The organism is Acinetobacter sp. XS-4 (assembly GCF_023920705.1).
Taxonomy (GTDB): domain Bacteria; phylum Pseudomonadota; class Gammaproteobacteria; order Pseudomonadales; family Moraxellaceae; genus Acinetobacter.
This window is the reverse complement of sequence record NZ_CP094657.1, coordinates 115343-230685: the sequence shown is the minus strand read 5'-3', so window position 1 is coordinate 230685 and position 115343 is coordinate 115343. Positions and strand designations below refer to the sequence as shown.

Genomic DNA, 115343 nt, shown 5'->3' with positions numbered 1-115343 from the left:
TCGTGAGTTAGGCATTAGCCTTGTGCCGTATTCACCACTATCGCGTGGTTTAATCACCAATACGCTTGATGTGAGCAGCCTAGACGAAAACGATTTCCGTCGTCAGTTACCACGTTATCAAGGCGATAACTGGAAAAATAACCAAAGCTTGGCACAAGCATTTAGCAACTTTGCCCAAAGCAAAAATGCAACAGCGGCTCAACTGGCTTTGGCTTGGATTTTGGCGCAAGGTGAAGACATTATTCCAATTCCGGGTACACGTAAAATCGAACGTCTCGTAGAAAATGCAGGTGCTGTAGACCTTGATTTAACAGCAGCAGATTTGGCAGAAATTGAAGCGATTATTGCGAGATATCCAAACATGGGCGCACGCTATAACGCTCAGCAACTTGCTGCGGTGAACCACTAAAATATAAGTCATAAAAAAAGTCCGACTCAATGTCGGACTTTTTAATTTAGTCTTTGCTATAACTGCCTTGCTGGCGTCCACCTTCCCAAATCGCGTCTAAGGACTTGTCAGAAATCGTTAGACTTTCAGGGAAAATACTTAAATCCTTTTTAAATTTAGAGTCTGGTTTTAAACCAATACAATCTCCATTTTTCCACCATGTGCCTTCGGCATATTGGTCTAAAGCACCCACAGCAAGCATCCATTTAAACTTACCATCTGGTTGAAGTAAAAGTTCCGAACCAACTTCCATCACGCCATTTAAATAATAGTGCCCACTCCACGCTTCATCGGCTTTTTGGAATTTCACTTCTTTGCATGTGCTAGTTGGCTCGGCGTAAATTTGAGATGAAATGGCAATCGTAGAAACGAGTAGCAACCGTGCAAATATATTCATCATTCAATTCCCTATTTTTAGTTTTATTTCCCAGACTCAACTTTTAAATACGTTCCATCTGCATATACGTTATGTCCAAAGCCACAACCTGACTCACCTTCATTTTGTTTGGCTTGAATATAATTTCCTAATTTCGCGTTGGTTTTAAAGTCGAGTTGAATGCGACAGTCTTGATCTTTATAGACGATTTGCTTTTTACCACTCGGCATTGTAGTGCCAAACTCACCCATGTTTGGCCCGTAAATTAAGCTTCTAAGTCCCATATATAAACCAGCATAGCTGATTGCATATTGGCCCTTCTCACGGCTTACCGTGATGTGATCCCATTCACCAAAGCCTGAGTAACGTACATATTCACCTGACAAATCATTTGAGGCTTTAGGTGTAGGTAACTGCTTAAGATTAAATTGGCTAGATTTTGATTTTTCATCGAGCATAAACCACGACCTTGCCCAAAGTGGTTGACCCAATTTGGCATAGGCTAAGCCCACATTATTGTTGGCAACTTCAATATCTCGGTCAGTAAATTTAACTGTGGTTTCGTCTTCATTAGCTTTACAAAATGCAGTCCAAGAGGCTTGGTTCTGGAAATTTTCGAGCGCCTTTTTATATTGTTTTTGGTCGTAGTTTTTCTTACCTAAGCTCGCGTATTGTTTCACTTTATTACAGCTTTGCTGTAGTTCTTGTTCAAAAGAAAACTCTGCATGCGTGACAGCCAAAGCCGAAAGTGTGAGAACCGCACAACCTGAAATAATAGATTTAATCATTTTTAAAATTCTTTAATAATTAACTAATTATATAATATGAGCTAGTTCTATAAATCACAATTCTCTGAAACAAAAGTCTATTAGAAGCGTTTAGGTTTTTAAAAGTTCATTAAATCAATTCAGAAGAAATCTTTATAAATATGAAGTATTAACTGATTATTTTAGTTGAATATTCCTCAAAAAAATAATGTAGACTGCATGCGTAAAACTTAGGAAGAATTATAAGAGTGAATAATCTAATTATCGGAACCCTATTTGCACTTTGTGCTGCGGCTTTAAATGCGTCTATTGGCGTGATCAGTAAACTGCTTATGCACAGTGGCTTAAACCCACAAGACATTGCTTTTTTAAAAACAGTCATCGCATTCTTCTTTTTAAGTGTGTTTTTATTTAAAGTTCCTGTTAGCCAAAAGATTGCATTTATTAGCAATACTCCAAACAAACTGAGTGTTTTTGTCCAAATTGCGATATGTGCTTTTTTAGGGATTTTTTCACTATTCTTTTTCGAAACCATTGCCTACAACCATGGTGCTGCGGCAAATGTAGTTGTGGTACTCATGGCTTCAGCCGCTATTTCAGCTTTATTTTTTGGTAGATTAGTTTTAAAAGAAAGTATTTATATTCATTCTATTGCTGGAACATTATTAGCTGTAGCAGGTATTAGTTTAATTTCATGGAAAGGTGAAAATAGTTTATTAATGCTGATCAATGCCTCTATTGCCGGCACTGGCTATGGACTATTTTCAGTCTTAATTAAAAAATTTAGATTAAATGGTGGCTTATTCCTAACGAAGTATTTATTACTTTTTGGTAGTGTTTATCTGGCTGTTCCCTTTTTAATTAATTTTCATAGCATTAGTTTTAATACCAATATTATTTTGGGTTTAATTGGCTTGGCAGTTCTGCCTACCATTCTTGGATTTTATTGCACAACCAAAGCGTTAACTTATCTACCCGCCTCGAAAGTACAAGTGACCGAACTTTCTGAACCCATTTTTGCAGCACTGATGGCTTGGGTTTTCATTCATGAACAGCCGACCTTATCGTTTTTATATGGCGCAATTTTCATTATTTCGGGCATCGTTTTAATGAACAAAGCACCTAAATCATAAAATAATTTCATTAATATCCATCTGCATGGTGACAAGCCACTTGCACCACACTCGCAAAATTAATTGCCATTTGTGAAGGGGCATGTTTTTTATAAGCAAGCCCTAAACCCACCGTAGGTACTGGCGCTTTCAAAGAGCGATAAGCCACGCCTTGTATTTGCAATTGTTTGGTCGACTCTGGAACCAAAGATACGCCTAAATTTGCAGATACTAACGATAGAATTGACACAATTTGCGGTGCATTTTGTCCAATTTTAGGTTCAAAGCCACGCTCATGGCAGGCTTGTTTAATTGCATCGAAAAGCCCTGCGCTAATTGAAGGTGGCGAGACAATAAAATCAAGTTCTCGTAGTGCATTTAAATCAATTTCTGGCGATGAATCGTCTAGATTAAAAGACTCAGAAGGTAAAGCAGCAATGAGGGGTTCAGCCAATAACTCTTGAATAATTAAACTGTCTGGAATATTGCGTGGTGACCGAATAATCGCGACATCTAAGCGGTCTTCGAGTAGTAAATCGATGAGCAGCAAGGTGTTCGCTTCTTCAAGTTTTAAATCCACTTTAGGATATTGCTGTTGGAAATAGCGAACGCATTTAGGAATTAGAGGGTTCAACATTGAAGTACCTGTAAAGCCCAATCGCAATTGACCAACTTCACCATTTGCTACCTGTTTGACCAAATTCGCTGCATCCTCTACACGCTGCTGTACAGGCTGAATCGCATTTAAAAAGGCAAGCCCAGCTTCGGTCAACTCGACCCCATGCGGAGAACGGATAAATAAATCTGCACCTAGCTCTTCTTCTAAGTCCCGTATTTGCATGCTTAAAGGTGGCTGACTCATGTTTAAACGATGCGCAGCTCTGGTAAAGTTTTTTTCTTCTGCTACTGCTAAAAAGTAGCGTATATGTCTGAGTTCCATTGCTATATATAAAACATATCATGACCTATTGTTAAATATATTAGAAAAATACCACCTAAATTGCTAATTTTAATTTATCGAATTCTCTCGATGCAGCATGCCCCCAAAGCACTGCTCTTTCTTTCTGTCATGGTCATGATATGAGCTCTTCATCTACACCCAGTACCTTAAACACTGAGGCAACTTCTGTTCTCTCCCGAGAATGGATTCACAAAGGGACTAAAGCCTATAAACATGCAGGTTTTGCATTATTCCTCGTAGGTTTTGCCAGTTTCTCTCTGATTTATTGTGTACAACCACTCCTGCCAGCATTTAGCCAAAGCTTCCAGATTAGCCCTGCGAGCAGCTCTCTCGCTTTGTCTTTAACCACTGCCTTTTTAGCGATTTCAATTGTGCTATCGAGTGCCTTTTCACAAGCGATTGGTCGTCGTGGTGTTATTTTCAGCTCAATGCTGTGTGCGGCTATTCTTAATATTGTGGCTATGTTTACACCTAACTGGCATAGCTTACTCATAGCACGAGCACTAGAAGGCCTATTGCTTGGCGGCGTACCAGCCGTAACTATGGCTTGGATTGCCGAAGAAATCGCACCTGAACACTTAGGTAAAACCATGGGTTTGTATATTGCAGGTACGGCTTTTGGTGGAATGATGGGCCGCGTCGGCATGGGTATTTTGATTGAATATTTTTCTTGGCGAACTGCTTTAGGCTTACTTGGCGCAATCTGCTTTATTTGCTCAATTGCCTTTTTGAATTTACTTCCTGCTTCGCGTAATTTCGTACAGAAAAAAGGTTTGAATTTAGATTTTCACCTGCAAATGTGGCGGACCCATTTAATTAATACTAAATTATTACGCCTGTTTGCCATTGGTTTCTTGCTCACGAGTGTTTTTGTGACCTTGTTTAACTACGCTACTTTCCGTTTAAGTGGAGCACCTTATTCGCTTAGCCAGACTCAAATAAGCCTTATTTTCTTGTCGTATAGCTTTGGGATGGTGTCTTCATCATTGGCAGGTACATTAGCCGACCGCTTCGGTAAAAAAACCATGATGATGAGCGGCTTTGCCTTAATGATTGTGGGTAGCCTCATGACATTACTCAGCTCTCTTTTCGGCATTATTATTGGGATTGCCTTTATTACCACAGGTTTCTTTATTACCCACTCACTCACCAGTAGTTCAGTGGGTGCTGAAAGTAAACAAGCCAAAGCCCATGCCAGTTCCCTGTACTTGCTGTTTTACTATATGGGTTCGAGTATTGTTGGCTCAGCAGGTGGCTGGTTCTGGTTACACGGCGGCTGGGGTGCAATTGTAGGCTTAACCATTGTACTGTCGTTAATTGGAATATTTTTAGTAATTTATACATCACACGCAAAAGCTCATTAATTTTTAAGTTAAAGGAAAATCACATGTCGAGTTTATTTGTTTATGGCACTTTAGGCCCAGGTCGTCCTAATGCACATATACTTGAAAATATTGGCGGACAATGGGCAGAAGGTTGGGTAAACGGAACCTTACATAATGAAGGTTGGGGAGCTGATTTAGGCTATCCGGGGATTGTGCTTGGTGAAAGTACCAATCAAGTTCAAGGTTTTGTTTTTAGCTCAGAACATTTAGATGCAAACTGGAAATTACTTGATGATTTTGAAGGCGAAGAATACGAAAGAGTACCTGTTCAAGTCACTTTAAATAGTGGCGAACGTGTTGATTCTTTTATTTATGTGTTGAAGTCTTAAGCTATTTCTAAAGCCCAAGCACATAAACATTTAAAAATTGATAGAAAAAATTTAAGTGGTCATTTTTTGGCTTGTATTTTTTTTAAGAAACTGTAGAATTCATTCCACGTCGCCGACATAGCTCAGTTGGTAGAGCAACTGACTTGTAATCAGTAGGTCCACAGTTCGAATCCGTGTGTCGGCACCATCATTAAGCCTCATGAATATTTGATTTATGGGGTTTTTTGTTGCCTGTAGGTTTTAAAATACTTAAAGATTTATAATTATTACCAAAAAATTGAGTGCAGACCTATTGATCCACACCCTTCAAATTATTTTTCATATTTCTCTAATTCAATAACCATTTCTTTTGCTGCGGCTATAATTTTAGGCATAGCTTCTTTAGTTAGATCTTGGCCCAATTTCATGCTTTGCTCCATCACTAGAGGCATTTTGTTTATGGCTGCTTGACCAACTGGTGATTTATAAAAATTAATTAATCCATCGATTTCTTCTTGAGTGAAATTTGTCACATAAATACGAGTAAATTCAGGCTCAAGTTTTTCCCAACCCATGTCTTCTACAGTAATTTTAGAGAACTTTTTAGCAAAATTTGCCACGACTTTTTTTTGTTGGGAATTAAGGGGTTTACCTTGTTGTACTTCAACTTCAGAGATTGTTTTTGAAATCATCTGCTCAACGTACGAGCCCATTTGTTTATATAAATCTTGAGATTTTGTGACCTTCATTAATTCTTTTACAGACTCACTAGAAGCAGGCTGTGCAAAGGTTGGATGAGTGAGACATAAACCAATAACTAAAGTAGATAATATTTTCTTCATCATAATTAATAACATATTAATAATATTTTGTAAGGATAATAGTTGGGATAGACATTTCTTGTCAAAGGCTTTGTTTTTTGGGTTTTAATAAATATTTATTATAAACATAAGCTTCAAAATAAATTTATAAAACACATTTCTTCTTTTAAGAAGTGAAACAGAATGCTGTTAATTTATTAAAAAATATATAATTAAAATAATAAATATTAAAAATATAAGATTATAATGCGCCCCCAAATAAGGTCATATGAATAAGACCTATTTTATAAACTTTAATTCATTAAGATACCAATACGGAAAAATATGAAACTTCGTTTTATTTTACCTGCTTTATTTCTAACATTGCCTTTAACAACATATGCTCAAGACACTACATCTCAACCTCAGATGCAAACTACTACAATTCCACCTATTTGCTTAATTGAGGGCACTCCTTCAGCAGAGCACTATAAATCTATTAAACGTATTAAAGCTGCAAAAGGAACCTATGGTGGTTTTGAAGAAGTAAAACCTAAATTAGCGATCATTGCTCGTAAATACGGTGCAGATGTAGTGATTAATTATCATCAAAGCCAAAGATTTGGTTTCTGGCCGTGGCGTATTGTACGTCCTGTACTTACAGGAACTGCCGTGAAATGGAATACACCAGTTGATTGCACAGCATTAGGTGGCAAACAAATTTATTAATACAAAATGAAAAAAGCCCAACATCCTGTTGGGCTTTTTTCGTATTTCGTTACTAGGTACACTTCCTTTAATACCTCACGTCCTGATGCTTAAACTTATTGTTGTTGTTTTACGTTTTCGGAACTTCCTGTTCCTGATGAGTTCATGATAGGTAATTTATAGAGTTCTAAAAAGACGCCAATTTCCCGAATGTATGTAAGAAAAAGCGTACGAGCTTGTCAGAATGCCTCTATCCTTCTTTCTTCTTCTCTATCATTTTTTCAAAATGTCTAAGGTTTGGGTTCAGCGTATCCCAAGCATAGGCTTGGCTCACAAACACTTCTGCTCTAGGCTGATAGAGACTCGGGTCATCAAGCGTACCTGCACGTATTGAAATCATTTCAGGGGCAATTTCAGGTAAGCCAAAAAGTTGAGAACCACAAGTCGGGCAAAACGCTCGTTTAATAGGTCGGCCAGAAGATCCTAAAGTCTCAAAATATTTAAGTTCACCATTCACTTTCAATTCAGATTGGTGAAAAAAAGCAATTGGTGCATATGCTGAACCTGTTGCCTTCTGACAATCTCGACAATGGCAATTAAAGCTATAACGTGGCTCCGCTTCGCTTTGGTAACTCACAGCTCCACATAAACACGATCCTTGATATTTGGCTGACATGACTCATCCTATTTTTTTTATTGCTGTTATCTGAATATAACGTACATATCCATTTTGGTAGAGTTGTTGGCATAACTTTGCAGTCATTTGAATTTTTAAATTTGCCAATCCTCGGCTTTGATTTTGTCCTTGCTGATTTTGAATATACTGCGAAAAACCGAGTAATACAGGCTCGGATAAATCTTCAATTTGAATATCGGCAAAACCTTGTTGTTCCAAGGTTGTTCTTAACATTTTTTCAGTCGGTACAGCATCCCAAGCGACATTTGCTGCTTTAAGTAAATAACGATGCTTTTGTTCTTGTAACACAGTCATGTTTTGACATGAGTCAGGACGCATTAAGTAATGAAAACCTAATCGGCCTTTTGAATTTAAAACTGGAGTAACTGAATCTAGAAATGAATTTAAATTGCTGTGATAAGCCGCATCAATACACAGTATGACATCGAAGAGTTGTTTGAATTTAAATTGTTTTAAATTTAAAAATGAACCACAAAAAATCTGACTTATTTCAGGAATAAGCTTTTGAATTTTATTAACACACTGTGCTTGTAAATCAACTGCGCTGAGGCTTTTGGGCTGATAGTGCTGTAGCCAGTGCGACAAACTTGCACCCTGTCCGCAGCCTAAATCTAAGAGATGATCTTTTGAATTTAAATGGACAGCTTGTGCCAAATGATCTGCCAATTGGCAACAAGCTTCACGGTAGTTTTGGGTATTTTTCCAAAAACCCAAATTTGTCCAAGCAAGCTCTTCGTCATCTCCCAAACTTGATGCATCAATTGCATATTTATGGGGAATGAATTTAGAAAGGGCTGCTCGAACTTTTGTTTTCACAATTTTAGTAACCGAGTTCAGGGGCAACTTCAACCTGAGGTTTTAACCCTACGAATGGTAAAGGAGCACCTAAAATTTCAGCGATATGCATTGCGGAAGTAACTGCTGACTCTAAAATTGGTAAACCATCACATGACCATGAACCACAGTAAAATACTTTACGGTTTAAGTCTAAATGGCGTTGTTGCAATTCTTTATTTAAAGCAACTGTTTGTGAGTCGACGACTGCTCGCGTTAAAGTCACTTTTGAAATGATTTTTTTAGGATCAATATCTGTCACTGGGCGCCAAGTCTGGAACACTGGGTTTTTACCTACAAGCGTAGGCTCAACCGCATTCATCCAAACTGTGAATTGCTGACGTGTAAACTTACGATCCATCATATAGCTCAGCACTGACCAGTCTTTACGGCGTGGTGGCATTACGCTAGGGTCTGTATGAATAACAAGATCACCTTGCTCAAAACGGAATTGCTTAAGCAAATTCATATCTTCAGCAAATTGTTCAGGGTTCAAAAACTCATCAATTTTAGACGTTGGCGTTGCAACAATCACTCGATCAAATAAGTTCTTTTCACCTTGGCTGTTTTCAACCAGTACTTTTTCACCTTGTAATTCAACGTTCTTAATCGCTGATCCGCTATGAATGTCGATATCTTTAATTAAGCTGTCTACAAATGCAGGTGTTCCACCTTTCATACGTAAAAGCATATCGCCATCAGTTAAGTGACGTAAAAACTCAAGTAAGTTTTTTGCAGGCCAGTCGCCAATTGTTTTTGGATTACACGTACAAATTGTATAGAGCACAGGCATTACAACACCATGCCAGAATACTTCTTCTATATCGTTCTGATTAATAAATTCAGCGAGAGTAATATCTTGATTTTTAGATTTGAAAAACTGGTGGATTGCAGTTTTTAATTGCAACATCCCTTTCACAAGACGCCAGCCATATTGCTGGATGCCTTTACGGTTATTGATAATCGGGAAATTACCAATACGGCTACGAGATGTGGTTAACCATGTTTCAGTACGGTCTTCAAATAACCAGCTACATGACATATAAGTGCGAACCGGAAAGGTTTTAATACCTAAATGAGCAGCAAGGCTGAGCGTGTTTTTCCACAAATGTGGATTCATCACACGCAATGGTGCATCAATAATTCCACCATCGAACTCAACACTATGGCTATCCATTCCCCGACCGGGAAGTGCTTCAAATATCGTGATCGTATGCCCTGCATCTTTCAGAATTCTTGCTGCCGCAAGACCTGCCATTCCACTGCCAATAATTGCGATATTCAAAATGATGTCCCATTTTTCGAGAATTTTTTTGATTATCACTCATACCCTAAAAAAACACCGTATTAAAAACTACCAGATTTTTATTTTTTGCATCAATTTATATAGAAAATTTTTAACTACCGAATCGGCGAATCTTTTATATTTTTTTACAAAAATATACAGTCATACAAAAACTCATATTTTTTATAAATTTAAAAAAAATCTTTTAAATAAAATGAGATAATTTAACTATATTTATATCATGTGTTTTACAACTATCTTTTTTTAAGATATCATAGCACCACAATAACGAGAACCAAGTCACATAAAACAATGCCGAAACAACAATGAAAACCATCATAAAAACAGAACCTTTACAGCGAAAAAGCCCGCTATTCACACTTGATAGCGGGCTTTTTATTACTTTGCTTTAATAGCGAATTAAGCGCAATTAAACAATTTATCCTTCTTGCATGAGTGAACCGAATTTTCCACGATTAAAATCATTAATCGCTTCCATGATTTCGGCTTTGGTATTCATCACGAATGGACCATAACCTTCGATTGGTTCATTAAGTGGTTGACCAGTTAACACCAAGAATTTAGTGTCTTCTTCAGCACTTAACGTAAAATCAACACCCTCACGAGACAAAATCGCAACGGTTTTACCTTCAAGACGATTTGCATCATTAACCACAACCGCACCATCTAACACCACAACAAGGGTAGTATGACCCTCAGGTACATAAAGGGTATGTGTTTGGCCTTTAACCAATTTACCATCCCATACATTTAACGGACTAAATGTTGTTGCTGCACCTTTTGCATCTGCATATTCACCAGCAATCACACGTAAATGACTGCCATACTCGTCTAACGCAATGTCTGGAATCTCTTTCGCTTCAATTGCTTGATATTTTCCAGGCGTCATTTTTGAATGAGCAGGTAAATTTACCCATAATTGCACCATTTCAAAAAGACCACCATGCTCTGCAAACTCAGGAGAATGGAACTCTTCATGCAACACGCCTGCACCCGCCGTCATCCATTGCACATCACCAGTTTTAATGGTTCCGCCGCCGCCGCTTGAATCTTTATGAGTCACTTCACCTTGGTAGGCGATTGTCACTGTTTCAAAGCCACGGTGTGGATGCGAGCCTACACCTTGCTGATCGTTGGTTGGCGAGAAGGTATAAGGCGCTGCATAATCGAGTAGCAAAAATGGGCTTAGGGTTTGGCCTAAACGGTCGTAAGAGAATAGGTTATATACAGGGAAACCATCACCCACCCAATGCATGTGGTTATTTTGATATGCACCAAGAAATTTCTTCATCTGATCTCTCCTATATATGTAGGATTTTCTTGAACTGAGATTGATTTTACGCCTCAATAATTGCAGTTTATAGATCAGGATTAGCAACACATTATTTCATCTATGAGACAATCATAAAGTTTGAGGTACTCTTTTTAAGATCGTCCTATTTTTAAAATTCTTAATCCTATTTTTTAGACTTAATCACGACAACAAACTCATCTAGCATAATTTTAGGCAATGATGACCTACTTAATAATTTTTTGATTATTTATTTTGATAACACGAGGACATAAAAAATGGCTCAAGATTACGTACGTTTAGACAAGGATAATGCTGCGGTTCTTTTAGTTGACCACCAAGCAGGTTTACTTTCTTTAGTTCGAGATATCGATCCAGATAAATTTAAAAACAACGTACTTGCTGTTGCAAATGCAGCAAAATATTTCAACCTTCCAACAATTTTGACAACCAGTTTTGAAACTGGTCCAAACGGTCCTTTAGTTCCTGAGTTAAAAGAAATTCACCCAGATGCTCCTTTTATTCCTCGTCCAGGCCAAATCAACGCGTGGGACAATGAAGACTTCGTAAAAGCAGTCAAAGCAACTGGTAAAAAACAATTGATTATTGCTGGTGTGGTAACTGAGGTTTGTGTGGCATTCCCAGCTTTATCTGCACTCGCTGAAGGTTTTGAAGTGTTTGTGATTACCGATGCTTCTGGTACTTTCAATGAATTAACCCGTGATGCTGCTTGGGACCGTATGTCTAAAGCTGGCGCACAGCTTATGACTTGGTTCGGTATGGCTTGTGAGTTACACCGTGACTGGCGTAATGATATTGAAGGTCTAGGTGCACTCTTCTCAAATCATATTCCTGACTACCGTAACCTGATTTCAAGCTACAATCACAACACTAGCCAAAAATAAGTTCTATTACCAAGATTAGAATGCTTAAGCATTCTAATCTTGAATTTAAATAGGTTGAGCGGACATTGATAAGTTCTTTTGATGATTTTTATTATTTCTATTTAGTCGTAAAACACGGCGGCTTTAGTGCAGCCAGTGATGCTGAAAATATTAGTAAATCTAAGCTTAGCCGACGTATTATTGACCTTGAAAATAAATTTAATGTCAGCCTGATTCAAAGAACAACTCGCCATTTTAAAGTGACCGATTTAGGTCAAGAGTTTTACGAGGAATGCTGCAAAGTTATTGCTCAAGTTGAATGTGCAGAAAATGTTTTGTTAAAGCAAAAAAGTGAACCTCAAGGGTTAGTAAAAGTAAGCTGCCCACCGCTTATGATGCATTTTCAAATTAGAAAAATTTTAAATCAGTTTTTAAAAACCTATCCAAAAGTTGAGATTGCACTCGAGCTGACGAGCCGTCGAGTTGATATTTTGCATGATGACATCGACCTTGCCATTCGGACCAATTTCGAACCCAATGAAGATTCAAATTTAATTGTTCGTGATGTGATTAAAACTGACCACTGTCTGGTGGCTTCACCTGAATTACTTCAAGGTCGTGCCATTGAGCATTATTCCGAGTTACAGGACTTTCCAAGTATTAGCTTAGGTACTCAAAAACAAAACCCTATTTGGCATTTATGCAATATTCGAAATGGTGAATCGGTTGATGTACCTTATCAACCACGAATCAAAAGTAATGACTTGGCAGGTGTCTACTATGCCGTGATGGACGGATTAGGCATTGCCGACCTTCCCTTTTTAACTGTTGAATCTGAAATTCGTAAAGGCACACTTGTTCATATTCTTCCTGACTGGAAGTCGAATATAGGCATGCTACAACTGGTTTATGTGTCTAGAAAAGGCCAACGCCTTGTGGTCGAAAAACTCATTGAAACATTGATTGAAGAACTACGACGTTTACCGGAAAGCCATGAAGGATATCTGGCAACTTAAATAAAAACCGGTCATGAATGGGCATGACCGGTTTTTGTGAAACATCACATACAGCATGGCTGCATGTTTTCGTTCAGAACAAAACGAACTCGCTTTGTTCCTTACTCAGATAAGTCTACGCATAGGTATTTCATTTCAACATATTCTTCAATGCCGAATTTTGAACCTTCACGACCTAGACCTGATTGTTTTACGCCACCAAACGGAGCAACTTCATTTGAAATTGCACCTGTGTTAATACCGACCATACCGTACTCAAGTGCTTCACCCACTCGCCATTGACGAGCTGTGCTTTGAGTAAACAAATAAGCAGCTAAACCAAACTCGGTATCGTTCGCCATTGCCACTGCTTCGTCTTCAGTTTTAAAGCGGAATAGCGGTGCAAGCGGACCAAAAGTTTCTTCTTTAGACACTTTCATTTCTTGCGTTACACCAGTTAAAACTGTTGGTTCAAAGAATGTGCCACCTAGTGCCGAGCGTTGACCACCAATACGAACTGTCGCGCCTTTCTCAGTTGCATCTGCAATATGAGACTGAACTTTTGCAATCGCATCTTCATCAATTAAAGGCCCTTGAGTTGAACCTTCTTGACGGCCATCACCAACTTTCAGTTTAGACACGGCTTCAACCAAACGGTCTGCCAACGCATCGTAAATACCATCTTGAACATAAATACGGTTAGCGCAAACACAGGTCTGACCACTGTTGCGATATTTACTTGCCATAATGCCCTGAACAGCTTGTTCAAGATTGGCATCGTCAAATACCACAACTGGCGCGTTACCACCGAGTTCAAGTGAAAGCTTTTTAATGGTTGGCGCACATTGTTGCATCAAGATACGACCCACTTGGGTTGAACCTGTGAAGCTTAACTTACGAACAATATCGCTTTCGCATAGTGTTTTACCCACTTCAACAGCATCACCACTAATGTTAATTAAAACATCAGCTGGTAAACCTGCCTGTAACGCCAATACTTCAAGGGCATATGCTGTTAACGGCGTTTGCTCTGCTGGTTTAACCAACATTGAACAACCCGCAGCAATTGCCGGACCTGCTTTACGCGTAATCATGGCAGCGGGGAAGTTCCACGGCGTAATTGCAGCTGTAACACCAATCGCTTGTTTAATCACGAGCAAGCGTTGGTTTGGCAAAGTTGGCGTCAACACTTCACCATCAACACGGCGGGCTTGCTCAGCAAACCAGCGGATGAATGATGCTGCATAACCAATTTCACCACGTGCTTCTGCCAATGGTTTACCTTGCTCAGCCGTTAAAATCTGAGCAATATTTTCTTTGTGCTCAAGCATGAGGTTGTACCATGCCAATAACACATCAGCACGAGCCAAGGCAGTTTGCTTTTTCCAAGCAGCCTGCGCTTTTGCTGAACGATTAATTGCGGCTTCAACCCCTGCGCGGTCATAGGTTTTCACCCATGCCAAAGTTTCACCCGTAGCAGCATCATTTACCTCGATATAATCATTTGATGCAGGTGCGTCTAATGAAATATCAGGATGTTTTAATAAATACTGCAAATTATTTTGAATCATGCAGATTGCTCCATCGCTTTTGCACTACCTGCTTTGAGTGTCGCAAAACCTTGTTTCAGGATATCAAGGCCTTGACGGAATTGCTCAGCAGGAATGGTTAATGGATATAAGAAACGAATTACATTACCGTATTTACCACAAGTAAGAAGTAACAACCCATTTTCCATTGCATAGTTTTGTACAAATTTTGCTTGCTCAGCAGTCTCAAGTTCTACAGCAACCATTGAACCTAATGCACGAATATCAGTTACGACGTCGCCTGTTGCTTGTTGAATATCTTTAAGCGCAACAACTAACTCAGCACCTAGTTCATTTGCACGTTCACATAAGTTTTCTTCTTCAATCGCATCAATCACCGCGTGCGCAGCTGCAACCGCAATCGGGCTACCTGCGTAAGTACCGCCTAGACCACCTGGGTTTGGCGCATCCATGACTTCTGCACGGCCAACAACACCTGAAATTGGGAAACCACCACCTAAGCTTTTCGCCATAGTGATAAGGTCTGCTTTAGTCTCGAAATAGTTCATCGCAAACAATTTACCTGTACGGGCAAAGCCAGATTGCACTTCGTCAGCAACCAATAAAATACCGTGCTTGTCGCAAATTGAACGTAAACGTTTTAAGAACTCGGCTGGTACAACATGAAAACCACCTTCACCTTGGACTGGCTCAAGCACAATTGCTGCAACATCGTGTGGTGCAATATCTTCACTGAAAATATCTTCAACGCTTTCAATTGCCGCATCTACTGAAATACCTTTAGCAGGCACAGGGTAACGTGCGTGGAACACACCCGCTGGCATCACGCCGAAATCACGTTTGTAAGGTGCAGTTTTACCTGTCATTGCCATGGTCATAAATGAACGACCGTGGAAACCGTTACCAAAAGTGATAATGCCATGACGGCCTGTATAACAACGAGCAATCTTCACAGCATTTTCAACTGCTTCTGCACCTGTTGTGAAAAAAGCTGACTTCGCAGCACCCGCAATTGGGGCACGCTCATTAATACGCTCAGCTAAAGCCACATAGCTTTCATAAGGTGTTACTTGATAGGCAGTGTGAGTAAATTTAGTGAGTTGTTCAGTCACCGCTGCAATGACTTTAGGGTGGCGATGGCCTGTATTTAAAACTGCAATACCACCAGCAAAGTCAATAAATTGGTTGCCTTCCTTGTCCCAAAGCGTCGCGTTTTCAGCTTTTTCTGCATACCACTGACACATCACGCCTACACCACGTGGAGTTGCTTGCTGTTTACGTGCGTTAAGTGCAGAATGTTGATTATCCATTTGATTCCCTCATATTTTCATCATCAGTTGCAGCTTTGGTTTTTGCATCCTGTGCTTAATTTTCAGGGTGCTTTACAACGACTGCCTATGCATGTAATTTCGCTCGTCTGGCGGCAACTGACGAGAGCCATTTTTTAACTGTAGGAGAGAGCCAATTGCGTAGTTTACTTGGAGATCATTTATTACAACGGCTCCAACAGGACACCGAAGGTAAACTACATCAGCGCCTTTTCCGTTGTCTGCGTGGTGCCATTATTGATGGCGTCATTCAGCCTAAAACACGCTTGCCCGCTTCCCGTGACTTAGCCAGTGAAATTCATGTTTCGAGAAATACTGTTCTTACCGCCTACGAACAGCTACAAGCTGAAGGCTATTTAGAAGCTCGTACAGGCCATGGCACATGGGTTGCTGAAAAACTACCAGAGAGTTTTTTAAATACACAAAATAAGAAAAAAGTAGTTTCAAGTCCGAAAGTTCAAAACTCTTATGCACTCTCAAATCGTGGCTCAAACTTATTAGGCTATGCCGCAGCCTCGCCACACCAATGGGGAGCTTTCGTGCCGGGAGCGCCCGATGTTACCGAGTTTCCACATCATATTTTTAGTCGTATTCAGGCTCGTCTAAGCCGAGAGCCTGACATTAACCGCTTAATTTACAGCAATGCTGGCGGCTGTATTGAGCTTCGAAGCGCGTTGGCAGACTACTTGCGTGTTGCACGTTCAGTTCAGTGTGATGCAGATCAAATTATTATTACCGAAGGCATTCACCAAGCGATTGATTTAGTTTCGCGTGCACTTAGCGATATTGGTGATCGCGTCTGGATTGAAGATCCAGGCTATTGGGGAATGCGCAACACTTTACGTATTAATGGCGTTGATATTCAACCCATGCCAGTCGATGCCGAAGGCATTATCCCCGAAGAAAATCCAGCAAAACCACCTAAACTCATTTTTGTCACGCCATCGCACCAATATCCGCTGGGTTCACATTTAAGCCTAGATCGTCGACGCAAATTGATTGAGATTGCCCGTCAGCACAATAGCTGGATTGTAGAAGATGATTACGACAGTGAATTCCGTTTCTCAGGCCAGCCTTATCCATCCTTACAGGGTTTAGAGAATGATGCACCTGTGCTGTACATGGGTACGTTTAGTAAAACCATTTATCCATCTTTAAGAATTGGGTATTTGGTGGTGCCTAAACCCCTCTTTTCACCTCTACGTATTGTGGCAGCTGAACTGTATCGTGGTGGACATTTACTTGAGCAAAAGGCCCTAGCAGAATTTATTCGTGAAGGTCATTACGAAGCGCATATTCGTCGTATGCGTTTACTTTATGGCAAGAGGCGCGATTACTTAGTCAGTCTGATTAAACGCTATCTTGGCCCCGAATTTATTCATGAATATGACGAAGCGGCAGGATTACACTTAGTTTTAAAACTGCCAAACTCTTGCGATGATGTCGCGATTGCAACAACCGCACTTGAACGTGGTGTCAAAGTTCGCCCACTTTCACAATACTACATGCAATCACATGCTCACGCAGAGCGCGGCTTACTCATGGGCTTTGCCTGTGTAAATGAAAAAGACATGGTGATGGCTTTTGGTGTGTTGCTCCAGTGCTTACGTGAAGCGGGTGTACAAACAATTAATTAAGTCTGTTTTTGACCCAATCCATAAAAAAAGAGCCTCACAATGAGACTCTTTTTTTGTTCTAAAAAGACTAAACTAAATTTTCTTCTTGAGTATGAGAGAGATGGGTTGTTCTACGCTCTTTACCCCACCCTAGTTTTTCCGACAACATTCCAAAAAACACAATAATGCCGAACAATGCTGTGGTGTAAATCACTTCTTTAAAATATGTACCTTCAATCAACATAGTCAGAATTGCACCAATAATTGCAAAGATCACTACATAAGTCAGATAAGGGAACATCCACATTTTAAAGTCAATTTTGACGCCTTCAGCTTCGAGTTTTTTACGCATACGGAGCTGAGAATAAGCAATCGTCAGGTACACATACAATGTTGCTGCACCCGTCGTTAGCATGAAAAAGTCATAAACATTCATACTCTTGGTTGCAGTTAAAACTACAGCAATCACAGAGAAGAAACATGACACAATCACACCAACCCACGGACTGCTTTTGCTGTTTACAGAGCCAAAACTTTTTGGTGCATCACCGCGTTTAGCCAACGAAAATAACATACGTGAACACGTATAAAGTGCTGAGTTAAAGCAACTACATACCGATGTTAGAACCACAAAATTTACGATATGGCGCGCCCCCGGAATCCCGAGTGCAGACAAAGTCACGCTATAGGTTCCCCAAGTTGAATCTTTCAAGAGTTCATTGTTGTGAGGAATAAGACAGACTGCAACGAACATTGAGCCTACATAGAATAAAATAATTCGCCATACAACCGAGTTCGATGCTTTACGAATTTCCTTAGATGGATTTTCTGATTCTGCCGCTGCTACGGTAACAATTTCAGCACCAATATAGGCAAACATAACTCCAAGCAAGGCGGTAATAACGGATGATCCTCCATTGGGCATAAAGCCTTGAGAGGTTAGATTACTAATACCTGAAGCAGCCGGATTGCCCCAAGGCCACAAATGCATGATGGCTAAACTACCAATCACAAGGAAAATAACAATCGCAATGACTTTGATGAGTGCAAACCAGAACTCAAATTCGCCATAGTTTTTCACGTTTTGTAAATTGACTGCGACCAATGCACCAATCACGACAACCATATAGGCCCAGATCGGTATAAATGGGAACCAATTATTTAAAATTTTACCCGCCACATAAGCTTCCCATCCCATGAGCATTGCGAGTGTACACCAGTACAACCACCCAATTGAGAAACCTGCCCAACGACCAATCGCACGGTCAGCATATGTTGAAAAAGAGCCACTATCAGGGTTTAAAACGGCCATCTCACCTAGCATACGCATGATGAACCAAACGAGTAGACCACCCAAAGCATAGGTTAGAAAAACTACAGGCCCAGTATTGTAAATAATGCTACCTGAGCCCACGAATAAAGAGCCACCAATAACCCCTGCAATTGAGATCATCGTTAAGTGGCGTGATTTGAGTCCATGTTTTAAACTTTGGGAGTGATTGGCTTCAGAACCATTTTGATGAGCTGCCATATCATTTTCCTTAATATATGGAGGATATCGGCTAGTCTCGGAAACCTCCGAAGCCAAAAAATATCCCCTAAAAATTTAGCCGTTCTGCCCAATTCCTAAAACAGAAAAATCACTGAGCTTATCCGGCGCTTCCGTATGCATACTTCCAATGGCTTTAATTTGTCGTTTCGGCACTCAAGAAACGAGAGCCATTTTTGGAATAAAAGAGAGAGCCAATTGCAAAATTTATACGCAAAATTGGCTCTTTTTGTCTGAAATGCTGGTAAATGCTTTTAAGTTTTTATTTTGAATAATAATTAAGTTTTGCTTGAATAAAATGGAAATTCTTTAGTTTTGCTCAGAAATTAATAATGCTTTCGTTCCTTTCTCTAAAGCTCTAAATATATGTTTCTGATCGGCAGGATAACAAATATAGTCTCCAACACCGAGCTCAACTGCTTCATCAATTAAGCCAACCAAAGCTTTGCCTTCGACCACAATAATGTGTTCCACAGAACCAACTGGATGAGGCTCTGAAAGACGGTCTTCGCCCGGCTCAACAATCAGTAAGTACACATCACGGCGCGCATGCGGTGGACAAGTCGCCAGCAAAATTGCTTTGTAATTAGCAATCTCCGAACTAACAGTTGGCCCATCGCCACAGCGAATGACTTGTACCTGATTGCTCGGTTCTTCCATCAAACGTGCAAATGGAATATTCAGTGCCACACAAAGTGCCCATAGCGTTTCAATGCTTGGGTTACCTTGCCCTGCCTCTAATTGTGAAAGTGTAGACTTTGCAACGCCTGCACGACGAGCAACCTCTGCCAAAGAAAGCCCTGCTCTTTGACGTTCACGATTTAAACCTTTGGCAATAATTTCAATTGGCTGAGACATTCACCACATCCGTTCTATAAAAAAAACGATCGTTCGTTTTGACAAAACAATCAGACTTATTCATTATAATGGAAAATCGTTCGTTATATCATGCTATGTCCACATACTCTCTCATTAAGAAACTTAGTAAAGACACCACCCGCTCGATTTTCTTTGTGTGTCTGGCAACCAGTGTTGTTGGTATGTCTTTAGGTTCACTCGCGGCAAGCTATGGCTTAGCGCTCTGGATCCCACTTTGCCTATCCATATTTGTGCTCGCAGGAACTGCTGAATTTATTTTTATTGGGTTCTTGGCCGTAGGTGGCAGCCCGATTGCTGCTGCAATTGCAGGACTACTCGTCAATTTAAGACATCTGCCTTTTGGTATTGCGGTCAATGAACTAATCAGAGGTAAATTCTCTCGATATTTCGGGGCTCATATCATGAACGATGAAAGTGTTTTGTTTGGCATGGCGCAGCCCGATTTCGAAACAAAAAAGGCTGCTTACTGGTTATGTGGTATATGCATCATGCTGACTTGGCCCCTCGGTGTTACTGCGGGTTATTTTATTGGAAGCGCTATTCCAGACCCAAAAACATTTGGTCTAGATGCCATTTTCCCTGCAATTTTAATCGCACTTACTTTTAATGCTTTAAAGAATAAATCTACTCGAAAAGCTGCATTTGCTGGATCCACTTTGGCACTGATTAGCACACCTTTTTTGGCCTCAGGACTTCCAATTCTGATTTCGCTTTTTGGCTTAATATTTAGTAGAAAAAAATGAATCAACAATTACTCATTATTTTGGGCATAGGCTTGCTAGCACTTGGAACATATGGGATTCGTTTTGCTGGTTTTCACTTAGGTGCCAAATTTACTTTTTCTGAAAAATACCAAGTTTTATTGTCAAACGGCGCAACCGTTTTGCTCTGTGCGATTGCAGTCACAACTACATTTTTTGAAGGCCAACATTTCGCAGGTTTCGCTCGTATATTGGGTGTGGGTTTAGCGCTTTTCTTGGTTTGGAGAAAAGTACCACTTTTATTAGTGATTTGCTTGGCAGCCGCTGGTACGGCCCTGATACGTTTGCTTGGAATTGAGTAATAAAAAAGGCGAGATAAACTCGCCTTTTTTAAAATTTTGCTTAGAACGGTAAATCGTCGTCTAAATCTGCTGGAGCAGACCCAGGCTGTTGTGGTGCTTTAGGAGCAAAGCCCCCACCTTGCGGGCTGTTACCACCATTACCAAAGCCAGCTGGGTTGCTGCCATAGCCGCCACCACTATTTTGGTTATAACCACCGCCTTGGTTATTATTATTTTGATAACCATTACCACCTTGTTGAGGTGCGTTAAAACGTGGTTGATTAAAATCATTACCGCCAGCGAAACCTTGTTCACCTTGTTGACGACCATCTAACATTTGCATCTGTTCGCCACGAATTTCTGTTGTATAGCGCTCTTGGCCATTTTGATCAGTCCACTGACGCGTGCGTAATGAACCTTCAATATAAACCTTAGAACCTTTACGTAAGAACTGCTGAGCAATTTCCCCTAAACGGTTATGCAAAACAATACGGTGCCATTCAGTTTGTTCTTTACGCTCACCTGAAGTTTTATCGGTCCAAGCTTCACTTGTCGCGATTGAAAATTGAGTCAGCGAGCCCCCATTTGGAAAAGTTTTTGTTTCAGGATCACGACCCAAAGTACCAACCAAAATAACCTTATTTACACCACGCATTAGCTGTCTTCATCCTATTCATTTCTATGTTTTACTTTATAAGAGTTATGCTTAAATGGCTACCTCTTTACCGAACAACTGCGTTAAATCACGTCGCGCAGCCTCATCAAGAGTCTGTTTATCGACTTTAATATAAGCAACTTGCTGGTCAGGCATCACCACAACTTCTTCTATACCACGAATTGCCAATAGCTGTGTGGTCCACTCATTCACCTGCTGCACTTGCGGCAATGGCAACACAATCGATGACAAATACCGCGGCTGAGCTAAACCAAAACTAATTAGCAGCCATATTATAGCAATCCCTGTTAAGACACTCCATCCAATCGCAGTATTATGTAACATCAATAATTGACCACCTAGTGTGCCACCAAAGAAAGCACCTAAAAACTGACTACTGGCATTTACACCCATAGCAGTTGCTTTTGACTGGATTGGCGCACATTTTGATAACCACGATGGCAATAAAGCTTCCATCACATTAAAGGCAATGAAGAAAATACCTAGGCCTGCGAGTAATACATATTTTGATTGATAACCAAATATAAGCAGCAACAAACCTGCAATAATGCCTGTAATTGCCGTTAAGAAAATGCCTCGCATTTTGCGATATTTTTCAGCCACGATAATGCTTGGAAATGCAAAAAACAGACTAATTACTAGTAGCGGCAGATACACCAAACCATGACTGGCTAGAGGAATATGGGCAAACTCGATAAGCTGTGAAGGCACATAAATAAACATGGCGGTAAGCAATAAATGCAATGCAAAAACCGAAACATGTAAACGGTTTAAATCACCCATTTGAATGACTTGCTTAAGCTGCGCTATGTAGCCTTGCTGATAATTACGATGATGACGAGTTACTTTAGGTACAAGCAATAACATCAAAATCGCGATTAAACCCATAATGGTCGTGACAAAGAACAAACCAGAAATGCCGACAAGACTTGTGAGCCAAGGCCCAAGGCTGAACGCCACCACAAAAGACAGACCAATACTCATGCCCATCGCAGCCATGGCTTTAGTACGCTGTTCTTCACGTGTCACATCGGCTAAAAGTGCCATCACGACTGCTGAAACTGCACCTGCACCTGCTATGGCACGGCCAATAATCACGCCATAAATCGTATCAGATAACCCAGCAATTGCACCGCCAATAGCAAAGAGCAATAAGCCAAGCACCACCAAAGGTTTACGGCTAAAACGGTCAGCCAGTAAGCTAAATGGAATTTGCAAAATAGCCTGACTTAAACCATAGACACCTACAGCCAAACCAATGAGTGCTGGAGTTGCATATTGATATGACTGCCCGACTACAGAAAAGACAGGAATAATCATGAACAAACCCAACATGCGTAGCGCAAAAATACTACTTAAGGCAAAAGTTGAGCGACGTTCCAAAGCATTCATCATATCAATACACGTTTATCAAACTAGGCAAATTATAAGCCGATTCGTTTCTAAAAATACGGGACACCTTATTTAAATTAACGATTTCAGCTTAAAAAAATAAAGAGGCATTTAGCCTCTTTATTCTAAACAACTTTACTGAAAATTAGCTTAAGGCGACTGTTGCTCGCGCTTCGAATATTGAATTGAAGCAATAATAGCCCACACAATAAACGCCACACCAATTAAACCTGTCACAACTTCAGGTACATGTACGCCTGTACCACTTGCAATCATAATGAATGCTAAAGCACCAATCGCATAATGCGCACCATGTTCCAAGAACACGTAAGCATCTAGCGTGCCTTTTTCAACAAGGTAAACTGTCATTGAACGGACAAAAATAGCACCGATTGCAAGACCTAGCATAATCACAACAACGTCGCTAGTAATTGCAAATGCACCAATCACACCATCAAAACTAAATGATGCATCTAATACTTCAAGATATAAGAAACCACCTAAACCAGCTTTAACTACACCTGATGCAGCACCCGAGCCATCTTGTAATACAGCATTACCATTTTCATCAATTTCAGGTTCACCACCTAACAAATGACTTAAAACTTCAACGCCAATATAAACCACAATGCCCCAAATACCGGCCATGGTCACTGCTAAACGTTGGTGGTCATCTACATAACCAGCCATCACAATTAAAGCAATCAAAGCAAGAAATACAGACATTGCAGGTACGCTAGCTAAACTTGAAAGTTTAGATTCAAGCCATCTAAACCAATGGGTTTCTTTTTCATCATCAAAGAAGAAGTTTAAGAAAACCAATAATAGGAATGTTCCACCAAAAGCTGAAATTTCAGCGTGGTGTGCCATTAAGCGCTCAGAATAAGTTTTGGGATCATTGAGTGCCAATTTCGCCACTTCAATAACTCCCATATCAGCGGTTACAGCAACAATCACGACAGGGAAAATCAGACGCATACCAAAAACGGCGATTAAAATACCTACCGTTAAAAAGATCATTTTCCAGAACGGATCCCAATTACGTAGAACCGATGCATTCACGACAGCATTGTCAAAAGATAAAGAGACCTCCATTACAGCTAAAATGGCTGTAATTGTTAAAGCTTTGAGCATGGTAGACACGCCAGCTTCAGGTCCATGGGTAAAACCCCAATACGCGGATAGTGCTAAACACACCACCGTAAAAAATATCGAAAATCGGAAATGCTTCATGGATCAGACCTATACCAAGAACTAAATTTAATCTTTCTTAAAACCGCGGCTATTATATCGATAATTAACCACAAAACGATGTTGTTTTGTGCCGTTATTCCCGTTACTTTATCTCTATGTTTAATAAAGAAATTTATAATTTTTAATTAACTTATTAATCGTATTAAATATTTTCTTGCGATATATCTATCATTATTATTTTTGTATTTTAAAATTGATTTAAAATCCAGTTCAGCTGTCTTATTTTAAATGGAATATTTTTATGCTTTTTTCTCAAGAACTTTGGCAACGTAATTTAAATTTATATCAAAAAATTCTCGACCTACCTTTTAATCAAGAACTTGCTAACGGTACTTTAGATAAAGAAGCTTTTTGTCATTATGTCATTCAAGATGCCCAATATTTAGTGGCTTATGGTCGCGTACTTGCTGTTGCGGCAGCAAAAGCGTTCGAGGCTGACGATATTATGCAATTTTCAGATGCCGCTAAAATTGCGATTGTGGTGGAGCGTAGTTTGCATGATGACTTCATGAAAAACTTTGGGGTAACTAAAGAAGAATTTAAAAATACGCCTTTGACCTTGGCAGGCCACCATTACACTTCATTTTTAACAGCAACAGCTTGGTCTGAAAGCTACCCTGTCGTACTCGCTGCACTATTACCTTGCTTCTGGATCTATGCTGAAGTCGGTAAAGATATTGTAGACAAATCAATTGCTAATAACCCTTACCAAGCATGGATTGATACCTATGCAGGTGAAGAGTTCCATATAGCCGTGCGTAATGTGATTGCGACAGTAGACAAGGTTGCCGCACGTTGTGACGCAGACACTTTAGAAAAAATGCATGCTGCGTACACCATGGGCGCAAAACTTGAATGGTTATTTTGGGATAGCGCCTACCACCAAAGACAATGGTTAGGTTTAGATCCTATTTAAAACTTCAAAAGAATCGGTCAGATCGTTCAATACGCTGACCGTTTTTAATAAAATGCGAGATAGATATGTATATCGGCGAATTAGCATCTTTAACTGGAGCCACTCCTAAAGCCATTCGGCATTATGAAAAATTAGGCTTACTCCCTGTAGCAAAAAGAAAAGGCAATTATCGTATTTATGAAGAGATTGATGTCAAATCAGTTAAGATGATCCGCCTTGCACAAGCTGTTGGGTTTAGCCTTTCCGAGCTTTATGACCTGTCAGCTTTAAAATATAAAAATAATCGCTTTCCTGTAGAAATTGCACAGCAACTTATTCAAAAAAAGAATCAACAAATTATTGAGCAAAAAAAAGCGTTAAACCGTTTACAAGAAGATTTAAAAGAACTGGAAGATGAGATTATTCAAACTTATATTACCAATAAGATTTCGGCTTAAAACAGCTCATTAAAATTTGAAATAGCTTTCAAAATTAGTGCTTGACTCTGCCCTTAGGGTAAAGGTTTATCGTAATGACTTCGTTTATTACGGATAAATAAAATGAGCGCTCATCTTTCTACATTTAAAAATTCAACAGCATTAATTACAGGTGCATCTTCAGGAATAGGCAAGGCCTATGCTCAAGAATTTGCATCTTTAGGAATTCATTTAATTTTAACAGCACGCTCTGAGCAAAAACTAAATGATTTAGCCGATGAACTTAGAAAAAAATATAACGTAAATGTTGAGGTTATCGTTTTAGATTTAGCTCAAGCGAATTCAGCTCAAAACTTATTTGATGAAGTACAAGCGAGAAAATTATCGGTAGAGATTTTAATTAACAACGCAGGATTTGGAAAATGGACTAAATTTTTAGATCAATCTGTATCTACCTATCAAGAAATGATCACGCTTAATATCAACAGCGTAACCTCTTTGTGTTATTTATTTTTGCCCCACATGCTTGCGAACAAAAAAGGCATCATGATTAATATTTCATCGACAGGTGCGTTCCAGCCGTTACCCTATATTACTGTTTATGGTGCTAGTAAATCGTACGTATTGCAGTTTACTGAAGCGCTTGCAGGAGAATATAGCTCTTCAGGAGTTAAATTTCTGGCAGTTTGTCCGGGCAATACCGAAACCAATTTTACTCAGGTCGCAAATGCTGACACCAGCGGCATGAAAAGCTCTACAGTTGAGGATGTTGTATCTGCAACGGTTAGAGCATTAGATAAGAATAAAGCAACAGTTGTGGTTGGATGTAGCAACTATTTGACATCTCAATTGCCTAGAATTCTTTCTCGCCAAAAGATGATTAATTTAGTTGAAAGTATGCTCCAAACCCGTGTTATTGAGCAGTCATAAAAAAATAATGCAATTTAAAAGATTAAGGGGTCTCTCTTAATCTTTTAATGCTGAAATAGCTGCCAGCCATAAATTAAACCTGCCGCAGCGACCACCCAACATAGGGTTGCTAATCCTAGGCAAGACCACATCGACAAACGCGTTGCCAGCACATAGACGGCCACTAAATAAATGGCATAGGGAATAAGTGACCATAGACCAAACAAAGCCGTTTTCTGTAATGCCTCGGCCCCTTTTTGCTGAAAAACAATCACATGAGCAATCAAAGCAAAGGTAGGAAAAAGCGGAACCAAACCTGCAATATAAAATGCCTTACTTTTCGATAAAATCGAAATAATGAGGACAACACCTGCCCCCAACATACATTTAAAAAATAACGCCCACATGCGCTGATCCTACCTGATCATTCCAACTCAAAACGCTGTATTTTGCGCTTTTCAGAGAAAATTAACAGCGACTAAAGCAATTAAAGCGGGAACTGCCTGAATATAAATAATCTTTTTACTAGCAGTCAGACCGCCATAAATACCTGCAATGAGTACACAGCCTAAAAAGAAGTTGGCAATTGATGTGGCAAATGGTGCATCAGCCAATAAAGACCAAAATAAACCCGCTGCTAAAAAGCCATTATAAAGACCTTGGTTTTGTGCCATCACTTTGGTGAGTTTTGCTTTCTCTGCATTATTTCCAAATGCTTTCATGCCATAAGGCTTGTCCCACAAAAACATCTCTAACACCAAAATGTAGACATGTAATATGGCAATAAGCGCAATGAATATTTGTCCGATCATACAATTTTCCTTTTTATTTTAAAGATATGAAAAAAGATCAGTCTCTCGACTGATCTTTTAGTGTTTTACGGTTTTAACAACACTTTGCCTTGGCGAGCACCTTGTGTTGCTCTTTGGGCTGCTGTTTTAATCTCATCAAAACTAAACACACCTTCTACAGGAAGGATTAATTTTTTCTGAGTTGCTAACGTTAATAACTCAACAATTAGTTCCTTTTTACGAGCTGCTGGCATTTCTTTGTTGACCACACTCGCCCAGAAACCTTTTACTGTTGCTTGTTTGAAAATTAGATCGCCCGATGAAATTTGCATGGTTTCACCAGTCATACTGCCAAACGAAACCAATAGGCTATTTTCACTAAGTAAATTCAGCATTTCACCACTTGCGCTGCCACCAATCGAGTCCACACCAGCAATGAGAGGTTGGTCGCCATGAATCTGTTTAACTTGCTCTTTCCAATTTGGTTGATCAGTCGCAACAACATGTTGAATACCTAATGCTTGCATTTCAGCAATTGCATCAGTACGACGAACTAGATTAATCACAGGTAAACCCCGTGCCTGTGCAATCATCGCAACTGTTTTACCGACTGCACCATTTGCCGTGTTTTGAATGAGCCATTGACCCTGTTGAATATTTACAAAGTCCAATAACATGAGAGCACTAATTGGCATACCAATCAGTTGCGCTGCTGTTTCATCATCAATTTCATTATTGAGTGGAATAAGCCCTTGCGCTGGTGCAATAAAATATTCAGCCCAACTGCCATGCACAGATGCAACTGCGATACGTTGCCCTACCTGTACATGAGTAACGCCTTCACCGAGCGCATCAATAATACCAACGGCTTCACTACCACCAATCGCAGGTAAAGTTGGCTTGTAGCCATAGCTTCCACGTACTGTCCATACATCATGATTATGAATTGGAGACATAATGGTTTTAATACGCACTTCGCCTGCTTTTGGTTCTGGCTTTGGCATATCCGTCTGCTCTAAAACGTCTACAGGTTCGCCAAAATTACCATGGATAATACTTCGCATTCTTTATTCCTCTATCGGTTTTAAGAGTTGTTGGGTCGTTTCTAAAGCTAGATGTAGATGTACTTTGTCTTGCGATAATTTTGTGAGTAAAGCTGCACCCAACCACAACTGATACATGACTTGCGCAGTTTTCAAAGGTTCAATATGTTTTGGAATTGACCCTTCTTGTTGTCCTTCTTTGAGTAGCAAAGCCAGACGCTGCGTTAATTTGCACACACCGTCATTGAGAATTTGGCGCATATCTTCCGACAAATCAGAAACCTCTGCCGCCAATTTCACAATCAAGCAGTTTTCAGCCCAGCTGCCATATACGGGATCATCAATCCACGCCTGCCACAACGCCATTAAACGGGCATGAGCACTTTGCTCACTGTGCTGCCAAAGTTGTTCCATACGAACTTTATAATTGGCCATGTATTGCTCTAGCAAGGCACAGCCAAATGCCTCTTTCGAAGCAAAGTAGTGATAGAACGAACCTTTGGGTACGTCACAAGTCTTTAAAATTTCTTGCAAACCAACACCGACAAATCCTTTGTGTAATACCAGCTCAAAGCTTGTATCCAAAATATGTTGTCGCGTAGTTTCGCTTTTATTTAATCGTTTCATGCAGACACCATACCCCACTATTAGACCAGTCGTCTAGTAAAATTATGTTGCTCATTAAAATTTGCTAAGAGTAGAAATCAAAAGAGAGGGATGTTAAAAATACAACCTGCTTAATTAAACAAATTTTGTCGATTGTCGTTTAACCGTCACAATTTGTCGCTTTAAATCATTTTGTACCACTTGAACAATTTTAAATCGTTATCATATATAGGGTCTGTTGTTTATAACCAGTCACAATGCACAAGACTGATCAATCAACACCTAAATTTTCATCAATACATAATTGAGATGTTTTATGAGCCAAAGTCATATCCGTATTCGAGGCGCACGCACCCATAATTTAAAAAATGTGTCTCTCGATATTCCACGCGATAAGTTTGTGGTAATTACGGGGTTATCAGGTTCAGGAAAATCTTCTCTTGCCTTCGATACCCTGTATGCCGAAGGACAACGCCGTTACGTCGAATCGCTTTCGGCCTATGCCCGTCAGTTTTTATCGCAAATGGAAAAACCAGAAGTTGACTCAATTGAAGGTTTATCACCAGCGATTGCCATTGAGCAAAAGTCTACCAGTCATAACCCCCGTTCAACGGTAGGTACCATTACCGAAATTTATGACTATTTGCGTTTGCTTTATGCACGTGTCGGCACACCTTACTGCCCTGAACACGACTTGCCGATGGTTGCGCAAACTATTTCTGAAATGGTCGATGCAGTAAAAACGCTTGAGGAAGGCACAGCACTCATGCTACTTGCCCCTGTCGTGCGTGAGCGTAAAGGTGAATACAGTAACCTGTTCGAACAATTGCAAGGCCAAGGCTTTGTACGAGCACGTGTTGATGGTGAAATCATTGATATTGATACGCCACCCGAACTCGACAAAAAGAAAAAACATACCATCGAAGTTGTCGTTGACCGCTTTAAAGTGCGTGAAGACTTAGGTAACCGTATTGCAGAGTCATTTGAAACTGCACTGCGTTTAGGTGGTGATATTGCTGTTTTGTCATGGATGAATGGCGAACATCCTGATCGTGTTTTTTCTGCAAAGCATTCATGTCCTGAATGTGATCGCGCAGTCGCAGAGCTTGAGCCTCGCTTATTTTCATTTAACAACCCGTTCGGTGCCTGCCCTGTTTGTGATGGCTTAGGTACACGCAGTCATTTTAGTTCTGAAAAGCTCATTCCAAATCCTGATCTTGCAATTAGTGAAGGGGCTATTCGTGGATGGGATCGTCAACGTCCATATTATTATTCAATGCTGCAAAAAGTTGCCGATCATTTTGGTTTTCAACTTGATACGCCTTGGAACAAGCTAGATAAAGACACTCAAAAGAAATTCTTACAAGGTACGGGCAAAGAAAAAGTCGATTTAAGTTATATCGATGAACGTGGCCGTAAACATACACGCGTACAACCATTTGAAGGAATTTTGCCGCATCTTGAACGTCGTTACCGTGAAACTGAAAGTAACTATGTACGAGATGATTTAGCCCAATATCTATCTAATGCAGCTTGTGATGCATGTGATGGCTCACGTCTAAATGAAATTTCACGTCATGTTCGTGTTAAAGATAAAACGATTGCCGACATTACTCGCATGTCGATTGGTGATGCCGAAAATTATTATCAAGACTTGAATCTTGAAGGTGCTAAAGGTGAAATCGCCGATAAAATCTTTAAAGAGATTCGTGAACGTTTACATTTCTTGGTGAGTGTCGGTCTTAACTATTTAAGTCTGGCTCGTTCTGCCGAAACCTTATCGGGCGGTGAAGCACAGCGTATTCGTTTAGCCTCACAAATTGGTGCAGGCTTAATGGGTGTGATGTATGTCCTTGATGAACCATCAATTGGTCTACATCAACGCGATAATGATCGCCTATTACAAACGCTGATTCGCTTACGTGATTTAGGTAATACGGTATTAGTCGTTGAACACGATGAAGATGCAATTCGTGCAGCCGACCATATTATTGATATCGGTCCAGGGGCTGGGATACATGGCGGTGTGATTATTGCCGAAGGAACTTATGATGAATTAGCTAATCATGCTGATTCACTCACAGGCCAGTACCTTTCAGGCAAACGCAAAATTGAGATACCAAAACAACGGACTCAATCACCACGCCCAGATGAGTTCATTAAACTTTCAGGTGCAGCAGGCCATAACTTAAAAAATGTCGATTTAACTATTCCGCTCGGCATTATGACTTGCGTGACTGGCGTTTCAGGTTCAGGTAAATCGACACTCATTAACCGTACTTTGCTTCCATTAGCGGCTACACAGCTCAATGGTGCAACCACATTAACAGCAGAGAAGTTTGATTCAATTGATGGTCTTCAACATCTAGATAAAGTCGTTGATATTGACCAAAGCCCGATTGGACGTACACCACGCTCTAACCCTGCAACGTACACAGGCTTATTTACGCCAATCCGTGAGTTATTTTCTCAAACGCCTGAGGCAAAAGCGCGTGGTTATAGTGCAGGTCGTTTCTCGTTTAACGTAAAAGGCGGACGCTGTGAAGCCTGTGAAGGCGACGGCATGATTAAAGTTGCGATGCACTTCTTGCCAGACATGTATGTGCCTTGCGATGCGTGCCATGGCAAACGTTATAACCGTGAAACGCTTGAAGTCGGCTATAAAGGCAAAAACATTTCTGATGTTTTAGAAATGACTGTCGAAGATGCTGCTGAATTTTTTAGTGCAATTCCGGTCATCCACCGTCGCTTGGAGACCTTAACTCAAGTTGGCTTAGGCTATATTCGTTTAGGTCAAGCTGCGACTACACTCTCTGGTGGTGAAGCACAGCGTGTAAAACTCGCACGTGAGTTAGCAAAACGAGATACGGGTAAAACTCTTTATATCTTGGATGAACCGACAACAGGTCTACATTTCCACGATATTGCCAAGTTACTCGATATTTTGCATGAGCTACGCAACAAGGGTAATACCATTGTGGTGATTGAACATAACCTTGACGTCATTAAAACAGCGGACTGGGTTGTAGATTTAGGCCCAGAAGGTGGTTCGGGCGGTGGGATGATCATTGCTGAAGGCACACCTGAACAAGTGGCCGAGGTTAAGATTTCCCATACAGGTCGTTTCTTAAAACCGATGTTGAAGTAATTTATTGAATAAAAAGCCGGAAATCATTTCCGGCTTTTTTATCCCTCAACTGCATTCCGGCCTCGGGCTTTAGCTCTTAATAGTGAACGGTCAGCTTTCTCTAAGAGTTCGATCCAACTCGTCGCGCCTATCGCAAAACCAATACTGACAGACACATGTAATTTTTCATCTGAACCAGACAAACAAATCTCTTCTAAAGAAATCGCAATCCGAATTTTTTCAGCTAAAAGGCGAGCATCTACGAATTGTACCTGCTCTAATAATATTAAAAACTCATCTCCACCATAGCGAACAATTAAATCCGAACTTCGGATATTTTGCTTTAACTGTTCGGCAATACTGACAATGACATGATCACCTACAATATGCCCATATTGGTCATTCACCTGTTTAAAACGATCAATATCTATAATCATTAAACAAGTCTGCGTAAATTTTTGAGGGTAACTTTCAACAATTTTTAAATATTCAGATAAAGCTAGACGGTTGGGTACACCTGTTAATGGGTCTGTATTGGCAATATTCTTTAATTGAAATTCAAAGGCATCGCGTTGTTGCAACATACGCTGTAATCGATCAATCGCCTCAAATAGGGAAAGAAATTCACCTTTTGTTGTTATATTCATCTCATCTGTCCAATGATTAGAACTACGCGATAAATCTAAAATTAAAGTTCTTGCTTTTATTAAAGGCGAAAATACTCTTCTTTGCGCATAATTAAGCGTAAGTAATGCTGTAGCTAAAGAAATTAAAGAAATTAATAAAGTTAAAAGAAAACCATTTCGAGCAATTATATTTTCTTGAGTTGCAATCATGACACTTTCATCAAGAATATAACTTTGTAAATCAACCACAGTAGTAAATTTACCTACGATTGCTTCTGTCAGTTGAGTGCCATTTAAATCATATGGCTCCCCTTTTTGGCTTTCTTCTAATAAGTTTTGTACTATCGGAATACCTTTATCTATAAATTCTGATTTCACTCGGGAATATAATCGACGGTATTCAGGGGTCTTTGCCTGCTCAGGCTGCAAGGTATCAACCAAAATCCATAAATATCGAGCTTGGTGCTGAGTTTGTAAAGAACGTGCGCGGTTATTACTTGGAATTTCTTCATTAAAGCTCACAGGAGCAATAATATTAGACGCCATCCGCCCCGCCTGATCGCGCATATCGGTTAGAACAATAATAAGCGTAAAGTAATTAGAAATACGACTATCTTTACTTTTTAACTGCAACATCAGTTTTTGCAGTATTTCCCTACAATTGTCCCAGACTCCAAACATTCCCAAAATGGCATTATCCATTTGAACAGAAGTTCTCGCTCCATAGGGAGTTTCACCATAATAATCAACGACACGTCGGGCTTGTCTAAGATTTTCTTTGAAATTAGTTTGCAGCTCATTTGCTAATGAAACATAGCCTGCTTGTTTTAAGATAAGAATGCTTGTATCAATTTGTGCATCAACAATTAAACGAAATTTTTTTAACTCTTGCTGATTCTTTAATAAATCATGAGGACTGCTCGACATCATTTTATTAGCGGGAGCACGCTCTTTAGAAATTTTATAGGCAATATCAGCTACCGCTCTTAAACTTTTTATTTCGGCTAAGGCCTGTCTAGTTTTTATATAATCCTGATAGCTTCCCACAATAAGTGGTACAGCCATGAATAATAAGGACAAAATAATAACCAGCATGAAAAAGAACAGTCGATTACTAATATGCTCTGAACGTAATCCTGACATTTCTAGCTGGTACTCCGTAAATGTCCTGCCATTTTTAATACGATATAAATTAGGCTTAAATCCATCCTAGCATTTTAATAACTAGAATTTCATCAATAAACCCTTCATTTCTCTTTTAATAATTATACGACTTCTACGTTTTAGTAAGCTTAAATAAATGGTATCGAAAAATTAAATAATTTTTATAAAAAAACTCTATTTTACAGATGAAAGAAATTTAGTAATGATAGTAAAACATATTTAGTTATCCTCTTGGATGCACTTCTCCCAGCATCCACAACCCAGCTTAAAGCTGGGTTCTTTTTGGTCTAATATTTTTTAAATAAATTTCATGTAATTATTATTATAATTTTAAGATTTTCTTATAGATAAAAAAAAGCTCAACCTTGGGGAAAGCTGAGCTCGTAAAATCTGATGTGCTACGCACATCGTATCTGGGAAAGCACTTTAAACCCTAAAAACGTTAGGCAGTGAACTTTGCAATTGAATTATGTGACTTATCTCTACTTTTGTAAAGTCGATTAAATTAATCAGAATTCAAAATTTAATCGATTTTTCAACTTAAAATAGAGATTTCTTTTATTTTATCCACTTATATAATAATTAAAAATAGTTAAATTTTTTAGTTAAACTAATCTAAATATTGTTAACTATTCCTCAAAATATTATAAATTCGATAATAAATTGATGATTTTTTACTCAACATGTATGCAAGTCTACAATTTATTCAACGTTAAAACCGATTAAAACAATCTTTTTTTCCAATCATGATTGTAATAACTTTTTAACATTTACTACTAAATTCGCTAGGAAATATAATTATTAGTCTCTTGTAAATGTTCATTTTTTTATCAGGTTGACAATTTACTTTTCATTTGATTAGTTTTTCACCAATTTTAACATAAGTGTCAAATATCTTTAACATTCCTTTTTTTCATTATTGACTTCATAAATTGTTACAATACAATGACCCCAGCTTTATCTCTTGTTATTGCTGGAAATGATTATGAAAAAACTTGGTTTAGCCACTGCTGTATTATTAGCCATGACCGGTGCTCATGCTTATCAATTTGAAGTTCAAGGTCAATCTGAATATGTTGACACAACTGCAAACGATAAAAACTTCACGGGTGACGTTGCTGGTACATACTATTTAAAAAATGTTGATACCACTAAAGGTCCTTTAGCTGAAGCAGCTTTCTTGAACCAAGCTTCTAACGTATCTGTAGGTTACAGCTACCAACAGTATGACCAAGGCAACGTAAACTACCACGTTGGTACTTACGGTGTTAAAGGTGAGGCTTATGTTCCTACTCCTTACCTTCCTGTATATGCTAGCGCAACTTACAACCACACTGATGTTGATGGTAAAAACAACTTCTCTAAAGATGACAACGGCGACCGTTATGCATTAGAAGTTGGTGCTATGTTGTTACCTAACTTCTTGATGACTGTTGGTTATACAAGTGTTGCTAACCAATTCGCTTTAGACAACTTTGGCATTATCAGCAACGGTATCTACTCTGCTGTAAACCAAACTGCTGCGATCCAAAACGACCAAGATGCTATTACTGCACGTGCTAAATATGTAGGTCCAATCGATGGAACTAACATGGCAATTGGTTTTGAAGCTGCTGGTGCTTTTGGTGAAGAAAACCAATACGGTTTAAAAACTGACCTTTACTTAACTCCTAAGTTAAGTGTTGGCGCATCTTTCATTGGTAACGATGGCGTAGCTGACATCAAAGGTAATGACCTTGGTGAATTCCGTCAAGCTTGGGGTGGTAACGTAAACTACTTCATTACTCCAGCTTTAGCAGTTGGTGCATCGTACATGAAAGCTGACGTTAAAAATGCGTCTACTAGCTACGATACTCAAACTATCGGTTTAAATACTAAATTCCGTTTCTAATTTAATTTAGAAATCGAATTAAAAAAGGACTCAATTGAGTCCTTTTTTTTACACCTAAATATTAGCTTCTCACAATATTTAAGAAATACAGATGACGTTCATATTGATCAATAATGTCTTGAATTAAATCTTCTTGCGTCCAATCCATTACATCATAATTCTGACCACCCTCTCTTAAGAAAACTTCAGCTTGGAAATATTGCCCATCTTCTGCTTCTGTACGCCCGATTAAAAAACTTGGCGGTACTGTTTCACGTGGAACAACTTTATAAATAAAATTAATTTCATTGTGATGGTCTACCCGAAGCTGCATACCATCTTCAAGTTGGCTTATTGAAACTTCTAGATGACGACGTCTAAATTCATGTTGAATATTTTCAAACGCACGAGCTACTTGTTTCTCAATATATTCACGCACTTCTTCTTCATTATGAGGATAGTGCATGATTAATCCTAAACGCTGTTGCCAGCTTCGTGGATTATGAATGGCACGTGGTGTAATGCGTGCTTCTTGAATAGCTGTCATTTTGGTGACATCAAGATGCAAGGCCTTTATTAATCCCCAACTCATTAAGAGCATGACGACGGTAAAAGGTAACGCACTCATAATGATGGAAGCTTGAAGTGCAGCCAAGCCACCGACTAGCAATAAAATAATTGCGAGTACAGCCATGAGTACCGTCCAGAACAGACGCTGCCAAGTTGGTGAGTTTTCAGATTTAGCAGTTAAATAGTCAGTGACTAATGCCCCTGAGTCAGCGGATGTCACAAAAAATAAAACTACCAAAATAGTTGCCAAGACATTCATCACTCCAGACCACGGTAAGTGGCCTAAGAATTCAAATAATGCAACTGACGAATCTTGCTGAACAGCCTGAATTAATGTTGTTTGGTGTTCATGAATAATGCTAAATAATGCGGCATTTCCTAAAAAACCCATCCAGATAATGGTAAAGCCTGTTGGGATAAGTAAAACCCCAACAATAAATTCTCGAATGGTACGACCACGTGAAACCCTTGCAATAAACATTCCCACAAATGGCGACCAAGAAATCCACCAAGCCCAGTACAAAATTGTCCAACCACCGATCCAGCCATTTGGCTGATAGGCATATAAGTTGAATGTCATAGTGAACAGGTTAGAAATATATTGCCCCGTGTTTTGAATCGTTGTTTGAAGTAAATAAATACTTGGACCAGCAATAAAAACAAATACCAATAATATTAAAGCTAAGACTAAGTTTAGCTCTGATAAACGTTTTACACCCTTATCAAGGCCTAAAAATACAGATAATGAAGCTAACATACTCACAAAAATAATGAGTAAAACCTGTACATGAGTACTTTGCTCTACACCAAATAAATAATGCAAACCAGAATTGATCTGGGTTACCCCAAAGCCAAGCGATGTCGCGACACCAAATACCGTACCAATGGTCGCGAATATATCGATACCATCGCCCCACACTCCATAAATTCTCTTCCCAATAAGAGGATAAAGTGCAGACCGAGTCTTTAAAGGTAAATTGTGCCGATAGGCAAAGTAAGCCAGAGCTAGCCCAACGACAGCGTAGATCGCCCACGCATGTAGCCCCCAGTGGAAAAAGGTAACTCTCAATGCTTGCTGTGCTGCATCAATGGTTTGAGCCTCACCACTTGGTGGATTAACATAATGCATGACAGGTTCAGCAACGCCGAAGAACATCAGTCCAATCCCCATCCCTGCGGTAAACAGCATGGCGAACCAAGACCCATTGTTATAATCAGGCTGACTATGATCTGGTCCTAATTTAATACGTCCAATCGAGGAGCAAGCAATGTAAATCAATAAGATGAGAAAGAAAGCAACAGATAAAACATAGAACCAACTAAATGAATCAGTGATCCACTGTTTTAATTGCTGTGTTAGAAGCTCAAAAGAACTCGGGGCAATCACAACCACTGCTAAAAACAAAGCAATAATAATGACCGTACCCAAAAATACGTTAGGATTAACGTTTGCGAACCAACCGGACTGTTTGGAAGGCATAAATCCTCCATGTTATTTTAATGACGAGTGACAGGCTTGAATGCCAATAAGATATTCATAGAATGAACAAAGCTAGGGCTTTCAATAGAGAAAGCCGATAACACTCTAAATAAACTTAAAGAATATTGCAGTTACAAAGGTGTAAATAAATTAAAACACCTCCTCCACTATTTATCTGAATTTTTTTTAGGGAGGTGGGTAATATATTGTAAAGCAATTAGACGGGTGACGATTAAAGCTAAATACATGACTCCACAAAACATTTGGAGCATGGCTAAAACACGCGCTGGTGGAGTGATTGGCATGAGGTCGGATAAACCTGTAGCCGACTGCAAGCTAAAGCTGAGAAAGAGCAAATCCAGCCAAGTTTGTAAGGCGTGAGGGTTATTTGGATTTTGAAAGCTATAAGGGAAAACGAGCTGGCAAATGTTATATAAAAATGCAAAACCCCATGCAATCAGTGTAAAGACCGCTGCTGCCGCAAATAGTTCATCTCTTGTTAAATACCGATCAGCGAACATATAGCGAAATAAACCATAAGCTGCCGAAAAATAGGCCAACGCTTCACAGCTATGAGCAAATAGCTGAATATATAAATTGCTATATCCCAACACAATCAGTACTGATGACAGAATTGCACCGCTCACAAATGTTAAGCCTAAAAAAGTAAACATGGGTGTCTGGCGAATAACTTTGGCAATCAATAATAAAGCAAGGACACCTAATGACCACGTTAAAGTCCGGTAAGGCAAACTATCAAATGTCAGCATGGCTAAAATCAACAAAATAAACTGAACGAATAACAGCCATGCAGAAGGCAGTAAACGAAAACTTGTCCAAAATTCAATAATAGATCGCATTATTATTTTCCTTGTTTCATTATGCTTTTTTGAGATTTAACAAATAATACTGTACACAAAATCAGGCAAACAAGTTGTTCTTTATTAATTATCTAAACTCTAGATTGGAAATAAAATAAGTATAAAAAAAGCCCCGTAGGGCTTTTTAAAGAATGAGCTAGCAATATTAATCTTAGTGATCCGATGCCCCAGATGCACCAATACCTGTCATTGAACGAACATATTGAGCATCGAAAGCAGCACGCTCTTTTTTAGCACGTGCAGAGTTGTCAGTCACCGAGAAGAACCAACAGCAAAGGAATGACAATGGCATAGCAAATAACGCTGGACCATTGAACGGATTGATTGGTGTATCAGAGATTTTTAAAGTATCTACCCAAACTGCTTTAGAAAGAACAATGAGTACTACTGCTGTTACAAGACCAACAACACCACCAATAACCGCTCCACGAGTTGTTAAGCCTTTCCAGAACATTGAAAGAACAAGAATCGGGAAGTTTGCACAACAAGCTACAGAGAACGCCAAACCAACCATGAATGCTACGTTTTGCTTCTCAAACAAGATACCCAAAACCATTGCGAAGATTGCTAAGCCCAGTGTCGCAATTTTTGACATACGAAGTTCAGAAGCAGGCGTCGTTTGACCTTTCTTGAATACGTTAGCGTATAAGTCATGAGAGATTGCAGATGCGCCTGAAAGTGTTAAACCAGCAACAACCGCAAGAATCGTTGCGAACGCTACTGCTGAAATGAAGCCCATGAATAAGTCACCGCCTAAAGCGTCACTTAAATGCACGGCTGCCATATTGTTACCACCAACAAGCTCAAGTTTGCCTGTTACTGCCATTTTTGCAACATCAAGGAATTGCGGGTTGTTTGATACGAAAAGGATCGCACCGAAACCAATAATGAAAGTTAAAAGGTAGAAGTAACCAATAAAACCTGTTGCAACCACAACCGATTTACGTGCTTCTTTTGCATCTTTTACAGTGAAGAAACGCATCAGGATGTGTGGAAGACCTGCTGTACCAAACATGAGTGCCAAACCTAGAGACAAGGCATCAATTGGATTTGCCGCAAGTTTACCCGGCCCCATAATTTTTGAAGCATCGGCCAAACTGATGTCGTGTACTTTACTAAAAACTTCAATTGATTGGCTAAACATGTTGCTGAAGCTGAAACCAACTGCTTTCATCACCATGAATGCCATGAAGGTTGCACCACTGAGCAACATCACTGCTTTGATAATTTGTACCCATGTCGTTGCCAACATGCCACCAAAAATTACGTATGCCATCATCAATAGACCAACGATGACGACCGCAATGTTGTAGTTCAAACCAAAGAGTAATTTAATGAGCTGACCCGCACCTACCATTTGAGCAATCAAATAGAATGCCACCACAACAAGTGAACTGATTGCAGCTAAAGTACGTACCGGTTTCTCTTCAAGACGGAATGAAACTACATCTGAAAGGTTGTATTTACCAAGGTTACGCAAACGTTCTGCAACCAAGAATAAAACGATTGGCCAACCTACCATGAACCCAAGCGAGTAAAGTAAGCCATCAAAGCCCGAACTAAACACAAGTGCAGAAATACCAAGGAAAGATGCAGCAGACATATAGTCACCCGCAATTGCCAGACCATTCTGGAAACCGCTGATGCCCCCACCTGCTGTATAGAAATCTTGTGTTGATTGAGTTTGCTTCGCAGCCCACTTCGTAATGAACAAAGTGAAACCAACAAAAATGACAAACATAATAATGGCATGCCAGTTGGTTGCCTGTTGTTCAGCTTCACCCAGATCTGGACTCGCCATAGCCACTGTTGAATATAGCGATGCTGCTGCTAATAAAGCTTTCGCTTTTAATGAATTCCATTTCATATTAGTGTAGTCCTTTCTCATGCGTGATGGCTTCAACTTCCTTCAACGCTTCTTCACTCAACTGGTCAAGGGTACTATTCGCGATAAAAGAATACACACCACACAATAGGAAAGATAAAACGATAATTCCTAAACCTAGTGGGATTCCCCATGTCGTTACACCACCACTAAATGAACTCATCAAAAATTCTTTGTTGTAGCCAACAAGCAGCATAAAACCCACATAAAGAATTAACATGATGATTGTGAGCGTCCAACTTAATGTACTTTTTTTCTTGACCATCTTTTGAAACTTTGGATTGCGTAGAATCTGTTCTACTTGGTTCTGATCCATAACCAAACTCCTTGCCCTGTGCCCAGCCTTGGCCACTTTTTAATAGTAGTTTCTCAGGATTAAAGTTAGCAAAATTACGTGTAATTCGTAACTTAGACTTTGGTCGTTAAAATTTAATCAATTTATAGCTTTGTTTCTGCTTGGGGTATGATAGGCACAAGGTTTTAATCATGTGAGTCATATGAACAGCTGGCTGATTATTGGGGTACTCACCCTTTATATAGCACTCTTATTTGTTTGTGCTTTTTTTGGTGAAAAGCATGCCAGCCGTCTGAGTACACGTGGCCGCATGTTCTTGTTCAGCTTAACGCTAGGTGTTTACTGTTCATCATGGACATTCTATGGCGCGACTGGAGCAGCTGTTCGAGAAGGCGTCATTTTCTTGCCTATTTACTTAGGCCCTCTTTTATTTGTTTGGTTTGGCTATGACATTTGGCGACGTTTAGGGCGGGTACGCCAGCACCACGCTATCTCGTCAATTGCCGACTTTGTTGCGGCACGTTATGGGAAAAGTGGGGTATTGGCATCACTGGTTACCATTTTAGCTGTAATCGCGATTATTCCCTATCTGGCCTTACAGTTACGTGCGATTGCTTTAAGTACTTCTGTCATTATGGAACAAAATGCTCATATCCATACAACCACCAATAGTGTTTTGCTTTTAACCAGTGTACTGGCTATTTTGGCCATGATTTTTGGTACAAGGCAAATTGCCAATACCGAGCAACATGGCGGCCTCATGTTAGCTGTCGCATTTGAATCTTTTGTAAAATTATTTGCTCTCATTTGCGTCGCTTTATTTTTTATTTTTGAAACACCAGCGAACCTTGTACAAGTCACATCAGATGTGAACCAAACCTTTCAGGAGGTTCAACTATTTGGAGTGCCTGAAACTTTCTGGATTCAGACCTTATTGGCAGGTTTGGCAATTATCTGCCTGCCGCGCCAGTTTCATGTAGCAGTGGTCGAGCTGCGTGACGAAAAGCATATTCGCGGTGCACGCAAATGGTTTGCGGTTTATCTGATCTTAACGATTTTAGCCATTATTCCGATCGCAAGCTGGGCATTACATGCTGCACCGAAGTTCTTAACTGTACCTGATGTTGCAGTACTCTCATTGCCCCTGAGTTATAACCAAGAATGGTTAGCTTTACTGGCCTTTCTAGGTGGGTTCTCTGCATCAACAGGTATGTTACTGGTTTCATCTGTTGCCTTGTCTATCATGCTCAGTAACGACTTGATTATGCCCGCACTCTGGCGTTTTAAGTTGCTGTCACGTCACGATAAACATTTACCTAAGGTTCTTAAATTCAGTCGCCGCATTAGTATTGTTGCAGTGATGCTACTTGGCTTTTTATTCTTCCATTTCTTTAATGATATTAACCAGCTTTCAGTATTTGGTTTATTGGCGTTTAGTGCCGTTGCTCAATTTGCTCCTGCACTTATTGGTGGTTTGTACTGGCGTGGTGGAAGCCGCCAAGGTGTCTATGCTGGCCTCATTATCGGATTTTTGATGTGGAGTTATACTTTACTGTTTCCAACAATTTTGCGTAGCTTACCCGAAAGCTATCAGGAAACAGCTCAAAGTATTTTGCTTTTTGGCCCTTTTGGAATTAACGCCTTACGACCAGAGTCACTTTTTGGTTTTGAATCATTTGCACCACTTACACACGGGGTAATCTGGTCGCTTGGTTTAAATATTGTTTTATATATCTGGATTTCAAAAATTTATCGACCAAGCGTGGCTGAGCAAATTCAAGCAGAAAGCTTCTTCTATTATGAAACCAAACCCTTGCCATCGCCGCATACATCTACCGATTTAACCTATTTACCGCACGATGCCGCACGTTTAAAAGTAGGCGACCTATTCGCCCTTGCTAAAAGAATTACGGGTGAGCAACCCACAACACAAGCATTTGAAAACTTTTGTGAGCAAAATCATCTCACACTTAACCCGAACAGCATCGCCAACGGCATGTGGTGGCGGTTCACCGAACAATATCTCGCGGGCATTATCGGAGCTGCATCTGCACGTACTTTGCTCACTACAGCAATGATTAACAATGGTCTGGCATTAGGACAAGTCGCGAATATTTTAGACCAAGCCTCACAATGGCAACGTTTCAACCAAAACCTGCTCATGACCATGATTGACCACATGACCCAAGGGGTAAGTGTGGTTGATAAAAATATGTGTTTGGTGGCATGGAATAACCAATATTTAAAACTGTTTGGTTATCCAAAAGATTTAGTCTATGTGGGTTGTCCAATTGCCGATCTGATTCGTTATAACGCTGAACGCGGCGAATGCGGTCCCGGTTCAGTCGAAGAACATGTTCGTAAACGCTTACACTGGATGAAAGTCGGAAGCGCACATGAATTTGAACGAATCCGTAAAGACGGACGCGTTATTCAAATGCGCGGTAATCCTATTTCAGGTGGGGGCTTTGTGACAACATTTGCCGACATTACTCCTTTCCGTACAAATGAGGCAATACTTGAAGCCCGTGTAAAAGACCGAACTCAACAACTTGCCGGTGCTTTAACCGAACAACAGCTCGCACGTGAACAAGCTGATATGGCCAATATGTCGAAAAGCCGATTTATTGCTGCGGCAAGTCACGACTTATTACAGCCTATGCATGCTGCTCGTCTCTTTAGCACGGTTCTTGAACAAAGCATTGCGACTGAAGAAGACCGTCAAACTTTGCAACAGCTTGACCGTGCGCTGTATGGCGCAGAAAGTATGCTCTCTGCCCTACTCGATATTGCCCGTTTAGAAGGCGGTAGCATTCAGCCAAAAAGACAGCCTTATCCTTTGCATGATTTACTCAGTGATCTTGAACTACAGTTTAAATCGATTGCTGCTCAGCGAAATATTTCACTCAAAGTTCACGATGTATCATTCTGGATTGACACAGATCCACAGTGGATTCGACGTATTATTCAAAACTTTGTAAGTAATGCTTTGCGCTATACAGCCAAAGGCCGAGTGATTGTGGGTGTATTACGCTCGGCTCAAAAACCTGACCATATTCGTATTGGTGTTTGGGATACAGGCCCCGGAATTGCAGAAGAACAGCGCATTAAACTGTTTCAAGAATTTGAACGTTGTGGGCATTTATCACCTTGGGGTGAGCAAGGTCTAGGCTTAGGCCTCGCTATTGTGCAGCGTATGACAAGCTTGTTGAATTACCCTGTTCATGTCTACTCGCAACTCGATAAAGGCTCATGTTTTATGATTGAAGTTCCAGTCGTAGAAGCGCCAAAATTGATTACCCCAACCGTGCAGGCGGTGCCGTTGAAAACTAAAGCCTATCGGATTTTGTGTTTAGATAACGATGAAACTATTTTAGAGGGAATGAGTAGTTTACTAGGTCGATGGGGCTATCAAGTGTTTAAAGCCACTGAACCAGAACAGGCTCTTGAGATTATTCAAAAAGAGAATATTCAAGTCTGGCTTATCGATCAGCATTTAAACAATAACCAACTCGGTGTCGATTTTATTTTGCAAAATCGGCAGCATGATGTTCCAGTTGCTTTAATTACAGCGGATTCTCATCCAGAGTTACCTCAGCAATTGAAAGAACTGAATATTGTTTTACTCAAAAAACCGCTTAAACCGGCCTCTCTAAGAGCTTGGTTATCGGGACTTAAAATTGCCAGCGCGGCAGATTAAACATTTTCTCTCCCAAGCTTTTTAATCAGTTTGGGAGAGATTTTTGGCAAAAGTTATAGCTTTAATTTAAGCCAATAGGCAGAACTGCTCAAAAAGTCTACTTTTGTTTATTAAATAATTGGCTAAACTTTCCAACAGCCCTTTTTCTATGGCAAAGCCCATCTTTTTTGTAAGTGAACACTTGTATACTTAGTTACAATTTAATAAGTGCATGTTTTTTAAAATTATTATTCAAATAAAGCCACCATATACGACTTTAGTCTTATTCTACTTGCATTCTTGATGACACATAACTACTCCAAACGCATTTAATAAATGCATAACCATTTTTTAACCGATTTTTATATTAAGCACCCCTGCTCACAAATTAATGCAAAGGATAATTGCCATGAATATTTCTGATAACAGCCCACAAAGCCAACTCTCATCCCAACAGTTTCATCGTCAATACAGTGCCAATGCTTTACTTCCTGAATTAGATTGGCAAAGTATTTTTCCCAACAGCAAACTGAATGAAGCCCATATCAAGGCGTTAAATACGATTTATCAGTGTGCTGTTCCTTTGGCACTTAACATTTTTCATGATTTGAATTTTGATGTATTTGCACCTGCGGCTTATCATCCGCAAGGCTTAGGACTATTTGATAAATTAGGTCAACAAGAAGAGAAATTCTTACAGGTCCTTACAGCTGAAAGTGAAAATCTTGATCACGATACGCGTCATCAAATTTGGAGCATGTTACTTCGCGGTGGCGCTGTACTTGTTTTTAAAGCTTGGCTTGGTCATGTCAAACTCGGAGAAAATCAGCTAGATATGTCTCAGTTTGATGAACTCTCTGACCTACTCTTCATTAAGACTCATCCAGATCAACTTGCTGAACGACTACATGTCGATGGCAAAGCAAAACTCGACCATATCTTCTTGATGTATGGCAATGATATTTTCCTTGATCGTTTCAATAGCCTAGAAACAGCTGCACTGTTTGTAGATTTAGGTGTTTATGATGCGGCTTTCTTAAGCTTGCGTGATGACCGCGTAGCTGAATATTTAAAAATGAAAGGTTATGTGACTCAAGATCAAATTGATGATTTGCAATGTGCACTCAATCCCTTGTACTGCGACAGCCTAACACCAAAGCAAGATTGCCTTGCTTAAGTAGCACACATAAAAAAGACCTCAACTGAGGTCTTTTTTATTTTTAAATTTTCTTATCTTCAATATTTAATGCACTAATGGCCAGTACAGCTTGTGTTCTGTTTTGCACACCTAATTTTCTAAAGATGGCTGTCACATGTGCTTTAATCGTTGCTTCCGAAACATCGAGTTCATAGGCAATCTGTTTATTTAGCAAGCCTTCTGCAACCATCATCAAAACACGGAATTGCTGTGGTGTTAAAGATTGAATACGTTCAGCTAAAGCAGTTTCATCTGCCGCTCTCGGATCAAGATTAAGATTAGGTGGCAGGTTAGGTGGTAACCAGATTTCACCTTCTAAGACGTGGCGAATCGCTTCACCAATATGACTTGGATGAGCAGATTTAGGAATATAACCCATTGCACCATGTGCAATCGCACGCTGAATAATTGAAGTTTCTTCATGCGCAGAAACCACAATAATTGGAATAGCTGGATACTGTGCTCGTACATAGACTAGAGCAGAAAAGCCTGAAGCACCCGGTAAATTTAAATCGAGTAAGACTAGATCAGGTTCTGCCCCATTTTCCAAACGCTCATAAAACTCATCAACCGAAGCTGTTTCATGAATTTGTGCCTGTGGCAGGCTATAACGTACTGCTTGAATTAAAGCATGACGAAACAAAGGATGATCATCAACGATTAAAATATTCATAAGCGATTAAAGTAATCTTGAGCATAAGTATGGCCTATTGTAACCCTACTATTTAGTTGAAAGATACGTTCATCTTATCCATTTTTATGCAAAATGTTGATAAATGCAGAACTTAGCTAAAATATTCAGATGTTTTTTAACATTTAATCAAAATTAATCTGTTTTTTATATAAGCTTACTTTTTATTATAAAAAATATATCACCAATAATTATATAAAATAAAAACAGTAACTTAATATAGAAACAAAGTATAAAAATCCACTATTTATCTTTTATATTTAAAACTGATAAGGTTGACCAATTTCGTTATTTTACAGTTTGCCGTCGTTGTTGATTAATAAGTCCAATCTCTTGTTTTAGGCTTAGGAACCAAATTATGACTGGTATCACATCACCAAAACCTTTGAATATTGTTGCTGTTTCTGGTGGCTTAAATACCCCATCTAAAACGGAAAGTTTGGTTCAAGCCATTCTTGATGAGTTATCCGAAGCAACTGACATTAAAGTTCACTTTATTAAATTAAGCGAAATTGGGCCTTTATTAGGCGGTGCATTTTATCGCAACCAACTTCCACAGCGTGTACAAGATGATCTTGCAGCAGTTGAAGCAGCAGATGCTTTAATTGTAGGTACACCAGTTTACCGTGCATCTTTTACGGGTCTTTTCAAACATTTCTTCGATTTTGTTGAACAAACTGCATTGGTCGATGTGCCTGTACTTTTAGCAGCATCAGGCGGTAGTGATCGTCATGCACTCGTACTTGAACATCAACTTCGTCCATTGTTCAGTTTCTTCCAAGCACAAACTTTACCAATTGGCGTATATGCAACTGATCGTGACTTTACCCCTGAATATACGGTGAAAAGCGAGCAATTATCAGATCGTATTACGTTAGCAGTAGCGCGTGCGTTGCCAATTTTAGAATGGGCACCAGCGAAAGGTGAACGTGCTGAAGTAGTCAAATCTAAGACTCAGCAAGCCAACCAAGAGCTTGGTATTAACAAGCAAATTGAGCAAGAAGAAGTATTACCTTCAGCGGCTGTACCCGATCTTGATGCAGCAGAGTCTCGCTTGCATCACAAGTCTGGCAAATCATTAACGCATGTTGCCTAACAGCAGTATGTCTAAATAAAAATAACGAATTGGGAGAGCACACCATGACGCAATTACAACAACCGATTAAATTTGCTTATTGGGTACCAAACGTAAGCGGTGGCCTTGTCGTAAGTAACATCGAACAGCGTACTGACTGGAGTTACGACTACAATGTTCGACTTGCTCAGGCTGCCGAAAAAAATGGTTTTGAATATGCGCTCACCCAAATTCGTTTTACGGCGGGCTATGGGGCAGAAAATCAGCATGAGTCTGTAAGTTTCAGTCATGCATTACTGGCAAAAACTGAAAAACTTAAGGTGATTGCGGCTATTCTGCCCGGCCCTTGGAAACCGGCACTCGCAGCCAAGCAACTTGCAACAATTGATTATTTAACTGAAGGCCGTATTGCCATTAATGTAGTGAGTGGCTGGTTTAGAGGAGAGTTTGATGCGATTGGTGAAGAGTGGCCAGAACATGACCAGCGCTACGTCCGCTCTGAAGAATTCATTCGCACGCTAAAAGGAATTTGGACCACCGATAACTATAGTTTCGATGGTAAATATTACCAATTCCAAAACTACACACTTAAGCCAAAACCACTGCAAAAGCCTTATATTGAAGTATTTCAAGGTGGTAGCTCACGTGCTGCACGTGACATGGCTTCACGTGTTTCTGACTGGTATTTCACTAACGGTAATACCGTAGAGGAAATTCAAAAACAAGTCGAAGACATTCGCACTAAAGCTAAAGCCAATAATCATCACGTCAAAATTGGTGTAAATGCGTTCATTATTGCCAGAGATACCGAAGAAGAAGCAAAAGCGGTACTTCAAGAAATTATTGATAAAGCCAACACTGAAGCCGTAAATGCCTTTGGTGATGCAACACGTGAAGCAGGTGCAGCGTCTCCAGAGCAACAAGGTAACTGGGCAAAATCAAGTTTTGAAGATTTAGTGCAATATAACGATGGCTTTAAAACCAATTTAATTGGTACACCCCAGCAAATTGCAGAGCGTATTGTGGCGCTTAAAGATGTAGGTGTTGATTTGATTCTTTCTGGATTCTTACATTTCATTGAAGAAGTAGAATATTTTGGGGAAAAAGTTCTACCACTCGTTCGCCAATTAGAACTTCAACAAGAAAAGGAGATAGAAATTCAAGCCAAATCAGCCTAAAAAACTTCACTTAAAGCAGCGCAAGACAATAAAAACAATAAATTAAAAATAAAGACTTATTGGCTCCAAGACTCGGCTTGGAGCCTTTATTTTTTAAGATTTCTCAACTTCTCGGATCACTGTTTCAACCGAATAACGGCACCATTTTGAAAGTTTTTCGATAAATTCATTTAATGCTGCGGGTTCAAAATGGCTTACGATCATATAGCAAGCATTGCCCATGACTTTAAAGCATTCATCTATTTGTTCATATTGCTTGACCAAATTTTCAATTTCTTCAAATGCACGTTGTTCATTTAAATGCAAATGAATAAATTGTTTATGTGAATACTGCACGGCAATCGTGTAATTTTTAATGACACCAGCATCCATTAACTGAGCAATTCGAGCACCTACCGCCTGCCCTGTCCGGTGAACTCGTAGCCCAATTTCTTTATTGGTTACTCGAGAATCTTGTTTAAGCAATGCAATAATTTTTAGATCAATCGGGTCTAATTCAATATTCATTTTTCATAGCGAAAGAAAACTGGCGGTAATGCTTTCATCTGACTATAGCCGATTTTACCAGCAGAGAATAATCTTGTTTTATCTCATATCAACAAGAGTGATCTCATGAAACAAGCACTGTTAGTTATCGATGTACAAAATGATTATTTTAAAAATGGCAAAATGGAATTGGTTGGACCAGAGCAAGCACTGGAAAAAATAAAACAACTCGAACAATATTTTAACGAGAAAAACTTACCAATTATTTATGTACAACATATTAACCCGCCACAAGCGAGTTTCTTTCAAGAAAATACAGATGGGGTTTTACTTCACCCTGAACTTAGCGCTCACGATGAATCATTAATCGTGACAAAGCACTATCCGAATAGTTTTTTAGAAACCAATTTAGATGAACTTTTAAAAGCACATCAAATTGAGCAACTCGTGATTACAGGCATGATGACTCACATGTGTATTGATTCAGGGACACGTGCAGCAAAAGAGCTTGGCTACCAACCGATCTTAATTGCAGATGCAACCGCAACTCGTGATTTAAACCATAATGGAAAAACTGTAAAAGCTGAAGACGTAGAAACTGCATTTTTAACTGCACTTAGCATGTTTGCAAATGTACAAAGTACTGCTGGCTTTCTAACAAAGTCTTAAATAAAGCTCAATAAAAAAGCCCCTTTTGGGGCTTTTTTATAAATTAGTTTTGCTTATCAGGATAAACTGTTGCAATCAACTGATCTACCACAGCAGGTTCAGCCAAAGTTGAGGTATCACCCAAACTATCCAACTCATTTGCCGCGATTTTTCTTAAAATACGGCGCATAATTTTACCCGAACGCGTTTTAGGTAATGCTGGCGCCCAGTGTAGTGCATCAGGTGAAGCCACAGGCCCAAGCACTTTACGAACCCAATTAACTAACTCTTTACGCAGTTCTTCCGACTCTGGTACGCCCGCTTGTAAGGTCACGAAAGTACAAATACCCTGCCCTTTAATATCATGAGGCATTCCCACTACCGCAGCTTCAGCAACAGCTTCATGCGACACCAAAGCACTTTCAATTTCAGCAGTACCCAGACGATGTCCAGAAACGTTTAAGACATCATCAACACGACCTGTAATCCAGTAATAGCCGTCTTCATCACGGCGAACGCCATCACCTGTAAAATAAGTGTTTTTAAAGGTCGAGAAATACGCCTCAATAAACCGGTCTGGGTCACCCCAAATGGTACGCATCTGGCCCGGCCATGAATCTTTAATAACTAGATTACCTTCTACAGCCCCTTCTAGCTCATTGCCTTCACCATCTACAATGGCGGGTTGAATACCAAATAGCGGACGTGTTGCCGAACCTGGTTTTAATGCTGTAGCACCCGGTAACGGTGCAATTAAAATACCACCTGTCTCGGTTTGCCACCATGTATCAACAATCGGACAGCGACCTTCACCGACCACATTGTAGTACCAGTTCCAAGCCTCAGGGTTAATAGGCTCACCGACCGAACCAAGTAAACGTAAACTACTACGGTTACTTTCACGTACAAACGAATCACCTTCTCGCATCATGGCGCGAATCGCGGTTGGCGCTGTATATAAAATAGAGACTTTATGTTTATCGACCACATGGCCAAGACGGGCCCAAGTTGGATACTGAGGTACACCCTCAAACATTAAAGTCGTAGTACCATTTGCAAGTGGGCCATAGAGCAGATAACTATGTCCTGTAATCCAACCTACATCAGCCGTACACCAGTACACATCATCTTGTTTTAAATCGAAGACCTCTTTAAAGGTACTTGCCACATACACCAAATAACCGCCTGTAGTATGCAAAACACCTTTAGGTTTACCTGTCGAGCCCGAGGTATAGAGAATAAATAATGGGTCTTCAGCCTTCATAGGCTCTGGAGGACAGTTTGCATCAACCTCCATAATAATGAGGTGATACCACAAATCACGGCCCGGCTTCATTTCAATCGGGTTCGCATTACGGTAAACCACCACTACATTTTCAACACATTCTGTGCCCGGCAACTCTAGAGCCAAATCAACATTTTCTTTGAGTGGTAATAGTTTTCCAGCACGTAAACTTGAGTCTGCGGTAATCACCAGTTTAGCTTGGCTATCTTCAATACGGCTTGCTAAAGAGTCTGGTGAGAACCCACCAAATACCACACAGTGAACCGCACCAATACGAGTACAGGCCAACATGGCAATTGCAGCCTCGGTCACCATTGGCATATACAGCACAACACGGTCGCCTTTACCAATACCATATTTCTTTAAAACGTTGGCAAAACGGCAGACTTCGTCATGTAATTCTTTATAAGAAACAATTTTATGGCGAGAAGGATGATCCCCTTCCCAAATAATTGCAGGTTTATGAGGATGTTCTTTAAGATGCCTGTCTAGGCAATTTGCTGACACGTTCAGCTCACCATCAGCAAACCATTCAATTTTGAAATTGTCTTTGTCAAAACTCGTATTTTTAACTTGGGTAAATGGCTTTATCCAATCGACAATTTTAGCTTGCTCTGCCCAGAATTCCTCTGGGTTCTCGATAGAGTGTTGATAACGTTTAAAGTAGTCTGCTTCAACAGTACGAGCTGTTTTTTTAAATTCCTCTGGTACCGGATAGATCTCATTCATACGCAACTTCCTTGATCTTGTGCATCCCATCTCGAGACTGTGGCTATTATTTTACTGGATCTTATTTGCATGCCTTTGCAGTATGATGACTCTTTCAAAGTCTAAACAATGCGACCTTGGTCATATATTAACCACTTACTCAAGCATACGAAATTGTGAACATTTTTATAAAATTAAGTTGATTTAAAACATTTGTCTATAGCTTTTCCTTTTATAATTTTTTTAAGATTTGATGGTTTTGATCATCAACAAAGATTATTTTGTCTCTCATACGCAACACAGGAATAAAATAATATGTTTGCCCAAACAAGCTCTTCACGCCCACCCCAGCTCCCTTTTAAAGATAGTCCTTTTTCGATTCATGGGCGTTTTAATCGTATGAGCTATTTAGGTGGTTATGGACTGATTTATTTAGTCACCCTCGTAGGCTATTTCATTTTGGCTTCATTTCTTGGAAGTTTTCAGCTTTCAAGCAATTTATTTAATTTTGAATTTTATAGCTCTCTTTCTGGAGCCAGTGCTTTAGTAGTCTGGGCTTTTTCGCTATTTTTAATTTATTTAAATATTGTTCTCGTTGTTCGACGTCTTCACGATTTAAATAAAAGTGGCTGGATGGGATTGCTATTATTTATTCCGGTTGTTCAGTTCTTTTTTATGATTTATTTACTGCTTGCCTCAGGTACAGCAGCTCCAAATGAATATGGCCCTGTTCGACCATCAACGTTTATAGAAAAACTGATGGCTTGGCTTATTTTGGCGGCTATTTTAATTAGCCTCATTTCAACAGCAGGAATTTTTTATTATTTCTCAGGAACCGATACCCTAGAAACACCGACACAAATCTTACAAAAAGGAACGGAATACTTTTAATTAAAAAACACTTTATTATTCAGATTAACTCATTATAGTAGGCGCACATTTTATCTCCTACTATGATGAAAGCTGAAAATCGCTTTCATAAATTTTTTTTAATTGAGACTTGCCGTGGCTGATGAACAAAAATCCTTAACGGATGTCGCAAAAAATACAGGCGAACTTTTGCAAGAAGCGGGTACTAAAACCACTCAAACGGTTTTAGCCCATACTGAAAAGTATCATGATGCCTATACCACTATCGACAAAATCGTAGATAGCTTCTGGGAACGTGTGCCTTATATTTGTATTGCGATTATCGTTTTTATTATTTTTTGGCTACTGACCAAATTATTTAAGTTCTTTGTTCGTAAAACTTTAGAAAATCGCTCTTACACGCGCCAAAACCTCGTTTTGGTCTTAAACCGTGTAGGCAGTACAGCAATTTTATTCTTTGGTTTCTTAATTGCTTTAGTGATCTCGATTCCAGGGTTTACACCAGGGCAACTCATGAGTGCTCTTGGAATTGGTTCTGTCGCTATTGGTTTTGCATTTAAAGATATCTTTCAAAACTTACTGTCAGGCATCTTAATCTTATTAAGTGAACCATTCCGCATTGGCGATTCGATTGTCGTAAATTCGCTTGAAGGAACTGTTGAAGATATTCAAATTCGTGCAACATTCTTACGCTCGCCAGATGGCCGTCGCATTGTTATTCCAAACGCAACTGTTTATACGAGTGCTTTAACTGTAAATACTGCTTATCAACAACGTCGCTGTGAGTTTGTAGTCGGCATTGGATATGACGACGATGAACAAAAAGCCAAGCAGATTATTTTAGATATTCTTAACAATGATCGAAATGTACTGAGTCAGCCAGCCTTCTCGGTTAACGTAACAGCTTTAGCAGACTTCTCGGTTAACCTGACTGTACGCTGGTGGGTTGATACGACTGAAACTGATATTTCGTCATCTACGAGTACCATTCAAGCTCAAGTCAAACAAGCTTTTAATGCGAACGGAATCAATATTCCTTACCCAATTCAGGAATTAAAAATGGCAGCAAATCAGCCACTTTTAAACCCTGAAGCATCAACTAAATAGACGACCTAAAATATAAGAAATAGACGTTTCAGTTCTTAAAATACGGTTGCCTAAGCTCACAGCTTGGCAGCCGTTTTTTGTGAGCAAATCAACTTCATAGGGAATAAAACCACCTTCAGGCCCAACGACTATGCTACAAGCATGTGGAATATTGACGGGCATGCTCTGCTCGGCATAAGGATGAGCTACATAGGTTGGTGTTTCTTTCGAAATTAAGCTTGGCAAAACATCTTCAACAAAAGGTTTAAAGCGTTTGTACATTTGAATTTCAGGAACAATCGTGTCACCTGCTTGCTCAAGACCTAAAGTGACATAGTTGTCGAGTTGTTGCAAAAATGGAGTTTGCCAATAGCTTTTATCTACGCGATAGCTATGAATCAAACTAATTCTTTCAACACCTAAAGTCACACTATCCATGATTAGACGGCGTAAAACTTTGGGTCTTGGTAAAGCCACAATTAAATGAACCGGAAGTTTTGCAGGGACGGCTTCTTCACTAATAGGTCGTATACAAGCTTCTTGCTCGTTAATCGATATAATTTCAGTGGTATAACGTGCACCATTACGAACACCAACTTTTAGATTTTGGCCAACCGTAATATCAAGATGTTCACGTAAATGTTGTAATTGGCGCTTTGAGTGAATTGTCCACATATCTGACCGAATATCTTCGGGCTCTAGTAAAACGATATTCATGATTTGTCGGCCAAATACCGGTTAATTACGCCAATATGTTTTTGCAATGAACCTTGGTTACGTTGTAAGACTTTATGTGCTTGTTCTACTACTTGTTGGGCCTGATCAGGTTCAGCTAAACATGCCATCCAGATTGCCACAACTTGCTCAGCGTCTTGAGCAATGAGCACACCATTTTCATCAATGAATTCATCGACAATGGTTTGGAAATTAAAGTAACGAGGTCCAATTACGGTCGGTACATTTAAAACCATAGGCTCTAAAATATTATGTCCACCACCCGGCTCATTTAAAGAGCCGCCCACAAAACACACCTGACTTAAGGCGTACCATAACCAAAGCTCACCCATACTATCGGCTAGATAAACCTGTGTACTCGTATGAATACTTTGGTTCAAACTTCTACGATGAGTAATTAAATCTAGGTTTTGGCAAATTTCAAAGACTTCGTCGAAACGTTCAGGATGTCGAGGTACGACAATACAAACTAACTCAGGATCTGACTTTAAATAAGGCTGAAGTGCCTGCAAAATTTGTTGTTCTTCAGGTGCATGTGTACTGGCAATTGTCAGTACTTTTCGTTGGCCCAAATACCATAGCTGGTGTAACTTTGCTGCTTGATTTATAAATATTTCTGGTGCATGAATATCAAATTTAATATTTCCAACCACCTGACTTTTTTGTTGATCTAGACCAAGCTCAACATAACGTTGGCGAGTAGCGTTATCCTGTGCCAACACCCAGTCAATCTGTTTTAGCATTCCTGCCGTTAAACCTGCGACTCGACTATAACCTTTAGCTGATTTTTCTGATAACCGCGCATTTAACAATAAACAGGGAACCTGTTGTAGCTTGGCTTGATCAATTAAATTTGGCCAAAGTTCAGTTTCAACCAATGCTAAAAGTTTTGGCTGATATAACTCAAAAAATTGTTTTAAAAGATGCTTTTGATCAACAGGCAAATAAACTGCTTGAAATAAATCTAAATAAGGCGCTTTTAAAAATAATGATTTGGCACGCGCCTGCCCAGTTTTAGTTGTATTAGTAACCAATACAGGTTGACCAAGTTTAAGATAATGCTCGATTAAAGGCTGCGCAGCATTGGTTTCTCCAACCGAAACAGCATGGAACCAAATTGCTCTCACATTTTTCGGAGATTCAAACGGCCCAAATCTTTCAAGACATTCCTGATTATATAATTCCTGGCTTTCTGCACGTTTTTTTATCCGCCAGTGGTAAAAAGGTTTTAATAAATGGAGTGTGGTGTTGTACCAAAATGGGGTCGCCAAGCGGTTTGCCTCAAATAGTCAAAGTTTAAAACTGGGGAAAATATAACATAGATAGAAAAAATGGCAGAGTTTCGATACCTAAACTCTACCATTACAAGAAAAGCGATTTACTAGGTTCAGAAATGAACGAGATTAGTAAATCATCATTTCAAAAAATTTACGAAGCTTCTAGCGTTGGATAGTCTGTATAACCTTCAGCACCTTTCGCATATAAAGTTGTTGCTTGAAGTTCATTTAAAGGTAAGTCTTGCTCTAAACGCTGTAAAAGATCTGGGTTGGCAATATATGCTTTACCAAAAGATACTGCGTCAGCTTCACCATCACGCAAAATACGTTTTGCTGACTCTGGTGTTAGGTTTTCATTGGCAATCCAGACACCATTAAATTTTTCGCGAAGTTTAGGGCCAATACTGTCAGCAGCTTCATATTCACGAGAGAAAATGAAAGCAACATTACGTTGGTTCAATTGTTCAACCACATAGCCAAACGTTGCTAACGGGTTTTCATCACCCATATCGTGTGAATCACCACGTGGTGCAATATGTACACCTACTCGGCCAGCGCCCCACACTTCAATAAATGCATCAACAACTTCTAACAATAAACGTGCACGGTTTTCAACAGGACCACCGTATTCGTCATCACGTTGATTCGTATTGCTTTGAAGGAACTGGTCAATTAGGTAACCATTTGCTGCGTGTAATTCAACACCATCAAAACCAGCTGCTTTAGCCAATTCTGCTGAATGTTTATATTGAGCAACAACCTCTTTCACTTCTTCTAATGAAAGTGCACGTGGTTTTACATACGGACGTTTAGGACGTAATAAACTCACTTCACCCGCAGGTTGAATTGCACTTGGTGCAACAGGAATATCACCATCTAAAAGTTCAGGATGCGAAATACGGCCAACATGCCAAAGTTGGGCTACAATTTTTGAACCTTGAGCATGAACTGCCTCAATAATTTTATTCCAAGCCTGTGCCTGCTCTTGCGACCATAATCCTGGGGTTTCTGCATAACCGACAGTTTTTGAACCAATCACTGTTGCTTCAGTCAAAATAAGACCAGCATTTGCACGCTGTTGATAATATTCAACCATTAAATCATTCGGTATTCGACTTTCACCACTACGCGCACGCGTTAATGGAGCCATTACCAATCGATTTTTGATTTCAAAATCACCAACCGTTAAAGGAGTATTGAGTTCAGCCATAGTCGCCTCGACTTACACTTTAATATCGTTAAAGTGTTTGTTTTAAATGTTCGATATATTGCTGAATCAAAGCTTCGTTACGTGAAAAATAAGACCATTGACCATATTTTTGGACCTGAATCAGCCCCGCCTGTTGTAAAACAGACAAATGATTCGACATCGTAGACTGAGCTACTTTACCCAATCGTTCAATATGACCTGCACAAACACCTTTCTCAAAACTACCACCACACTCTTCCACGGGTAAATAATGGTCAGGTTCTTTCAACCATTGCAAAATTTGCCGACGTAGCGGATTGGAAAGGGCTTTGCTAATTGCATCAATATCCATAGGCTCAACACGTCTTTTAAACGAACAAAGCTTTATTCAGCATTTCGAAAACATCATATCGCATTTTTGCGATATTCATATCTATTTTTTTCGATATTCATATCGCATTTTTTCGATTAACATTCGAAGACTGAACTGCTTTGCCGTTTTAATCGCTAAAAATCCAAGAGTTCTACATATTCATAGATGAACTGTATTTAAACTAAAAGTTCAGCAGACTCTTATAAACCTTGTTTTAAGCTCGCCTCAATAAAGCGATCAAGGTCACCATCAAGAACAGCACCTGTATTAGAGTTTTCCACGCCAGTACGTAAGTCTTTAATACGCGAATCATCTAATACATATGAACGAATTTGGCTTCCCCAACCAATATCAGACTTCGAGTCTTCTAGGGCTTGAGCTGCTTCATTACGTTTTTGCATTTCCAATTCATACAATTTCGCACGTAACTGTTTCCATGCATGGTCACGGTTAGCATGTTGCGAACGCTGGTTCTGACACGCCACCACAATACCTGTTGGAGTGTGTGTCAAACGAACTGCCGAATCGGTTTTGTTAATATGCTGACCACCTGCACCAGATGCGCGGTAAGTATCTGTACGAACATCAGAAGGATTAATATCAATTTCAATATTGTCATCAACTTCTGGGGAAATGAATACCGCAGAGAATGAAGTATGACGGCGGTTACCACTGTCAAATGGTGATTTACGAACTAAACGGTGTACCCCTGACTCTGTGCGTAACCAACCATAGGCATATTCACCTTCAACACGAATCGTTGCAGACTTAATACCAGCTACGTCACCATCAGATACTTCCATGAGTTCTGCTTTAAAGCCATGACGTTCAATCCAACGCATATACATACGTAATAGCATTGAAGCCCAATCTTGTGCTTCTGTACCACCTGAACCTGATTGAATCTCGACATAGCAAGGATTCGGGTCCATTGGGTTACTAAACATACGACGGAATTCAAGTTTAGCCAGTTCATCTTCAGCAGCACCAAGCTCTGACTGAACATCTTCAAGCAGGCTTTCATCATCGGCTTCTACAGCCAAATCTAACATCGCTTTTGCATCTTCAAGTTGTGTTGACAACCCATCCAATACATTAATAACGTTTTCTAGTTCGCCCTTTTCTTTCGCCATCGCCTGAGCGCGGCTTTGGTCATTCCAAATTGCTGGGTCTTCTAACTCACGTAAAACTTCTTCTAAACGTTCTTTTTTCAGATCGTAGTCAAAGATACCCCCGTAGTGTTTGGCTACGATCAGTTAAGTCTTTCAATTGGTTTAGATAAGGATTAATTTCCACGCGAGTGTTCCCATAAGAGCAGATAAACAGTCAATTATTTTAGCATAGCTGTGGTTATCTTCGAACCTGCTTTGTATTTCTCATTATATTTCACTCCTCTAATTTCTAAATTTTCTTCAGTTCATTTTAAGTTTAACCAGTAACATCCTCATACAAAATTGGGTACTTTTACAGCATTTTTTATGATCTACACAAAATCTCCTCAATTTTAATAAAATAAAACATTCTATTTTTATATTTTAAAATCAAATATTTAAGTTAAACATATTTACAAAAAAATCACATAGTTACAGTATGGTTACTTGTGCAAGATTGACGCTAACTCATTTTCCTCTAGACTAAAACTTGTAACAAAACATTTATAAATCGCTTTTTAGAGGGGAGAGATTCCATGAAAAAACTAGCAATTGCATCAGCTCTTTTATCTGCTCTTGCAGTAAGTGGCGCAGCAAACGCTTACCAAGCTGAAGTTGGTGGTTCTTACAATTATCTTGATCCAGACAACGGAAGCAGCGTAAGTAAATTCGGTGTTGACGGGACTTATTACTTTAATCCTGTTCAAACTCGTAACGCTCCACTTGCTGAAGCAGCTTTCTTAAGCCGTGCAAGTAATGTTAACGCACTTATCAACTATGGCGATAACAGCGGCACTAAAGATACTCAGTATGGCGTAGGTGTTGAATACTATGTTCCTAACTCTGATTTCTACCTTAGCGGTGATGTAGGCCGTAATGAGCGTGAAATTGATAACACCAATATTGATAGCAAAGTAACTACTTATGCAGCTGAAGTAGGTTATTTACCAGCTCCAGGTTTATTACTTGCTCTAGGTGTTAAAGGTTACGACGAAAAAGACGGTAAAGACGGCGCTGATCCAACAGTTCGTGCTAAATACGTAACTCAAGTAGGTCAACATGACGTAAACCTTGAAGCGTTCGGTGCGTTTGGTGACCTAGACGAATATAAAGTTCGTGGTGACTACTACATCGATAAAACTTTAAGTCTTGGTGTGGATTACTACAACAATGACTTAACTGATAAAGATGAATTTGGTATTAATGCTAAAAAATTCTTAAATCAACAAGTAAGTCTTGAAGGTCGTATTGGTTTCGGTGACAACGACAACACTTATGGTGTTCGTGCAGGCTACCGTTTCTAATCTAGTCTAAAAGTTTCTAAAAAAATCCGCTCATTTGAGCGGATTTTTTTTATTGGTTTAAATGCACAATACGCAATTGTAAATTTACATTGCCCTTAAATACATTACGATCAATCTCATAGAGCAAATGAACTTCATCTCGCATAGGATTAAATTCAAATCGTCCAGCGGCATTAAAAGCAATTGCATCAAAAGTATATTGATCAAGGGCCAATCTAAGTTTTAGATGCGTTTCTTTAAGCCAACGATAATCAACAACTTTGAAATGTCCTTCAAACTGAGGAAAAGGGAATTTTTGCCCCCATGGTCCAAGCTGCTCTATCCAGTCCAAGGTATCTAGTTGCAAAGCCGAAGCTGGTAATTCTCCATCTGTCCATAACGTAGCCTGAAACAGAGAGTCGTCCATAGCTGCAACACAGGCAGTAAACACTGTTTTAAAAGCATCAAAATTTTCTTTACGTATCGTTAAACCTGCTGCCGCCGCATGTCCACCAAAATGGCTCACCAATTCCGGATGTTGTTCAGCAACTTGTTCAATCATATCTCGAATGTGCACACCATCAATTGAACGCGCAGACCCTTTAATATGAATACCATCTTCATCTGGTGCAAAAACTATTGTTGGTCGATGGAACTGTTCTTTTAAACGCCCTGCCACAATCCCAATCACGCCTTGATGCCAACTCTCTTCAAAGAGTACAAGAGCTTGTGGGATATCTTCTTTTGAGAGTTGCAAGCTATCTAAAGCAGATAAAGCTTGTTGCTTCATCTCCCCTTCGATTTGTCGCCGCTCTATATTTAACTGATTTAATTGTTGAGCAATCGGGTAAGCTGTTTCCATAGAATCTGCTAATAAACACTCGATACCGATTCGCATGCTCTCCATACGCCCAGCAGCATTAATACGCGGACCTAAAACAAAACCTAGATCTTGTGCACGCAAAGACGACGCCTCTCTGCCAGCAATATCTAACAACGCCAATATCCCAACTCGACATTGATGTTGCTGAATGCGCTTCACGCCTGCATCCACTAAAATGCGGTTGTTATAATCTAATACAGCAACATCCGCATAAGTTCCCAAAGCGACTAAATCTAGATATTGAGTGACTTTACTCGTACTTTTGCCTTGCTTGTTACGTAAACTAGCCAAATTGGCCAGCACATAAAATGCAACACCAACACCAGCAAGCGCTTTACTTGGAAAATCACAACCTAACTGATTTGGGTTAACCACCGCTTCTGCCGGAGGTGTTTCTTTAGTTGTTAAATGATGATCGGTAATAATAACTTGCATGCCCAATGCATGGGCTGTATCAACCCCAGCATGGCTGGAAATTCCATTATCGACTGTAATTAATAAATCGGGCTGATAAGTTTGATGTGCAAGCTCTGCAATTGCAGGCGTAAGCCCATAACCGTATTTAAATCGGTCTGGAACTAAATAGTCGACTTGTGCTCCCATATCACGAAGCACCAATACCATTAACGCTGTGCTGGTTGCACCGTCTGCATCATAGTCACCAACAATAATAATCTTTTTCTGTGTATCAATAGCTTGATCTATTAATGCCACAGCGATTTCTAATCCTTTGAGCTGAGGAGCAAGTAAATTCTTAAGCTTTAATTCTAATTCCTGCTCAGATTGTACTCCACGCCTTGCCAAAATCTCGGCAATAAACGGAGGCACGCCCTGAAACTGTTCAGGGCGTGTCAATAAAGGTCTTTGTTTGATTTGTATTTTTGTCATTTAAGGCATCAGTCGGTGCAGCGTCCATTGACCGTCGATTTTTTCATAACTCAAGCGGTCATGTAAACGATTTGGTCGTCCTTGCCAGAATTCATAATAATCTGGTTGCAGACGATAACCACCCCAGAACTCTGGCTTATCAAGCACGTCACGACTTTCGACTTGCTGCTGTAAGTCTTGAAAACGTTGCTGCAACAGCTCTCGGCTTTCAATTTTACCACTTTGCGGAGTGCTAATATGCGCTGCAATCTGGCTATCACGTGGTCGCTTAAGGTAGTAATCTGTAGATTCCTGTTCAGGAATTTTGACGACATGACCACCAACTCTTACCTGACGCTCTAGACTTGGCCAGTAAAATAATAATTCGGCATAAGGATTTTCTGCCAAATCAATACCTTTCTGACTGTCATAGTTAGTATAAAAATCATAACCAGCTTCTATGGCCCCACGTAACAAAACTGTTCGAACATGAGGTCTACCATTCGCACCCGCTGTTGCTAATGACATTGCATAGGGTTCATGCAAATTGGCTGCTAGAGCATGGTTAAACCAACCAAGAAACTGCTGATGAGGGTTAGAATCAACCTGCCCCTCATACAACTCGCCTTGTTCATAGCTCAAGCGTAATTCACTTAAATCTTTGATGACATCACTCATGCCATGCACCTTATGCGACTTGTGCTTGTGAACGAACTGAATCTGCTAAATGCTGAGCTAAAGCATTCACTTCTTGCTCATTGTCACCTTCAACCATGACACGAATTACAGGCTCTGTTCCTGACTTACGAATCAAGATACGTCCACGACCTTTGAGCTGTGCTTCTGCTTTATCAAATTCAGTTACCAATGCTGGAATAGAATACGGATCAAGCATTTGTTCTAAACGTACATTTAAAAGAACTTGCGGGAATAATTTAAAGTCTTGAACTAATTCATGAAGAGCCTTATTTTGCTCAACCATCACCGTTAGAACTTGAAGTGCTGCAATAATCGCATCACCAGTCGTACTCTTATCTAAAGTTAAAATATGACCAGAAGGCTCGCCACCTATCACCCAACCATTTTCTTCTAAAGCCTGTAATACATAACGGTCACCGACTTTTGCACGAACAAAATTAACATTTGCTTTTTCAAATGCAACTTCAAGTGCCATATTACTCATGACAGTACCAACAATACCCGCTGGCTTATTTTGCGCCTGAGTCGCCAAAATATATAAGATATGGTCACCATCAATTAAGTTACCAAACTTATCAACCATCACAACACGGTCAGCATCGCCATCAAAGGCAATACCTAAATCTGCTTCGTGCTCAACCACTGCTTTTTGTAAGTGTTCAGGATGAGTTGAACCACAGCTCTCATTAATATTTAAGCCATCTGGTTCATTATATAAAGCAATAACTTTTGCCCCTAGCTCACGGAAAACTGAAGGCCCAACGCTATATGCCGCGCCATGAGCACAGTCCAACACAATCTTTAAATTATTTAAATCAAAGTGGTAAGGGAATGTAGATTTACAAAATTCGATATAACGACCATTTGCATCATTTACACGAACACTTTTACCTAAGTTTGCAGTGTCCTCAATAAATAAATCTTTTTCTAATTCAAGGTTAATTTCTTCTTGTAATGAATCTGGTAACTTTTTGCCTTCACTTGAGAAGAATTTAATCCCATTATCATAATATGGATTATGTGATGCAGAAATAACAATACCTGCATGTGCATGCAAAGCACGAGTCAGATGTGCAATTGCTGGTGTTGGTAGTGGGCCAAGTAAATGAACATATACGCCAGCAGCGTTTAAGCCTGCCTGCAAAGCAGATTCTAAAATATAACCAGATAAACGTGTGTCTTTTCCTAATACAACGAGCGGTTTATTTTTTGGACTCGTTCGTTTTAATACCTTCCCTGCAGCAAAACCGAGTTTTAAAGCAAACTCTGGAGTAATAGGCATTTGCCCAAATTTTCCACGAATACCATCCGTTCCAAAATAACTCATAGCTTATCTCATTCTTACGCCACTTCAGCGGTGGCTCACTTCATATATGGCAATTCCGCCATATTTCTTTTCTTCAGTTTTACTTTACACCAAAAACAAAAAGCCGTCAGTGTAATGACGGCTTTCTTCATTGTTTTGGTTACCAAATTCTAACCAACACGATAGTTTGGAGCTTCTTTAGTAATCGTTACATCATGAACATGTGACTCAGACATACCCGCTGAAGTGATTTTTACAAATTTAGCGTTTTGGCGAAGATCTTCAATCACAGCTGAACCGGTATAGCCCATCGATGAACGTAAACCACCCATCATTTGATGAACGATGTTACCCATTGGGCCTTTATATGGCACACGACCTTCAATACCTTCTGGTACTAACTTCTCAGCACCCGCTTTTGAGTCTTGGAAATAACGGTCAGCAGAACCTGTTGCTCCCGCCATGGCACCTAATGAACCCATACCACGATATGCTTTGTAGTAACGACCTTGGAAAAACTCAACTTCGCCAGGCGCTTCTTCAGTACCAGCTAGAAGTGAACCAACCATGATCGTGCTTGCACCCGCACCAATCGCTTTTGCCATATCGCCAGAGAAACGGATACCGCCATCTGCGATTAAAGGAATTTGATCTTTTAGTGCGTTAGCAACGCTGTCAATCGCAGAAATTTGTGGCATACCAATACCTGCCACAATACGAGTTGTACAGATAGAACCAGGACCAATACCCACTTTTACAGCATCTGCACCTGCATCTAATAATGCTAATGCAGCATCACCAGTTGCAATATTTCCACCAATCACTTGTACTTGAGGGAAGTTTTGTTTCACCCAACGTACACGTTCAATTACACCAGCTGAGTGACCGTGTGCTGTATCAACAACGATTACGTCAACGCCGGCTTCAACCAACGCTTCCACACGACTTGGTGTATCAGCACCTGTACCTACCGCAGCACCAACACGTAAACGACCAAGATCATCTTTACAACTGTTTGGATAGCTTTCAGCTTTGCGGAAGTCAGTCACTGTAATTAAGCCTTTAAGTTCGTTGCTCTCGCCAACGACCAAGACTTTTTCAATACGGTGTTTTTGCAATAATGCTTGAATATTTTCTTTAGACTCGCCTTCACGTACAGTGACTAAACGATCTTGGCCCGTCATGATGTTGCTAACAGGTTGTTCTAAATTGGTTTCAAAACGCGTATCACGGCCTGTCACAATACCAACAACCTTGCCGTCTTTAACAACAGGTACACCGCTAATGTTATTAGCAGTGGTAATTGCAATCAGTTCACGTACTGTAGTTTCAGGCGTTACAGTGATAGGGTCTTTCACCATACCCGCTTCGAATTTCTTTACACGGCGTACTTCTGCAGCTTGAGCAGCAATATCCATGTTTTTGTGCAAAATCCCGATACCACCATTTTGTGACATCGCAATCGCCATACGTGACTCAGTCACTGTATCCATTGCAGCTGAAACTAATGGGATATTTAAATGAATGCCGCGAGTTAAACGTGTCTTTAGAGAGACATCTTTTGGGAGAACAGTAGAGTAGGCAGGAAGTAATAAGACATCATCGAAGGTTAGCGCTTCTTGAACGATGGTCAGCATAACAATCTCACTGGTAATTTCCGTGAGCTATTATAAACAAATTTCAATGCAATTTTCATATTATCTTTGCCTTTTTCAGCAATAGATGTAGAGCTGCTCTAAATAATTCCCACTTATTATAGTTTTAACCTTATTTTTTAACCCATGTTTTTTGCAACCCAGAATTTTATCTGGGTTGATCATTAGACATCATATTTAGGCAGGACAACTAAAAATTTGTTCTGTCATCAAGTCGATGCCGCAAGGTAAAACCTCAATCCAGTCCAAAAACTGATTAATCATTTCTTTACCCATAAATGGACTGCCATGCTGTGGAACAATCATTTCAATATCCATTTGGCGAACCATGTTTACCCATAAACGGATGACTTTATTGGAACACATATAGCGTTGGTGAAAAGCTTTCATTTTCAGAACATGCGTATCAAAATCTGTTAAAGGTTGATTAGCATCCTCAACAATCGAAGCACCCATATCACCAGAAAATAAAATTTTGGCAACGGGGTCATAAAACTGAAAATTACCGACTGAATGTAGAAAATGAGCAGGAACTACCACAAGCTTTGATTCCCCCAATTGAATCACTTGACCCTGATCAGGTAGTTCAATTAGGCGATCTTCCCAATTCCCTTTCATGCGCTCACTCATAAAAGACGAGTTTAAGTGAGGTAAAAATCGTGCCCATAATTTTGACGCCACGACTTTAGCATCGGTATAAACTAACCAGCGTGGCATCGAGGTAATAATGTCCGGATCCTGATGTGAGGCCATCACATAGTCGAGATTTTTCAAACGTGTATATTTGTTTAATTCCATGGTCAACGGAACATAGGTCAAATCGCCACCCGGATCGATTACAGCAGCGCGCTCATGATCAATAATTAAAAATTGATTGGCTTGGATACCTTCCCCTTTGACCAAACTGGTAAAACTAATACATTTATGAATGCCATTATCAAATAATATCTGCGATGTTGTTTTTTCAAACCCCATACAATTCCCCCAAAAAAACTTTAAATATTAGATATTTTTATATCCATACTAAAATAAAGGGATTCGATAACTCTTGCAACGAATTGCTTTATTTTTCTCATAATATTTTAAAATAGCTTTTGCTTTTCTTATTTTATAAATGAATCATAATGTTATTTAAAGTTAATACACAATAAATTAAAATAATTCTCATTATCAGTTTTGTCTTTTGCGCTGCCTAGGCCTCCCATGAACCAAGCCCCTTATTTTTCAAGTTCCAAAACATTGTTAGCAGTTGCTATTTTTAGTTCGATGACAGCAAGTCATGCTGATGAAGCAGCAGAACAACAAAATTCAACCAGTGTGCTACCCACAATTTCTATTCAGGCGCAAAAAGAACCCACCTCTCCCTATGTCGCAACAAAAGCAACCTCTGCCTTAAAATCAGATGCACCCTTATTTAAGACTGCTCAATCGGTTTCAGTGGTGACACGTGAACAGCTCGACCAGAAACAAGCAAAGACCCTTGCAGAGGCACTTGAAGGCGTTGCAGGTGTTGAAGCTGGAAAACTTGGTCGTCGTGGTTGGGATGATTTTGTTATTCGAGGGCAGACATCTTCAGATTCAGTTTATGTAGATGGTTTAAGAGTTGGACAAAATACTTACGTTGCCACTGAACTATCAGGCATGGATCAGGTCCAAGTTTTAAAAGGCCCTGCTTCTATTAATTTCGGGTTGGTTGCACCAGGCGGCATGGTCAACTTAGTGACTAAACGACCTGAAGCAGAAAGCTTTGCACGCGCTAGTATGACTTATGGCAGTTACAGCCTTAAAGAAGGGACATTCGATTTAAACTATAGTCCTAATAATAGTGAAAAAGGTGCTTTCCGTTTAAATGGTCGTATCTCTGACCAAGATGACCCCACAGATTATGTGTATTTTAAAAATTACTATATTTCGCCTTCTTACAATTTTGACTTAGGTGATAACACTGACCTCTCCGTAATCGCAAGTTATCAGCACCGCGAATATATTCGTCAGCAAGGTTTACCTGTTATTGGCACTTTAAAAGACAATCCTAACGGTGCTATAGACCGAAGCTTATATATTGGCGACCCTAATTTTGGTAAATATGAAGCAGATGTTTACCGCACTGGTTATACGTTTAAACATGCCTTTGACAATGGCTGGAACTTTAACCAGAATTTTGCCGTGCAAAAAACCGAAATGGATGGTAAAGCGGTTTTTGCTCGTACAGGTAGTAACTTTTGGGCAGATAAAAACTACACCACCATAAGCCGCAAAAATAACAGCCGCCACCAAATTATTGATAACTTAAGTTTTGCCATCGATAACCGTTTAAATAAACAGTTTGATTTATATGGTATGCAACATGATTTCAATATAGGTGTAGATGCTTTCCAAGAAAAAAGTGATTACACCAATAACCGTTGTAATGTAGGTGATTTAAACATATATGCTCCTGTATATGGGCAAACTGTTACCTGTTCCAACCCTGTCAGCAACCATGATATTAACCGCTTAAAATACGCAGGTTTATATATTCGTGACCGTATTCAACTCAATGATCAATGGCTTTTAAGCTTGTCAGGACGCCAAGACTGGGCACAAACCCAAAGCACAAGCTTAGTTACAAGTAGTGCGAGTAAACAATCAGACAATGCATTTACGGGTAGCATCTCTGTCATGTATACCCTTAATGACATTGTTGCCCCTTATGTCAGCTATGCCACTTCATTTACACCTAACACTGGTACTGATGTAAATAGCAATCCATTCAAACCTGAAGAAGGAAAACAGGTTGAAGTCGGAATGAAATTACAAAGCCCTGATCAACGGATTCAAGGTGCTATCGCTTGGTATGATTTAAAACGCCAAAATGTTTTAGTTACTGATACCGTAAATAGTGGCTATAAAGTACAACGTGGTGAACAGTTAACTCGTGGTATTGAAACTGAGCTTAGCGCAGAAATTTTAGAAGGCTTAAAATTAACGGCTGCATATACCTACACCATTGATGCTGAAATTAGTAAAGATGCAAACTCAAGCAATGTAGGAAAAGCACTCGATAATATTCCTGAGCATGCTTATAGCTTGTCAGCACGTTATAAATTTGACCCAGCATCAAAACTTGGCTGGTATGTCGGCGGTGGATTCCGTGGTGAAACCTATAAAACTGTCGATGGTTTAGATGTTCACATTCCAGGCTATACAGTCTTTGACACTGAAGCTGGCTATGACGCTGGACATTGGGGCGCTCAACTTGCGATTCGTAATTTATTTGATAAAGATTACTATGCAGGTGCACTGAATGAGAATTTGGTGACGCTCGGTAATCCACGCCAAATTAACTTTACAGTGAAATTTAACTACTAAAATGACCTACAAAAAACGCACTCGAATTGAGTGCGTTTTTTTGGCAGCTTTAAATGCATTAGAAGAAATAATGCTGCACTAAAGTAGAGACACCTACAATTAAGAAAATAGCAGCACCAATTTTATGAATGAGTGAAATAGATAAACGTTCAGCTAACTTATTACCAATAAATACAGCTGGTGCATTGGCAATCATCATACCTAAGGTTGTACCTAGCATCACCCAAAAAATGCTATCGTAACGTGCAGCTAAAGCCACTGTCGCAATCTGGGTTTTGTCACCAATTTCTGCTAAGAAAAACAGGATAAAGGTTGCACCAAAAACACCAAATTTTTGCCATCTGTTAATGCTATCTGTTTCATCATCTAGCTTATCTGGAATAAGCATCCAGAACGCCATACCAATAAAACCACCAGCAAGTACCCAAACTAAAATTTCGGGACTCAAGACGGTCGTAATCCACTGCCCAAGCACAGCAGAGATACCATGGTTAATTAAAGTTGCTAAAAGAATCGCAATAAGAATAGGGATTGGCTTACGGAAACGTGCAGACAGTAAAAGGGCCAACAATTGAGTTTTATCGCCCATTTCAGCGAGGGCAACAATCGAGGTAGAAATCAGAAATTCTTGCATGTCGTTTCTCTGGCTAGCATAAATGCCCATGACCTACCCCTCCTGCTAGCCAAATATCTGCAGAGTGGTAAATCAAAGGTCTTGCCAACTCGGAAACGATGAGACGTTTAAGCTATGATGACCATGTTCTGTTGAACAATTATGTTGATCATCACCTATTCATTCAGAAATGAATAGCGGCTACTCCCCAATGAAGTATGTGCTCATTATATTCGAGCAGTTCTATTTTTCAAACAAAAAATTTTATCCATGCCCACACTAACAGCCGCCCTAAACCTAATAGTAAAGCTAAACAGATACTTAAGTTAATAAACCCAAAATTGTTAACGCCTGTTATATGTTGTGATTGAAATTCAAATGGCAAAATAAGCGTTGCCACGAATACTTCCAAACCTATTGCAACGTAGGTCATCCACTCCCAAGGAAAGTGCAAAAGACTGACCCATAATCCCATTAATAAAAAGACAACCAACAGAATCGGCAACATGATTTTAAAAAAACCCATCATTTATTATTTCTCCTTTACCTAAAACGAGAAATTTTTCCTCTCTCGATCACTCCCTCTTTATCTTTAGATTAACCTAAAATCAATTAAATTAAATACCAAAATAAAACCCCGCCGAAGCGAGGTTTTAATGATTTATTTCAAAATATTAGATTAATAAAGTACGAATATCTTTAAGAAGTTTCGTAAGTTTATTGGTAAAGCGAGCGGCATCTGCACCATTAATTACACGGTGGTCATAAGACATCGACAACGGCAACATTAAGCGTGGATCAAAGTCTTTACCATTCCAAACTGGTTGCATCGTTGCTGGTGAAATACCCAAAATCGCAACTTGTGGCCAGTTCACAAGTGGTGTAAATGATGTACCACCAATCGAACCTAAGCTTGTAATCGTGAAGTTCGCACCTTGTAAGTCTTTCGGTGTTAATTTCTTATCACGTGCTTTTTGACCTAACACACCCAATTCAACTGCAATTTGCTTAATTGATTTTTGGTCTGGGTTACGAAGTACTGGCACAGTTAAACCATCAGGTGTTGCTACCGCAATTCCCATATGGATTTCATTGCGCAAGAGCACTGATTTACCATCATCAGATAGATGACCTGCAAACTCACGCTCTTCTTTCAACAAATGCGCAACCGCTTTGATAATGAATGCCATAATCGTCAGGCTGATACCTTCTTTTTTGAAGTTGCCTTTTAGCTCATTACGCCAATCTTCTAACTCAGTAATGTCAGCCGAATCAAACTGGGTGACTTGCGGAATAAAGTTATTCAACGACAATTGCGGAATAGATACTTGTTGCAAACGCGTCAGTACTTTTTCTTCCACACCACCAAATGCAGTGAAGTCAGGAAGCTTTGGCAAACCCGAAACCGCTGGTGCAGCCGCAGCAACTGGTGCCGCTTGTGGTGCAGTTAAACGAGTCTTCACATAAGCAAAGATATCTTCTTTAACAACACGGCCATGCTCACCAGAAGTTTTGACTTGTGACAAAATCACACCAAGCTCACGAGCAAGCTTACGTACAGCAGGACCTGCATATACTTTAGCGTTGTCGGCTTCTTGTTCTTTGGTTAACTTGTCACTACCAGACGCTGGAGCAGATACAGCCTGAGTCGGAGCAGGAGCTGCCGCTTTAGGTGCTGCTGCCTGTGGAGCTGGAGCTACTTCTGCTTTTGCCGCTGGTGCCGCAGCAGGTGCTTGGCCTTCAGCTTCAATTGTTGCAAGCAATATACCTTGTGAAACTTGTTGACCTGCTTGCAAGTGAATCGCTTTCACAACACCTGCAACAGTACTTGGAACTTCAACAGTTGCTTTATCTGACTCAACCACAACAAGGCTCTGGTCTACATCAACTTTATCGCCAACTTGTACCAAAATTTCAGCAACAACTGCTTTGTCTACACCCAAATCAGGAACGTTAATATCAACTGGTCCAGATTGAGTAGCAGCCGCAGCTACAGTTTCTTGTTGAACTGGTGCAGGTGCCGCTACTGGAGCCGCTGTAGAAGCAGGAGCCTCAACTGGCGCACTTGCTGCAGATGTTGTTTTCACTTTAATGAGCACAACACCTTCTTTAACTGTATCGCCTTCTTTAACTTGAATGCTTTCTACAGTACCAGCAACACTGCTTGGTACTTCTACAGTTGCTTTATCAGATTCAACCACAACGATGCTTTGCTCAACATCGATTTGCTCGCCAACTTTTACTAAAATTTCACCAACGAGTGCTTTTTCAACACCAATGTCAGGAACTTGAACTTCAACCACTTGACTCGTGGTTGCCGCTGCTGGTTGTACAGCAGTTGAAGCTTGTTGTACCGCTACCGGTGCTGCTGATTGTTCAGCTGCTGGAGCAGGTTTTGCAACTTCTTCTGTTTGAGCCGCAGGTGCAGTACCTTCAGCTTCAAGTTCAAACAATACCGTACCTTCAGTTACGCTATCGCCTTCTTTGATTAAGATACTTTTTACGACACCTGCTGAAGTGCTAGGCACTTCAACAGACGCTTTATCCGACTCAAGCAAAACAAGGCTGTCATTTTCAGCAATGCTATCGCCAACTTTTACCAAAATTTCGGCAACAATTGCTTTATCTACGCCAATATCAGGGGTCTTAATTTGCATGCTTAGTTCCCCTCACCTGTTTGCGTTTCATGGTATTCAGCAACTGCCTGAACTTCTGGATGTGCTTGTGGAGCCCATGCCACTGGACGATCAGTGTCTAACTCAAAGTTAGAAATCGCATCTTTAACTAAACGTGCATCTACTTCACCTTCGTCAGCTAATTTTTTCAAAGTAGCAACAACGATATGTGCAGCGTCAACACCAAAGAAACTACGTAAGTTAGCACGTGTATCTGAGCGACCATAACCATCTGTACCCAACGCAACAAATGGGCGACCATCTGGAAGATAAGCACGAATTTGTTCGCTATATGCACGCATATGGTCTGTTGCTGAAACAACAATACCTTCTGTACCGCGTAATTGTTTAGATACCCAAGATTCTTTCACTTCTTCAGTAAGTGGGTGTAAGCGGTTGTATTCTTCACATGCCATACCATCACGCGATAACTCATTGAAGCTTGTTACACTCCAAACGTTTGAATGGATTTGGTATTCATCACGTAAGATTTTCGCAGCTTTGATCACTTCACGAAGAATTACACCTGAACCAAGTAGCTGGACAGTTGCTTTTTCATCTTTTTCGAACAAGTACATACCACGTTTAATGCCTTCCTCAGCGCCTTCAGGCATTGCAGGATGCTCGTAGTTTTCGTTCATTACAGTTAGGTAATAGAACACACGCTCTTGGTTCACATACATACGTTGTAAACCGTCATGAACGATTACAGCTAATTCGTAACCAAAACATGGGTCATAAGATACACAGTTAGGAATCGTGTTCGCTAAGATATGTGAATGACCATCTTGGTGTTGTAAACCTTCACCGTTCAATGTGGTACGACCAGCTGTTGCACCTAACAAGAAACCTTGAGCTTGTGCATCACCCGCAGCCCACGCAATGTCACCAATACGTTGGAAACCAAACATTGAGTAGTACATGTACATTGGAATCATTGGTAAGTTATTCGTTGAATAACTTGTTGCCAACGCAGCCCATGCGCTCATCGCACCAGCTTCGTTAATCCCTTCTTGAAGCATGTGACCGTCACTTGCTTCACGGTAATGCATTAACTGTTCTTGGTCTTCTGGGGTATATTTTTGACCATGAGCGGCATAAATACCAAGCTGACGGAACATACCTTCTAGACCAAAAGTACGTGCTTCATCTGGAACGATTGGTACTACGCGGTCTTTAATTGCTTTTTCTTTAAGTAAAGCAGCAATTAAACGAACCATCACCATAGTCGTAGATTGCTCTTTACCACCTGAACCGTTTAATACTGCATCAAATACAGATAATTCAGGAATCGCTAAAATTTCACTCTCACGACGACGTGCAGGTAGGTAACCACCTAACGCTTCACGACGCGCTTTCATATACTTCATTTCTGGAGAGTTTTCACTTGGGCGATAGAATGGAAGCTCTTCTAATTTATCGTCTGTAAATGGCAGGTTAAAACGGTCACGTACATATTTTAAAGAATCGATCTGCATTTTTTTGATTTGGTGGGTCTTATTCACCGCTTCAATTTCTTCAGACAAACCATAACCTTTAACAGTTTTCGCAAGAATAACTGTTGGTTGACCTTTGGCTGTCATTGCTTCTGCATAGGCAGCAAAAACTTTGTACGGGTCATGACCACCACGGTTAAGATTATCGATATCTTCATCGCTTAAATCTTTTACAAGTTCCGCAGCTTCTGGGTACTTACCAAAGAATTTCTCGCGTGTATATGCACCACCTTTCACTTGATAGCGCTGGTATTCGCCATCAACTGTTTCTCCCATTACCGCTTTTAATGCACCTGTGCTGTCTTTTGCAAGTAGCGGATCCCAATGACGACCCCATACCACTTTAATGACACGCCAGCCCGCACCACGGAATAAAGATTCTAATTCTTGAATGATTTTACCGTTACCACGTACAGGGCCATCTAGACGCTGTAAGTTACAGTTAACAACCCAAATTAGGTTATCAAGCTTTTCACGACCAGCAAGTGAAATTGCACCAGTACTTTCTGGCTCATCCATCTCACCATCGCCAAGATATGCCCAGACTTTACGATTTTCTTCTTTGATCAAGCCGCGATTCATCAAATATTTTTGAATGTGCGCTTGATAAATTGACATGATTGGACCAAGACCCATTGATACAGTTGGGAATTGCCAATAGTCCGGCATTAAATATGGATGTGGATAGCTTGGTAAACCGTTACCGCCAACTTCACGGCGGAAATTACTTAACTGTTCTTCAGTCAAACGCCCTTCAAGGAATGAACGAGCATAAATACCAGGAGCACAATGTCCTTGGTAATAAATCATATCTCCGCCAAAGTTATCGCTGTTTGCGCGGAAGAAATGGTTAAAACCTACGTCATATAATGTTGCACTTGATGCGAAGCTCGCCAAGTGTCCACCTAAATCATCACCTGTTTTATTCGCACGGAGTACCATTGCTAAGGCATTCCAACGAATCAATGCACGAATACGGCGTTCCATATCTTGGTCGCCTGGCATTGCAGGTTGTTCTTCAACAGAAATTGTATTTAAGTAAGGTGTATTGAGACGTTGAATGGGAACATGCTTAGCAATTGCTTGTTGGTAAAGTTTTTCCAATAAGAATGCCGCGCGCTCAGTTCCCATATGTTGTAAAACTGAATCGAATGCATCTTGCCACTCTTGGGTTTCTTGTGCATCGGAGTCACCGTAAAACGCCATAATTCACCTGTTCCTTGTTCTTTAATCTACTTTGTATTTTTACCACGTTTTACCCCTCTCTAGTTATTGCCACGGGTGAATGTGAGGGGGGCCTATTATTTTCTGAATGAATAGTCATTGACCGAGCATTAAACAAAATAACAAAAAAACGCCAATAATGGCGTTTTTTTATACAATATTTACGTTAAAAAAGGTTTAAGTTAATTTTCAGATTCATAAATTTAATAACCTAACCCTTTTTAACTATGCTTTTAAGGAAGCATCGCCAAGTAAGTTGTTGGATTCTTACGTTGACCATCTTTTACTACTTCATAGTGCAAATGTGGACCAGTACAACGACCTGTACAACCTACATTCGCAATATGTTCACCTGCCGACACTTGGTCACCTACGCGAACCATTAAACGTGAAGCATGAGCATAGCGTGTTAAATAGCCATTACCATGGTTAATTTCAACATATTGACCATAGCCAGTGCCCCAGCCAGATTTAGTTACAATACCTGGGCCTGTCGCATAGATTGGTGTGCCACTCGGAGCAGCCATATCTAAACCGCCATGATGTTCAGCACGACCACTCATTGTACGACCGCCAAAGTTTGAAGAAACTCGTACAGTATCAGGAAGCGGATGAGAAATTAACCAAGAGTAAGCATTTGAAGAAGAGGCATTAAAAGAGTTCTTTGCGCTCGTATTGCCATATTTTTTTGCGAGCGACTCATTATTGAGCTCAACTGTTTTTTGGCGTAAGGTCACTGAAACTTTCGCGCTCGCTGGAAGATCTAAATCATCAGGATGGGTATATGAACCTTGAGATAATGTTTTTGATAGTTGTTCCAATCGATCTGAATCAGTAGATTGGTTAATAGTTTGATAATCTGCAAAAGCAACTGATGCTGCCGAAGCGGCAAGTGAAAACGCTAATAAAATACGACGCGTGTGCATAAAAACCTCTTGAAACTGTTCTTACTCAAGTTCCTTATGATCTCTTCCTTGATATCAATCGAAATGAACGCTTAAGATAAAGACAAGAATCTATCCGAGAATGATCCATGTCTAAACCCGATAACGTTTTTCAACAAACCGGAAAACACATAAAAACAGGAAACCTTACGTTTCTAACAACGCAAGTCGCGCAATGGCAAAGACTTACGAAAATGATCCAACCCTTATTGCCCCAACCGGAACAATGGCAGGTCGTGTGTTATCAAAATGGTTCTTTAATCATTACTGGTGAAAATCAGGCGATGATTAGTCAACTCAGTTATTTACAGAACCAATATGTATCTAAATTATCTCAACTTGAAGGGTTAAAAGACTTACAAAGAATTCAGGTTCGCTTGAGAAATAAAAACATTTCAAATGCACCCTCATCTGAGCCATCTAAACCCATCCCCCCGGAAACACAAGAAATGTTACGTAGTGCAGCCGACTTTGTGAGCGACCCTAAGCTTAGCCAAGCTTTACTACGTTTGGCAAGCAATAAAAAATGATGAGCTTTCTATTTCTTAATTAGAATCGTTCTTATTATGTGATAATAATCACACTTTACAATGTTACAATATAACATAGCCAAGTAAAGACAATGACTTATGTCACACTGACATATGGAATTGGACATTCACTCTCGTCATTAAATGTTACAATTTCATAATTACTCGGATCACTTTGAACATTGCGTAACAACTGATTATTTAAAGCATGTCCCGATTTATAGCCATCAAACTTGGCAATAATTTGATGACCAAGCAAATACAAATCACCTACTGCATCCAAAATCTTATGTCTTACAAATTCATCAGCGAAACGTAAGCCTTCTTCGTTAACAACGCCTGTGTCATCTACACCAATGGCATTGTCTAAACTTGCACCTAAGGCTAAGTTATTTGCTTTGAGATAATCTAGATCTTTCATGAAACCAAAAGTACGAGCTTCACTGACTTCATATACAAAAGTTTCAGTAGAAAAATCGATAGTCGCAGATTGATATTCTTTAGCAAAGGCAGGATGATCAAAATCAATTGTAAAATTTAATTGAAAACCATTATGCGGACTAAAAATTGCTTTTTTATCATCTATTAATGCTTCAACTGGTTTTAATATTCTTATAAATTTTTTCGGTGCATCCAACTCACGTAATCCACCTTGCATTAATAGGTAAATAAACGGACCAGCACTTCCATCCATAATCGGAACTTCAGACGCTGATACCTCAACAATAAGGTTATCAATCCCTAAACCTGCAATTGCACTCATTACATGCTCAATCGTTCCAACTTTTATATCTCCAATCACTAAATTGGAGCACATGAAAGCTTCTTGAATGAGCAAAGCATTTGCATGGATTTCAACGGGCGGGTCTAAATCGATACGACGAAATACAATACCTCCATCCGCGGTATGTGGAATGAAATTGATCATCACTTTTTGACCGCTATGAAGACCTATTCCACTCGCTTTTACCACACGATTGAGAGTACGTTGTTTCACCATGCTTTGTAACTTCTTTTTTAAAACCGCTATACGTTAGCATATTTAGTCATTGATCAAAAACAAAAAAAGGCAGTGTTTAAACACTGCCTTTTTTTAAATTTAATACTTTTTTACTTACGTTGCTGATTTTTCAAGTAATCTTGAATACTCATTGGCGAAGAACGCGGAGAAGAACTTGCAGTACTACTCACTTCATTGTCTGCATTTTGACGTTTATTAATAGCAGGAACATCATCTTCATCAACAGATTGAGCCGCTTGAGACGATGCATGACTTACTGTATTACGTTTTCTCGGTTCTGCATCTGCAGCATTACGAGTTAAACCAGTTGCAATGACTGTTACACGTAATTCATCACGGGCATCTGGATCAAATACCGTACCGTAGAAAATTTCACCTTCATCAAGGTCAACAATCTGGTTCACAACATCAGTAATGATTTCAGTTTCACGTAACGTAATATCGTCACCGCCAGTAATGTTAATCAACACACCTTTAGCATTAATAATATTGACGTTATCAAGCAATGGGCTACGAATAGCCTGCTCAGCTGCTTGACGTGCACGATCTTCACCACGGCCTAAACCAGCACCCATCATTGCGTAACCACGAGTACTCATTGCAGTTTTCAAATCGGCGAAGTCAAGGTTAATGTGACCACGGTTTACTACAAGGTCAAAGATACTGCGTACAGCGTTTAACAATACATCATCAGCTTTTTTATAAGCATCTTTCATTGAAATATCGCCATATACGCTGAGTAAGCGTTGGTTAGGGATAATAATCAATGAATCAACATGTGCTTCAAGCGCTTCAATACCGCGTTCAGCAGATTTTAAACGGCGACGGCCTTCAAAGTTAAATGGGGTTGTTACAACACCAACGGTCAAAATACCCATTTCTTTGGCAACTTCAGCCACGACAGGAGCCGCACCCGTACCCGTACCGCCACCCATACCAGCGGTAACGAATACCATATCCGTACCTTCAAGATGGTGACGAATAATTTCACGGCTTTCTTCTGCTGCAACTTGCCCTACTTCAGGGTTAGCACCAGCACCTAAACCACGCGTACTTTGCTCGCCTAACTGAATTTTGAAAGGTGCATTCATACAGTCTAGTGCTTGTTTGTCTGTATTGGCACAAACGAATTTAACACCTTGAATATCAGACTGCACCATATGTTGAACGGCATTACCGCCACCACCACCTACACCAAATACAGTGAAACGGGCTTGACCGTTGCCATCGTTTAGTTCATCTTCTATAAATTCAAATGAGGCCATGACCTTTAGGGTTCCTAATACATTATGGCAGTCACTTCAGCCCGTATACTGCCTTGATTTTCAAAAATAACTAATTTTAAGAATGCTGTGCAATACAAACCTTGTCAAGTACAGTGGTTTTCTCTTACAACTTCCTAACAATTCTACCAATAAATCCATACATCCTAAAAAATGGCTTTTAGCTTGCTATTAAATGCATTCCAGCCATTTACCATTCGCTCCCATACCGAACGGTCATTTGCCTCTTCAGGCTCTTCAACAGCTTCTTGCAACTCACTTTGGCTAAACATGAGCAAACCAGCTGCTGTTGCATACATCGAACGACGTAATGCTGCCTGATGTTGATCATCAGCATAAACCTGTAACGGTGGATTACCCAAATGTGCGGATACCCCCAACATACGGCGAGCCAAGCTCACCATACCTTCGATTTGACAGGCATCCCCTGTCAACACTACACCATGGTATAAACCATGAATTGCACCGCTGTTTTCGAGTTCATCGCGAATCTGGCTAAAGATCTCTTCATAGCGGGCAATAATAATTTCTGACAACTCAATTCGACTAATGGTTTGAGGGCCATCAATTCCTTCTACCTGAATCATGTGATCTGGCTTAACAGCACTTAAATCGACACAACCATACAGAATTTTAATACGCTCAGCTTCTTCTGTCGTAGTTTGCAATACAGCAGCAATATCACGCGTAACGTGCTCACCACCACGCTGCAATGTACGTGCCAGAGCCAAACGCCCATCTAGATAAACCGCAAGATTGGTAATACCTGCGCCAATATCGACCAGACAAACACCATACTCTTTTTCATCTTTAAGCAAGCTTGCCTCAGCTGTTGCCAGACAAGATACCACCATTTTTTCAACCCCGATATTTGCACCTTTCATAGCGCGATCAAGGTTTTGCATAGTTGCTATAGGCATCATCATTAACTGATAATGTCCTGTCATACTATGGGCAGTCATGTTAATTGGATTCTGCACCCATTCAGCAGAATCACCTAATTCAAAGCCTAACGGCACTGCACTTGCTAAATAGTAATCAGAAGTCACATGACTTGCTTTTGCCAATTCTAACGCGCGCACGACTTCATTTGTTGTAATAACATGTGCTGGATTAGCAACTGGTGTACGGCCAGAGGCATAAAAACTTTGCAACTCGGTACTCGGAATCGATACCCATGCGCTATGAATGCGACATTCGGCCATATTTTCCGCTTCAGCAACAGCATTTTTAATCGCAGCGATGACTTTATCGAGGCTTACGATTTTTCCTTTATTCATGCCTCGATTGCGAGCAGTTGCCATACCGATAACTTGAATGTTATCCGGCGCATGAATTTTTCCAATCAAAACTGAAACTTTATGCGTCCCAATGTCAATCGCAACAACTGAGGGAACAGCTTCATTCATCACTCATACCATTTCTTTGTTGTTTAATACCAGGCAAATTGCCTATTTTAAAGCCACGTATTATGGCTTTGCTTTTGTTCCACCTGCAATGCTTGTGTCATCAATCGTTACAACAAACTGACCATTCACAATTTTAGGTGGTGTTGCGTTCTTCCATTGAATAGATAATCCATTACGATATCGCAAATCAATGGCTGAGATTTTCGACCACACCGGTTTTAAGTCAGATTGTGCCAGATGACTTAAACGTTGCAACTTATTCATTGTTTGATCTTGGTCAACGATAATTCGTAAACCTGAGTCGAACTGCATAAACCAAGTCATTCGCTCCGTCAGATATAACTCTTTTAGGCGCAAATTAGCTGGATGAAATAATTGATTGATTTCATTATAGCGCCGCATCATCATTTTCGACTGGCTGACCGGACCATGGAGTAACGGAAGCTCAGGATGAATTGTCGGATCTGCCTCACTGAATACATCGCCTCCATCGCTTAACAAGCGACCTGTTCCCCAACGGGCGATGGCATGTCGAGGCATGACACGAACACGAATACCATTGGGCCAGGCACGAGATACGACAACTCGGTCTACCCACGAAATTTCTAATGTTTTATCACGAATCTGTTCTAAATCAGATGTGAAATAATTCGCTTTTATAATTGGAGCAACATGTTGCATCACTTGTTGTGTTTCAACTGAAGACGTTGACCCCACAACCTCTAGCTTTGCAACTGTTGCATCTGTAATAACTTTATATAGCCCATAAATTCCGACTGCCAGCACTACAAAAGCAATAACCAACAGCACCCATCCACCAGCATTAGTAAGCTTCTGCTTACGTGTAGGTGGCTTATCATGAATAGAGGTGATGGCCGCACGTTTACGGCGCATGGAAGCCGGAAGTTGTGCCATATTTAAGCCGTACCTTCCAATGTTTGCTCAAGAATGGCAACACACAATTCATCAAAACTATAACCAACAGCTTTCGCAGCTTTTGGAACTAAAGAGTGACTGGTCATGCCTGGCACAGTGTTTACTTCTAAAAGCCAGAAATTACCCTGCTCATCCTGCATTGCATCAATACGGCCCCAGCTTTCTGCACCAACTGCCTGAAAAGCGCGTAAACACAATGCTTGAAGGTTCTTCTCTTCTGTCTCACTTAGACCGCAAGGAATACCATACTCTACATCATTACGTTGATATTTCGCTTCGTAATCGTAGAAAGCAACATCTGCTGGTGGTTGTAAACGAATAACCGGTAAAGGCTGACCATTTAGGAATGAGATTGTGAATTCACGACCTGTGATCCACTTTTCTGCCATAACAACAGCATCGTGTTGAGTCGCCTTCTCAATTGCAGCAGCAAAGTCTTCTGCTTTCTCAACCTTACTCATGCCGACACTTGAGCCTTCATGTACAGGTTTGATAATCACAGGTAAGCCTAACTCAGCAATAACCGCATCTAAATCTGTTTCTTTAGTAATAATGCGATATGGCGCTGTAGGTAAATCACTACCTTGCCAGATTTGCTTGGTTTTGACTTTATCCATGCCAATTGCAGAACCTTGCACACCAGTTCCTGTATAAGGCAGATTTAACCATTCAAGCACGCCTTGAATCTGGCCATCTTCACCACCACGACCATGCAATACAATGAATGCACGATCATAATTTACAAGTTCAGTCACACTGCGGTCTTGCGGATCAAATGCTTCAGCCTGAACACCTGAACGCAATAAAGCATCCAGAACTGCCTGACCACTATCTAAAGACACAGCACGCTCAGCCGATTTCCCACCAAATAGCACGGCAACTTTGCCGAATTTTGTAGCATTTGACACGTTTAAATCCTTAACCCGATAATTCAATATTTTTGTTTATTTCACATACAAATGGTGTTGTGCAAGTTCTACAGAAATTGCTCCCACGTTACCCGCACCCTGCGTTAATAACAAGTCATTTGGTTGTAACACATTTTGCATGATGTTTTGCAAATTACCTTCAACCGGATCGACCAAAATCGGCTCCACCTGTCCACGTAAACGAATACTACGCGCTAAAGTACGGCTGTCTGCACCTACAATAGGCTTTTCACCGGCAGGATAAACTTCCAATAATAATAATTGATCGACTTGAGAAAGCACTTCAATAAAGTCATCAAAACAATCGCGGGTACGAGAGTAACGGTGTGGCTGGAATAACATCACCAAACGACGATCTGGATGGCTCTGACGAGCAGCTTTAATGGTTGCTTCTACTTCTTTCGGATGGTGTCCGTAGTCATCAACCAACTTAACGTTACCATCGGCAAGCTCAAATTCACCTTGTACTTGGAAGCGACGACCAACACCACTGAAGCCTGCTAAAGCACGGCTAATTGCGTCATCAGAAACACCTTCATCGGTCGCAACACCAATAGCAGCCAAAGCATTCAAAATATTATGCATGCCCGGTTGATTAATCGTTAAACGTAGCGGCTCACGACCTTTACGTAACACGGTGAAGTGTGAACGCATACCATCTTGTTCAACATCAATTGCGCGAATGTCGTTGTCTTCGTTAAAACCATAGGTAATCACTGGACGGCCTACACGCGGCATAATTTCACGAATGTTGGCGTCATCACCACAAACGACAGCCAAACCATAAAATGGTAGGTTATGAAGGAACTGAACGAACGTATCTTTTAATTTATCAAAGCTACCTTCATAGGTATCCATATGGTCAGCATCGATATTCGTTACAATCGCTGCCATTGGTTGTAAATAAAGGAAAGATGCATCTGATTCATCAGCTTCAGCTACGATGAAACGGCTTTCACCTAATGCAGCATTTACGCCTGTACTATTAAGCAAACCACCAATAACATAAGTTGGATCAAGATTTTCTTCAGCCAACATAGTCGTTAAAAGACTTGTAGTTGTCGTCTTACCATGTGTACCAGCTACAGCAATACCATGGCGGTAACGCATAAGCTCACCTAGCATCTCTGCGCGGCGTACGATTGGAGTACGTTGCTCAATCGCTGCTTTAATTTCCGGATTTTCTGGATCAATCGCTGTAGAAACTACAAGCACATTGGCATTTTTAATATTTTCCGCTTGATGGCCAATATAAACCTTGATGCCATTTTGCTCTAATTGTTCTGTAGTTTTAGATGCTTTAATGTCTGAACCGGAAATTTTATAACCTTGGTTACCCAATACCTCTGCAATGCCACACATCCCAGCACCGCCGATTCCCACAAAATGAATGTGTTTGATACGGCGCATTTCAGGCACTTTAATCAGTTTTTTTGCTTGGTTCGCAGCTGTTGATGGAGACATAGTAAATCCGATTACATTTTTTGGATAAGATCAACCACATGCTGAGTCGCATTTGGTTGGGCATGTTGACGCGCTTTCACTGCCATTTCTGTAAGTAACTGGCGGTTCATCAGCGAAGTGAACAATTCATTTAGAACATCTGGTGTCATAATCGATTGCTGACAAATTTTTGCAGCACCGAAATCTGCCAGAAATTTGGCATTTGCAGTTTGATGGTCATCAACTGCTATAGGAAGTGGCACAAAAACTGCGGCCACACCTGCTGTTGCAACTTCTGTTACCGTGAGTGCTCCAGCTCGGCAAATAATTAAATCTGCCTCACTATAAGCCTTTGCCATATCTTCAATAAACGGCAAAACGTGTACGGTTAAATTGGCTGGTACATCTGCATAGAGTGCTTGAGTTGCCTCAACTTGTTGCTGACCGCACTGGTGAAAAATATTAAGTGGAACTTGTAATTGTTTTAATGCTGGAGGTAAGCGTTCGTTGAGTGCTTTGGCACCTAAAGAACCACCAACAATTAGAATATTTAGAGGCTGCCCTGCTTGCGCACGCTCATCATAACGCCACTTTGGGCTTAAAATATCTGTGATTTCATGACGTACAGGATTTCCTGTTGTAACGACTTTTCCACCCGCAGGAAATGTATTTGGAAATGCTTCACACACGACTTTAGCAACACGAGACAACTGCGCATTGGTAAAACCAGCAACCGCATTTTGTTCATGAATGAGAACAGGAATACCTAACAAACGCGCTGCCAAACCACCCGGTCCAGCTACGTAACCACCAAAGCCTGCAACTGCATCAACTTTAAGCTGTTTCATATAACGCATTGCGCTAAAAGTTGCTTTTAAAATTTTAAAAGGTGCGGCAATTTTACGGACTAATCCATTGCCACGGACACCTTGGATATCGATTTGATATATTGGAATATTTTGATCTTTTAATAATCGGTTTTCCATACCTGTTGGCGTGGCTAACCATGAAACCTGACAACCTTGTTGTTGAAGTTTTTTGGCTACGGCGAGGGCTGGAAAAACATGTCCACCTGTACCGGCAGCCATCATCATGACATGTTTAGGTTTGCTTTGCTGTGAATCGGTCACGGTCTAATTCTTCAACTCAAAAAACAATGGAAATTGTCATCTATTTTTGTAGCCGTTTATTTTAATCCTAAAGCTTCATTAACGAAAAGCTAATTTCACTCGTTTATAACAGAAAGATGTGCTTTTTTGAAAATATGCCTACAAAGCTGTGGTGTATTTAGTATTGTTATTTTATTAATTCATATATTTTCAGGTGATTTCCCATAAATACCGCGGAAAACCACCTGAAATAACTAATTAAGCTGAACGACCAGCTTCTAATACATCAAATAGATCATCTGCAATTGATGTACCAAATTGAGCATCAATTTCACGAATACAGGTTGGGCTAGTGACATTAATTTCAGTGACATAATTACCAATTACATCTAAGCCGACAAAAATCAAACCTTTTTCGCGTAGGAAAGGGCCAATTTTAGCTGCAATCAGCTTATCGTTTTCAGTAAGCGGACGCGCTTGGCCTAAACCACCTGCCGCTAAGTTGCCGCGTACTTCACCATTTTGTGGAATACGAGCTAGACAGTAAGGAATAGGTTCGCCATTCACCATTAAAATACGCTTATCTCCTTCTACAATTTCAGGAATATAGCGCTGAGCCATAATTGGACGGTTGCCTAGCTCTGTAAGCATTTCTAAGGTAGAACCAATATTTACACCGTCTTGGTATAAACGGAAAATCCCCATACCGCCCATACCATCAAGCGGCTTAACAATCACATCACCATGTTCTTTAATAAATTCACGAATTAAACTTTGTTGTGATGTTACAAGTGTAGGCACTTGTAGATCTGGAAATTGCGTTGCAAAAAGTTTTTCGTTGCAATCACGCAATGACCGGGGGTTATTAATAATCCATGAACCTTCACGCTCAGCTTGTTCAAGCACGTAAGTCGTGTAAACAAAATTCATATCAAACGGCGGATCTTTACGCATAAGCACTACATCATAAGTAGCGATAGATTCTTTTTTCTTTTCACCTAACTCATAGTAATGATTGCAATCTTCAAAAACTTTTAATGGTGAGATTAGGCCGTAAGCCTTACCTTGATCGATATATAAATCTTGTTGTAATGCATAACCCAATTCATGTCCACGACGGCTCGCCGCCCACAACATTGCCATGGTTGAATCCTTTTTCAGGTTTACGGTTTCAATCGGATCCATGACGACAAGTACACGCATGCTCAAGCTCTTCTTAAAATTTAAATTAACATGAGTATAGCTGAGATTTTTCACTGGTTTTTCTTAATTTCAGTAAATCGTTATCTGTTATTTCTTGATCTGGAATTTAAGTAAATTCAGTTAAACTATAGCCATAAAATATTATTTTTAAAGGCTAAACATGAAACTTTATCGCTATTTAACGGGTCCTGATGACTCTGCTTTTTGTGCACGAGTGACTAAAGCACTGAATCATGGTTGGGAATTATATGAAGCGCCAACCATGACCTTTAATGGTACGCACGTCATTGTTGGACAAGCAATTTGCAAAACAATTGATGAGAATTATGATCCAGAAATGGATATTTTAGATGTTCTGAAAAATAACGCTTAATCCTAAAGGGGAGTTTTTATCAGTAAAAGCTCCTCTTTAAAGCTCAATTAACAAGAAAAACTAATGAGTTAATTTACATAGCTTGTTTAATCCACTCATTACATTCCTAAAAAATAGTTATTAAAAAATAAATATGTCATTTTTTAAGGCAATAGTTCTTTTATTCTAAACAATTAAATGATTATAATTATCATTTACACTTTTATTTTTGTTAATTGATTTTATTTTATGTTAAGAATTTCTTTATCATCTCCCCAAATTAAGCGTTTGTTCCCTCTGAGCTTACTCAGTTTAATGATCTTGAACATTCAAGGTGCTTACGCAGAGGAAGCGACTGATTCAGCCGCAAAAGTTGCAGCCACCATGCCTACCATAAAAATTGAGGCCATGAGTGAACTCGACCCAATTAAAAGTTATATCGACTATGACAAAGCCAATGTCACACGCAATGGTTTAGACAAAAAAGACATTCCTCAAACCGTTGATACGATTGATGTTCAGAAATATAAAATTTATGGATCAAATGATCTAAGCGTTATGCTGCAAGGTACCCCTGGCGTATCCACCAATTACGATATGCGCGGTGACGGTATTACGATTCGTGGTTTTGGTGCTGATACAGGTGATATTTACCGTGATGGTATCCGCGAAAGTGGGCAAGTACGCCGTAGTACAGCCAATATTGAGCGTATTGAAATTTTAAAAGGCCCCGCTTCTGTTTTATATGGCCGTAGTGCTGGTGGTGGGGTTGTGAATATGGTGAGTAAGTTCGCCAATTTTGACTCTAAAAGTTCTGTTGGCGCTTACGCAGGTTCTTACGACAACTACGGAACAACTGCCGACATTAACCAAGTCATTAATGACAATTTAGCAGTACGTTTGACTGGAGAATATGGCGAATCTGGTAGCTTCCGCTCTGGTATTGAAAATAAAATTGAAATGTTTTCACCAAGTTTCACTTATAAAAATGATGATGGAACACTCACTTGGACCACACAATATACCTATGACAAATTAGGTCGTGTACCTGATCGTGGTCCAGCATATGAAAACTTGCCTGCGGGAACTTCAATTAAAATGGGATTTGCCCAAGACGGCGATTATGTTGATGATATTTTGCAAGTGGTTCGCACCGATGTGAATTATCAATATGCGCCTGATTGGAACTTTCACTGGGCAGCAAGTTACCGACAAGCAGAACAGAACTTTGACCACTTTTATTTTGGAACTTATTGTGGGTTAGATGGTAAAGATTTAAAAGGTAAAGCATGCACCACTAAAAAAGGCTATATCAATCAAATTTACTACTGGCAACAAACCAGCAATAAAACCACCACCAATACATTTGATATTAAGGGCAAGTTCAAAACTGGTCAGCTTGAACACCAAATCATGATGGGTACAGACTGGACGTATGAACAACGAGAACCACGTCTAGCCAATAAAACTCAAAATGGGTCAGCCATTTATGGTTACGTTAATCCATTCACTGGTGAACGAGAGTACAGTCGTGGCAATGGCCCATTAAAGATTAGTCAGCATAACTATAATGAAGGCACAACTTACGGCGTATTTATTCAAGATTTAATTGGTCTAAATGACCAACTTAAACTGATGATGGGTGTCCGCTACGATTACTTCGATTTTTCAACCACCAACAAGTTAACGAATGAACACCGTAATGTAAAAGATGGCAGCTTTAGCCCAAATGTTGGTTTGGTATGGCAAACGCTTCCGGAACATAGCTTTTACACGTCTTACTCTAAGAGCTTTGCACCATTTGGCGGACAAATGGGTGTTAACCAAGTTACTGGAAGCACCGATGTCACAAAAATGGATAAAGAACCTCAATATAACGAGCAATACGAAGTTGGCGTAAAAAGCGAATGGTTAGATAATCGTTTAAATACTCAATTTTCTGTTTTTGATATTCGTAAAAATAATATTCGCTATAAACCAAAGCCTAATGAAGAACCAGAAGTATGGGCAACTGCCGGTCAGCATCAATCTCGTGGTCTTGAATTTAGTTTTATTGGTCGTGTACTAGATAATGTCTTTGTCCGCGGTGGTTATGGCTACACAGATGCGAAAGTAAAAGAAGACAAACAAAAGCCCGAACAAGAAGGTAACTATTTAGCAAATACATCTAAAAATACAGGTAATTTATTTGTTCGTTATTTACCAACCGAGCAGTGGTATACCGAAGTGGGCGTGACCTATGTCGGGTCTTATTATCCAAATCTTAATAATCAAGTAAAAATGGAAGGCTTTAACCGTGTCGATGCAGCGATTGGTTATAGTGCAGACCCATGGAATGTTACGCTTGCTGTGAATAATCTAACCAATAAAGAGTACTGGCGCTCAGACAGCATGCCAGGCACACCACGTAATGTGTTATTGCGTTTGAATTATCAGTTCTAAATAAAAACATTAAAAAGGCATGCCCCTATTTAGAAGTATGCCTTTTTCTTTTAGATACCGTATTTTTCGCGATAAGCTTGCATATTTGCTAGCGCTTCTTTTTCGCCTTTGGTGCTGGCTGAACAAGCTCAATAAGACAAGTTGGGCATGACGTTGGAGTGTAAGAAGTGGGATTTAAAAGATTTCGAATAGATCACTTTATTGGCAACAAATGATAAATCCGCTTAAAAAAAAGCCGACATATTACAAAGTCGGCTTTTTGCTATTTTTTTAGGGTGGCGAAAAATATTTCATTTTTTGATTTTAAATAAACAAAATTGGAGAATTTCGCATAATGCCTCATTATCTTAAATATATTTCAAAAAGCCCCATCCCATCGCATTAAAAACTCTTTTGATTCAGTTTCTTCATCTAAGGTTTCTTCTACAACTTTAAAACCAACAGACTTATAAAACCTGATGCTGTTCGTATTCTGTTGATATACATTTAATTCTAAATTGTCTCTAATTCCCTTAGCATAATTAATGAGTAATTTACCTATTCCTTTACCTTGCTGTTCAGGCGATACGAAAATTGCAGCTATCGTATTTTCGACTAAAGCAATAAATCCACAAATATTATTTATATTTTCTACAAGGTAAACTTCTGACATTGGAAGATAGATATTTTGCATTTTTATTTTATTATTTTCCCAATATACTTCTGGAATAAAATCATGAGCTTTAACCGATGCACTAAACCAGATCTCTGTTAAATCACTAAAGTCATGAATATTTGCCTGCCTAATTTCTGCTGAACTCATAATGTTTAACTCTTAAATTTTTCTAAAATTAACATAATACGCCTTATACAAAATACTTAAATTTCACATTTATTATCAATGTTTTAGTATGATTCACTCTAGAATTCAGTGCACTTGAACGGCTTTTTATAATTTCCCACATCCTACGACTACAATTTGACCAACTCAATAATTTAATTAAATTATAAAAAAAGGAAGCCACAGCTTCCTTTTTCATACCTAACTCTTAAATACCATATTTTTCACGATATGCTTGCATATTTGCTAGCGCTTCTTTTTCGCCTTTTGCGTCTAAATAATCCATTAAATCTTTCATGGTAATGAGTGCATGCACAGGAATTTCTAATTCTTTTTGAACTTCTTGAATTGCAGAAAGTTCACCTTGCCCACATTCCTGACGATCTAATGCAACCAATACGCCCGCAATGGTCGCGCCTGCATTTTTCAAAATCGTTACCACTTCACGAATCGCTGTACCTGCGGTAATAACGTCATCAATAATCCAGACTTTTTTACCTTCAACCGCTGCACCTACTAAAACACCGCCTTCGCCATGATCTTTCGCTTCTTTACGGTTAAAGCCCCATGGCACGCTCTTATTATGCGTTTGCGACAAAGCAACAGCAGTCGCTGCTACAAAAGGAATCCCTTTGTAAGCTGGCCCAAAAATCACATCAACATTTTCACATTGTATTAATTTATCAGCATAGCCTTGTGCTAAAAGAGATAAAGCTTCACCATCGTTGAGTAGGCCTGCATTAAAAAAATAAGGACTCACGCGTCCAGATTTTAAAGTAAACTCACCAAATTTAAGCACACCGCGTGATAATGCGAGTTCGATAAATGCTTGCGGGTTAAATGACACAGGCGTTGTCATGAGGTGCTCCAAATTCACAATTGAGGTTAAATTTTCGCATGATACCAAAGGATCAGTATCCAAGTGATGTAAAAATTCTTCGAGTCGTTTCCATTAATGTAAATGGCTTGCGTTCTTCAGTGACGAAAGGCTTACTTGAATGGTTAGAACAATCAGATGCCGATGTCGTATGCATGCAGGAAAGCCGCATTACCCATGAACAATGGACTGAAAAATTTAGACCCGAAGGATGGCATACCCATCTCTTTCCAGCAGAACGTGCAGGTTACGCAGGAACTGCCATATATAGCCGTTTGCCCTTTGTCTCGATTAAAGATGGTTTAGGGTTTGAGTTGGCTGACAGTCAAGGCCGCTTTGTTTCTGCTGAATTCGATTTAGGTTTGTCACATCCGGTACATATTGCGTCATTATACTTACCTTCAGGCTCAAGTGGTGAAGAAGCGCAAGCACGTAAAGATTTATTTTTAGGTGAGTACGCAAAAATCTTGAAACAATGGCGTGATGAAAATAAGTCAGTCATCATTTGTGGCGACTACAACATTGTTCATAAACGCATTGATATTAAAAACTGGTCGGGTAACCAAAAATCATCTGGCTGTTTACCTCATGAGCGTGCATGGCTTGACCATATTTATGATGAACTTGGCTATGTCGATACCTTCCGTGTAGTTCGCGCAGAAGCAGAACTTTATTCATGGTGGTCAAATCGCGGGCAAGCTCGTGCAAAAAATGTAGGTTGGCGTATTGACTATCAAGCGTGTTCACCAGACTGGAAAGCGCGTACAACCAACGCATGGGTCTTTAAAGATCAATGGTTTAGCGACCACGCACCGGTTATTATTGACTATAAAATTCAAGACTAAGTGAACGAGTGTTCACTTACATTGTCGTTTTCGCTTACAGCATATGTCGTTTTTGAGTATTTTTCTTACACAGCTTTAACGGCATTATAGCTGCACGGCACAGGGAAGCAGTCAGGATGACGCAAAAGGATAGGACGCCGTAGGAAGATAAAATAAACTTATGATAAGTTTATTTGCAAGGATGTGACATTGGACGTTGAAATGAGACCCGCATGATCAGGATGATTAAATGCGGGTTTTCTCTTTTTAAGTCTCTTATTTTTGCGCTAAGTTCTTTTAGTTTTAATTTCTTCTTATTAAGCTCATTATCGCTTTGTCTTATGACAATAACATGACATTTCTCTTTCGATTAATCATTAATTTTCATTTGTTTTAAAAGTATCGGTATAAAGTAGTGCTCACATGCATTTTGAGTTAGGCTGTGTGCTCTCTCTTTTTGACATGGCCCGATAAAATGTTAAAAATTTATGGAATTAAAAACTGTAGTTCAATGAAAAAAGCATTTGATGCCTTACAAGCTAAAGCGCTTAACTATGATTTTCATGATTATAAAAAACAAGGAATTGACGCAGATACCTTAAAAATCTGGTTAAAAGAAATTGGACAAGATACTGTTCTCAATAAAAAGGGAACAACTTGGCGCAAGCTATCAGAAGAAGAACAAAATCGTGCTTTAAGCAGTGAAGATCACCTTATTGAAGCACTGATTGCTCAACCAAGTTTAATTAAAAGACCTGTTTTACAAACCTCACAAAGTTTTGTTGTAGGGTTTGATGAAGCAACTTATCAAAATATCCAAGCATAAAAAAACGAGCCAAATGGCTCGTTTTTTTATTAGGGCTTTTAGTTAGCGCGAATCCACGTTTGGTTACGACCAAGTGCAGAAACACCAATATAGCCACGCAATTTAAGCTTCTTACCGCCGTCTGTTAACTCACCTTTCAATTTGTAAGTTTTGCCAGACTTTGGATCTAAAATCGTACCGTTTTCATAACTATTGCCACCCACATTTTTCAAATTATGTACAATGGTGACACCTTTAAGCGGTTTGTTTTTGTACGGACCTTCACATTTTGTACAAGCGTTTTCTTCACCTGGCGTCAAAATGTTTTGAATGGTAGCAGTTAAGGTTCCATCCTTCTGTTCCGTAAATTTAACTACGGCTTTTGGCTTGTTGGTCTGATCATCAATTGTTTTCCATACCGTTCCATTGAGTGTATCAGCCGCATTGGCAAATGCAGCCATACCAATGAGTCCTAAAGCTAAAGCAATCTTTTTCATTTTTGTAATATCCTTGGGTCTTTCAAGATTTTTAGTATTCAGAAGTCGCAAAGATATTGCAATTTTTGAATGTGACTGTTTCGTGTAACCTTGTAATCTTGCAAAATAAAATTTACAAGAAAACAAGAAACTAGCATAAAAATGGATGCTGTATGAATATATCAAATGTTTGGAAATATTACTTTACAGAAACTTTTCTTAAAACAACAATTCGCAAGCCAAGTCAGCTAAATTTGCCGGCTACCGCCTTACGTCCCGTTCTAGATCAGATGTGTCGTGCCTTTCCACGACAAAAAAATGTTTCTGTGCGTCCAATTCGGTTAGCAGGGATTAAAGGTGAAGAAATCAAACCACAAGATTCCGCCACTCAACTGATTTTTCACATTCACGGCGGCGCATTTTTTCTTGGCAGTGTCAAAACACACCATGCTTTCATGACAGATTTAGCTGCCCGCACTCAAATGCAAGTTATTCATGTGGACTATCCGCTTGCACCTGAGCACCCCTATCCTGAGGCAACTGAAGCTCTATATGACATCTATCAATCTTTAGTGGTACAAGGCATTCAGCCTAAAGATATTATTTTATCGGGCGATTCGTGTGGAGCAAATTTAGCACTGGCGCTTTGTTTACGCTTAAAAGAACAACCTGAACTCATGCCAAGTGGCCTGATTTTGTTATCTCCATTTCTAGATTTAACGCTCACCAGCGAGTCTCTCAGATTTAATAAAAAACATGATGCCTTATTATCTATCGAAGCCCTACAAACAGGGACTCAGTACTATATAGGTAATCAGATCACAGCTGATGACCCGCGTGTTTCACCTATTTTCGATGACTTACACGGCTTACCACCGACTTTGGTTCAAGTGGGTTCTAAAGAAATATTATTAGACGATGCCAAGCGTTTTAGAGAAAAAGCTGAAGATGCTGGCGTTAAAGTTCAATTCAAACTTTATACAGGCATGTGGCATAACTTCCAGATGTTTAATGCATGGTTTGATGAGGCTAAACAAGCATTGGCAGATATTGCTGAATTTGCTCACGAACTCGATAAAACTTAATTTATCTATACATGGTGTGAATAGTGCCAGAAACTTTTCACATCATTTTCTTTATAAAAAGTCATCATGTATAAATTGAAAATCATGTTATGTTTAAAACATAAATTATTTAAACAATCCAATTTTAGGATGGTCCAACAAAGAGGCATCTATATTTAGGAGCCCTTACTTATTATGAAAAGTCGTTTAATCACTCATCCAATACATAGAATAAAACAGGTGATACTCGATTTCATCCACAATAATCACATCATCAACTGGACACCATTACAAAAAAGTGCCCTGATGCTCATACTTGCCTGTGCAATGAATTTCAGTTGGGTTTTATGGAAAGGTTATATTCTAATTACCCCCAGTGTCTGGCAATGGGCACATTTACCTTTAGTTGAATCGCAAATCTGGCTCAATTTATTCACCTTATTTTTATTAGGTCTTTTGATTATCCCCTGCTATCGCTACAAAAATGATGAATGGGCTCAAAGAATTATTCCTTTCGTGAGTGTGCAATTTTTTACGCTCATGCTATGCCACGATGGATATTTAATTGGCAGCATTAGCCCAGCCACTATGGTCGGTTATGTCGGCACGATTGGGGTAGGTCTGGTGTTATTTGATCGAAAAATTGTTTATAGCGCCCTTGTACCTGCGACAATTATATTAATCGTATGTACTTATTTGAGTATGAAAGGTGCTTTGCCTTATGCGCCTTTATTTAATCTTATTGCTATGCAACGTGCTCAAACTAATCCTTTTTGGTTAGGAAGCATGGCATTTTTTATTATGCCTATTTTATTGGCGTGTTTTATTTTATTTGAAATATTACTCACCCAGTGGCGTCAGCGAGAAACTTATATTCAACGTTTAAGCCAACTTGATCCATTAACCAATGTATTAAATAGACGTAGTTTAAATACGCATTTAGAGTCGCTACACCAACAGCAATTTGATTATGCGGTGGTACTTCTTGATATCGATCATTTTAAAAAAATTAATGATATATATGGGCATCACCAAGGTGATCAGGTTTTAATTGAAATCGCTCAATGCCTTTCTGAGAACTTGCGTGGTGAGGATATTATTGGTCGATTTGGTGGAGAGGAATTTATCTTATTACTTCCCCACACCGATATTATTCAAGCAGAAAAAATTGCTGAGCGTTGCCGCCATGCTTTGCAAGAATTGCCTGTTTTTAGCACTCAAAATAACCCCATTCATATTAGTGCAAGTTTTGGCATAAGTAGTTCAGCTTTTGCACAGGATCCTTATCTCGTTATTCGGCAGGCTGACCAAGCACTTTATGCTGTAAAAGCTTCAGGACGTAATCAGGTACGTACATTTCATCAGAATGAAGCTGCTAATACACTATGATTCTTTTAGTTTTGCCAAACTCGCAAGTTGCTGCAAAAGTTCTTGCTGACTAAAAGCACCCGTTAAACGTAAAGCACGAATTTCTTTTTGCTCAGGGCTTAAAAATAGATAAGTCGGTGGTCCTAAAATATTCCATTGTTTGAGTAGAGCTTCGTGTGATTGATCATAATGGCTCAAATCAAGCTTAATTAAATAGTAAGGTGCAAGAGCAGACTGAACCTCGGGTGCTTTTAAAATACGGTGCTCAATCGGTTGGCAAGCAACACACCAATCTGCATAGACATCAACCACAATGGCCCGATCAGCGGGTGCGGCTGCTAAAATCTTTTTGAAGTCTGCCGCGCTAGCCGCAACATGCCACTCAGCCATGTGTTCAGAACTTTGCAAAGTTCGATTTTGAATATGCTGATATTGGTTATAGGCTACAAAAGGTGTAACGATTAATAATAAGATCGCATAGAGCCATTGTAGCTGTCCCTTTTTCCAGAAAAACTGATAAACCGCATAGGCTATAAAAGCGAGGCCTAGTACTAGACTAAGTACTTGCATGCCCCAATCTGGCAATAAAGGACGAATAAAGTAGAGACTTAAACCTAACATCAGAAAAGCAAAAATCACTTTAATCTGATGCATCCAGTCTCCCGCTTTAGGTAAGAATTTTGCCCCTAAGATGCTTGCAAGCAATAAGGGAATTCCCATTCCAAAACCTAAACAGAATAAAAGCAAAGCGCCTTGCCATTGGTTTTGTGTTTGAGAAATGAATAATAAAGTTCCAGCCAGAGGTGCGGTCATACAAGGACCGACCAAGAGTGCAGAAACCACACCCATGACTCCAGCACCCACTAAAGTGCCACCTTGTTGCATCGACTGAATACGGTCAAGTCGGTTTAACCATGTTTGTGGTAAACGAATTTCAAACAAGCCAAATAGATTTAGAGCAAAGATAATAAACAGCAAACTAAAAGCAATTAAAGTCGCAGGCTGTTGTAACCAACGCTGGAAATTTAAGCCTGCTGAAGAAGCAATTAAACCTAAGCCAGCATAGACCAATGCCATGCTACACACAAAAGTAAGTGCAATGGCCCAAGCCTTTAAACCTTTATGTTCTCGAATAATTAACGAAGTTAAAATTGGCAACATCGGTAAAGAGCATGGCGTAAATGCGAGCAGCATGCCTAAACCGAGAAATAATAAAATCCCATACCAAAGTGAATGCTCAATTAACTTAGCTGACCAGATCTGATCTTGCGCAATTTGTGGTGTAGATGGATCTATTACTGGCTCTGTACTCTGCTCTTTTTCTAAAAGTTTTGAATCTGAAGAAGTGTCGGATTGGGTGTTTGTCAAATCCAGAAATCGTTTTGGCGCTATCCCTGCTTGGTTTTGCACACCGACCAAGCCATCTGCATCAGTTTGAAACTCAATCGTTTGTGGCGGATAGCAAATACGGTCTTTGGCACAGCCCTGCCAAGTCACACTATAGTGTTCTGAAGGCTTTGTCTTAATTTGAAAATTAACTTGATGGTAGTAAACCTGACTTTGCCCATAATTTTCATCATATTGGGCAATCGCTTTAGGTAACTTTAAAGCTAAAGGTTGAGTACCTTGTTGTACGGAAAATTTATGCTGATATAGATAGTAGTTTGGCTGAATCTGCCAAGACAAACTCGCAGTATGCGGCTCAGACGATTCAACCGAAAATGAAAAAGCTTGTTCGGGTGAGAGCAGCTTCTCTTGTGCGGAAACCAACTGGCTAAACACACAAACAGTAACTGCTAGAAAATAAAGAATTCCCTGATGAATAAGCTTTCTCATTAACATAAATTTAAATTGCTTCGATTAGAACAAGAATGCCACGCCTAAGCCACCGTTGTAGCTCTTGTCTTGACCTTCTAAATCAACCCCGATACTTGCATCAAGCTGAGTACGATTATTTACGGCATAGACTAAACCTGTACCTAAACCATATTCATAGTCTTGGCTTTCAGCTTTACGGTAAATGAACTCAGAATATCCAGAAAGTTTACCAGCGATCTTATAGTTGATTGCTGGAATTGCAGTTACAGCCCAGTCACTGTTTTGCACTTCGTAGCGCATGGTAATTGAGGTATCAATCAAGTCATTATATTTATAAGCCACTGCTGAACTTAGGCTATAAATATCGTCATGCGCAGTAAATTCATCATTACCAGTTGCAATAACAGCCTGAGCTAACACAGCCATTGATAAGTTTTCATCATCTAGATCAATTGCTTTTTTCAAACCGATGCTTACATCACCAAAGCCTGAATTGTCAGTTTTTTTACCAGCACGCTTGGTTTGAGTCCATGCTGGACCTTGCCAGCCTAATTGTAATTCTAAGCCATCAGCCAAACCTGTACGGAATAGCATATCCTCATTTACAGTTACGGTCTTTTCTTTAACGCCATCAACAGTCGACTCTGTATAAGTCGCGCTAGGTAAACCCTGTTCCCAAGCTAACTTACCTACTGGGGTAATGCCTGTTCCAAAGCCTGCTCCAGGACGGTCAAAGGAAAACTCTGCTGCGAAAGTACTTCCGGCAGCAACAGTTGTAAGGGCAAAAGTTAAAATTTGTACTATTTTCATTTTAATATCCAATCAAGTAGTTAATTCTTTTGTCATTTTAGCCCCATGACGGCGCAATAACTCTAATGTTTCACGCTCTTCTTCAAGTGATTCTGACCAATCTATTTCATCAAAATCACAATCAAAGAACAACTGACTGATTGAAGATAAAATGGTGAGTCCTTCTTCATCACGTGAGTTTGGATCAACTTTTTCATCGAGTAAACGTTGAACGGCTGGAGCACATGCCGAGCTTGCCGCATCCCATAACGGACCATAAAACTCTTCTGCATCCCAAAGGTGTACATTGGCTTTAGCTTGAATTAAAGCTTCAAGAATATCGAGATAAACTTGTAACGCTTGTTGCTTCTCTTCTTTTGAAAGTGGTGTACCCGCTTCATAAGCTTCCGATACATTTTCCCACCATTTAAAAATTCCGTCACAGATAATTGATACAGGTGGCCCTTGCTCCGGATCAATAAAGTTCGGATCAAGTCCGTCAGCAAGTAATTTCTGCACTTGCGCGAGTTCTAATTCTTCTATGGCTTTAATTAAAGCTTGCTGCTGGGTGGTTAACATGACCATCTCTCAAAAATATATTAGGGCTATTATGCCTAATCTCATCTCCAGATTTTAGAGGTTGATTGCATCGCATTGCAAACCTAATGTTGTGAATAGTTTATTTTCATCAAATATAAAAAAAGCCCCGAAGGGCTTTTTAGCATTTTCAATTAAACTTCATCATCAATGAATTCTGGTTGCCCACCTCTCGGGTGTTCTTTTTTCTCAAAAGTATGTTCGAGGCTGCGTTTTAATTTTTCAATCGCGCCATGAATTGAAGCGTCAATATTTCCTGCTTTATGGTGAACTGCAACTGGTTTCAAACCTGAAGGACGTGCTTCAATCATACAGTGGATATCTTTGTCACCACTTTTGTCCCCATTTTCATCACTAAAATGAACCGAGAAATGCGTAATACGTTCGCTGTGACGTTGGAATTCTTGAGTAAGTTCTGCACGTACATAAGTAATTAAACGTTCACTATTATGGATGTTTTTATCTGTGCGGATTTCAATATTCATAAATACCATCCTCTCTTTCTTACTGTGGATCTTTTCTATGCAAAACTTTTTTATGTTGGCATGTTTTAAGCATGCATGAACTGACTTCAATTGTACATTTTGATGGTGTAATGGTTTGTTATCTCCTGACTTAAACGTACTGGTTTTAATTTATTTTGAAGATCTTCATATCTTCAATATCAGTCCATCTATAAAAATATGCAAGCTGATTTTTTAAATTTTTATGAAAAATTGAACAAAAGGAGAGCAATCGTGTCCAAATCTTATCAATCTGGAGCCGAGCTCATTGAGCAAATTCAAAAGTCTCCTTATTCACGTGATTTGATCGGTTATCACGGGCAGCCCCCACAGGTTAAATGGCCTGACAATGCCAAGATTGCAGTGCAATTTGTTCTTAATTATGAAGAAGGTGGCGAAAAACATATTGAGCACGGCGATGATGGCTCAGAACAGTTTTTATCTGAAATTATTGGTGCAGCAAGTTACCCAGCGAAACATATGTCGATGGACTCTATGTACGAATATGGTTCACGTGCTGGTTTTTGGCGCATTCATAATGAGTTCCAAAAGCGCAAACTTCCAATGACCATTTTTGGAGTTGCAATGGCACTTGTCCGCAATCCTTATATTGTGGAAGCGATTAAGCAAGCTGATTATGATGTGGTTTCTCACGGCTACCGCTGGCTTCACTATCAAGATGCTGATATTGAAGTTGAAAAACAGCATATGGAACAGGCTTTGTCTGTTTTAGAAAACTTGTTTGGAAATAAAACGATAGGTTGGTACACAGGACGTGACAGTCCCAACACTCGTCAGTTACTGGCAGAGTTCCCGCAAATTCAATACGACTCTGATTATTATGGCGATGATTTGCCTTTTTGGACGACTCTCACCGATGTTGATGGTGTATCAAGAGCTCATCTAATTATTCCTTACACCTTGGAGTGTAACGACATGAAATTCTGTTCACCAGGCGGATTTAATAGTTCAGAACAATTTTTTCAATATTTAAAAGATAGTTTTGATGTGTTGTATGCAGAGGGAGAAACTGCACCAAAAATGATGTCGATTGGAATGCATTGTCGTATTTTAGGGCATCCAGGCCGTTTCAAAGCCTTACAAAAATTTCTCGACTATATTCAAATGCACGATCGTGTCTGGGTATGTCGGCGCCAAGATATTGCGCAGCATTGGTATAAAAATCACATAACTAAATAATTGATTTTTTAATTTTCCAAATTCCTAGACGAATCACAATCTACTCTTGGCACTGTTATTGCTAAAACTCTATATCAAGACAATGAGTTTAGGAATAACAGTGTTTTTAGCCGAGTTTAATCAAGCCCCAACCGAACAACTCAAGACTTTGTTAAAAAACTGTGTCCACATTCCAGCATGGGCCGAGAAAATCATCTCAGAACGCCCCTATTCATCTAAAGCATCTCTTTTAGAGCATGCAAAAAATCTAAGTCAAATGTGGTCATGGCAAGACATTGAAACTGCTTTAGCAACCCACCCCAAAATTGGTGAACGACAAGCAAAAAAACAACTTAATGAAAAAGAGCAGCATTTTTCAAATCGAGAACAAGCTGGCATTTCTTTAGATAAACAAACACAACAAGCGCTGCTACAAGGCAACTTTGATTATGAACAAAAGTTTGGCTTTATTTTTTTAATTAAAGCGGCAGGTCTTACTAGCGATGAGATTTTAAAAAAGCTACATGAACGTCTACAAAATGACTTGGCTATCGAAAAAATAATTGTACATGAGCAACTCGCAGCGATTGCTCTATTACGTCTATCTCAGGAAATACAAGCATGATCAGCACTCATATTTTAGATACGAATTTAGGTAAACCAGCTGCACACGTAGAGGTGAAGTTGTTTCATGCAGCAACCCATGAATTGATTGCGACTGCAACCACTAACCCAGATGGTCGAGTGGGTGATTTTGGAATAAAAGACTTTGCAAAAGGTGCATATCAACTTGAATTTGAAATTGCGCCTTATTTTTCATCGCAGCAAATTAAAACTTTTTTTCCACGTGTTTGTATTCAATTTTTTATAGAAGATGTCAATCAGCATTATCACATTCCATTACTGATCAGCCCGTTTGCTTACTCCACTTATCGCGGTAGTTAATTCAAATATAAATAGGAGAAAAATATGAATCATCAGCAAAAAAATGCGATTTCTCCAGAGCATGAATATTTAGGAATTTCCAAAAGTTTTGCTTACGGCTTACAGCATGTGCTGACCATGTATGGTGGTATTGTAGCCCCGCCACTTATTATTGGAACAGCAGCTGGCTTAAGCTCAGCACAAGTCGGAATGTTGATTGCAGCTGCCCTATTTGTAGGCGGATTGGCAACACTGATACAAACCATTGGAACGAAATATCTAGGCGCAAAATTACCTTTAGTTCAGGGTGTATCTTTTGCTGGCGTGGCTACCATGGTTGCCATTATCACCACTGGTGGCGGCTTACCTGCTGTGTATGGTGCGGTGATTGTCGCATCTCTGATTGGACTATGCCTTGCACCTTATTTTTCAAAAATTATTCGGTTTTTCCCGCCCGTTGTGACTGGATGCGTCATCACGATTATTGGACTATCTCTGTTACCCGTTGCGATTCGCTGGATGATGGGTGGCAACAACAAAGCATCTGACTGGGGTAGCGTAGAAAATATTTCTTTAGCCTTACTGACTTTAGGCATTGTGATTGTTCTAAATATGCTGCCGCAAGCAAGCATCCGACGTTTATCAATTTTGTTGGCTATTGTTGCTGGTACCACCCTCGCCTACTTTATGGGTTTTGGCGATTTTAGTCAGGTGAGCTCAGGCGCATGGTTGCAATTTCCACACTTATTTGCATTTGGTTTACCAACTTTCGAGCTCAGTGCAATCTTGTCGATGTTGATTGTGACGTTAGTCATTATGACTGAAACCACAGCAGACATTATTGCTGTCGGAGACATTGTAGGAACTGAAGTCGATTCGAAACGAATCGCCAATGGCGTACGTGCCGATATGTTTTCAAGTGCTTTTGCACCTATCTTTGGTTCATTCATGCAAAGCGCTTTTGCCCAAAATGTTGGACTCGTTGCAATTACCGGTATAAAAAGCCGCTTTGTAGTCGCAGCAGGCGGTGTGATTCTGATTATTTTGGGGCTACTACCCATTATGGGTCGTTTGATTGCCGCGATTCCAATGCCTGTACTTGGTGGTGCAGGTTTGGTCTTGTTTGGGTCAGTTGCAGCGAGTGGAATTCGCACTTTGGCAAAAATAGATTATAACGATCAGAAAAATTTGATTATTGTGGCAACTGCTTTATCGGCAGGAATGATTCCAATTATTAACCATGAGTTTTATGCTCATTTTCCAGTTTGGGTACAAACTTTGTTCCATTCAGGTATTAGTTCAACATGTATTTTTGCTATCTTATTGAATTTATTATTTAATCATTTACCCACATTTCGCAGCTCGCGTACCCCGCATTTAAGCCAAACAATAAAGACACAAAACCCGCATTAATCTTTTAGTTTTTAGCGCCCCACTTCGGTGGGCATTTTTTTAACCGTTGATCAAATTTGGCTTCATTTTTGCTTAAGACCCTGTATCCTTAGCGTGCTTTATTTGGGGGGAGATCATTTAAATGCAATTAAAGCAACTTGCGGCGACTTGTGCCTTGTTATCTGCAACTGCCATGGTTCAGGCAAAACCAATCTGGCAAGATTTTAGCGTGACTGGACTTTATGGTGAAAACTATGAAGTTGTAGACGACAAAGAAACCACGATTACTTTGGAATATGCGGCGAAAGTTAAATACGCTGATGTGTTTTTCTTCATGGACCGTATGCGCGGTGAAGATGACTATAAGAGTACTTACTTTGAGTTATCACCACGTTTAAGCTTAGGCGAAGTGTCTGGTAAAAAACTGGCGTATGGCCCAATTAAAGATGTGTTAATTAGTACCACGTGGGAAAGTAACACTCAAAGCGGCAATAACTTCGACAACTTCCTTTATGGTTTTGCAGTTGACTTAGATATCCCATATTTCCAATATGCGAATTTAAACTTCTACCGTGCAAATAATGAGAAAACTGACGACGATTATCAAATGACATTCGTTTACGGCGTTCCATTAAAATTAGGATCTGAAGATTTCTTGGTAGATGGTTTCCTTGACTGGTCAACTGCTGAAGGCGACCATGCCAGCGAGTTGAACTGGACAACTCAGTGGAAATGGAATCTAGGTAAACACATTTCTCCTGATACACGTCTATACTTAGGTATTGAACATTCTGTGTGGAATAACAAATTCGGTATTAAAGGTGCAGATGAAAATAACGTCAGTGCTTTGGTTAAATACCACTTCTAAAATTATGATTTAGAAGATTAAACAGCAAGGAAAATTCCTTGCTGTTTTTGTTTTAATCGAGTGGATTACCAACAATGTTGCTAATAATCCCCTGCATAATATGTCCGCCTTGTTCACGGCGTAATTCTGCGTACCATGCTTGTGTAACGCTTTCATCTTTCATATGGGTCACATCACAGCGTTTACGCGCACGAAGTACCAATTCATTTGCACGCTCATTGCGCTTGTTTTGATAGCGACGTAAAGCATCTTCGACACCTAAAGTGTTAATTTGCAGAGAACGCGCTAAATAAATCGCATCTTCCATCGCTTGGCAACCGCCTTGACCAATATCAGGTGTCGTGCTGTGTGCAGCATCACCTAAAATCACTACACGACCTTTATAAAACTGAGTAAACGGTTCAATGTCATGGATTTCTACCCGATTCGTCTTTTGCGGGTCTAAGCGCTCAATGAGCTGCTGTACGGGCAAACACCAATCCGCAAAATATTGTTTTAAAAGTTTTTTATAGTCATCTCGATTATTGTCTAATCCTGCTGGCAAAGGCACATCTAAAAAGAAATAGAACTTACCATCTGCAACTGGCATTAAAGACGCTCGCTTGCCTTCCCCCACATAAGTCGTCCATTGCTGAGCTGGGGCTAAATCTTCAGATATTTCAACCAAGCCATTCCAGTTCACATAACCCGCATAACGGCGCTGTACTTGCTGGCCTAACACATAGGTCCGTGTAAGTGAGTGGGTACCGTCAGCCCCAATTAATAGATCAGCCTGCGTTGAACTGCCATCTGCAAAATGGACCTCAACATAATCAGCTTTGTCTTCAAGGCTGACCATTTTTTTGCCTAAATAAATCTGATCTCTGTCAAATTCATCCATCAGCATATTTTGTAAATTAGCACGTGCAACTGGATATGGGCGTTGGCCGACTTCTTCAATTAATGGCAGTAAACTGAATTGTGTCATCACATCTCCAGTTAAACCATCCACATAGGCCAAATCATCCATTTGTCCGCCAAGTTTGGCGATTTTGTCTGTTAATCCGAGATAGTTTAGACATTTCACACCATTCGACCACAGCGAAATTGCAGCGCCAACTGGAAGAATCTTTTCAGTTTGCTCAAAAATGCGAACTTGGTGACCAAATTTCTTTAATGCAATGCCTGTGGTTAGACCTCCCATTCCCGCACCAATAATCACCACATTCATAACATGCTCCTATAGATATTCACCTATAGGGTGCTTATGCTAAAAACATGCCATTGTTCAAAATTTATTTAGCTTTTCCACAAAACTGGCATACACCATGCTTATATATTTACGTGTAAAACTTGTCTCAACACGCTTCGTTTGAGCGCAGTTTTAAATGAAAAATCATGTTTTTAACAAGAAATACGGATAATCCACTATGGCAACATTGCACGCTCCAGCGTTTGAACTTCCAGAAATTTTGAATACAAAAACCAATTTGGCAGATGCCAGAATTGGTGCACAAGTCATTGAGTGTTCAGATGATTTCTTTGCAGAAGCAAAGCGTATGCTGCAATTTGATGCCCCTATTTTTGTTGAAGATAAATTTGATGACAACGGCAAATGGATGGATGGATGGGAAACGCGCCGTAAGCGTCACGCAGGCTATGACTGGTGCATTGTGAAGCTTGGTGTAAGTGGGAAAATCAGTGCACTTGATATTGATACCAGCTTTTTCACAGGAAATTATCCAGCATCTGCATCTTTAGAAGCATGTTATGCACCAAATGGTGACCTGACAGGGGCAAAATGGGAGAGCCTTTTAGGAAATACTGAACTCGGGCCAAGTCAGCATCATATTTTTATGGTCAATAATGATGCACTATTCACCCATATACGTCTCAATATTTTCCCAGATGGTGGTATTGCCCGTTTACGTGTCTATGGAGACGTTCATATTCAGGTGACTGATAGCGAGCAAATTCTCGATTTATTAGCCCTAGAAAATGGTGGCCGTGTCGTTGCCTATAGCGATGCTCATTTCGGACATCCGCGTAATTTGATTAACCCGGCCCGTGGCATCAACATGGGCGATGGATGGGAAACCAAACGCCGCCGAGCACCGGGTTATGACTGGTGTATTCTTGCGTTGGGTAAAAGCGGAAAAATTGAAAAGCTTGAAATTGATACGGCTCACTTTAAAGGGAATTTCCCTGCCCAAGTATCTATTCAAGCGGTTTACCTTGAAAATGCAACCGATGCACAACTGATTCCACAAAGTATGTTCTGGTCTTATTTACTTGAAGCTCAACCGATGCAAATGGATCATATTCATGAATACGTGAATGAGATTTTACCGCATGAAAAAATCTCTCATATTCGTATTAACATGATTCCAGACGGTGGTATTAGTCGTGTTCGTTTATGGGGAAAAATTGCCAAGTCATGATCATGAAGAATGTTCAAATTCAGCCCTTAACCATTGAAAACTTTCAGCCCTTCGGAGAGGTCATCTGTTGCGACGGGCATGACTTTTTTCATATTAACGATGCCCACACCGAGCGCTACCACGCGCTCGTTGAAACTGAAATTGAAGGGGAAGCAAAAGCAGGAATTAGTATTTTTCGTAATATTAAAGCCAGCCTGTTACCTCTGGAAATTTCAATGCTAGAGCGTCATCCGAAAGGGTCTCAGGCATTTATTCCACTACAGCAACAAAAGTTTTTAATTATTGTCGCGCCCGCTTTCGATGAAAACACTCCTGATATTTCAAAGCTATGTGCATTTGTTTCAAATGGAAAGCAAAGTATCAATTATCGGGCGGGTACATGGCATCATCCTTTGCTTACCTTTGAAGCACCGAGTGATTTTGCAGTGGTAGATCGAATTGGAGGTGGAGCGAATTGTGATGTTTTTCAATTTCCACTTGCTATAAAAATTACGACCTAAATTAAAATAAACAGATCGGTCTATTTTAATTTAATGACAGAAACCGTTGTGGTGATTTCCAACAATTTAGATTTACATAAAAAATCCCCGCCTATTGAGCGGGGATTTTTTTATTCTATTTTAAACAGTGATATCAGCTAAGTTACCTTTCTGCTCAAGCCACTGCTTACGATCTGCCGAACGTTTTTTGGCAAGTAACTTATCAAGTAAACCAGCTGTAAAATGAGCATCATCTAGATCGAGCTGCACTAAACGACGAGTGTTTGGATCCATGGTTGTTTCACGTAGCTGGCTCGCGTTCATCTCACCCAATCCTTTGAATCGGGTAATTTGCGGATTACGATTGCCTTTTACATTTTTCAAGATGACTTCAAGCTCATCATCATCAAGCGCGTAATGGACATCTTTACCAATGTCGATACGGAACAATGGTGGCATTGCTACAAACAGATGGCCTTCTTCAACCAAGGTAGGAAAGTGTTTAACGAATAAAGCGCAAAGCAAAGTCGCAATATGTAAACCGTCCGAGTCAGCATCGGCCAAAATACAGATTTTGCCGTAACGTAGCTCTGATAAATCATCACTACCTGGGTCTACGCCAATGGCAATCGCAATATCGTGAACCTCTTGAGAAGCCAAAACCTCGTCAGAAGAAACTTCCCACGTATTTAAGATTTTTCCACGAATTGGCATGATAGCTTGAAAGTTTTTATCACGTGCTTGCTTGGCACTACCACCTGCTGAGTCACCCTCGACAATGAATAGCTCAGTGTCTTCACGGGTTTGCCCAACACAGTCAGCCAATTTACCCGGTAAAGCAGGGCCAGAAACAATCTTTTTACGCTCAACTTTTTTCGCTGCTTTTAAACGACGACCTGCTTTAGAAATCGCCATTTCTGCCAGTTGCATGGCAACTTCAGCATGTTGGTTTAACCAAAGTGAAAAAGCATCTTTGGCAATATTTAAAACAATATTTGATGCTTCTCGACTAGAAAGGCGCTCTTTGGTTTGACCTGAAAACTGTGGTTCTTGGAACTTAAGTGACAAAATATAGTTCACACCATCCCAGACATCTTCTGCCGATAGTTTGAGATTTCTTGGCAACAGGTTCCGCAGCTCACAGAACTCACGTAAAGCCTCCGTTACACCTGAGCGTAAACCATTCACATGAGTACCGCCTTGTGCGGTTGGAATCAGGTTGACATAACTTTCTTGAACCTGCTCACCACCTTCTACATTCCAGCAAATCGCAAATTCACACGCCGCACGGTCTGCCTGACCATTACTCACAAAAGCAGGATTTGGCAAAATTTCGCGGTCTTGCAATTCATCCATCAAATAATCGACGAGGCCATTTTCAAATTGCCATTCGATTTTTTCATCGTTAATTTGATCGATATAGATAATTTTTAAGCCAGCCGCTAAAACAGCTTTGGCTTTTAAATTGTGTTTTAGGGCTTTTAAAGCAAATTTCGGACTATCAAAATATTTTGCTTCAGGCCAAAAATGTACTGTTGTACCTGTCGCACGTTTTGGTGTTTTACCCTCGAGAACGGCTAATGGTGCAACTGGTTCACCCTGCTCAAACGCCATTTGATATAGGTTACCCTGACGTTGTACTTCGACTTCAACACGTGTTGATAAAGCATTTACAACCGAAATCCCCACACCATGCAAACCACCAGAAAACTGGTAGTTATCAGTACTAAATTTACCGCCAGCATGGAGCTTGGTCAAAATAATTTCGATACCACATTGACCATATTCAGGATGAATATCAACCGGCATACCACGACCATTATCTTCAACCGACAATGAACCATCTTTATAAACTGTGACACATATTTTGTCGGCATGACCCGCTAATGCTTCATCAACAGCATTATCAATAACTTCCTGAGCTAAATGGTTAGGTCGAGTCGTATCGGTATACATCCCTGGACGACGGCGAACAGGGTCTAAACCAGAAAGGACTTCAAGCGATTGAGCCGTATATTGTGTCACGTTGTACGTTTTCCTTATTTGATGGTGTGCGCAAAGAATTCGATCACTAACGGTAATTTTTCTTCAAAATCTTCCATAGCATGATTGCCATGAGCATCCGTCAAAATCAATGAGGATGGCGTTGCAGCACTATAATAGCGTTGTGCTTGACGATAATCCAAAATTTCGTCGCCTTGTTGCAACAAGACGAGTATTTTGTCGGCATTTTTAGGTTGTTTCAGTTCCAGTTGTTGTAATTGTCGCAACTGAACATGATCAATTGACCATTGATCATTCACCACATAGGGCATGCTTTCAACTTGAAACAACTCATCAAACAGCTTCCATGGTTGCATAGCAGGATTAATCAGTACAGCCGGAATATTATATTTCGCGACAAAATATGTCGCAAAAAAACCACCTAAACTACTACCAACCAATGCAACATCATCCAGACTTTCAATAAGTTCTGAAACTTGCTCAACCACCTGATCTGGAGATCTATTCAGGTTTGGCAAATGCACATTAATCCCTAATTCGCTACAATACTGCCTTAAGCTCAGTCCTTTAATCGAAAGAGAGCTACTATTAAAACCATGGAGGTAGATAATATTCATATATTCCCCTCTAAATTGAGACAAATTTCACAATTTTGTTCTCAGTTTGTATAGAAAAGCACAATTGTCAGACAAGAAAAACCACTCAACTAACCATTCATCAGTATTTTAAAAAAATGTGTTATTTAAACTACTAAGATGGAAACGTTTACTGCCGTTGATAAAAAGTACAGCTTAAAACGTCGGTTATAACGTATATGGGGAAAAGATATGCCGAGCTTAACACCACTACATGAAACTTATTGTAAATGGGATCGTACGCCACCGAGTCAGGCAGACGTACTAGAAGGTTTAGCTCAACTGTTCAGCACCAGCTTAAATGGTGTACATGAATTAATACAAGTTATTAATATTGAAGTATTAAAAAATGCTTTTGGTGTGAGCACACAAAATGCAAAAAACTTTCAAAAACGACCATTTGTGCAAAAGGCATATCAATTTTCTTATGGCGCATTACAAAAATATGGTAGTCACTTTTTAGCGCCAAGTTTACGTCACATTATTGAAAAATATCCCACACTTCATGAAAAGCCACTCACCCCAAGCCTACATTTTTTAGTCGGAATTTTGAATGGAATTTTTGGGGATTACCTACTTAAACAACATAGTCCACTGGCCTTACCAATGGTGCTATACGATCACTACGGTGCAATACAACAAGGGGAACTTGCAGGACGTATTGTGATTTTGGTTCATGGTTTGTGTATGAATCATCTTAGTTGGTCAAACGCACATTATGGTGGTATTGGAGAACGTCTGTTAGCACAGCGTGACCATAACACTATGCTGTATTTAAATTACAATACAGGTCGACGTATTTCAGCTAATGGCCGCAGCTTTTCAAATGTATTAGAAGACTTAGTACAACGTAACCCGAGAATTACCAGTATTGATATCATTGGCCATAGCATGGGTGGATTAGTTTCTCGAAGTGCTCTGTTTTACGGCAAACAAAATATGTATCAATGGATTCATATGGTCGAGAATCTGGTCTGCATTGGTTCTCCGCATCATGGTGCTGTCTTGGAGCGCTTTGGCTTTACCATACAAGATAAGCTCGGAGCCTTCCCTTTTGTGGGTTTACTCGGTCAACTGGTTAATATTCGTAGTAACGGCATTTTAGACCTACGCCACGGTAGCGTTCGTGATGATGACTGGGAATATATGGATGCCCGTATTGGCATGATGGATGATAACCGTGCACCTGCTCCATTGCCGTCTCATATCAATACCTTTTTAGTGGCAGGCACACTCGAGTTTGAAAAAGTACGTAACAAAGCGCTTACCGTGATTGGCGACTACCTAGTGAGTGTGAAAAGCGCGCTGGGTGAACACCCGAATCCACGTTTTCAGCTCAAAGTTCCAGATTCGCACAAAGCCGTGTTCTATGGCCTAAATCACTTTGAAATTCAGTATCACTCGAGTGTCGCGGAACAGATTACTCGCTGGCTATATCCTAATGTTAATGATTATGTGCAAGAAGGTATTCAAACCCATATTATTGATATGCCGAACTATACGCTCGAAGATTTAGAAGGAATTGTAGAGACGTAAAAAAAAGCCCAACTTAAGTTGGGCTTTTTTTATCTGTTTAAACTTATTTTTTCGCAGTCTTAAATACTGGATAAAAACGGAACAACTGCCATAAACATACCAGTAATAGCAAAAGGAAATAAACCAATGACCAAACTGGTAAAGATTGACCTAAAAAGGTCCAATCAATTGCAGCACATTCACCTGAACCAGCAAGCACTTCTTGTAAAACGGCTTTCATAGGTAAGGCATCAACTAAATAGTTTAAACCTGGTCCACAACTCGGTACTTGATCTGCTGGTAAATGCTGTATCCAAACATGACGGCCTGCCACTCCGACTGACCATAAAATTGCGATGCCAGCCAAAAATGCATAAAAGCGTTTAACCGCATTGGAAACCGGGTTATGCAAAAATGCTATGAGCGCCACAAAACCCATCGCCATTAAGCCAACACGTTGAAAAATACAGAGCGGACATGGCTCTAAACCTTTTACATGTTCCAGATACAACGCAAAAGACATGCCGACAATACTTGCTAAAACAAGTAGTCCACTCACCAAACGGTAACTTAATCGCATGTAAAACCTCGTTTTATTATCGATATTGTTCAAGATATTGGTCAAAACTGACCTGAGTATCTTGCTCAAGTTGTTCTTGCTGCTGTAACGACTGTGCAGCCAATTGTTCAAAATGTTTCAAGGTTTCCACACTAATCTCATGCTCTTCATAACTTTCAGCATGTAATTGCGCCATGTGGCTACCAAAACTCCAAGTTCCACCATGTTTTAACGTATCGTCAATGACATGGGCAGATAAAGTCTCATCAACTTCATCAATTCGTGCTTGCATGATCGCTAATGCTGAGCCATACAAGTCCGTTGAATAGGTCTGATCGAGTAGCTGTGCACAATCTTGCATTTTTGCAATATATAACCGTGCCCAATCTTCGATGTGGTATGACCCTATTAAATCTGTAATAGTTGCGTTCGGCGCTCGCCCTCGGTTTACCACCTCGGTCTGATTTTTCTCAACCAAGTCTTGCTCAGGGCCTAATAGCTCTGGGCTGTCACTTAGCAAACAATAAAGTGCTAACACTTCAAGGAAACCTGCCGTCGTTTCATCAACACCAATTGCCGAATATGGGTTTACATCAACAGCACGTAGTTCAACATATCCTACACCTCGATTTTTCAAGGCTTGAGACGGTGTTTCACCTGATTGAGGCACCTGTTTCGGACGTACAAGACTGTAATATTCATTCTCGATCTGCAAAACATGATCATTAATTTGCAACGGCTCACCAGAGGCATCATTTAACCCTAAACGGCTAAATGGCGGGTAAGGAGAATGAACGGCTTTTTGTAAACCATCCAGATAACCAGTCAAATTGTTGTAGTGAATACCTAAGCTTTTTTGGGCTGAGTTTTGATAGCCCAATCGTCCCATACGCAAAGCTGTAGCATACGGTAAATAGTATGAACCTTTGATTAAAGGCAATAACTGATGTTTATGTCCAGTTAAGAAACAACGACATACCGTTGGGCTAGCGCCCACTAAAAACATAACCAGTGGTGTTAAACGGATAAAGTTACGAATAAGTCCAAAATAACGATGGCTACGATAATCCTGCAAATTTAATAATTTTAATTGTTCGTCAGTTTCATGAGCTTGTAGCTCGGCAAAAAGTGTATCCGGAAAAGATAAATTGTAATGCACGCCTGAAATGGTCTGCATACGACGGCCATATCGAATGCCCAACCCACGGCGATATAGTGTTTTAAAACGACCAATATTAGAGGTGCCGTATTGTGCTAGACGAATTCGTTCTTCATTGTCGTCTAACATACATGGCATAGACAGCGGCCAAAGTTTTTCACCATTTTCTAAATGACGATGCACAACCGCATGAATATCGGTGAGCTCATGCAAAGCTTCTTCAATGGTTGGCTTGGGCGAGGTAATAAACTCCATCAATGCTTCTGAATAATCAGTCGTAATTTGTGGATGTGTTAAAGCCGAGCCTAAAGCCTTCGGATGTAACTCTTGTGATAAGAACCCATTACTTTGCATACGTAGGCTTTCACGCTCTATTCCACGTAACATGCCTTGTAGTAGCGACGAATCCACCCAAGCAGGAATAACTGATTGAGAGGGTGTAGTGGGTTGACTCATGCATTTGCTCGCTTATTAAAGATCACTATATACAAAATCGTGAGATGATACGGCTATTTATATACTCACATCATTCCAGTTTGGCAATTTTTATCACAATCTTGTTATTTAAGACACGAAAGAATTGTGATTTTATTGAAGAATAATTGCTAAAGAGTTGTCAATATCATGAACGAACAAGACATTTTAAACTTTTGGTTTTCTCCTGAACACCGTTCACTTTGGTTTGCAAAAAGTGATGATTTTGACAAAAAAATTTGCGAAACTTTTTCTGACGTTCATCGACAGGCAACTCAAGCTGAATTGTGGTCATGGCGAAAAACAGCTGAAGGCCGTCTGGCAGAGATTATTGTACTAGACCAGTTTTCTCGCAACATTTATCGTGATCAACCCCAATCTTTTGCCTACGACAGCTTGGCATTAGCTTTGGCACAAGAAGCGATTAGCTTGCAACTCGATGCACAGCTTAATCCAGAGCAACGTTCTTTTTTATATATGCCGTTTATGCATAGTGAATCAAAATTGATTCATGAGTTTGCCTTGAAACTCTTTCAACGTCTCGGCAATGAAATTAATTTAAGTTTTGAGAAAAAGCATAAAGTCATTATTGATCGCTTTGGACGCTATCCTCATCGAAATACCATTCTCGGGCGTGTTTCTACTCCAGAGGAAACTGAATTTTTATTAGAACCGAACAGTAGTTTTTAAAGTTTCTTAAATTTTAATGCTGAGTCATTTATTTTTTAATGCTCAGCTGGGAGTTCATCATGAAATATCTCTCTCTTTGTTTAGCCTTAGGCACTGCCTTAACTTTAACTGCGTGTGCAACGACTCCAAGTAAACCAAAAACCTTTGATCAGCTTGGGCAGTTTTCAGCATACCCTCTAAATGCCCAAACGTTCCGTATTAGTTTTCAAGCCGACCCCAATATGAGTTATGGCAGAGCTGAAGAAATTACCTTGGTGAAATCAGCACAAACGACTATACAAAAAGGTTTCCGCTTTTTTAAAGTGCAAAATGATCCAAGTAATCAGAGCCAGAAACCACCACGTCAGGCTGTGGTTTATCCATCAGCTCCAAGCTTTTACCCATATGGTTATGGTCGTCGCTACCCAGGTTTTTGGCATGATCCGTTCTATGATTACCCACAAGTGGTCAATATCGACCCTGTTCAAGTATCGTATACTATTGAATGTTATCGGGATCAAAAGCAGGCTCCACAGGATGCTTTTGATGCAACCTTGATCTTGAAATCAATCGGACAAAAATATGGATTGAGTCCGACAGGAGAGCTGTTGCCACCGCCTGAGCCTCCAGTAAAACAAAAATGAATAGGATAAATTTATGAACATGGCAGAAGAAGTTCACCACGTGCCCAGTCTTAAACGTAGCAAATATTTTGCTACTCTGGCGCTTATTATTGTCGTTGTGCTGTGGATTGCACTGATGGTGGCTGATCGTTTTCTGCCAGAGTACACAGGTTTTATTCATATTCTAATGTTAGGGGCAGAAGCAGGTGTCGTCGGTGGCTTAGCTGACTGGTACGCGATTACCGTTCTATTTCGGAACCCTTTTGGTAAGTTACCCATTCCTAAGTTTTTACGCGACCACACCGAAATTATTCCACGCAACAAAGCTCGCATTGCAGAATCAATGGGACGTTTTGTACAAGAAAATTTTCTTTCACCTCAAGTGGTCGAACGAAGCTTAGAAAAAACTGACTTGAGCCTCGCAATTGGTCAATGGTTGGCAAGCCCACAAAACAATACTCAAGTGGTACAGCTCATTCAGCAAACCGTACCGAAAATTTTTGAGTTTGTTAGCCAAGATCAAATTGCCAATTTTGTGCAAAATAATAGTGTGCAATGGGTGCGTAATACTGAAGTCAATAAACTCGCAAGTGAAATGCTACGCGCGGTATTGGAAAATGATTTCCACCAAGATGTCTTACAGCGTGGACTCGATATCGCGCATGAATGGGTGGTACAAAACCCAGATAAAACCCGTGAATTAACCCGAAAAATGTTTAAAGCGCTTGGTGTCTGGTCACTTGCAAAAGGCGCAAGCTGGATTGGTATTGATGTTCAACAACGTACCATCGACTCACTCGTTGAAAAAGTAGAATCGATGTTGGCAGACGATGAACATCCTTGGCGACAAGAAATTGAAACCATTGCCCACTCTCTCATGCTTGAGTTGGCAAAACCAGACAGCGTTGCTAGCCAACGCCTCAACAGCGGTAAAGATGCCCTTCTCGATAGTCCACAAGTCCTCAATTTCATCAGTGGTGCTGTTACTATTTTGTGTAATGCCATTAAAGAAGATTTAATGAAAGAAGACTCTGGCATTGCAATGAACCTAAGAGCTGCTATTCAACAACTGGGTGAAAACCTCGTTCAAAATGCCAAAGTACGTGAAGTGCTAAACAAAGAAATGACAGGACTTGCGCTGACTTTTACAGATCAATATAGCCATAAAATCATACGCTATGTCAGTGAACGCATTCATGAATGGGATTCACGCGAAATGATCGGGAAAATTGAAAATGAAGTCGGTGGCGACCTACATATGATCCGAGTAAATGGCGTTGTAGTAGGTGCATTTATTGGTTTGACACTGGGTGTAATTCGGGCAGTGATTGAATCAATTTTATAACTTTAAATATTTTTAATAAGAGAACAATATGCTACAGCTACAGTCAAAATTGGCCACTCAAGGCGTGACTATTTTTAGTACCATGACGGCAATGGCACATCGATTAGGTGCTCTCAACCTGTCACAAGGCTTCCCAGATTTTCCGGCACCACAAGCCTTACTGGAAGCTTTATCTCAGGCGACTTTAGCTGGGCATAATCAATACCCACCCGGTGACGGTATTCTCGGTTTACGTGAACAACTCGCTTTACAATTTCAGCAACGTGACCAACTTCAACTTGACCCTGTAACTCAAATCACGATTACTCCCGGCGCAACCATTGCAATTTTTTGTGCCATACAAGCCTGCATCAATGCAGGTGATGAAGTCATTATTTTTGACCCAAGTTACGACAGCTACAGCCCTTCTGTGCAATTAGCAGGTGGTAAAGCAGTTCATATTGCACTTGAAGCACCTGACTTTAAGGTGAACTGGCAGCAAGTTAAAGATTTGATTAATGACAAAACCCGTATGATTGTGGTGAATACTCCCCATAATCCAACAGGTACCATCTGGGATAAACAAGACTGGTTAGAACTCATTGAACTGATTCAAGATAAAAACATTGTGGTTTTATCAGATGAAGTCTATGAACATCTGGTCTTTGATGGTCAACAACACTTTAGCGCATTGCATTTTCCAGAGCTCAGAGAGCGCAGTTTTGTGATTGGGTCTTTTGGAAAAACCTTTCATGTGACGGGCTGGAAAACAGGTTATTGCGTCGCTTTACCTGAGTTAATGCGTTTATTTCGCCAGATTTATCAATATGCAAATTTCTGTGGCACGACACCTTGTCAGATTGCCCTAGCTCAATATATGGAGCAACATCCAGAACATATTCAAGAGCTTTCGCAGTTTTACCAGACTAAGCGAGATCGATTTAATCAGGCAATTCATAATAGCCATTTCTTGCTAAAACCATCTCAAGGGACATATTTCCAAAATCTTGATTACAGTCAAATTAGACCAGACTTAAACGATGTAGAAATGTGCCAGTTTTTAGCCGAGCAACATAAAATTGTGGCTATTCCTGTTTCGGTGTTTTATCAGCAAGCACCAGAGTCTTTACGCCTGATTCGTTTCTGCTTTGCTAAAAAT

General features: G+C 39.9%; 105 protein-coding genes, 1 tRNA gene and 1 riboswitch (2 of these 107 running past the window's edge). Of the genes, 44 read left to right on the top strand and 62 right to left on the bottom strand.

The window, feature by feature from the left end:
* Window positions 1–409 carry the 3' end of an aldo/keto reductase gene (locus MMY79_RS01055; RefSeq protein WP_252611366.1) on the top strand. The gene continues 593 nt to the left of window position 1, outside the view, so only the last 409 of its 1002 coding nucleotides appear in the window; its start codon lies beyond the left edge, outside the window; it ends in the stop codon at window positions 407–409.
* Between the two features lie 46 nt (window positions 410–455).
* Here the strand turns inward: MMY79_RS01055 and MMY79_RS01050 are convergent, their stop codons facing one another.
* On the bottom strand, window positions 456–848 hold the full coding sequence (locus tag MMY79_RS01050; RefSeq protein WP_252611364.1) for a hypothetical protein: 393 nt from the start codon (window positions 846–848) through the stop codon (window positions 456–458).
* Between the two features lie 20 nt (window positions 849–868).
* A complete protein-coding gene (locus MMY79_RS01045) occupies window positions 869–1612 on the bottom strand; it encodes a hypothetical protein (protein WP_252611362.1) in 744 nt (247 codons plus the stop codon).
* A gap of 227 nt (window positions 1613–1839) precedes the next feature.
* Between MMY79_RS01045 and MMY79_RS01040 the strand changes: the two genes are divergently transcribed.
* A complete protein-coding gene (locus MMY79_RS01040; RefSeq protein ID WP_252611360.1) occupies window positions 1840–2724 on the top strand; it encodes a DMT family transporter in 885 nt (294 codons plus the stop codon).
* 10 nt (window positions 2725–2734) lie between these two features.
* On the opposite strand, the gene MMY79_RS01035 is transcribed toward MMY79_RS01040, so the two are convergent.
* Entirely contained in the window at window positions 2735–3643 is a 909-nt protein-coding gene (locus MMY79_RS01035) for a LysR family transcriptional regulator (protein WP_252611358.1), read from the bottom strand.
* 140 nt (window positions 3644–3783) lie between these two features.
* Between MMY79_RS01035 and MMY79_RS01030 the strand changes: the two genes are divergently transcribed.
* From MMY79_RS01030 to MMY79_RS01020, 3 genes are all read left to right on the top strand, one after another.
* The gene (locus tag MMY79_RS01030; protein ID WP_252611357.1) at window positions 3784–5028 is read left to right on the top strand and encodes an MFS transporter; all 1245 of its coding nucleotides are present in this window, start codon (window positions 3784–3786) and stop codon (window positions 5026–5028) included.
* Window positions 5029–5051: 23 nt separating this feature from the next.
* Complete coding sequence (locus tag MMY79_RS01025) at window positions 5052–5378, top strand: gamma-glutamylcyclotransferase family protein (RefSeq protein WP_144732641.1); 327 nt, start codon at window positions 5052–5054, stop codon at window positions 5376–5378.
* Between the two features lie 111 nt (window positions 5379–5489).
* Window positions 5490–5565 (top strand) — tRNA-Thr (locus MMY79_RS01020).
* A 124-nt stretch (window positions 5566–5689) separates the two neighbouring features.
* On the opposite strand, the gene MMY79_RS01015 is transcribed toward MMY79_RS01020, so the two are convergent.
* The gene (locus tag MMY79_RS01015; RefSeq protein ID WP_252611354.1) at window positions 5690–6202 is read right to left on the bottom strand and encodes a DUF2059 domain-containing protein; all 513 of its coding nucleotides are present in this window, start codon (window positions 6200–6202) and stop codon (window positions 5690–5692) included.
* 300 nt (window positions 6203–6502) lie between these two features.
* Here MMY79_RS01015 and MMY79_RS01010 point away from each other — a divergent pair, with 300 nt between their 5' ends.
* Window positions 6503–6886: a hypothetical protein gene (locus MMY79_RS01010; protein ID WP_111855155.1), complete on the top strand. Its 384-nt coding sequence runs from the start codon at window positions 6503–6505 to the stop codon at window positions 6884–6886.
* Window positions 6887–7115: 229 nt separating this feature from the next.
* On the opposite strand, the gene MMY79_RS01005 is transcribed toward MMY79_RS01010, so the two are convergent.
* The 4 genes from MMY79_RS01005 to MMY79_RS00990 all read right to left on the bottom strand — a co-directional run bounded on the left by MMY79_RS01005 (window position 7116) and on the right by MMY79_RS00990 (window position 10993).
* Window positions 7116–7541, bottom strand: a complete 426-nt coding sequence (locus MMY79_RS01005; protein WP_174766378.1) for a GFA family protein — start codon at window positions 7539–7541, stop codon at window positions 7116–7118.
* 3 nt (window positions 7542–7544) lie between these two features.
* On the bottom strand, window positions 7545–8378 hold the full coding sequence (locus MMY79_RS01000; RefSeq protein ID WP_252611353.1) for a class I SAM-dependent methyltransferase: 834 nt from the start codon (window positions 8376–8378) through the stop codon (window positions 7545–7547).
* 4 nt (window positions 8379–8382) lie between these two features.
* Window positions 8383–9681 (bottom strand): FAD-dependent oxidoreductase, encoded by a 1299-nt coding sequence (locus tag MMY79_RS00995; protein WP_252611350.1) that lies wholly within the window; start codon window positions 9679–9681, stop codon window positions 8383–8385.
* Between the two features lie 439 nt (window positions 9682–10120).
* Window positions 10121–10993, bottom strand: coding sequence for a pirin family protein (locus tag MMY79_RS00990; RefSeq protein WP_252611348.1), 873 nt, complete (start codon window positions 10991–10993; stop codon window positions 10121–10123).
* A 278-nt stretch (window positions 10994–11271) separates the two neighbouring features.
* Here MMY79_RS00990 and ycaC point away from each other — a divergent pair, with 278 nt between their 5' ends.
* On the top strand, window positions 11272–11898 hold the full coding sequence (ycaC, locus tag MMY79_RS00985; protein WP_192836192.1) for an isochorismate family cysteine hydrolase YcaC: 627 nt from the start codon (window positions 11272–11274) through the stop codon (window positions 11896–11898).
* Between the two features lie 65 nt (window positions 11899–11963).
* Window positions 11964–12893, top strand: a complete 930-nt coding sequence (locus tag MMY79_RS00980; protein WP_252611346.1) for a LysR substrate-binding domain-containing protein — start codon at window positions 11964–11966, stop codon at window positions 12891–12893.
* Between the two features lie 101 nt (window positions 12894–12994).
* On the opposite strand, the gene MMY79_RS00975 is transcribed toward MMY79_RS00980, so the two are convergent.
* Together MMY79_RS00975 and gabT are read right to left on the bottom strand one after the other, a co-directional pair.
* A complete protein-coding gene (locus MMY79_RS00975; RefSeq protein ID WP_252611344.1) occupies window positions 12995–14443 on the bottom strand; it encodes an NAD-dependent succinate-semialdehyde dehydrogenase in 1449 nt (482 codons plus the stop codon).
* Window positions 14440–15732, bottom strand: coding sequence for a 4-aminobutyrate--2-oxoglutarate transaminase (gene gabT / locus MMY79_RS00970; RefSeq protein ID WP_252611342.1), 1293 nt, complete (start codon window positions 15730–15732; stop codon window positions 14440–14442). Before gabT ends, MMY79_RS00975 begins: the two co-directional genes overlap by 4 nt.
* A gap of 155 nt (window positions 15733–15887) precedes the next feature.
* Here gabT and MMY79_RS00965 point away from each other — a divergent pair, with 155 nt between their 5' ends.
* The gene (locus tag MMY79_RS00965; RefSeq protein WP_252611339.1) at window positions 15888–17387 is read left to right on the top strand and encodes a PLP-dependent aminotransferase family protein; all 1500 of its coding nucleotides are present in this window, start codon (window positions 15888–15890) and stop codon (window positions 17385–17387) included.
* A gap of 67 nt (window positions 17388–17454) precedes the next feature.
* On the opposite strand, the gene MMY79_RS00960 is transcribed toward MMY79_RS00965, so the two are convergent.
* Window positions 17455–18897 (bottom strand): amino acid permease, encoded by a 1443-nt coding sequence (locus MMY79_RS00960; RefSeq protein WP_252611337.1) that lies wholly within the window; start codon window positions 18895–18897, stop codon window positions 17455–17457.
* A gap of 327 nt (window positions 18898–19224) precedes the next feature.
* Window positions 19225–19773, bottom strand: a complete 549-nt coding sequence (locus tag MMY79_RS00955; protein WP_017388639.1) for an XRE family transcriptional regulator — start codon at window positions 19771–19773, stop codon at window positions 19225–19227.
* A gap of 68 nt (window positions 19774–19841) precedes the next feature.
* Here MMY79_RS00955 and MMY79_RS00950 point away from each other — a divergent pair, with 68 nt between their 5' ends.
* Complete coding sequence (locus tag MMY79_RS00950) at window positions 19842–20537, top strand: AzlC family ABC transporter permease (protein WP_252611335.1); 696 nt, start codon at window positions 19842–19844, stop codon at window positions 20535–20537.
* Window positions 20534–20857: an AzlD domain-containing protein gene (locus tag MMY79_RS00945; RefSeq protein WP_252611333.1), complete on the top strand. Its 324-nt coding sequence runs from the start codon at window positions 20534–20536 to the stop codon at window positions 20855–20857. Before MMY79_RS00950 ends, MMY79_RS00945 begins: the two co-directional genes overlap by 4 nt.
* Before the next feature lie 40 nt (window positions 20858–20897).
* On the opposite strand, the gene ssb is transcribed toward MMY79_RS00945, so the two are convergent.
* From ssb to MMY79_RS00930, 3 genes are all read right to left on the bottom strand, one after another.
* Window positions 20898–21491, bottom strand: coding sequence for a single-stranded DNA-binding protein (ssb, locus tag MMY79_RS00940; protein ID WP_252611331.1), 594 nt, complete (start codon window positions 21489–21491; stop codon window positions 20898–20900).
* 51 nt (window positions 21492–21542) lie between these two features.
* A complete protein-coding gene (locus MMY79_RS00935) occupies window positions 21543–22907 on the bottom strand; it encodes an MFS transporter (RefSeq protein WP_005300707.1) in 1365 nt (454 codons plus the stop codon).
* Between the two features lie 147 nt (window positions 22908–23054).
* Window positions 23055–24137, bottom strand: coding sequence for a DUF475 domain-containing protein (locus MMY79_RS00930; RefSeq protein ID WP_016139902.1), 1083 nt, complete (start codon window positions 24135–24137; stop codon window positions 23055–23057).
* Window positions 24138–24399: 262 nt separating this feature from the next.
* Between MMY79_RS00930 and tenA the strand changes: the two genes are divergently transcribed.
* The 3 genes from tenA to MMY79_RS00915 all read left to right on the top strand — a co-directional run bounded on the left by tenA (window position 24400) and on the right by MMY79_RS00915 (window position 26420).
* The gene (tenA, locus tag MMY79_RS00925; RefSeq protein ID WP_252611329.1) at window positions 24400–25074 is read left to right on the top strand and encodes a thiaminase II; all 675 of its coding nucleotides are present in this window, start codon (window positions 24400–24402) and stop codon (window positions 25072–25074) included.
* Between the two features lie 65 nt (window positions 25075–25139).
* Entirely contained in the window at window positions 25140–25511 is a 372-nt protein-coding gene (locus tag MMY79_RS00920) for a MerR family transcriptional regulator (protein WP_049837507.1), read from the top strand.
* A 102-nt stretch (window positions 25512–25613) separates the two neighbouring features.
* Window positions 25614–26420: an SDR family oxidoreductase gene (locus MMY79_RS00915; RefSeq protein ID WP_252611327.1), complete on the top strand. Its 807-nt coding sequence runs from the start codon at window positions 25614–25616 to the stop codon at window positions 26418–26420.
* Window positions 26421–26464: 44 nt separating this feature from the next.
* On the opposite strand, the gene MMY79_RS00910 is transcribed toward MMY79_RS00915, so the two are convergent.
* From MMY79_RS00910 to MMY79_RS00895, 4 genes are all read right to left on the bottom strand, one after another.
* Window positions 26465–26806 carry a GlpM family protein gene (locus MMY79_RS00910; RefSeq protein WP_252611324.1) on the bottom strand — a complete coding sequence of 114 codons (342 nt, stop codon included), beginning with the start codon at window positions 26804–26806 and terminating at the stop codon, window positions 26465–26467.
* A gap of 51 nt (window positions 26807–26857) precedes the next feature.
* Window positions 26858–27211, bottom strand: a complete 354-nt coding sequence (locus MMY79_RS00905; protein WP_002053763.1) for a DUF1304 domain-containing protein — start codon at window positions 27209–27211, stop codon at window positions 26858–26860.
* A gap of 65 nt (window positions 27212–27276) precedes the next feature.
* The gene (locus MMY79_RS00900; protein WP_252611322.1) at window positions 27277–28254 is read right to left on the bottom strand and encodes a zinc-binding dehydrogenase; all 978 of its coding nucleotides are present in this window, start codon (window positions 28252–28254) and stop codon (window positions 27277–27279) included.
* A 3-nt stretch (window positions 28255–28257) separates the two neighbouring features.
* Window positions 28258–28860 carry a TetR/AcrR family transcriptional regulator gene (locus tag MMY79_RS00895; protein WP_252611320.1) on the bottom strand — a complete coding sequence of 201 codons (603 nt, stop codon included), beginning with the start codon at window positions 28858–28860 and terminating at the stop codon, window positions 28258–28260.
* 295 nt (window positions 28861–29155) lie between these two features.
* Between MMY79_RS00895 and uvrA the strand changes: the two genes are divergently transcribed.
* Entirely contained in the window at window positions 29156–31987 is a 2832-nt protein-coding gene (gene uvrA / locus MMY79_RS00890) for an excinuclease ABC subunit UvrA (protein ID WP_252611318.1), read from the top strand.
* A gap of 38 nt (window positions 31988–32025) precedes the next feature.
* Here uvrA and MMY79_RS00885 read toward each other — a convergent pair whose 3' ends face one another.
* Window positions 32026–33735 (bottom strand): GGDEF domain-containing protein, encoded by a 1710-nt coding sequence (locus MMY79_RS00885; RefSeq protein WP_252611316.1) that lies wholly within the window; start codon window positions 33733–33735, stop codon window positions 32026–32028.
* A gap of 1006 nt (window positions 33736–34741) precedes the next feature.
* On the opposite strand from MMY79_RS00885, the gene omp33-36 reads away from it, so the two are divergent.
* Window positions 34742–35647: a porin Omp33-36 gene (gene omp33-36 / locus MMY79_RS00880; protein ID WP_252611314.1), complete on the top strand. Its 906-nt coding sequence runs from the start codon at window positions 34742–34744 to the stop codon at window positions 35645–35647.
* 61 nt (window positions 35648–35708) lie between these two features.
* Here the strand turns inward: omp33-36 and betT are convergent, their stop codons facing one another.
* The 4 genes from betT to MMY79_RS00860 form a co-directional block, all read right to left on the bottom strand.
* The gene (gene betT / locus MMY79_RS00875; RefSeq protein WP_252611312.1) at window positions 35709–37676 is read right to left on the bottom strand and encodes a choline BCCT transporter BetT; all 1968 of its coding nucleotides are present in this window, start codon (window positions 37674–37676) and stop codon (window positions 35709–35711) included.
* 167 nt (window positions 37677–37843) lie between these two features.
* A complete protein-coding gene (locus tag MMY79_RS00870) occupies window positions 37844–38536 on the bottom strand; it encodes an ion channel (RefSeq protein WP_252611310.1) in 693 nt (230 codons plus the stop codon).
* Window positions 38537–38708: 172 nt separating this feature from the next.
* The gene (locus MMY79_RS00865) at window positions 38709–40424 is read right to left on the bottom strand and encodes a cation acetate symporter (RefSeq protein WP_252611308.1); all 1716 of its coding nucleotides are present in this window, start codon (window positions 40422–40424) and stop codon (window positions 38709–38711) included.
* Between the two features lies 1 nt (window position 40425).
* On the bottom strand, window positions 40426–40758 hold the full coding sequence (locus MMY79_RS00860; RefSeq protein ID WP_252611306.1) for a DUF485 domain-containing protein: 333 nt from the start codon (window positions 40756–40758) through the stop codon (window positions 40426–40428).
* Window positions 40759–40939: 181 nt separating this feature from the next.
* Here MMY79_RS00860 and MMY79_RS00855 point away from each other — a divergent pair, with 181 nt between their 5' ends.
* Window positions 40940–44437: a PAS domain-containing hybrid sensor histidine kinase/response regulator gene (locus MMY79_RS00855; RefSeq protein WP_252611304.1), complete on the top strand. Its 3498-nt coding sequence runs from the start codon at window positions 40940–40942 to the stop codon at window positions 44435–44437.
* A gap of 388 nt (window positions 44438–44825) precedes the next feature.
* Entirely contained in the window at window positions 44826–45593 is a 768-nt protein-coding gene (locus tag MMY79_RS00850; RefSeq protein WP_252611302.1) for a hypothetical protein, read from the top strand.
* A gap of 43 nt (window positions 45594–45636) precedes the next feature.
* Here MMY79_RS00850 and MMY79_RS00845 read toward each other — a convergent pair whose 3' ends face one another.
* Window positions 45637–46287 carry a response regulator transcription factor gene (locus tag MMY79_RS00845; RefSeq protein WP_004790013.1) on the bottom strand — a complete coding sequence of 217 codons (651 nt, stop codon included), beginning with the start codon at window positions 46285–46287 and terminating at the stop codon, window positions 45637–45639.
* A gap of 376 nt (window positions 46288–46663) precedes the next feature.
* Here MMY79_RS00845 and msuE point away from each other — a divergent pair, with 376 nt between their 5' ends.
* Together msuE and sfnG are read left to right on the top strand one after the other, a co-directional pair.
* Complete coding sequence (gene msuE, locus MMY79_RS00840) at window positions 46664–47401, top strand: FMN reductase (RefSeq protein ID WP_107880466.1); 738 nt, start codon at window positions 46664–46666, stop codon at window positions 47399–47401.
* 44 nt (window positions 47402–47445) lie between these two features.
* Entirely contained in the window at window positions 47446–48558 is a 1113-nt protein-coding gene (sfnG, locus tag MMY79_RS00835; protein ID WP_004639937.1) for a dimethylsulfone monooxygenase SfnG, read from the top strand.
* 93 nt (window positions 48559–48651) lie between these two features.
* Here the strand turns inward: sfnG and MMY79_RS00830 are convergent, their stop codons facing one another.
* Complete coding sequence (locus MMY79_RS00830; protein WP_252611301.1) at window positions 48652–49065, bottom strand: winged helix-turn-helix transcriptional regulator; 414 nt, start codon at window positions 49063–49065, stop codon at window positions 48652–48654.
* Between the two features lie 105 nt (window positions 49066–49170).
* Between MMY79_RS00830 and MMY79_RS00825 the strand changes: the two genes are divergently transcribed.
* Window positions 49171–49713, top strand: a complete 543-nt coding sequence (locus MMY79_RS00825) for a cysteine hydrolase family protein (protein ID WP_252611299.1) — start codon at window positions 49171–49173, stop codon at window positions 49711–49713.
* A gap of 43 nt (window positions 49714–49756) precedes the next feature.
* On the opposite strand, the gene acs is transcribed toward MMY79_RS00825, so the two are convergent.
* Window positions 49757–51706 (bottom strand): acetate--CoA ligase, encoded by a 1950-nt coding sequence (acs, locus tag MMY79_RS00820; RefSeq protein ID WP_252611297.1) that lies wholly within the window; start codon window positions 51704–51706, stop codon window positions 49757–49759.
* A gap of 294 nt (window positions 51707–52000) precedes the next feature.
* Here acs and MMY79_RS00815 point away from each other — a divergent pair, with 294 nt between their 5' ends.
* Together MMY79_RS00815 and MMY79_RS00810 are read left to right on the top strand one after the other, a co-directional pair.
* Entirely contained in the window at window positions 52001–52576 is a 576-nt protein-coding gene (locus tag MMY79_RS00815; protein ID WP_252611295.1) for a DUF805 domain-containing protein, read from the top strand.
* 114 nt (window positions 52577–52690) lie between these two features.
* Window positions 52691–53662: a mechanosensitive ion channel family protein gene (locus tag MMY79_RS00810; RefSeq protein WP_192836172.1), complete on the top strand. Its 972-nt coding sequence runs from the start codon at window positions 52691–52693 to the stop codon at window positions 53660–53662.
* Here the strand turns inward: MMY79_RS00810 and MMY79_RS00805 are convergent.
* The 5 genes from MMY79_RS00805 to prfB form a co-directional block, all read right to left on the bottom strand.
* On the bottom strand, window positions 53651–54358 hold the full coding sequence (locus tag MMY79_RS00805) for a 16S rRNA (uracil(1498)-N(3))-methyltransferase (RefSeq protein ID WP_252611293.1): 708 nt from the start codon (window positions 54356–54358) through the stop codon (window positions 53651–53653). The genes MMY79_RS00810 and MMY79_RS00805 overlap by 12 nt on opposite strands.
* Window positions 54355–55647, bottom strand: coding sequence for a 3-deoxy-D-manno-octulosonic acid transferase (locus MMY79_RS00800; RefSeq protein WP_252611291.1), 1293 nt, complete (start codon window positions 55645–55647; stop codon window positions 54355–54357). Before MMY79_RS00800 ends, MMY79_RS00805 begins: the two co-directional genes overlap by 4 nt.
* Before the next feature lie 157 nt (window positions 55648–55804).
* Window positions 55805–56863 carry an alkene reductase gene (locus MMY79_RS00795; RefSeq protein WP_252611289.1) on the bottom strand — a complete coding sequence of 353 codons (1059 nt, stop codon included), beginning with the start codon at window positions 56861–56863 and terminating at the stop codon, window positions 55805–55807.
* Window positions 56864–56891: 28 nt separating this feature from the next.
* Entirely contained in the window at window positions 56892–57194 is a 303-nt protein-coding gene (locus tag MMY79_RS00790) for a helix-turn-helix transcriptional regulator (RefSeq protein WP_016139876.1), read from the bottom strand.
* A 221-nt stretch (window positions 57195–57415) separates the two neighbouring features.
* A protein-coding gene (gene prfB / locus MMY79_RS00785; protein ID WP_100222431.1) for a peptide chain release factor 2 occupies window positions 57416–58511 on the bottom strand; the annotation gives its coding sequence in 2 pieces (ribosomal slippage) (window positions 57416–58438 and window positions 58440–58511; 1095 coding nt in all).
* A 391-nt stretch (window positions 58512–58902) separates the two neighbouring features.
* Here prfB and MMY79_RS00780 point away from each other — a divergent pair.
* Window positions 58903–59670 carry a putative porin gene (locus MMY79_RS00780; protein WP_004790036.1) on the top strand — a complete coding sequence of 256 codons (768 nt, stop codon included), beginning with the start codon at window positions 58903–58905 and terminating at the stop codon, window positions 59668–59670.
* A 49-nt stretch (window positions 59671–59719) separates the two neighbouring features.
* Here the strand turns inward: MMY79_RS00780 and recJ are convergent, their stop codons facing one another.
* The 5 genes from recJ to MMY79_RS00755 form a co-directional block, all read right to left on the bottom strand.
* The gene (gene recJ, locus MMY79_RS00775) at window positions 59720–61420 is read right to left on the bottom strand and encodes a single-stranded-DNA-specific exonuclease RecJ (RefSeq protein ID WP_252611286.1); all 1701 of its coding nucleotides are present in this window, start codon (window positions 61418–61420) and stop codon (window positions 59720–59722) included.
* Entirely contained in the window at window positions 61421–62077 is a 657-nt protein-coding gene (gene pdxH, locus MMY79_RS00770) for a pyridoxamine 5'-phosphate oxidase (protein ID WP_252611284.1), read from the bottom strand.
* A 10-nt stretch (window positions 62078–62087) separates the two neighbouring features.
* Window positions 62088–63425: a phosphoglucosamine mutase gene (gene glmM, locus MMY79_RS00765; RefSeq protein WP_252611282.1), complete on the bottom strand. Its 1338-nt coding sequence runs from the start codon at window positions 63423–63425 to the stop codon at window positions 62088–62090.
* Window positions 63426–63574: 149 nt separating this feature from the next.
* Window positions 63575–65041 carry an IMP dehydrogenase gene (gene guaB / locus MMY79_RS00760; protein WP_016139870.1) on the bottom strand — a complete coding sequence of 489 codons (1467 nt, stop codon included), beginning with the start codon at window positions 65039–65041 and terminating at the stop codon, window positions 63575–63577.
* A gap of 195 nt (window positions 65042–65236) precedes the next feature.
* The gene (locus tag MMY79_RS00755; protein ID WP_252611280.1) at window positions 65237–66034 is read right to left on the bottom strand and encodes an MBL fold metallo-hydrolase; all 798 of its coding nucleotides are present in this window, start codon (window positions 66032–66034) and stop codon (window positions 65237–65239) included.
* Window positions 66035–66262: 228 nt separating this feature from the next.
* Here MMY79_RS00755 and MMY79_RS00750 point away from each other — a divergent pair, with 228 nt between their 5' ends.
* Window positions 66263–68410, top strand: coding sequence for a TonB-dependent siderophore receptor (locus MMY79_RS00750; RefSeq protein ID WP_252611278.1), 2148 nt, complete (start codon window positions 66263–66265; stop codon window positions 68408–68410).
* A 58-nt stretch (window positions 68411–68468) separates the two neighbouring features.
* Here MMY79_RS00750 and MMY79_RS00745 read toward each other — a convergent pair whose 3' ends face one another.
* The 5 genes from MMY79_RS00745 to MMY79_RS00725 all read right to left on the bottom strand — a co-directional run bounded on the left by MMY79_RS00745 (window position 68469) and on the right by MMY79_RS00725 (window position 75344).
* Window positions 68469–69044: a TMEM165/GDT1 family protein gene (locus tag MMY79_RS00745; RefSeq protein WP_003654075.1), complete on the bottom strand. Its 576-nt coding sequence runs from the start codon at window positions 69042–69044 to the stop codon at window positions 68469–68471.
* 15 nt (window positions 69045–69059) lie between these two features.
* Window positions 69060–69245, bottom strand: a riboswitch (yybP-ykoY riboswitch).
* 28 nt (window positions 69246–69273) lie between these two features.
* Window positions 69274–69552: a hypothetical protein gene (locus MMY79_RS00740; protein WP_252611277.1), complete on the bottom strand. Its 279-nt coding sequence runs from the start codon at window positions 69550–69552 to the stop codon at window positions 69274–69276.
* A 145-nt stretch (window positions 69553–69697) separates the two neighbouring features.
* Window positions 69698–71680: a 2-oxo acid dehydrogenase subunit E2 gene (locus MMY79_RS00735; protein WP_252611274.1), complete on the bottom strand. Its 1983-nt coding sequence runs from the start codon at window positions 71678–71680 to the stop codon at window positions 69698–69700.
* A 2-nt stretch (window positions 71681–71682) separates the two neighbouring features.
* The gene (gene aceE / locus MMY79_RS00730; protein ID WP_252611272.1) at window positions 71683–74400 is read right to left on the bottom strand and encodes a pyruvate dehydrogenase (acetyl-transferring), homodimeric type; all 2718 of its coding nucleotides are present in this window, start codon (window positions 74398–74400) and stop codon (window positions 71683–71685) included.
* Window positions 74401–74651: 251 nt separating this feature from the next.
* Entirely contained in the window at window positions 74652–75344 is a 693-nt protein-coding gene (locus MMY79_RS00725; RefSeq protein ID WP_252611270.1) for a M23 family metallopeptidase, read from the bottom strand.
* A 107-nt stretch (window positions 75345–75451) separates the two neighbouring features.
* Here MMY79_RS00725 and MMY79_RS00720 point away from each other — a divergent pair, with 107 nt between their 5' ends.
* Window positions 75452–75892 carry a DciA family protein gene (locus MMY79_RS00720; protein ID WP_252611268.1) on the top strand — a complete coding sequence of 147 codons (441 nt, stop codon included), beginning with the start codon at window positions 75452–75454 and terminating at the stop codon, window positions 75890–75892.
* A gap of 97 nt (window positions 75893–75989) precedes the next feature.
* Here MMY79_RS00720 and lpxC read toward each other — a convergent pair whose 3' ends face one another.
* The 8 genes from lpxC to gshB all read right to left on the bottom strand — a co-directional run bounded on the left by lpxC (window position 75990) and on the right by gshB (window position 85225).
* Window positions 75990–76892: a UDP-3-O-acyl-N-acetylglucosamine deacetylase gene (gene lpxC, locus MMY79_RS00715; RefSeq protein ID WP_016139862.1), complete on the bottom strand. Its 903-nt coding sequence runs from the start codon at window positions 76890–76892 to the stop codon at window positions 75990–75992.
* A 110-nt stretch (window positions 76893–77002) separates the two neighbouring features.
* A complete protein-coding gene (gene ftsZ / locus MMY79_RS00710) occupies window positions 77003–78178 on the bottom strand; it encodes a cell division protein FtsZ (RefSeq protein ID WP_252611266.1) in 1176 nt (391 codons plus the stop codon).
* 164 nt (window positions 78179–78342) lie between these two features.
* Window positions 78343–79605, bottom strand: coding sequence for a cell division protein FtsA (ftsA, locus tag MMY79_RS00705; RefSeq protein ID WP_004790064.1), 1263 nt, complete (start codon window positions 79603–79605; stop codon window positions 78343–78345).
* A gap of 60 nt (window positions 79606–79665) precedes the next feature.
* Window positions 79666–80520, bottom strand: coding sequence for a cell division protein FtsQ/DivIB (locus MMY79_RS00700; RefSeq protein ID WP_252611263.1), 855 nt, complete (start codon window positions 80518–80520; stop codon window positions 79666–79668).
* A 2-nt stretch (window positions 80521–80522) separates the two neighbouring features.
* Window positions 80523–81449, bottom strand: a complete 927-nt coding sequence (locus tag MMY79_RS00695; RefSeq protein WP_005300616.1) for a D-alanine--D-alanine ligase — start codon at window positions 81447–81449, stop codon at window positions 80523–80525.
* Between the two features lie 36 nt (window positions 81450–81485).
* Entirely contained in the window at window positions 81486–82934 is a 1449-nt protein-coding gene (murC, locus tag MMY79_RS00690; RefSeq protein ID WP_003654096.1) for a UDP-N-acetylmuramate--L-alanine ligase, read from the bottom strand.
* Window positions 82935–82945: 11 nt separating this feature from the next.
* The gene (gene murG, locus MMY79_RS00685; RefSeq protein WP_252611261.1) at window positions 82946–84043 is read right to left on the bottom strand and encodes an undecaprenyldiphospho-muramoylpentapeptide beta-N-acetylglucosaminyltransferase; all 1098 of its coding nucleotides are present in this window, start codon (window positions 84041–84043) and stop codon (window positions 82946–82948) included.
* Window positions 84044–84280: 237 nt separating this feature from the next.
* Window positions 84281–85225, bottom strand: coding sequence for a glutathione synthase (gshB, locus tag MMY79_RS00680; protein ID WP_252611259.1), 945 nt, complete (start codon window positions 85223–85225; stop codon window positions 84281–84283).
* 160 nt (window positions 85226–85385) lie between these two features.
* Here gshB and MMY79_RS00675 point away from each other — a divergent pair, with 160 nt between their 5' ends.
* Together MMY79_RS00675 and MMY79_RS00670 are read left to right on the top strand one after the other, a co-directional pair.
* Window positions 85386–85598, top strand: a complete 213-nt coding sequence (locus MMY79_RS00675; protein ID WP_002122004.1) for a DUF1737 domain-containing protein — start codon at window positions 85386–85388, stop codon at window positions 85596–85598.
* Between the two features lie 228 nt (window positions 85599–85826).
* The gene (locus MMY79_RS00670; protein ID WP_252611257.1) at window positions 85827–88019 is read left to right on the top strand and encodes a TonB-dependent siderophore receptor; all 2193 of its coding nucleotides are present in this window, start codon (window positions 85827–85829) and stop codon (window positions 88017–88019) included.
* 358 nt (window positions 88020–88377) lie between these two features.
* Here the strand turns inward: MMY79_RS00670 and MMY79_RS00665 are convergent, their stop codons facing one another.
* Window positions 88378–88821 (bottom strand): GNAT family N-acetyltransferase, encoded by a 444-nt coding sequence (locus MMY79_RS00665; RefSeq protein WP_252611256.1) that lies wholly within the window; start codon window positions 88819–88821, stop codon window positions 88378–88380.
* 226 nt (window positions 88822–89047) lie between these two features.
* Window positions 89048–89698 (bottom strand): orotate phosphoribosyltransferase, encoded by a 651-nt coding sequence (gene pyrE / locus MMY79_RS00660; protein ID WP_016139854.1) that lies wholly within the window; start codon window positions 89696–89698, stop codon window positions 89048–89050.
* 38 nt (window positions 89699–89736) lie between these two features.
* Here pyrE and MMY79_RS00655 point away from each other — a divergent pair, with 38 nt between their 5' ends.
* Window positions 89737–90561: an exodeoxyribonuclease III gene (locus MMY79_RS00655; RefSeq protein ID WP_252611254.1), complete on the top strand. Its 825-nt coding sequence runs from the start codon at window positions 89737–89739 to the stop codon at window positions 90559–90561.
* Between the two features lie 454 nt (window positions 90562–91015).
* Window positions 91016–91366: an arsenate reductase gene (locus MMY79_RS00650; RefSeq protein WP_252611253.1), complete on the top strand. Its 351-nt coding sequence runs from the start codon at window positions 91016–91018 to the stop codon at window positions 91364–91366.
* 38 nt (window positions 91367–91404) lie between these two features.
* On the opposite strand, the gene MMY79_RS00645 is transcribed toward MMY79_RS00650, so the two are convergent.
* Window positions 91405–91842, bottom strand: a complete 438-nt coding sequence (locus MMY79_RS00645; protein WP_003654111.1) for a DUF2147 domain-containing protein — start codon at window positions 91840–91842, stop codon at window positions 91405–91407.
* 152 nt (window positions 91843–91994) lie between these two features.
* On the opposite strand from MMY79_RS00645, the gene MMY79_RS00640 reads away from it, so the two are divergent.
* Together MMY79_RS00640 and MMY79_RS00635 are read left to right on the top strand one after the other, a co-directional pair.
* The gene (locus tag MMY79_RS00640; RefSeq protein ID WP_252611252.1) at window positions 91995–92906 is read left to right on the top strand and encodes an alpha/beta hydrolase; all 912 of its coding nucleotides are present in this window, start codon (window positions 91995–91997) and stop codon (window positions 92904–92906) included.
* Between the two features lie 174 nt (window positions 92907–93080).
* Window positions 93081–94274: a GGDEF domain-containing protein gene (locus MMY79_RS00635; RefSeq protein ID WP_252611251.1), complete on the top strand. Its 1194-nt coding sequence runs from the start codon at window positions 93081–93083 to the stop codon at window positions 94272–94274.
* Here MMY79_RS00635 and dsbD read toward each other — a convergent pair.
* The 4 genes from dsbD to MMY79_RS00615 all read right to left on the bottom strand — a co-directional run bounded on the left by dsbD (window position 94269) and on the right by MMY79_RS00615 (window position 97942).
* Window positions 94269–96095: a protein-disulfide reductase DsbD gene (dsbD, locus tag MMY79_RS00630; RefSeq protein ID WP_252611250.1), complete on the bottom strand. Its 1827-nt coding sequence runs from the start codon at window positions 96093–96095 to the stop codon at window positions 94269–94271. The genes MMY79_RS00635 and dsbD overlap by 6 nt on opposite strands.
* Before the next feature lie 18 nt (window positions 96096–96113).
* Window positions 96114–96881: a transporter gene (locus MMY79_RS00625; RefSeq protein ID WP_151963757.1), complete on the bottom strand. Its 768-nt coding sequence runs from the start codon at window positions 96879–96881 to the stop codon at window positions 96114–96116.
* 12 nt (window positions 96882–96893) lie between these two features.
* Complete coding sequence (locus tag MMY79_RS00620) at window positions 96894–97439, bottom strand: ankyrin repeat domain-containing protein (RefSeq protein ID WP_252611249.1); 546 nt, start codon at window positions 97437–97439, stop codon at window positions 96894–96896.
* Between the two features lie 152 nt (window positions 97440–97591).
* Window positions 97592–97942: an HPF/RaiA family ribosome-associated protein gene (locus tag MMY79_RS00615; RefSeq protein ID WP_004640014.1), complete on the bottom strand. Its 351-nt coding sequence runs from the start codon at window positions 97940–97942 to the stop codon at window positions 97592–97594.
* A gap of 252 nt (window positions 97943–98194) precedes the next feature.
* Here MMY79_RS00615 and puuE point away from each other — a divergent pair, with 252 nt between their 5' ends.
* The 5 genes from puuE (at window position 98195) to MMY79_RS00590 (ending at window position 102323) form a co-directional block, all read left to right on the top strand.
* Window positions 98195–99160, top strand: a complete 966-nt coding sequence (gene puuE / locus MMY79_RS00610; protein ID WP_252611247.1) for an allantoinase PuuE — start codon at window positions 98195–98197, stop codon at window positions 99158–99160.
* Window positions 99161–99260: 100 nt separating this feature from the next.
* Window positions 99261–99764 (top strand): 2-oxo-4-hydroxy-4-carboxy-5-ureidoimidazoline decarboxylase, encoded by a 504-nt coding sequence (gene uraD / locus MMY79_RS00605; RefSeq protein ID WP_252611245.1) that lies wholly within the window; start codon window positions 99261–99263, stop codon window positions 99762–99764.
* Window positions 99761–100084 (top strand): hydroxyisourate hydrolase, encoded by a 324-nt coding sequence (uraH, locus tag MMY79_RS00600; protein ID WP_252611243.1) that lies wholly within the window; start codon window positions 99761–99763, stop codon window positions 100082–100084. Before uraD ends, uraH begins: the two co-directional genes overlap by 4 nt.
* Before the next feature lie 24 nt (window positions 100085–100108).
* The gene (locus MMY79_RS00595; protein ID WP_252611240.1) at window positions 100109–101476 is read left to right on the top strand and encodes a nucleobase:cation symporter-2 family protein; all 1368 of its coding nucleotides are present in this window, start codon (window positions 100109–100111) and stop codon (window positions 101474–101476) included.
* A 121-nt stretch (window positions 101477–101597) separates the two neighbouring features.
* On the top strand, window positions 101598–102323 hold the full coding sequence (locus tag MMY79_RS00590) for an outer membrane protein OmpK (protein WP_252611238.1): 726 nt from the start codon (window positions 101598–101600) through the stop codon (window positions 102321–102323).
* A 52-nt stretch (window positions 102324–102375) separates the two neighbouring features.
* Here MMY79_RS00590 and hpxO read toward each other — a convergent pair whose 3' ends face one another.
* Window positions 102376–103533 carry an FAD-dependent urate hydroxylase HpxO gene (gene hpxO, locus MMY79_RS00585; protein WP_252611236.1) on the bottom strand — a complete coding sequence of 386 codons (1158 nt, stop codon included), beginning with the start codon at window positions 103531–103533 and terminating at the stop codon, window positions 102376–102378.
* Window positions 103534–103732: 199 nt separating this feature from the next.
* Between hpxO and alc the strand changes: the two genes are divergently transcribed.
* Window positions 103733–104743: an allantoicase gene (alc, locus tag MMY79_RS00580; protein WP_252611234.1), complete on the top strand. Its 1011-nt coding sequence runs from the start codon at window positions 103733–103735 to the stop codon at window positions 104741–104743.
* The gene (locus tag MMY79_RS00575) at window positions 104740–105243 is read left to right on the top strand and encodes an ureidoglycolate lyase (RefSeq protein WP_252613397.1); all 504 of its coding nucleotides are present in this window, start codon (window positions 104740–104742) and stop codon (window positions 105241–105243) included. The genes alc and MMY79_RS00575 overlap by 4 nt, the downstream gene beginning before the upstream one ends.
* 120 nt (window positions 105244–105363) lie before the next feature.
* Here the strand turns inward: MMY79_RS00575 and parE are convergent, their stop codons facing one another.
* Complete coding sequence (parE, locus tag MMY79_RS00570) at window positions 105364–107247, bottom strand: DNA topoisomerase IV subunit B (RefSeq protein ID WP_252611231.1); 1884 nt, start codon at window positions 107245–107247, stop codon at window positions 105364–105366.
* Between the two features lie 14 nt (window positions 107248–107261).
* Window positions 107262–107843: a YqiA/YcfP family alpha/beta fold hydrolase gene (locus tag MMY79_RS00565; protein WP_045126105.1), complete on the bottom strand. Its 582-nt coding sequence runs from the start codon at window positions 107841–107843 to the stop codon at window positions 107262–107264.
* Window positions 107844–108053: 210 nt separating this feature from the next.
* On the opposite strand from MMY79_RS00565, the gene MMY79_RS00560 reads away from it, so the two are divergent.
* On the top strand, window positions 108054–109397 hold the full coding sequence (locus MMY79_RS00560; RefSeq protein ID WP_252611229.1) for an alpha/beta fold hydrolase: 1344 nt from the start codon (window positions 108054–108056) through the stop codon (window positions 109395–109397).
* A 43-nt stretch (window positions 109398–109440) separates the two neighbouring features.
* Here MMY79_RS00560 and MMY79_RS00555 read toward each other — a convergent pair whose 3' ends face one another.
* Window positions 109441–109956 carry a disulfide bond formation protein B gene (locus tag MMY79_RS00555; RefSeq protein ID WP_252611227.1) on the bottom strand — a complete coding sequence of 172 codons (516 nt, stop codon included), beginning with the start codon at window positions 109954–109956 and terminating at the stop codon, window positions 109441–109443.
* Window positions 109957–109972: 16 nt separating this feature from the next.
* The gene (gene gshA, locus MMY79_RS00550; protein WP_252611225.1) at window positions 109973–111550 is read right to left on the bottom strand and encodes a glutamate--cysteine ligase; all 1578 of its coding nucleotides are present in this window, start codon (window positions 111548–111550) and stop codon (window positions 109973–109975) included.
* Window positions 111551–111718: 168 nt separating this feature from the next.
* On the opposite strand from gshA, the gene MMY79_RS00545 reads away from it, so the two are divergent.
* The 4 genes in view from MMY79_RS00545 to MMY79_RS00530 are tightly spaced (at most 59 nt apart) and all read left to right on the top strand, a layout consistent with a single transcriptional unit that may run on beyond the window.
* Window positions 111719–112258, top strand: a complete 540-nt coding sequence (locus MMY79_RS00545; protein WP_252611223.1) for a DUF924 family protein — start codon at window positions 111719–111721, stop codon at window positions 112256–112258.
* A 59-nt stretch (window positions 112259–112317) separates the two neighbouring features.
* Window positions 112318–112881, top strand: a complete 564-nt coding sequence (locus MMY79_RS00540; protein WP_005300533.1) for a hypothetical protein — start codon at window positions 112318–112320, stop codon at window positions 112879–112881.
* Window positions 112882–112894: 13 nt separating this feature from the next.
* The gene (locus MMY79_RS00535) at window positions 112895–114205 is read left to right on the top strand and encodes a DUF445 domain-containing protein (RefSeq protein WP_252611221.1); all 1311 of its coding nucleotides are present in this window, start codon (window positions 112895–112897) and stop codon (window positions 114203–114205) included.
* A gap of 28 nt (window positions 114206–114233) precedes the next feature.
* Window positions 114234–115343 carry the 5' portion of a pyridoxal phosphate-dependent aminotransferase gene (locus MMY79_RS00530; RefSeq protein WP_252611219.1) on the top strand. The gene runs 45 nt beyond the window's last position, so only the first 1110 of its 1155 coding nucleotides appear in the window; its start codon is at window positions 114234–114236; its stop codon lies off the right edge, out of view.

What these genes read in the sequence shown, in the direction of transcription:
- MMY79_RS00635 (WP_252611251.1), top strand. Translation starts at nt 93,081, where the DNA reads ATGAAAAGTCGTTTAATCACTCATCCAATACATAGAATAAAACAGGTG.
- MMY79_RS00825 (WP_252611299.1), top strand. Translation starts at nt 49,171, where the DNA reads ATGAAACAAGCACTGTTAGTTATCGATGTACAAAATGATTATTTTAAA.
- MMY79_RS00830 (WP_252611301.1), bottom strand. Translation starts at nt 49,065, where the DNA reads ATGAATATTGAATTAGACCCGATTGATCTAAAAATTATTGCATTGCTT.
- MMY79_RS01045 (WP_252611362.1), bottom strand. Translation starts at nt 1,612, where the DNA reads ATGATTAAATCTATTATTTCAGGTTGTGCGGTTCTCACACTTTCGGCT.
- MMY79_RS01035 (WP_252611358.1), bottom strand. Translation starts at nt 3,643, where the DNA reads ATGGAACTCAGACATATACGCTACTTTTTAGCAGTAGCAGAAGAAAAA.
- ycaC (WP_192836192.1), top strand. Translation starts at nt 11,272, where the DNA reads ATGGCTCAAGATTACGTACGTTTAGACAAGGATAATGCTGCGGTTCTT.
- MMY79_RS00650 (WP_252611253.1), top strand. Translation starts at nt 91,016, where the DNA reads ATGTTAAAAATTTATGGAATTAAAAACTGTAGTTCAATGAAAAAAGCA.
- MMY79_RS00855 (WP_252611304.1), top strand. Translation starts at nt 40,940, where the DNA reads ATGAACAGCTGGCTGATTATTGGGGTACTCACCCTTTATATAGCACTC.
- MMY79_RS00745 (WP_003654075.1), bottom strand. Translation starts at nt 69,044, where the DNA reads ATGCAAGAATTTCTGATTTCTACCTCGATTGTTGCCCTCGCTGAAATG.
- MMY79_RS01010 (WP_111855155.1), top strand. Translation starts at nt 6,503, where the DNA reads ATGAAACTTCGTTTTATTTTACCTGCTTTATTTCTAACATTGCCTTTA.
- gshB (WP_252611259.1), bottom strand. Translation starts at nt 85,225, where the DNA reads ATGCGTGTACTTGTCGTCATGGATCCGATTGAAACCGTAAACCTGAAA.
- MMY79_RS00950 (WP_252611335.1), top strand. Translation starts at nt 19,842, where the DNA reads ATGGAAAATCGTTCGTTATATCATGCTATGTCCACATACTCTCTCATT.
- gshA (WP_252611225.1), bottom strand. Translation starts at nt 111,550, where the DNA reads ATGAGTCAACCCACTACACCCTCTCAATCAGTTATTCCTGCTTGGGTG.
- ftsA (WP_004790064.1), bottom strand. Translation starts at nt 79,605, where the DNA reads ATGAATGAAGCTGTTCCCTCAGTTGTTGCGATTGACATTGGGACGCAT.
- pyrE (WP_016139854.1), bottom strand. Translation starts at nt 89,698, where the DNA reads ATGACAACGCCTGTGTCATTTAACCCGCAAGCATTTATCGAACTCGCA.
- alc (WP_252611234.1), top strand. Translation starts at nt 103,733, where the DNA reads ATGGCAACATTGCACGCTCCAGCGTTTGAACTTCCAGAAATTTTGAAT.
- lpxC (WP_016139862.1), bottom strand. Translation starts at nt 76,892, where the DNA reads ATGGTGAAACAACGTACTCTCAATCGTGTGGTAAAAGCGAGTGGAATA.
- MMY79_RS00870 (WP_252611310.1), bottom strand. Translation starts at nt 38,536, where the DNA reads ATGCGATCTATTATTGAATTTTGGACAAGTTTTCGTTTACTGCCTTCT.
- MMY79_RS00815 (WP_252611295.1), top strand. Translation starts at nt 52,001, where the DNA reads ATGTTTGCCCAAACAAGCTCTTCACGCCCACCCCAGCTCCCTTTTAAA.
- MMY79_RS00845 (WP_004790013.1), bottom strand. Translation starts at nt 46,287, where the DNA reads ATGAATATTTTAATCGTTGATGATCATCCTTTGTTTCGTCATGCTTTA.
- MMY79_RS00895 (WP_252611320.1), bottom strand. Translation starts at nt 28,860, where the DNA reads ATGAAACGATTAAATAAAAGCGAAACTACGCGACAACATATTTTGGAT.
- gabT (WP_252611342.1), bottom strand. Translation starts at nt 15,732, where the DNA reads ATGGATAATCAACATTCTGCACTTAACGCACGTAAACAGCAAGCAACT.
- MMY79_RS00645 (WP_003654111.1), bottom strand. Translation starts at nt 91,842, where the DNA reads ATGAAAAAGATTGCTTTAGCTTTAGGACTCATTGGTATGGCTGCATTT.
- ssb (WP_252611331.1), bottom strand. Translation starts at nt 21,491, where the DNA reads ATGCGTGGTGTAAATAAGGTTATTTTGGTTGGTACTTTGGGTCGTGAT.
- MMY79_RS00885 (WP_252611316.1), bottom strand. Translation starts at nt 33,735, where the DNA reads ATGTCAGGATTACGTTCAGAGCATATTAGTAATCGACTGTTCTTTTTC.
- aceE (WP_252611272.1), bottom strand. Translation starts at nt 74,400, where the DNA reads ATGGCGTTTTACGGTGACTCCGATGCACAAGAAACCCAAGAGTGGCAA.
- MMY79_RS00900 (WP_252611322.1), bottom strand. Translation starts at nt 28,254, where the DNA reads ATGCGAAGTATTATCCATGGTAATTTTGGCGAACCTGTAGACGTTTTA.
- MMY79_RS00805 (WP_252611293.1), bottom strand. Translation starts at nt 54,358, where the DNA reads ATGAATATCGTTTTACTAGAGCCCGAAGATATTCGGTCAGATATGTGG.
- MMY79_RS00665 (WP_252611256.1), bottom strand. Translation starts at nt 88,821, where the DNA reads ATGAGTTCAGCAGAAATTAGGCAGGCAAATATTCATGACTTTAGTGAT.
- MMY79_RS00990 (WP_252611348.1), bottom strand. Translation starts at nt 10,993, where the DNA reads ATGAAGAAATTTCTTGGTGCATATCAAAATAACCACATGCATTGGGTG.
- acs (WP_252611297.1), bottom strand. Translation starts at nt 51,706, where the DNA reads ATGAATGAGATCTATCCGGTACCAGAGGAATTTAAAAAAACAGCTCGT.
- MMY79_RS00850 (WP_252611302.1), top strand. Translation starts at nt 44,826, where the DNA reads ATGAATATTTCTGATAACAGCCCACAAAGCCAACTCTCATCCCAACAG.
- omp33-36 (WP_252611314.1), top strand. Translation starts at nt 34,742, where the DNA reads ATGAAAAAACTTGGTTTAGCCACTGCTGTATTATTAGCCATGACCGGT.
- MMY79_RS00565 (WP_045126105.1), bottom strand. Translation starts at nt 107,843, where the DNA reads ATGAATATTATCTACCTCCATGGTTTTAATAGTAGCTCTCTTTCGATT.
- MMY79_RS00735 (WP_252611274.1), bottom strand. Translation starts at nt 71,680, where the DNA reads ATGCAAATTAAGACCCCTGATATTGGCGTAGATAAAGCAATTGTTGCC.
- MMY79_RS00975 (WP_252611344.1), bottom strand. Translation starts at nt 14,443, where the DNA reads ATGATTCAAAATAATTTGCAGTATTTATTAAAACATCCTGATATTTCA.
- murC (WP_003654096.1), bottom strand. Translation starts at nt 82,934, where the DNA reads ATGTCTCCATCAACAGCTGCGAACCAAGCAAAAAAACTGATTAAAGTG.
- MMY79_RS00780 (WP_004790036.1), top strand. Translation starts at nt 58,903, where the DNA reads ATGAAAAAACTAGCAATTGCATCAGCTCTTTTATCTGCTCTTGCAGTA.
- MMY79_RS00935 (WP_005300707.1), bottom strand. Translation starts at nt 22,907, where the DNA reads ATGATGAATGCTTTGGAACGTCGCTCAACTTTTGCCTTAAGTAGTATT.
- MMY79_RS00655 (WP_252611254.1), top strand. Translation starts at nt 89,737, where the DNA reads ATGATACCAAAGGATCAGTATCCAAGTGATGTAAAAATTCTTCGAGTC.
- sfnG (WP_004639937.1), top strand. Translation starts at nt 47,446, where the DNA reads ATGACGCAATTACAACAACCGATTAAATTTGCTTATTGGGTACCAAAC.
- MMY79_RS00920 (WP_049837507.1), top strand. Translation starts at nt 25,140, where the DNA reads ATGTATATCGGCGAATTAGCATCTTTAACTGGAGCCACTCCTAAAGCC.
- MMY79_RS00750 (WP_252611278.1), top strand. Translation starts at nt 66,263, where the DNA reads ATGAACCAAGCCCCTTATTTTTCAAGTTCCAAAACATTGTTAGCAGTT.
- MMY79_RS00740 (WP_252611277.1), bottom strand. Translation starts at nt 69,552, where the DNA reads ATGATGGGTTTTTTTAAAATCATGTTGCCGATTCTGTTGGTTGTCTTT.
- MMY79_RS01050 (WP_252611364.1), bottom strand. Translation starts at nt 848, where the DNA reads ATGATGAATATATTTGCACGGTTGCTACTCGTTTCTACGATTGCCATT.
- MMY79_RS00960 (WP_252611337.1), bottom strand. Translation starts at nt 18,897, where the DNA reads ATGGCAGCTCATCAAAATGGTTCTGAAGCCAATCACTCCCAAAGTTTA.
- MMY79_RS00955 (WP_017388639.1), bottom strand. Translation starts at nt 19,773, where the DNA reads ATGTCTCAGCCAATTGAAATTATTGCCAAAGGTTTAAATCGTGAACGT.
- MMY79_RS00535 (WP_252611221.1), top strand. Translation starts at nt 112,895, where the DNA reads ATGAACATGGCAGAAGAAGTTCACCACGTGCCCAGTCTTAAACGTAGC.
- uraH (WP_252611243.1), top strand. Translation starts at nt 99,761, where the DNA reads ATGATCAGCACTCATATTTTAGATACGAATTTAGGTAAACCAGCTGCA.
- MMY79_RS00625 (WP_151963757.1), bottom strand. Translation starts at nt 96,881, where the DNA reads ATGAAAATAGTACAAATTTTAACTTTTGCCCTTACAACTGTTGCTGCC.
- MMY79_RS00790 (WP_016139876.1), bottom strand. Translation starts at nt 57,194, where the DNA reads ATGGATATTGATGCAATTAGCAAAGCCCTTTCCAATCCGCTACGTCGG.
- MMY79_RS01005 (WP_174766378.1), bottom strand. Translation starts at nt 7,541, where the DNA reads ATGTCAGCCAAATATCAAGGATCGTGTTTATGTGGAGCTGTGAGTTAC.
- dsbD (WP_252611250.1), bottom strand. Translation starts at nt 96,095, where the DNA reads ATGTTAATGAGAAAGCTTATTCATCAGGGAATTCTTTATTTTCTAGCA.
- MMY79_RS00755 (WP_252611280.1), bottom strand. Translation starts at nt 66,034, where the DNA reads ATGGGGTTTGAAAAAACAACATCGCAGATATTATTTGATAATGGCATT.
- ftsZ (WP_252611266.1), bottom strand. Translation starts at nt 78,178, where the DNA reads ATGGCCTCATTTGAATTTATAGAAGATGAACTAAACGATGGCAACGGT.
- glmM (WP_252611282.1), bottom strand. Translation starts at nt 63,425, where the DNA reads ATGAGTTATTTTGGAACGGATGGTATTCGTGGAAAATTTGGGCAAATG.
- MMY79_RS00615 (WP_004640014.1), bottom strand. Translation starts at nt 97,942, where the DNA reads ATGAATATTGAAATCCGCACAGATAAAAACATCCATAATAGTGAACGT.
- MMY79_RS01030 (WP_252611357.1), top strand. Translation starts at nt 3,784, where the DNA reads ATGAGCTCTTCATCTACACCCAGTACCTTAAACACTGAGGCAACTTCT.
- MMY79_RS01015 (WP_252611354.1), bottom strand. Translation starts at nt 6,202, where the DNA reads ATGATGAAGAAAATATTATCTACTTTAGTTATTGGTTTATGTCTCACT.
- MMY79_RS00930 (WP_016139902.1), bottom strand. Translation starts at nt 24,137, where the DNA reads ATGAAGCATTTCCGATTTTCGATATTTTTTACGGTGGTGTGTTTAGCA.
- MMY79_RS00860 (WP_252611306.1), bottom strand. Translation starts at nt 40,758, where the DNA reads ATGGATCAGAACCAAGTAGAACAGATTCTACGCAATCCAAAGTTTCAA.
- tenA (WP_252611329.1), top strand. Translation starts at nt 24,400, where the DNA reads ATGCTTTTTTCTCAAGAACTTTGGCAACGTAATTTAAATTTATATCAA.
- MMY79_RS00720 (WP_252611268.1), top strand. Translation starts at nt 75,452, where the DNA reads ATGTCTAAACCCGATAACGTTTTTCAACAAACCGGAAAACACATAAAA.
- MMY79_RS00725 (WP_252611270.1), bottom strand. Translation starts at nt 75,344, where the DNA reads ATGCACACGCGTCGTATTTTATTAGCGTTTTCACTTGCCGCTTCGGCA.
- MMY79_RS00795 (WP_252611289.1), bottom strand. Translation starts at nt 56,863, where the DNA reads ATGGCTGAACTCAATACTCCTTTAACGGTTGGTGATTTTGAAATCAAA.
- MMY79_RS00560 (WP_252611229.1), top strand. Translation starts at nt 108,054, where the DNA reads ATGCCGAGCTTAACACCACTACATGAAACTTATTGTAAATGGGATCGT.
- MMY79_RS00915 (WP_252611327.1), top strand. Translation starts at nt 25,614, where the DNA reads ATGAGCGCTCATCTTTCTACATTTAAAAATTCAACAGCATTAATTACA.
- MMY79_RS00555 (WP_252611227.1), bottom strand. Translation starts at nt 109,956, where the DNA reads ATGCGATTAAGTTACCGTTTGGTGAGTGGACTACTTGTTTTAGCAAGT.
- MMY79_RS00700 (WP_252611263.1), bottom strand. Translation starts at nt 80,520, where the DNA reads ATGGCACAACTTCCGGCTTCCATGCGCCGTAAACGTGCGGCCATCACC.
- MMY79_RS00910 (WP_252611324.1), bottom strand. Translation starts at nt 26,806, where the DNA reads ATGTGGGCGTTATTTTTTAAATGTATGTTGGGGGCAGGTGTTGTCCTC.
- MMY79_RS00905 (WP_002053763.1), bottom strand. Translation starts at nt 27,211, where the DNA reads ATGATCGGACAAATATTCATTGCGCTTATTGCCATATTACATGTCTAC.
- msuE (WP_107880466.1), top strand. Translation starts at nt 46,664, where the DNA reads ATGACTGGTATCACATCACCAAAACCTTTGAATATTGTTGCTGTTTCT.
- recJ (WP_252611286.1), bottom strand. Translation starts at nt 61,420, where the DNA reads ATGACAAAAATACAAATCAAACAAAGACCTTTATTGACACGCCCTGAA.
- pdxH (WP_252611284.1), bottom strand. Translation starts at nt 62,077, where the DNA reads ATGAGTGATGTCATCAAAGATTTAAGTGAATTACGCTTGAGCTATGAA.
- betT (WP_252611312.1), bottom strand. Translation starts at nt 37,676, where the DNA reads ATGCCTTCCAAACAGTCCGGTTGGTTCGCAAACGTTAATCCTAACGTA.
- MMY79_RS00620 (WP_252611249.1), bottom strand. Translation starts at nt 97,439, where the DNA reads ATGTTAACCACCCAGCAGCAAGCTTTAATTAAAGCCATAGAAGAATTA.
- MMY79_RS00590 (WP_252611238.1), top strand. Translation starts at nt 101,598, where the DNA reads ATGCAATTAAAGCAACTTGCGGCGACTTGTGCCTTGTTATCTGCAACT.
- MMY79_RS00575 (WP_252613397.1), top strand. Translation starts at nt 104,740, where the DNA reads ATGATCATGAAGAATGTTCAAATTCAGCCCTTAACCATTGAAAACTTT.
- uvrA (WP_252611318.1), top strand. Translation starts at nt 29,156, where the DNA reads ATGAGCCAAAGTCATATCCGTATTCGAGGCGCACGCACCCATAATTTA.
- MMY79_RS00640 (WP_252611252.1), top strand. Translation starts at nt 91,995, where the DNA reads ATGAATATATCAAATGTTTGGAAATATTACTTTACAGAAACTTTTCTT.
- MMY79_RS00595 (WP_252611240.1), top strand. Translation starts at nt 100,109, where the DNA reads ATGAATCATCAGCAAAAAAATGCGATTTCTCCAGAGCATGAATATTTA.
- MMY79_RS00945 (WP_252611333.1), top strand. Translation starts at nt 20,534, where the DNA reads ATGAATCAACAATTACTCATTATTTTGGGCATAGGCTTGCTAGCACTT.
- MMY79_RS00865 (WP_252611308.1), bottom strand. Translation starts at nt 40,424, where the DNA reads ATGAAATGGAATTCATTAAAAGCGAAAGCTTTATTAGCAGCAGCATCG.
- hpxO (WP_252611236.1), bottom strand. Translation starts at nt 103,533, where the DNA reads ATGAATGTGGTGATTATTGGTGCGGGAATGGGAGGTCTAACCACAGGC.
- MMY79_RS00545 (WP_252611223.1), top strand. Translation starts at nt 111,719, where the DNA reads ATGAACGAACAAGACATTTTAAACTTTTGGTTTTCTCCTGAACACCGT.
- guaB (WP_016139870.1), bottom strand. Translation starts at nt 65,041, where the DNA reads ATGCTGACCATCGTTCAAGAAGCGCTAACCTTCGATGATGTCTTATTA.
- MMY79_RS00675 (WP_002122004.1), top strand. Translation starts at nt 85,386, where the DNA reads ATGAAACTTTATCGCTATTTAACGGGTCCTGATGACTCTGCTTTTTGT.
- MMY79_RS00670 (WP_252611257.1), top strand. Translation starts at nt 85,827, where the DNA reads ATGTTAAGAATTTCTTTATCATCTCCCCAAATTAAGCGTTTGTTCCCT.
- MMY79_RS00540 (WP_005300533.1), top strand. Translation starts at nt 112,318, where the DNA reads ATGAAATATCTCTCTCTTTGTTTAGCCTTAGGCACTGCCTTAACTTTA.
- MMY79_RS01025 (WP_144732641.1), top strand. Translation starts at nt 5,052, where the DNA reads ATGTCGAGTTTATTTGTTTATGGCACTTTAGGCCCAGGTCGTCCTAAT.